The sequence below is a fragment of the Streptomyces sp. NPDC002886 genome, from assembly GCF_042888445.1.
Classification (GTDB): domain Bacteria; phylum Actinomycetota; class Actinomycetes; order Streptomycetales; family Streptomycetaceae; genus Streptomyces.
Genome location: NZ_JBIAPV010000017.1, coordinates 1 through 86067 on the forward strand (window position 1 = coordinate 1; position 86067 = coordinate 86067).

Genomic DNA, 86067 nt, shown 5'->3' on the forward strand with positions numbered 1-86067 from the left:
CCCGTTCCGCCAGGGCGGTGGCGACCGCGGCCGCGGACGACCGGGCCAGCGCCTCCGTGTGGGCGTCCCGCGCGTGCTCCAGCACCGCCGCCGCGCGGGCGGCGGCCCGCGCGGTTGGATGCCAGCCGAGCAGGTGCCTCCACACCAGCGGGCTCCCGGCGAGCGGCCGGGCCACCACCCCGGGGGTCACGGGGAACGTCGCCCGGCACAGCCCCACGGCCCGCCCGACCTGGACGAGGTGCACGCACGATGCCGTGTCCGTCTCGTACACGCACGCCGGGGTGAACCCGGCGCGCACGCACGCCGCCGCGAAGCAGTCCCCGAAGCACCCGTCGCCCGGTACGTCGGTCCAGGCCTCGGCGGCCAGTTCCGCCAGCTCGATCCACGGCCGCTGTGCCAGCGGGTGGTCCTCGGCCAGCATCACGTGCACCGGGTCCCGTGCGACCTCCCGCCACGCGAGCCGTCCCGGCCCCGGCGGGGCGCTCTCCCCGCACACCCCGACCAGGGCGAAGTCCAGCCTGCCGGCGGCCACGCCCCCGGCCACCTCCCGTTCCGACCACGAGGTGTAGGTGGTCACCGGCACTCCCGGTTCCTGCCGGACGATCCGGTCGACGAGCCCGCCCAGGAGCGGCCCGTGCGTCCCCCCGAGCCGGTAGCCGGCCGTGCCCTGCCGGGCGAAGCGCACCGCCTCCTCCTGAAGCTCGCACACGGCCGGCAGCACCACGCGGGCCCGTTCCAGCACCAGCTCCCCGAGCGCGGTGGCCCGTACCCCCTCCCGCCCCCGGAGGAAGAGCGGCCCGTCCAGCGCCCGCTCGATCCGCTTGAGCTGGGTGCTCAGCGCGGGCTGGGTGAGCCCCAGCACGGTGGCCGCGCGGGTCAGGCTGCCGGCGTCGGCGACCGCTCTGACGATCTTGAGATGCCTCAACTCCAGATCCATGACCCGAGCTTGGTCCAGACCTGTACACATCCGCTACGGGTCTACCGCATCCGGAATCGGGCCGGCGGACGGCATCGGGTGTCTGCCCTGCTCAGGAGGGTGCGATGCTTCTTGCACACCGGCATCGAGCCGGCTCGATGAAAGGTGACCCTCATGGCGGCAGGATTCTCGGAGTGGAAGGTCAACCGGCAGTATGCGGAGAACGACCGCGTCGTTCACTTCGGCAGGCAGTACCGGTGCTTGGTGACGCACAAGTCCAATTCCGCCAGCAACCCGGCGACGACCGTCAAGATGTGGCAGCCCTACGCCGGCTGAGCGGCCCGCGGCGAACCGGGCGGCATCCTTTTGGAAGCGCTCTCATTCCTCCGCCCGTCCCGGCGCTAGGCTGTAGACGATCCGGCGACGGCGCAGGTCCGCACCACCTTGCGCGTCGCCGCCCCCGTCCACGAGGAGCGACCGCCTTGCCCGAGCCGTCCCCCGGGTCCCGCCCCACCCTGGAAGCCGTCGCGGCGCGTGCCGGCGTCTCCCGGGCCACCGCCTCGCGGGTCGTCAACGGGGGCGACGGGGTCCGCCAACCGCTGGTCGACAAGGTGCTCCGGGCGGTCGACGAGCTCGGCTACGTCCCCAACCACGCGGCCCGGACGCTGGTGACACGGCGGACGGGCGCGGTGGCCGTCGTCATCGCGGAGCCGGAGGTGCGGATCTTCTCGGACCCCTTCTTCTCCCAGCAGATCCGGGGCATCAGCAAGGAGCTGACCGCCCACGACACCCAGCTCGTGCTGCTGCTGGTGGAGGGGCCGGGCGACTTCGACCGGATCACCCGGTACCTGTCCGGCGGGCACGTGGACGGCGCCCTCGCCTTCTCCCTGCACACGGACGACCCGCTGCACGCGATCACCCGGCGAGCGGGGATCCCGACCGTGTTCGGGGGCCGGCCCGGCTGGACCGCCGGCCCCGGCGAACGGACCGTGCCGTACGTCGACGCCGACAACCGGGGTGGGGCCCGGGTGGCCGTGCAGTACCTGCGGGACCTGGGGCGCGAGCGCATCGCCCACATCGCCGGGCCGCCCGACCAGACCTCGGCGACGGACCGCCTCGACGGCTACCGGGACGTGCTGCTGGACATGGATCCGACGCTCCTCGCCGAGGGCGCCTTCACCGTGGAGAGCGGGGCGCGGGCGATGGCGGAGCTGCTGGACCGGCGGCCCGACCTGGACGCGGTGTTCGTCGCGAACGACCTGATGGCGTCGGGGGCGCTACGGGTCCTGCGGGATCGCGGGATCGCGGTGCCCGGGCAAGTGGCGGTCGTCGGGTTCGACGACATGGATCCGGTGGCCAAGGAGACCGACCCGCCGCTGACCACCGTCCGGCAGGACATCGAGGGCCAGGGGCGGCTGATGGCACGGCTGCTGCTGCGCAGCCTCGACCGTACGGGGAACGGCGCGGGACCGGACTCGGTGATCACCCCGACCATGCTGGTCCGGCGGGCCTCCGCCTGAACCCCGCCGTGCGCCGCGTACGGCGGGTCTCCTTTCCGAGGAGCCGGAGGCCCGGAGACCCGCAGCCCCGGAGACCCGCCGCACCGATCATGCCCGTACTACACGTACGGGATCCTCAGCACCGCCGCGTCCGTGCCCGTCTGCACCTGCGACGTGCCGTTGCCCAGCGCGTTCCAGATCTCCAGACGGACGGTGCCGTTCTTGAGTTCGCCCAGGCTCCCGGTGACGGCCTGCGCGCCGACCGCCTGCGTGTACTCCTCCCAGCCCGCGACCGGGTCGGTCGCGAAGTAGCGGAAGGTTTCGGTCCGGTCGAAGGTGCCGTCACCGGTCAGGTCGTAGCTGACTCGGACCTGCGGGGCGAGCCCGACCTTGGCGCCGGCGTCCACCCGGAGGCGGAAGGCGGTGGAGGCCCCGGCGGAGACCTTGCCGGTGACCTGCTTCGCCTCATAGACGGTCGGCCGGTACGGGGTGCCGTCCCGGTTCACGCCGTCGGCGGAGGCCAGGGTGTCCGCGCCGGCCGGGTCGGTGGTGGCGGTGGTGAGGACGCCGCCGGTCTTGAGGCGGAAGGTGTTGCCGGTGGACGGTCCGGGCTCCTCCGGGTCCGGGTCCGGGTTTCCGGCGCCGGTGCCCGTGGCTGTGGAACGGGCCGGTACGGAGAGGGTCTTGCCGTCCGAGAAGGTCACCGTACGGGCGGTGGAGCCGTGGTTGTGCGCGGTGTAGGTGCGGGTGCCGTTCTTGGTGAAGACGGCTGAGGTGGGCAGGTCGCCGCTGACCGTCATGTCCGGTGCGCCCAGGGTGTTGAGGGTGTTGATCCAGTGGTAGGTGTGGGCCTTGGACTCACCCTGTTCGGGGGTGTAATTGCCGTTCACGCCGTCCCATTTGGTCTTTGCCGACGCCGGATCGGTCAGTGCCTCGAACTCCCAGAGCAGGTCGCGCCACTCCTGGGCCGGGCCGCCGTTCTCGCGCTCCATCTCGGCGATGTTCCGTGTGATGGCGGCCTTCTCGCGGGCCAGGTGCAGTGAACCTCCGGTCACCGGAAGGACGTTGATGCCGTGGATCTCCTCCGGGTTGGCGGTCCACCAGGTGGAGTAGGCGGCGCCGCTCCCCCAGACCATGCCGACCGTGCCGTACTTGTAGGAGGCGGGGAAGACCTGCTCGCTCGCGTCGAACCAGTACTGGGTGATGGCCTCGGACTCCGTCGTCAGCAGGTAGCTGCCGAGGTCGCGGAGCGAGGTGTCGCCGGTCGCCGCGCCCCAGAGCACCAGACCGGCGCTGAGGTTGATCGACTCCGACGAGGACTCCTGGTTGTTGCCCGCCGCGAAGCCCTGGTGGCCGGAGGCCCAGCTGTGACCCGCGTACACGTCGAAGCCGCGCAGGAAGGGGTACGCCGCATCCGTGCGGCTCGGATTGGCGGTGTCGCGGATCAGGTGCTTGGTCATCGCGCCCCAGGCCGAGTCCGCCGCCCAGGCCGGGTCGTACTGGGCGATGATCGCGGCGGCGTAGACGTAGTAGCTGTAGTGGAAGTGGTGGTCGTTGAGCTCGGTGTCGCTGCCGTACGAGGCCGGGTAGCCGGTGAGGGTCTTCCAGTCCTTGTCGTAGCTGAACTCGCTCGCCCCGCCCGCCGTGAACCACTCCTGAAGGCGGCCCTTCATCAGGCCGAGGAGTTTGTCGCGGGTCGCCGTCTGGCCGATCTGGTCGGCCACGGGCACCAGTTGGGCGAGCCGGCCGAGCGCTTTGCCGGTCCAGTAGGTGTCGGTGGCCCCGGAGAACGGGTCGGAGGCATTGGCCACCTCGTTGAGGTAGCCGGTCAGCCGGGCCCGGTCGACGCCGCTGGAGGCGGGCAGGGCGGGCAGCACGCCGTTGTTCTTCTGGCTGGTGGTGAAGGAGGTGGACTCGCGCACCTTCATGGTGCCGCGCGGCGAGACGTACGTGTACGGGGTGAGCGCGTCGGTGGTGTGCAGCCACTGGTGGCGGTAGAGGGCCTGGAGCGTGCCGCGCTCGGTGCCCTCCTTCGCCTCCGTGGTCAGGGTGTAGGTCGCCCGGACGTCGCCGCCGGCGTTCTGCCAGGCCACCTGGGAGCCGGTGACGAAGCTGAACGCGTACTTGCGGTAGGTCGCGAGCGCGTCCGTGGAGGGCAGGACGGCGAGCGAGAAGTAGTCCTTGCCCGCGAGTCCGGCGGTGATCGTGGTGCCGGACACGGTCCAGTCGGCGCCGGTCGGGGCGAAGAGGGCGTAGTGGTGACCGGCGACCGTGATGCCGAGGACGTTGCCGTTGTCCGCGAAGACGGTGGGTGGGGAGGCGGTCGTGACGCGGGCGTCGCCGCCCGAGCCCTTGGCGTACACGAACGGCATGCCGTGGCCGATGGTGGCCCGGAAGGTGCGCGAGCCGTCGGCCCAGTACGGGGTGACCGTCCAGTCCGACCAGGCGTCGGCCTTGGTGTCGGGAGAGTTCAGGCCGGTGAGGCCGACGGTGAGGTCGGCCTTGTGGGCGTACTCGTACTGTCGGCCGTCGCCGACGATCGCGGGCGCGGTCGGGTAGCCGACCTCCAGACCGGAGGCCTTGGCCTGGTAGGTGAGAGGGTGACCGTACATGGGGGTGGAGTACGGGTTGTCGCCGTAGCGCTGGTAGGCGAGGGAGGTCCACCAGTCGTTGGTCGGGACCGGCTTGTCCCGCGCGGCGGCGGTGAGTTTGGGGGTGACGGGGGCGCCGGTGTTCGTCGTGGGTCCCGACGTGCCGGCAGGGCGCGCATCGGTGTAACTGCCGGACCCCGCGGGGATGGTGGCGGCGGCCGCGGGGGAAGCGGCGGGGCCCAGGCCGACGGCGGCCAGTCCGATGGCCAGGAGCGTCGCCACTGCGGGTCTGGAGAGGGAGGCTCGCACGAAACTGCACCTCGATCACGTGGGGGGAAGAGCGCGTTCGAGAGCGCTCTCAAGTGTCATGGAACGTAAATCTTCTGAAACCTGGGTGTCAAGAGAGCGTGCATAAAGGGCAGTTAGCCGCAACGCCAAGCTGTTATGTGTTCGAGTCTTGACGGGGAGGGGTCGGCGGGAGACGCTCCAGACGCACGAACTGAGAGCGCTCTCAGTCAGCTCTCAAGCGTTCTGTTCATCCCGAAGTCAAGGGAGGCTTCCCATGCCCATCGCCCGAGCCGCCAAGAGAGCCACGGCCCGCCTCGGCGCCGTCGTCCTCACAGGAGCCCTCCTCGCCGCCTGTGGGTCCGGCGCCTCGCCGGACTCCTCCGACGGCGCGGGCAAAGAGGTCACCCTCACGGTCGACCTCTTCGGATCCTTCGGGTTCAAGGAGGCGGGCCTCTACGAGGAGTACCAGAAGCTCCACCCCGGCGTGACGATCAAGCAGAGCGACACCCAGGACGAGGCCGACTACTGGAAGTCGCTCCAGACCCGCCTCGCGGGTGGCGGCGGGCTCGCGGACGTGCAGGGCGTCGAGGTGGGCCGGATCGCGTCGGTCACCCAGCAACAGTCCGACAAGTTCCAGGACCTGAAGGCGTTCGGGGCCGACAAGCTCAAGGGCCAGTTCGCCGAGGCCAAGTGGTCGGCGGCGACCACGAAGGACGGCAAGGTCCTCGGCCTCGGCACGGACGTGGGCCCCGAGGCCATGTGCTTCCGCACCGACCTCTTCCAGCAGGCCGGTCTCCCCACCGACCGCGAGGAGCTCGCGAAGAAGTGGTCCACGTGGGACGGCTACCTGGAGCTGGGCAAGGAGTACAAGAAGAAGGCCCCCGCCCAGAGCGCCTGGCTGGACAGCGTCGGCTCCCTCTACGGGGTCATGATCGGCCAGGAGAAGGAGCGGTACTACAACGCCGCCGGCGAGATGATCTACGAGACGAACCCGGCGGTCAAGACGGCCTGGGACACCTCCGTGAAGGCGGCCGAGGCCGGCCTGAGCGCCAAGCTCGACCAGTGGTCCCCGCAGTGGAACCAGGCCTTCGCCGCCGGTTCGTTCGCCACCATCCCGTGCCCGGCCTGGATGCTCGGTTACGTCAAGGGCCAGGCCGGCGCCGCGGGCCAGGGGAAGTGGGACGTCGCCAAGCTCCCCGGCGGCGCGGGCAACTGGGGCGGCTCGTACCTCGCCATCCCGCGTGCGGCCAAGCACAAGGAGGAGGCGTACAAACTGATCGAGTGGCTCACCGCCCCCGAGCAGCAGGCGAAGGTCTTCCAGAAGCAGGGCAACTTCCCCTCCTCGACGGGCGCGATCGCGAAGATCTCGGACGCCGTGGACCCGTACTTCTCGGGCGCCCCGATCGGCCGGATCTTCGGTGACGCGGCCAAGGAGTCCCCGGTCCAGGTCTTGGGCGTGCACGACCAGAACGTGATGCAGCAGCTGACGAACGCGCTCAGCGAGGTCGAGCGCAAGGGAGTCTCCTCGGACAAGGCGTGGGAGACGGCGAAGAAGGGCGTGGCGAACGTGACCGGCTGACGCCGGCCGCGGGACCGGCCGCCCCCGGCCCCACGGCCCTCCTGCCCTCCTGTCCCCTTGGCTCCTCCCACCCCCTCACCCCCTCCTGCCGCGATCCACCGAAGGGCCGCTTCGTGTCCCCCACCTCCACGGCGAAGGCCGGACCCCGCCCGGCCAGAACCGGATCCGGCCCCGGATCCGGCCCCGGGAACGGCCCGGACGACGGTCCGGCCGCCGCTCTCCGTCGCAGCTGGCGCAAGGCCTCCCCGTACGCCTACATCGCCCCCTTCTTCACCCTGTTCCTCGCCTTCGGCCTCTTCCCGCTCCTCTACACGGCGTTCGTCTCCCTCTACCGCGTCGAACTCCAGACGAGCGGCGAGATGGAATGGCGGGGCATCGCCAACTACACCGCGCTCTTCACCGACGCGTACTTCTGGACCGCACTGCGCAACACCTTCACCATCGGCGTGCTGTCCACCGTGCCGCAGCTCGCGATGGCACTGGGCCTGGCCCACCTGCTCAACTACAAGCTGCGCGGGCGGACGTTCATCAGGACCGCGGTCCTGCTCCCCTACGCGACGTCCGTCGCCGCCGCCACGCTCGTCTTCGCGCAGCTCTTCGGCCGCGACTTCGGGCTGATCAACTACGTGATCGGGCTCATCGGTGTCGGCCCGGTGGACTGGCAGACGGGCACCGTCGCCTCGCAGATCGCGGTGTCGACGATCGTGATCTGGCGCTGGACCGGCTACAACGCGCTGATCTACCTGGCGGGCATGCAGTCGATCCCGCACGAGCTGTACGAGGCCGCGGCGATCGACGGGGCCTCTCGCTGGCGGCAGTTCATCCACGTGACCCTTCCCGGACTGCGGCCGACCATCGTCTTCACGGTGATCGTTTCCACGATCGGCGCGACCCAGCTCTTCGGTGAGCCCCTGCTGTTCGAGGGGTCGATCTCCGGCGGCATCTCGCACCAGTACCAGACCCTCGGCCTGTACATGTACGAGCAGGGCTGGGGCTTCTTCCACCTGGGGCGGGCCGCGGCCATCGCCTGGGTGATGTTCGTCCTGATCGTGGTGCTCGTCGGGGTCAACGCCCTGATCGCGCGCCGCCGCGCACGCAAGGAGGCCGGCCGATGACCGCGCTCGCCCCACCGCCGGCCGCACCCGGGAAGCACCGCCCTCCGCGGGAGCGGCCCGCCAGTCGCCCGTGGTACCGGTTCCGCAAGGGCGGTGGAGCCGGGAAGACGATGACGGGCGGCTGGATCGCCTACCTCATCCTCGGATTCGCCCTGCTGGTCTCGGCGTTCCCCTTCTACTGGACGATCGTCGCGGCCAGCCGGTCCAACGCGGACCTGGCGCAGGTGCCGCCGAGCCTGCTGCCCGGCCCGAACCTGATGAAGAACTTCGAGGCGGTCCTCGAAGAGGCCGACATAGGCAAGGCGCTGCTGAACTCGCTGATCGTCTCCGGGTCCGTCACCGTGGGCACGGTGCTCTCCTGCACGCTCGCCGGCTTCGCCTTCGCCAAGCTGAGGTTCCGGGGCCGGGGCGCGCTGCTGACGCTGACGATCGGGACGATGATGATCCCGCCGCAGCTCGGTGTGATTCCGCTGTTCATGCTGATCGCCGAACTCCAGTGGGTGAACCAGCTCCAGGCGGTGATCCTGCCGGGCCTGGTGTCGGCGTTCGGGGTGTTCTTCATGCGCCAGTACCTGATCCAGTCGTTGCCGGACGAACTGATCGAGGCGGCGCGCGTGGACGGGGCCTCCACGGCACGCGTCTTCTGGTCGATCGTGGTCCCGATCGCGCGGCCCGGCATGGCGGTGCTCGGGATGCTCACGTTCATGGCGTCGTGGAACGACTTCTTCTGGCCGGTCGTCGCCCTGTCCTCACAGGAGCCGACCGTGCAGGTCGCGCTGCGGCAGCTCGGCGGCGGCTACGTCAACGACCAGTCGGTCATCATGGCCGGCACGCTGCTCGGCACCCTGCCGGTGCTGCTCGTCTTCGGCCTGCTGGGCCGGCAGATCGTCGGCGGCATCATGCAGGGGGCCGTCAAGGGCTGACGCGTCCGTGCCTTCCGGCGCCCGGTGCGAGCCCGGCCCCACCAGGCCCCGTCCGATCGTCCCGCCTCCTTCCCCCCTCCCCCTACTCCCTGGAGTGTCCGTCTCATGACCGCTGTCGATGCCCGCCCGGCGACCTCCACGGGCACCCGCCCCGGGACCGCGACGGGGCTCCGTTTCCCGACCGGATTCCGTTGGGGCACGGCCACCTCCGCCTACCAGATCGAGGGCGCCGCGGCCGAGAACGGCCGGACGCCCTCCATCTGGGACACCTTCAGCCGTACGCCCGGCAAGGTCCGCAACGGTGACACCGGTGACATCGCCGCCGACCACCTGCACCGGATGCCCGACGACGTGAAGCTGATGAAGGAACTGGGCGTCACGGACTACCGCTTCTCCGTGTCCTGGCCCCGGGTCCAGCCGACGGGGCGGGGCCCGGCCGTGGAGCGTGGCCTGGACTTCTACCGCCGACTGGTGGACGAGCTGCTGGCGAACGGGATCAGGCCGGTCGCGACGCTCTACCACTGGGACCTCCCGCAGGAGCTGGAGGACGCGGGCGGCTGGCCGGAGCGGGACACCGCACAGCGGTTCGCGGATTACGCGGACCTGGTGGCCCGGGCGCTGGGCGACCGGGTGACGACGTGGACGACGCTGAACGAGCCCTGGTGCGGGGCGTTCCTCGGGTACGGAAGCGGGGTCCACGCCCCCGGCCGCACCAGCAACCTGGCCGCACTGCGCGCCGCCCACCACTTCAACCTGGCGCACGGCGGCGCTGTCCGCGTCCTGCGGGACCGCCTCCCGTCCACAGCCGAGATCTCCCTGACGCTGAACCTCCATGCCCTGCGCCCGTTGACGGACACCGCGGCGGACCTCGACGCGGTACGCCGGATCGACGCGGTGGCGAACCGGATCTTCATGGACCCGGTCTTCCACGGGCGCCTGCCCCAGGACCTGGTGGAGGACACGGCGGGGGTGACGGACTGGTCGTTCGTCCGGGACGGTGACCTGGAGGTCACGTCCACCCCGATCGACTCGCTCGGCGTCAACTACTACTCCCCCAGCGTGGTTTCGGCCGGCTCATCGGCTTCCCCCGCGCCCTGGGCGGGCGCCGAGGACCACGTGGCGTTCACCCTGGCGGCGGGCCCGCGCACGGCGATGGACTGGCCGGTGGACGCGAACGGCCTGTACGAGCTGCTGACCCGGCTGCGGGACGAACTCCCGCACCTCCCCCTCCTCGTGACGGAGAACGGGGCGGCGTACGACGACTACGCGGACCCGGCCGGGGAGGTCCACGACCCGGAACGGGTGGAATACCTGGACGCGCACCTGACGGCCGTGCACCGGGCGATCCAGGACGGGGTGGACGTACGCGGCTACTTCCTGTGGAGCCTGCTCGACAACTTCGAGTGGTCGTACGGCTACGGCAAGCGCTTCGGCATCGTCCACGTGGACTTCGCGTCCCAGCGCCGGACGGTGAAGGACAGTGCGCGATGGTACGCGGGGGTGATCGCGCGGGGCGGGCTGGCGCGAGACTGAGGGGACGTCTCCCCTGCTCGCGGCCCTGCGAGCGCGCCAGGGCCGCGAGTGCCGCAAGTCCCGTGAGTGGCGCGAGTGCCGTGAGTGGCGTGAGTGCCGCTCCACGGGAGACCTCCGCGCCGTAGTCTCGGGCCGTGCACGAAAACGAGATCAAACTCAAGGCCATCGCCGCGCTCACCGCCCTGCGCGCGGATGTCGGCGAAGGCCTCGCCTCCGAGCTGCTGGCGGAAGTGACCCCCGATCACTTCCTGGTGCCGGAGGGAGCCGCCCCGGAGGAAGTCGGCAGTGCCGTGCTCGATCAGCTCTCCGCACCGCTGAGCGCTCTGGTCAACGGTTTCATCGCCGCCTTCGCGGCGGTCGCCTACGCGTACGACCAGACCGGCGCGGAGCCCGGTACCGATGCACTCCTCCAGGAACTCGCGCTTCGACTCTCCCGCGAGGACGGTCCGGAGTCGCCCTAACCGGTACGCGCCTCCCCGCCGAGCGGGGGCGGCGGTCTCAGCGCAGATCCGGGCGCGGCGCGCGGGATCCCCTCGGCGCGAGGGAATCCCGCGGGGGCACCGCCCGTTCTTTTCCGCTCTTCTCCGCATCCCGCGATTCGGCTCGCGCACGGGCGGCCCGTAGGCCACGGTGGACCTTCCCGCACCATTCGTGTTCCGAGGAGGCCCGTCATGAACTGGACGCTCGAAGTGGTTCCTGTCCCTGTCACCGACATGGACCGGTCGAAGGAGTTCTACGCGGACAAGGTCGGCTTCACCGTCGACCTCGACAGCGAGGTCGCGCCCGGCATCCGCATCATCCAGCTGACCCCGCCCGGCTCACGCTGTTCGATCGCGCTGGAACACGGGATGCCCCCGGCGCCCGGTACGCGCCAGATGGCACCGGGCACCCTGCAGGGGCTGCAGCTCTGCGTCACCGACATCGAGGCCGCGCGGGAGGAGCTGACGGCGCGGGGTGTGGAGGTGTCGCCGGTGCGGCACGTCGGGGAGAAGGGCTGGGAGGACGGCAAGGGCGACACCTGGAACTCCTTCCTGACCTTCGCCGACCCGGACGGCAACGGCTGGGTCGTCCAGGAAGCGCCCTCGGAGCTGTCGGCTCGCTGACGGCGCACCGCCAGTATTGAACACGTTCAAACCTTCTGCCAGTATGGGCGTCGCGCACCTGTCGGAGCAGCGGGACACGACCCCCTGCCCACCGGACGGGTTGCCACGAGTTCTGGGGGGCTCGCCGCATGCTGATCATGTACGCCGTCTACCTACTGGTCGTCCTCGTCGCTACGGCCGCCCCGGGCGCGATCCTCGGCTTCGGGTGCGTCGCCGCGAGCCGGGCGTGGGCCCGCACCACCAGGATCGCGCTGCTCCTGACCCTCGGGGCGGCCTGCGCGGGGCTGTGGCTCCTGGCCGTGGGCTTCGACAGCCAGTGGGCACCGCCGATCGCGGGCATGTCCTTCGCCGGGACCCTCGTCGCGGGGTTCACGACCCTGGGGCGCCAGGACCGCAGGCTCCTCGCCCAGCAGTACGAGGCCTTGCCCTGGCCCCCTTTGCCGGCGGCGGCCAGGCGCCAGGGCCCCCCTTCGACGCCCGCCGGCACGACCGGCGGGCGGGGCGACGGCGTCAGTGGTCCGATGCCGGCGCCGGCGTGGCCGGGATCGGGACCGGCCCCTGTTCCCGGATCGCCCAGGGAGATCCGTACGCGGTGAGCAGGTCGAGGAAGGGGCGGGGCGGCAGGGCCTCCGGGCCGAGGACTCCGGACCCGGACCACACCTCGGCGGCGAGCAGTTCGAGTGCCACGACCGGGTTGACGGCGGTCTGCCAGACCACGGCCTGGGAGCCGTACTCGCGCATGGACCACTGGTTGTCGACCACGTGGTAGAGGTAGACCTCGCGGGGCAGGTCGTCCTTGGTGCCCTTGACCCAGGTCCCGGCGCAGGTGCGGCCGGTCATCCGGTCCCCGAGGGTCGCCGGGTCGGGCAGGCAGGCCGCGACCACGTCGCGCGGTGAGACGCGGACCGGGCTGCCGTCCTCACCGCGGACGGTGACCGGCTCGGTGGAGTCCAGGCCCAGCGCGTGGAGGGTCTTGAGCTTGCCGATGAAATCGTCGCCGAGGCCGTACTTGAAGGTGACCCGGCGGGCTCCGACCCAGCGCGGGACGAGGAGGACCTCCTCGTGCTCGACGTTGACGCACTCCACGGGGCCGATGCCCTCGGGAAAGTCGAAGACCTCGGGCTCGCTGAAGGGTTCCGTGGTGAACCAGCCGCGCTCGCGCTCGTACACCACGGGAGGGTTCAGACACTCCTCGATCGTCGTCCAGATGTTGAAGGACGGCGCGAAGTCGTAGCCCTCGACGGTCAGATCCGCTCCGTCGCGGATGCCGATCTCCTCGATGTCGTCGAAGAGTTCATCGGCCGCGTAGCGGGCGAAGACGTCCGAGAGACCGGGCTCCACACCCATGCCGACGAGCGCGAGCCGGCCCGACTTCTCCCACTCCGCGGCCCGTTCGAACTGCTCCTCGCCGAGCTTCACCCCGCAGGTGCCGTACGGGTCTTCGGGGTGCGGGCGGGACAGGGACATGGCCATGTCCACGTAATGGGTGCCGGCCGCGAGCGCGGCGTTGAACAGCGGCATCACGAACCGCGGGTCGGTGGCGTTCATCAGGACGTCGCACCCGTGCTCGGTGAGCAGCCGGGCGATCTCCGCCTCGTCGGAGGCGTCCGCGCGGCAGGCGGTGAAGCGTCGCTCCGCCTCGCCGAGGGCGGCGACGGCGGCCTCGGCGCGGGCCAGGTCGTAGTCGGCGACGACGAATCGGTCGAAGAAGCCGCGGCGGGCGGCGATCTTGACGATCGCGCTCCCGACACCGCCGGCACCCACAAGCAGAACACGCATGACGAGGTCCTCTCTCGGTGGGGCGTGCGCCCCAGGGGGCTGATGGAACCGCCTGCGAGGAGTTAAGGTCAATGCTGTTGGCATAAGGCTGCGACACGAGGGCACCAAAGGGTCCGGGAGGCGAGTCCGCGATGCCGAAGGACGTGGTTCCGGAGGAGGCCCGCCGAAGGCGGCGGCCGACCCGGCAGGGCACGGTGCTCACCGAGCGGCTGATCGTCGAGACGGCGCTGCGGATGGTGCGGGAGCACGGAAGCGCGGGCCTGACCGCCCGGCGGCTCGGCACCGCCCTGGGCGCGGACCCCAGCACCCTCTACCGCTACTTCGACGGCATGGACGGGCTCACCCTGGCCATCGGCGAGGAGCTCATCGGCCGGGCTCTCGCCGGCTGGGCCCCCACCGGGCGGTGGCGCGAGGACCTGCGCTCCCTGGGCCTGCGCATCCACGGCGCCTACCTCGCCCATCCCCAGGCCGCCCTGCTGACGGCGAGCCGGGTGACCGGGCGGCCCAGGGAGATCGCGGCCGACGAGGCCATCCTCGGCAGTCTGCGCGGCGCGGGGTTCGGCGACGAGGACGCCGTGCGGATTTATCACGCCTACATCGACCAGTGCCTGGCCTTCGCCGCGCTCGACGCGGGTTCCCTGGCCTTGACGGAGCAGGCTCGGGAGTCCGATGAGGAGCGGTGGGAGTCGACGTACGCCCGCCTGCCGGCCGGGACGTACCCGAACATCGCGGCCACCGCCGGGCTCCTCGCGGCCCGGATGCCGCACAGCGCCTATCCGGTCGCGCTGGACATGCTGCTGGAGAGCGCCGAGCGCGAGCTGGCCGGTGCGGGCGGGACCGGCGGGCTCTGAGCACGGGCTCCGAGGGGCCGGCTCCGAGGGCCTGCTCCGAGGGCATCACCTTCCATCGCCTTCACCGCCTTCGGAGCCGGGTCGTCCGTGTTGGGTCAGTGGCTTCCCAGGAGTTCGGCGCCCAGCGGGGTGACGGTGTGCACCACGGACTTGCCGCGCCGGCTGGTCGTGATCAGATGCGCGTTGCGCAGGACCGTCGCGTGCTCGCTCGCCGCCGCGATCGAGACGTTCAGGCGCCGCGCCAGCTCCGTGGTGCTGCACCCTTCGGCGGCCACTTGCAGTGCGGCGGCCCGCGTGCGCCCCAGCAGTGCGCCCAGCGACTGGTCGGCGGACCGCGCCGCACCCCACAGGGTGGCCGCCGCCGCCGTGTCGCCGACGGTGGGTAGGGCGAGCGTGGGCGCCGCGGTGTCGTCCTGCGAGTCCCACAGGAGCCTCGGCTCCCGCCAGAGGAAGACCGTGGGAGCGATGACGAGACCGCGCCCCCCGAGATGGACGTCGACGTTCCGGTGGTACGGCATCTCCAGTACGGGAGCCCGCCACCGCACCAGGGGGGCGCACATGCCCTCCAGCAGGCGTTCGATCCCGCCGTCGAGCAGGGTCCGGGCGAAGGTGGTCCGTACGCCCTCCAGATGGGCTCTCGCGCTGTTCCAATAGGGCGCCACGAGCGCCTCGTTGCAGGCGGTGAGCCCCGCGGCGAAGTCCCTGCGGGCCTCGAGGTCGCCCTCCGCCAGCTTCCGGGCCCACGGCAACTGCGAGGGGTGGAAGTCGATGTGTTCGAACTCGGTCCGCAATCGGGCGGGCGATGCCCGGAGCAGGTTGTCGATTCCCTCCTCGACGGATGGCGTGTCACCCATCAGCACCGTCAAATCGACATCCGGTCCGTCCAGGGCCAGCAGGCTCGTGACCGGGCGGGCCCGCTCCCCCAACCGCCCGCGGACGGCCTCCCGCCAGGGGCGGAAGGGCAGGGCCGCCGCGGCGCAGTCGCGCAGCAGCCTCAGGCCGTACATCGTCTCCGAGGCCGCTCCGATCGTCACGGACACGCGGGTCCGGGCCAGATCCTCGGCGGTGAAATATATGCGCAGCACCGAGCATCCCCCCAACGCAGTTCGCTCGAGCGCCACTTGATCGTCAAGCGCAGTCTGCGCCCTGCCCGGGACTCCGTCCAGGACCTATTCCGGCCAAGACGACCGGGGCGGTGGTGCGGTGCGGTTCCGCGAACGGAACCCGAGAGGGCGTCAGTTCAACGCCCGGCGGTAGAAGGCGATCTTCTCGCGGACGTAGGCCTGTTGTCCCCGCAGGTGGGCGATGTGCTCCTCCACCTGCTCGTCGTGCCGCTCCAGCAGGGCCAGGCGATCGGCGAAGGTTCCGTCGCCGTCGCGGACGAGGCCGGCGAAGCGCCGCATCTCGGCGATCGGCATCCCGGTGTCGCGCAGGCAGCGCAGCACGGCGAGCCACTGGAGATCGTGCTCGGTGAAGCGGCGGTGGCCGGTGCGCGAGCGGTGGACGGCGCCCAGCAGACCGATGCGCTCGTAGTACCGCAAGGTGTCCAGGCTGAAGCCCGACCGCTCGACCGTCTCGGCCGGGGTCAGGTACTCGGTCGTGGGTGCGCTCATGCGGGGATCATGCCATCGGCGGTAGCGGGCCGCCGAGCGGTTTGACCTGGACCGCGCTCCAGATGACACCGTTCCTCACGCGGCTCCCGGCGACCGACGCCGATGGCCCGCCCGCCACCCCACCCACGTCCGCAGAGGAACTCCCATGCGTTTTCGCACCCTTGGCCTGCGCGCTGACGGCACCCCCGGCCCCACGGTGAGCACGCTCTGCCTCGGCACCCTGCCGTTCGGCACCCGCATCGACGAGCGGCGCGCGATCGAGCTGCTGGACCGGTTCGTCGAACGCGGCGGCACCTTCATCGACACCGCCGACTGCTACTCCTTCTGGCTCGACGGCGCGAACGGCGACGAGAGCGAGCTGGTGATCGGACGCTGGCTCGCCGCGCGCGGCAACCGGGACGAGGTCGTACTGGCCAGCAAGGTCGGCGCCCGGCCGACCGGACCCGGCGCGTGGCCGGGCACCGCGGAGGGGCTGTCGGCCGCAGCCGTCCGGGCCGGCGTCGAAGGCAGCCTCGAGCGGCTCGGCACCGACCGGCTCGACGTCCTGTACGCACACATGGAGGACCGCCGGCCGCCGCTGGCCGAGACGGTCGCGGCGTTCGGCGGACTCGTCGCCGACGGCACCGTCGACGTCTTGGGCGTCAGCAACCAGCTCACCTGGCGCATCGACCGGGCCCGTGCGCTGGCCCGCGAGCAGGGAGTGGCCGGATACAGCTGCGTACAGCAGCAGTACACCTACCTCCGGCCCCGGCCGGGCGCGACCTTCGGTTCCTGCGAGCACGCGACGCCGGAACTGCTCGACTACGTCCGCAGCGAACCCGGCGTCACACTGCTCGCCTACACCTCCCTGCTGGCCGGCGCGTACACGGACCCCGCCAAGCCCGTCCCGAGCGGCTTCGATCACTCGGGCACGGCAGGCCGGTTGGCCGCGCTGCGTGACGTGGCCGCCGAGACCGGCGCGACCGCCAACCAAGTCGTCCTGGCCTGGCTGCTCGGTGGCGACCTGCCCGTCCTGCCCGTCGTCGGTGCCTCGACCCTCGCGCAGCTCGACGAGGCCCTGGACGCCGTCACCCTGGACCTGACCCCGGCGCAGCGCGCCCACCTCGACCAGGCGTAGGGCCGGCCGGCGCGAACGGTCGCGTGGTCAGCGCCGGCCCGGCCCCTGCTGGGCGCCGGGCCGGCGGGCGGCGAGGGCCCCTGAACCGCCGAGCAGGCCCAGCGCGAGCAGGAGCGGTGCCCACGGCGTCCCGGCTCCGTGCGCTTGGGGCGAGACCCTGCGCCCCGGGTCGTAGGAGACCTTGATCCGTTCGCCCTGTGGTGCCAGGCGGCGGTCGCCCTTGAGCTCGGTCGGGTAGCCGTCGGGGCAACTCAGCACATGGCGGTAGACCGTTCTGGGCGGGGGGCCGCCCTCGCCCGAGGAACCCTGCGTCTTCTCGTGAACCTCGGAGACCAGGCAGTCGGCGACCGCCCCCCGCACGACCGTCCGATCGGCCAGGGCCACCAGCGTCAGCAGCCCCAGCACCAGGAAGATCGCCCCGAAGATGCCGGCACTGCCGTGGACCAGCCTGACGTACCCGACCCAGGCGCCCACGAGCATCACCGCTCCCACGGCGACCGCGACCGGTAGTGGCTGTGCCATCTCCGGAGCGGGGCTGATCGTCGGAGGGTACAATCCCTGCGACCGATGCGCGCCAGGTGACCAGGTGGTCTCACCCGACGGCATCGGTCTCCCGTGGGGGGACCTGCCATGGGCGCCGGGGAGCAGACGCCTCGCCGCTTCGCGTGCCTGGGACGCGGCTCACTTCCAGGCAGCGCACCGCAGTGTAGAAATCATCAGAAGAATGAGACGGACTCATGGCCCATGCCGCAATAACGTCGACGGATGGGCATGTTCCGCCCACGCCCGCAGCCTCCGGCCCGGCGCCCGCGGAGACGGCCGGACGGAGGTCCGCGCCCCGCCTGTACGCGCTCGACGGGCTGCGTCTGCTCGCCGCCCTCGCCGTCCTCTCGTTCCACTGGACCGCCTTCGCGGGCGTACCCGAGGTCTGGGGCGGCAAGGTCCCGTCCGACTTCATGCCGGACATCGCCCGGGTCACCTCGTACGGCTGGCTCGGCGTGCAGCTGTTCTTCATCATCAGCGGCTTCGTGATCTGCATGAGCTGCTGGGGGCGCAAGCCGGGCGACTTCTTCGTCTCCCGGGTCATCCGTCTCTTCCCCGGCTACTGGGCGGCCGTCCTGCTGACCGCGGGCGTGCTCCTGCTGGTGCCCCACCTCGGCCGGCCCGGGGCTCGCGCCGGTCTGGACCTCCCGACCGTGCTCGCGAACTTCACCATGTTCGTCAGCCCGCTCGGCTACCACTACGTCGACGGCGTCTACTGGACGCTCTGGATGGAGCTGCAGTTCTATCTGCTCTTCGCCATCGTCGTGACCATGGGCCTCACCTACCGCCGGGTCGTCGCGTTCTGCGGCATCTGGGCCGCGGCCGCGCTGCTCGCCCCGCAGACGAAGATCCCGCTCCTGGAGAGCTTCGCCATGCCCCAGGAGTCCCCGTTCTTCATAGCCGGCGTGGCCATGTTCCTGATGTACCGGTTCGGACCGAACCTGCTCCTGTGGGGCATCGTCGGATTCTCCTGGCTCGTCGCGATGAGCCGCATAGGCGGGATGAAGCACACGTACGAGAACGCCACCGGGCACCCGCTGTCCTGGACGGTCGTCGCCGCGATCATCACCCTCTGCTATCTGGTGATCATCATGGTCGCCCTGGGCCACCTCGACCGGATCCAGTGGAAGTGGCTGACCGTCGCCGGAGCCCTCACCTACCCGCTCTACCTCATCCACCAGGAAGCCGGCTGGACCCTGATCCACTGGCTGCGCACCCTGGGCATCGGATCGGGCGCCGCGCTCGCCGTCGCCCTGGCCGTCGCGCTCCTCACGGCCTGGCTCATCCACCGGGTCGTGGAACGACCGCTCAGCGGTCTGATGAAGCGCGGGCTGAACAAGTCCCTCGGCACGATGCGTGCGGCGTCCGACGCCCGCGACCACCAGCAGTAGGCCTGTCAGCAGGTCTTTCGGTAAGGGAGATCCGGGAGGTAGGTGCGCCAGTCGGAGCGGGACAGTCCCGTTCCGGCCCGGGTGCAGACGGACTCCGCGAGTTGGACCGGGGCCACCTGGTGGGTGCGGACGGTGCTGTGTTCGCCCGCGCTGTGCAGGGTGTGGCCGTCGGGAGAGAAGGCGACGGCGACGATCCCGTCGCCGGGGGTCGGCAGCGGTGATCCCAGCGGCCGGCCCGAGTTCACGTCCCAGAGCCGGAGCGTGCCGGAGGCGGCCGCCACCGCCAGGGTCCGGCCGTCGGGGGAGAAGGCCAGGGCGGTGACGGCCTTGGCTGAGTCGGAGCCCACCGCGTCGAATCCGGCCGGGAGGGTGGCCAGCCGTCGCTCGGCCCGTCCGTCCCACAGGGTGACCGCGCCGGTCGTGTCACCGACCGCCAGGCGCGTGCCGTCGGGGCTGTAGGCCAGTACCCCGCCCGGTTCCATGGCGTGGCCCCGTTCGGTGCGCCGGCCGGTGGGGATGTCGTAGGTGGTCGAGGAGGTCGCGAGCAGTCGGCCGTCGGGGCGGACCGTGACCGGGGCGGACCGGGTGCTCCGGGAGGCCGCCATGGAGGAGCCCCGGTCCTTCGTGAGGTCCTGCGGCCGGGTCCGGCGGCCGCTCGCCAGGTCCCGGACGTCCAGGGTGTCGACGCCCGCGCGCGTCGTGAGCAGGGACCGGCCGTCGGGTGAGACGGCCATGCCCGTGATGGGCATCCGGGCGGCGAGCGACGGTTCCGGGTCCGTGGGGAGGGGGCGGGCGGTGTTCGCCGATATGTCCCACAGCGCCGGCTCCCGGGCGCTCTCGCGCCGTCCGTCTCCGGCCTCCGCGCCTTCGGCGAAGTCGGTCCGGGCCTGGGCGAGGGTGCGTCCGTCGGGGGTGAGCGCCAGGAGGACGCGGCAGTCGTGCGCGGTGGGCGATTCCTCGGGTGTTCCCGTGGACGCCGCCGGCGCCGCCTTCGGGCAGTCGGCCGGCGGGGTGCGGGCGGTGCGCCGGCCGTCGGCGACGTCGTAGGCCTCGGACCAGGTGCTGTCGCCCTGCCGGCGGTCGACCGCGACGGTCGTGCCGTCCGCGCTGAAGGTGCCGGTCGATGCCGGTTCGGGGTTCCAGTCCGGTGTCGTGGCCGGTCCGTAGGAGATCGTACGCACCGTGGTGTCCCCGAGCCGGCGTTCGGTCAGGTACCTGAGGACGCCGTCTTTCGGGTCGATGCGGAGCTGGGAGGCGGCCCCGTTGGCGAGGGAGTACCGGAAGACCGGCCGGTCGGGCGCGGCGATCCGCCACATCAGGATCTCCCGGCCGTCGACGGCCGCGGCGAACCGGCCGTCGGGGCTGGTGGTCACCTCGGTCAGGCCGTTGTGGTTGATCCCGGCCGCCTCCCGGCCCGTGACCGGGTTCCACAGGCTCAGGCCGCCCGGCTCGTGGCTCATGAGGACGGCGCCGTCGCCTGTGAACCGGAACGACTCGACGGCGCACCCGCCGGGTCGGGCGGCGGGCAGCTCGGTGCCCCGGGCCACGTCCCAGACCCGCAGGGGCACCTCGCTCCGTTCGAAGGGGCTCGCCGCGTCCCCTCCCCTGGCGCACAGGGCCAGGTGGCGTCCGTCGGGGCTCAGTGCCCACAAGGGATGCCGGCCGGTCGGCACCTCCAGCAGGGTCCGGCCGCTCCGTGCGTCCCGGAGCGAGAGCCGGCCGGTGGCACCGTTCATGTCCAGGTTGGCGACGACCTGGTCGGCGGCGGTCCAGACGATCGAAGCGCCCGCCGGTCGGGGCGCGGCGTCCAGCGCCTTCCCGGACACCAGGTCCAGTCGGCGGGCCCCGCCACCGGCTACGGGATCCGCCTTCCCCTCGCCCCCTTGCAGCAAGGCGGTGCGGCCGTCCGGAGAGATCCCGCGGAACAGGGCGGCCGGGTCGAGGGCCGTCTCCGGGCCGATCGCCGTCCTCTTCGTGACGTCCCAGGCGCGTACGGAGTCGATGTCGACGGTGACCGCGATGCGGCCGTCCGCGCTCAACCGGACCGGGAGCGCCGGGTGGGAGGTCCAGGGGCCCGCCTCGTCGGGCACGTCGTAGGCGTCGGACTCGGCCTGGACGGACGCCGCCAGCAGCGCCGACCGGGTCTCGGCGGTCTCGGCGACCCGCCAGGCGGCCAAGCTCAACCGCATCGCCAGGGCGGGGTCGGAGCTCCGTAGCCCCTGGGCCACGGCCGCCAGTTGACCGGCGGCGAGTTCCTCTCCCTTGGCCCGCCGGATCTCGGCGTCGACCCGCTGGCGGACGTTGTCGCGGCCCTGCTGCCAGGCGTTCGTGCTCGCCACCGTGAGGAGGACGAGCAGGAGGGTGACGACGGAGGTCACGCCGCGCCGTATCCGGCGGGTACGGGCCCGGGACGCGAGGCCGGCGTGCAGGAACTCCCGCTCCACCGGGACGAGTTCGGCAGCGCGGTCGGTGTCGCCCGCGAAGGTGGCCTCGGCCTCGGCCAGTTCCCCTCCGCGCAGGAGCGCCCCCGCGTCGCGCCGGCGGGTCAGCCAGTTCTCGGTGGCCTGGGTCAACCGCCGGTGGCGTCGCATCCGTTCGCGGTCGGTGTCGATCCAGCCGCTCAGCCGCGGCCATGCGGTGATCAGGGCTTCGTGCGCCAGGTCGACGACGTCCCGGTCGAGGGTGACGAGCCGGGCCCGGGCCAGCCGGTCCAGCACGGCCCCCGCCTCGCCCGCCTCCGGCGAGTCCGGGGGCACGAGGGTGTCGCGGGGTACGGGCCGCCGGGTGTCGGGGGCTCCGTCGCCGGGGCCGCCGTCTCCGGAACCTCCGTCTCCGCGGCCTCCGTCGCCGGGGGTGATCAGGTTCAGCAGGAGGCGGCGCGCGACGGGGGCGCGGTCGGGCCCGAGCTCCGCGTACACCTCCTCGGCGGTCTGGGCCAGGGCGCCGCGCAGCCCGCCGGCCGCCTCGTGTCCGGCCAGGGTCAGCGTGCGCCCGCGACGGCGCCGCCAGGTCTCCAGCAGGGCGTGGGAGAGCAGCGGCAGGCTGCCGGGTTCGCGGGTGACCTCGTCCACGAGCCGGGCCGTGAGGGCGCGTTCGACGGTGAGGCCGGCCGCCGCCGCGGGGCGCACGATGGCGCCGCGCATCTCCTCGGCGGTCAGCGGGCCCACGGGGAGGGTCGCGGCCCGGGCGGCCTCGGCGAGGGCGGGGTGGGCCAGGCAGTTCGCGTAGAAGTCGGCGCGCACGCCGAGCACCACGCGGATCCGGCTTCCGGGGTGGCGGGCGGCGAGGAGGGCCGCGAGGAAGTCCTCCCGTTCCTCGGGGTCCGCGCCGAGCGTGAAGACCTCTTCGAACTGGTCGACGATCAGCCAGGTCTCGCCGTCCGCGGCGGCCGGGGTGAGGACCGGCGCGTGGGTCCGCATCGGGTGTTCGCCGGGGGTGAGGACGCGCAGGGCCGCGGCGGGCGGCAGCGGCGGCTCGGAGCGGCGCAGCCGCGGGATGAGGCCGGCCCTCAGCAGGGAGGACTTGCCGCTGCCGGAGGGGCCGAGGACGACGGTGAAGCGGTGTTCGGCCACCAGGGCCGTCAGGTGGTCGGTCAGGCGTTCCCGGCCGAAGAACACCGACTCGTCCTCGGGTTCGAAGCGCGTCAGGCCTCGGTAGGGCGGAGTTCCGCCGCCGTCGGCGCCGAGCGCGAGGCAGGCGGCTTCGGTCTCGGCCGCGGTCTCGGCCGCGGCCTCGCGCCAGCGTCGTTCCCATTCCGCACGGGCGCCGCCGCAGGCCTCGGCGTAGGCCAGCGTCACGGGCAGGCTCGGGAGCCGGTTCCCGGCGGCGGCCTGGGAGAGGGCCGTCACCGAATAGCCGGCCCGCGCGGACAGTTCCCGGTAAGGGACGAAGCCGGCCGTGCGGCGCAGGGCGCGGAGGTCGGCGGCGAACCGGGCGGTGGGGCCAGCCTGTGGATCGAGCGCCTTCTCCGGCCTTCCCGCACCGCTTCCCATGCCGCTCCGCTCCCCCGAGATCAAGATCTTTTCCACCGTAGGAGGCGGACCCGGCGGCCACAAGGGCCTCTTCGGCCACGGAAAACAATTGTTCAGTCGCCCGGATGGAGGCTGCTGAACAATGCGCGAGCCGGTGGACTGCTGTCGTACGCCGGTCGCCGCACGGCCCGAACGGCTCGTCCCGCCCACCTCCGCCGCTCCCCCTGGTGGCCGGTGGGAAACGGCCGACCGGGCCCGGCGCCCGGCGTCACCCCAACGCCACCGCACGCACCGCGTACGCCACGTACGCCACACGACGGGGCACGCACCACGGCTCCGGCCGCCGTGCACGCCTTCACAGGAGCAGAGTTGTTCATACGGACGCACAGGGCTCGACGCGCCGCCGGGGCCCTCGCCCTCGCCACCGCCGTCGTCGCCCTCAGCACGGGGCTGACCGGCCCCGCGGGAGCGGCATCGGCCGCCTCCCCCACGAGTGACACCCCGCCCACCGCCACCACGGGCACCCCCGTGACCGTCACGCTGATCACCGGCGACCGGGTGACCGTGGACGGCAGCGGCGCGCTCGTCCGCTTCGAACCCGCCAAGGGCCGTGAACGCGTACCGGTCCAGATCGAACGCGCCGACGGCCGCACGCTGGTCCTGCCGGCCGACGCCCAGGCCCTGCTCGCCTCCGGCAAGCTGGACCGGCGCCTCTTCGACGTCACCACGCTCGCCGACCCGATCCTGCGCACGCTGCACCGCGACGGACTCGGCCTGATCGTCCAGTACGAAGGCGCCGCCGCGGCGGCCCGAGACGAGCTGCGGTCCGCCGCCGGCAAGGGAGCGGGGCGTGCCCTCCAGACCGTCAACGCCGAAGCCGTCCAGGCGTCGTCCGCTGACGCCGCGAAAGTCTGGGAGGCCCTGACCAACCCCACGGCGCGTGGCGCCCGGACCGCCGGGGCCGGCATCGGCAAGGTCTGGCTGGACGGCGTGCGCCGGGCGAGCCTGGACAAGAGCACCAAGCAGATCGGCGCCGACCGGGCCTGGCAGGCCGGGTTCGACGGCAAGGGCGTGAAGATCGCCGTCCTGGACACCGGTGTGGACAAGACCCACGCGGACCTGAAGACCCAGGTGATCGGGGAGAAGAACTTCTCCGACTCCCCCGACACCGCGGACCGGGTCGGCCACGGCACCCACGTGGCCTCCATCGCGGCCGGCACCGGGGCCGCGTCCGGCGGACTCCTCAAGGGCGTCGCGCCCGGCGCCAAGGTGATCAGCGGCAAGGTTCTCGACGACCGGGGCTACGGCAGCGACTCCGCCGTCATCGCGGGCATGGAGTGGGCCGTCGCCGAGGGTGCGGACATCGTCAACCTCAGCCTCGGCAGCCGTGACTTCCCCGGCGTCGACCCGGTCGAGGCCACCGTCGACCGGCTGTCCGCGGAGAAGGGCGTCCTGTTCGCCATCGCCGCGGGCAACGACGGCGCCGGCGCGTCCACCGTCGGCTCGCCCGGCAGCGCCGACGCCGCCCTGACCGTCGGCGCCGTCGACCGCAAGGACGTCCTCGCGGACTTCTCCAGCAGGGGCCCGCGCGTCGGCGACGGTGCGGTCAAGCCCGACCTCACCGCGCCCGGCGTCGGCATCGCCGCCGCGGCCGCCGCGGGGAGCACGCTCGACACCGATCCCGGAGCCCAGCATCCCGTGCCGGGTTACCTGGTGCTCAACGGCACCTCCATGGCCACTCCGCACGTGGCCGGAGCCGCGGCGCTGCTCAAGCAGAAGAACCCCGGCTGGACCGGTACCGAGCTCAAGGGCGCGCTGACCGCTTCCACGAAGGCCGGCGCGGCCGGCGTCCAGGAGCAGGGCACGGGCCGCGTGCAAGTGGACAAGGCCCTCACCCAGACGGTGATCACCGAGCAGCCGTCGGTGTCCCTCGGCACGGCCAAGTGGCCGCACGCCGACGACAAGCCGCTCACCAAGAAGATCGCCTACCGCAACCTCGGCAAGACCGACATCACCCTCGACCTCGCGGTCACGGGCACCGACTCCCGGGGCAAGCCCGCCCCGGCCGGGTTCTTCGTGCTCGGCGCCAAGAAGGTGACCGTGCCCGCGGGGGGCCGGGCCGAGGTCGCCCTGGCCGCCGACACCCGGCTCGGCGAGGTCGACGGCGCCTTCTCCGCCTACGTCACCGCCACCGGCGGCGGCCAGTCGGTGCGCTCGGGCGCGGCAGCCGTGCGTGAGGCCGAGGCGTACGACGTCACCATCACGACGGTCGACCGCGACGGCCGCCCCGCCCGCGAGTTCGCCCACTCCCTGTTCGGAATCGGCGGCGCCGCCGACGGCATCTGGGAGGGCATCAGCAACGAGACCGGCGCCCGCACCCTGCGCCTGCCCAAGGGCACCTACGCCCTCCACGGCGCCGTGTACCAGGACGGCTCGGACCTCACCAAGGGCGTGGACTGGCTCGTCCAGCCGCGACTCGAGGTCACCGGAACCACCAAGGTCAAGGTCGACGCGCGCACCGCGAAGCCGGTGGACATCACCGTCCCCGGTCTGGCCACGGCCGACTTCGCCCTGCCGTACTACCAGCAGAAGGTCGGCGAAGGCCACCTCGGCAACGGCTGGGTCCTCCCCAAGGGGTACACCGGGTTCCGCTCCGCCCACATGGGGCCGGCCGTGACCGACGGCTCGCTCACGCAGAGCTGGCTCGCGACCTTCCTGAAGGCGCCGGCCTCCCAGTACAACGTCGCCCTCGGCGGCGTGACGAACCGTCTGGCCACCGGCTACCAGAAGCACCTGAAGTCGGCGCAGCTGGCGAAGCTCTCCGTGGAGATGGGCGCGTCCGCCCGCGGCAAGTCCGGCTACGCCTACGCCGCCCCCACCCTGCCCGGCATGTCCCAGGGCGACTTCTACGGGGCCGTCCAGCCCGCTCCCGGCACCCGTACGCTCCTGCTCTCCGCCCTCGACGGCGCGACCTGGCGCAGCGGGTTCTGGCAGCTCGGCGCCCCGAACGCCGACGGCGACCAGCGCCTCGAGGCGGACCAGGCCTCCCTGGAGCCGAAGCGCTACAAGGCCGGCTCCTCGTACCGCGAGACCTTCAACACCGGGGTCTTCGGACCGGTCCTGGGCAAGGGCCTGGGCGTGTTCCGCAGCGCACCCGACCCGGAGACGGGGAAGCAGACCATCACCGGCGCGGTGCCCCTGTTCGGTGACGGCGCCGGCCACCCGGGCTCATCGGCGCTCACCAAGACCACCACCACCCTGTACCGCAACGGTGTCAAGGTCGCCGAGAACGCGGACCCGCTGAGCGGCTGGGAGCCCTTCACGGTCGACGGCGCCGCCGCCAAGTACCGGCTGACCACCTCCGTCGAGCGGTCCACGGACGTCTCGGCCGTCTCCACCCGCATCGACACGAGCTTCACCTTCCGCTCCGGCCAGGTCGCCGCCCACACCGCGCTCCCGGTCTCCACGGTGCGCTTCGACGCGGCGCTCGACACCGCCTCCCGCGCTCCGGCGGGCAAGGTCACCCGGATCCCCGTGACCGTGCAGGGCGCGGCCTCCGGGAAAAACCTCAAGTCGCTGACGATCTCCGTGAGCCTCGACGGCGGCGCGACCTGGAAGCAGGTCAAGGTCACCGACGGCGCGTTCTCCGTCCGGAACCCCGCCAAGAACCAGGGGATCTCCTTCCGGGCCCAGGTCACCGACAAGCAGGGCAACGTCTCCGCGGTCACGGTCGTCAACGCCTACCTCGGCAAGTGATCCCACTTCCCTGAGCCGGCGGCTGTACCTGCCACCGGACGCCTGCCTACCCGCCCGCCCGCCACGCATCGTGGCGGGCGGGCGGTACGCGTTGTCGTGCCGGGTCGTCTCAGCCCGGGCCCTGAGGGCTCTGAGCGGACAGGAGGCTCCCCGCCCCGTCCGCCCGGAAGGCCCTCCGGTAGGCGGCGGGTGTGGTGCGCAGGGCTTCGTGGAAGCGTCGGCGCAGGTTGACGGCCGAGGAGAGGCCGACGCGGTGCGCGATGGTTTCCACGGGCAGGTCGGTCTCTTCCAGCAGGGCGCGGGTGGCGGCGATCCGCCGGTCCAGCAGCCAGCGTCCGGGGCTGATCCCCAACTGTTCGGTGAAGCGCCGGGTCAGCGTGCGGGCCGAGACCTGGGCGCGGACCGCCATCTCGTCGACGCTGACCGGCTGGTCCAGCCTCCCGGTCAGCCATTCCAGCAGCGGGGCCAGCGAGTCCGCCACCGGCCCGGAGGTGGGCAGTTCGGCGTACTGCAGCTGGCAGCCCTCGCGGTGCGGGGGCATCACCATCTGGCGGGCGATCCGCATCGCGTACGCGGCGCCCTGGTCGGTGCGTACCAGGTGGAGGCAGAGGTCGACTCCGGCGGCCGATCCGGCGCTGGTCGCGACGTCGCCGTGGTCCACGTACAGCACGGCGGGATCGACCCGGACCCGCGGGAACCGGGCGGCCAGTTCCGGTGCCTGGGCCCAGTGGGTGGCGGCTCGCCGCTCGTCCAGCAGTCCGGCGGCGGCGAGCACGAAGGCGCCCGAGCAGATGCCGACGACCCTCGCACCGCGACCGTGTGCCCGCCGGATCAACTCGATCAGCGTGGTCGACACCTCGGTTCCGGCGGGCTGTTGCCAGCCCGGGATCAGCACCGTGTCCGCGCGCTCCAGGGCGTCCAGGCCCGTCGGCACCAGGAGGTCGTACCCGGCCTGGGTCCGTACCGGGCCGGGGTGCTCGGTGCAGACCTCGAACGCGTAGCGGGAGGGGATGGCCGGGCTGTGGTCGGCGAACACCTCGGTCGCGCAGGCCAGCGGGAAGGTCGACTGCGGAGGCTGCAGCACGGCCACGACCCGGTGGAGCGCCGGGGACTTCGGCAGCGGACGAGACGTCATGGCGCGAAAGTACCCCATCATGTCGTTCGGGACACTGGAGCGAGGAGATTGGTCTAGTCCAGCATCGTACTGTGACGAACGTACAGGCACAGGCGCAGCAACAGACAGACCCCCAGACGCAGACACACACGCAGACACGGAAACAAGCGGCGCAGACCGAGCCGCCGGGCGCCGGGGCCTCCTTGTGGGACCGCCGGTTCACGCTCTACTTCACCGCCCGTGCGGTCTCCTTGGTCGGCGACGCGATGATGCCGGTGGCCGCCGCGCTCGCGGTCGGCCCGCTGTACGGGATCTCCGGGGTCGGCCTGGTGCTCGGCACCTGGACCGGCACGTTCGTCCTCTTGGTCCTGTTCGGCGGGGTCTTCGCCGACCGGGTGGGGGCGCGCCGGATGATGGTGGGTGCAGACCTCGTCCGGGTTGTCACCCAGGGCGTGCTGGCTGCCGCGTTCTTCGCCGGGACACCACCGTTCTGGCTGCTGGTGACCATGGCGGCGGTGGCCGGCGCGGCGGTCGCGATGTTCCAGCCGGGCGTCAACGGCATGGTTCCGCTGGTCGCACGGGAACCGCAACGGGCCAACGCCACCCTCAAGGTCGCCGACGCGCTCGCCCAACTGCTCGGCCCGGCCCTGGCGGGACTGCTGATCGTGCTCACCGGCGCCGGGACGGTCTACGCGATCGACGCAGGCACCTTCGTCCTCAGCGCCCTGTGCCTGGGGCTCATCCGCTTCTCCCCCGCCGCCGCGTCCGAGGAAGCCCCGGCCGGCGCCGGCTCGGCCGCCGCCAAGCTGGTTTCGCTCCGTCGCGACCTGCGCCAAGGCTGGCGGGAGTTCCGCTCCCGCACCTGGATGTGGGCGGTGATCCTGATCTGGGTGGCGTACGGCGTACTGCTCTTCGGCCCGCTGGTGCCGCTCAGCTCGGCGGTGATCGGGGCCCGGCTCGGCCCGAACGCCTACGGCCTGGCCGTCTCCTTCCTCGGTGTCGGAACGGTGCTCGGCGGCTTGCTGGCCATGCGGCTGCGTCCGGCCCGGCCGCTGGCCGCGGGCGCGCTGGCCATGGTCCTGTTCGCGGTGCTGCCGCTCTGCGTGGCGCTGGGCGCCGGACTGCCGGTGCTGCTGGCGGGCCACGTCCTCGGTGGTGGGGCCTGGGCGTTCTGGTCGGTGATGTGGGCGACCAGCGTGCAGACCCACACGCCACCTGAGGTCCTCAACCGGGTCACCGCGTACGAGCTGGCCGGCTCGGTGTCCGGCATCGCGCTCGGTCAGATCCTGGCGGGCCCGGCCACCGAGCTGGCCTCTCCTCGCACACTGCTGCTGGTCTCGGCGGGCACCTGCCTGGCCGGCTGTGTGGCACTGCTGTCGATCCCGGCCATCCGCACCCTGCGCCGCGTCACTGGCGCCGACAGCGCCGAACCGGCGCCACTGACGCGCTGACGCGCTGATCGGACCTGGCCGGACCTGGCCGGTCGATAGGCTGCGACGGCCTCGAACAGACCCGCCGGAGAACGAGAACACGATGGACCTGATCCTCGACCCGCCGCACCGGGTGCACCCCCTGCGTTTCGGCATGGCCTTCGACGAGGCGATGGCCGCCGTGGCCCCGTGGGGCGAGCCGCGGGTGATCGGGCCGCGCCCGGGGCGCCCCGAGCGGCGGGCGCTGGGCTCCTTCGACGGGGTGGGCTACACCGCCTCCTTCGACGGGGAGGGCCGCCTCGACGCGGTCGAACTGTGGTGGCCGGGTGAGGGGCAGGCCACGACGACCCGGGTTCTGTTCGACGGCCTCGACGTGTTCGCCGACCCCGCCGACGAGATCCTCCGCCGGGTGCGCGAGCGCGGCTGGACGGTGACGGCCCCGGACACCGAGAGCCTGATCGTGCCCGGCGTCTCGCTCGGCTTCACCCGCCGGACCTCGCAGGAAGTCCACCGCGACGCCGCCGGGTTCCCCCGCTCCTTCACGTCGGTACTCGTCGCGGGCGCGGGCTACTACGACTTCCTCGCCTCCTCCTGAGCCCTGTCGCCGAGAGCCCGCCGACCGGTCTCGGTGCCGGGCCCGGTGCTGGGCCCCGCCTCACACTCGACTCCCGGCGTGTCCATGGGCTGGAGCATGCCCACCCGGACCTGACACGCACACAGAACCCCCTAAGAGGACGCTAATTGCGGCCTCGCGTCTGTTTTTTGCGCAGGATCATAGACTTCCTCCATGTGGAGTCGTAGCGTCCCGGGTTGAGCCACTTCCGCTCCCGCCGATCGAGCCGCAAGGACGTGCGTGCCCGTGCCCCAGCCCCCACAGAGCAATCCCCCGACGCCCGAGCAAGTCCGCTCCCTCAGACGGCGGGCCAGCGCCGTCTTCCTGGCCCTGTCCCTGACCGGAACCGCCGGCCTGACCGCCCTCACCTTCGGCGCCGCCCCCGCGGCGCACGCCGCCGGGGTACCCGCGCCGTCTCCGGTCGGCATAGCCGGGCGGGGCGCGAGCGTGCCGTTCACCGAGCTGGAGGCCGAGTACGCGGCCACCAACGGCGCGCTCGTCGGCCCCGACCGGCTCTACGGGAATCTCCCCTCGGAGGCGTCCGGCCGGCAGGCCGTGACGCTGAACGCCGTCGGCCAGTACGTCGAGTTCACTCTGACCAAGCCCGCCAACGCGATGTCCCTGCGCTACAGCCTCCCGGACACCGGCGACGGGAAGGGGCGCGACGCGACCCTGGACGTACGGGCGAACGGGCAGTCGGTGAAGACCCTGCCCGTGACCTCCAAGTACAGCTGGTACTACGGCGGTTACCCCTTCAACAACAACCCGGGCGACACCAACCCGCACCATTTCTACGACGAGTCGCGCACCTTGCTGGGCTCCACCTATCCGGCGGGCACCAAGATCCGCGTGCAGGTCACCTCGACCGCGCAGTCGCCCACCTTCACCATCGACCTCGCCGACTTCGAGCAGGTCGCCCCCGCGACCGGCAAGCCGGCCGGGGCGCTCGACGCCGTCGCCGACTTCGGCGCGGACCCGAGCGGCGCCACCGATTCGACGGCCCGCGTGCAGGCGGCCGTCGACGCGGGGCAGGCCCAGGGCAAGACGGTCTACATCCCCCCGGGCAACTACACCCTCTACGACCACGTCGTCGTCGACGGAGTCACGGTCCAGGGCGCGGGCCCCTGGTACTCCGTCTTCGGCGGCCGCGACCCGGTGAACCGCAACCGCGCCGCCGGCTTCTACGGCAAGTACGTCCCCGGCGGCGGCTACACGGGGCCGGTCCGGTCGCACGAGGCGAACGGACCCAGCAAGAACGTCACCCTCAAGGACTTCGCGATCATCGGCGACGTCCGCGAGCGGATCGACGACGACCAGGTCAACGCGCTGGGCGGCGCGATGTCCAACTCCACGGTGGACAACCTCTGGATCCAGCACGTGAAGGTCGCCGCCTGGATGGACGGTCCGATGGACCGTTTCACCATCCAGAACAGCCGCTTCCTCGACATGACCGCGGACGGCGTGAATTTCCACACCGGTGTCACGAATTCCCGAGTCACCAACACGTTCGTGCGCAACGCGGGTGACGACGGCCTGGCGTCCTGGCCCCAGGACAAGCCGAACACCAACATCAGCTTCGACCACAACACGGTCGTCCTGCCGATCCTCGCCAACAACATCGTCACGTACGGCGGCAAGGACTTCACCATCTCGGACAACGTCATGTCCGACACCATCAGCAACGGCGGCGGCCTGCACATCGCCAACCGCTACCCGGGGGTCAACTCCGGCAAGGGCACCGCGGTGGCCGGCACCATCACCGCCGCCCGCAACACCCTCATCCGCACCGGGAACAGCGACTTCAACTGGAACTTCGGTGTCGGCGCGATCTGGTTCTCCGGCCTGAACGAGGCCGTGCAGGGCGCCAGCATCAAGATCTCCGACACGGACATCCTGGACTCCTCCTACGCCGCGATCCACTCGATCGAAGGACCGATCAGCGGGGTGGAGTTCACCAACGTCAACATCGACGGGGCCGGGACCTACGCCATCCAGGCGCAGTCCAACCTCGCCGCGAAGTTCACCGGCGTCACCGCCAAGAACATCGCCCAGTCGGCGACCCCGATCCACAACTGCATCGGTGCGGGACTCCAGATCACCGACGGCGGCGGCAACTCCGGCTGGAACACGGGGCAAACCTGCTCCGGGCTGTGGCCCGCGCCGGTGTGGACCAACGGCGGTGTTCCCAGCAACCCGACCACGCCTCCCACCACGCCGCCGACGACCCCGCCCACGACGCCTCCCACCACGCCGCCGACGACCCCGCCGACGACGCCTCCCACCACCCCGCCGAACGGCAACCTCGCCCAGGGCAGGCCGGCCACCGCTTCCTCGGCCGTCCAGTCGTACACGGCGTCGAACGCCGTCGACGGCAACGCCTCCTCCTACTGGGAGAGCAACGGGAACTCCTTCCCGCAGACCCTCACGGTGGATCTCGGTGCCACCAAGCGGATCGGCAAGGTCACCCTCAAGCTGCCTCCGTCCTCCGACTGGGCCACGCGGACCGAGAGTCTCGCGGTGCTCGGATCCACCGACAACGCGGCCTGGTCCACCCTGCGGGCCTCCGCCGGCGTCACCTTCAACCCCGCCTCCGGCAACACCGCGACGCTCTCCCTGGACCCGGCCGACGTCCGCTACGTACGGCTGAACGTCACCGGCAACACCGGCTGGGCGGCGGGACAGATCTCCGAGTTCGAGGTCTACGCGCCGGCCGACGGCACCCCGACCACACCGCCGACGACCACTCCCCCGCCGACCACCCCGCCGGCCGGCACCAACCTCGCGCAGGGCAAGAGCGCGACCGACACGACCCACACCCAGGGCTACGTGGCCGCCAACGTCACGGACGGGAACCCCGGCAGCTACTGGGAGAGCAACAACAACGCCTTCCCCCAGTCGCTCACCGTCGACCTCGGCTCCACCCAGACCGTCGGCCGACTGGTCCTGAAGCTCCCCGCCTCCTGGGGCACCCGCGGCCAGACCCTCGCGGTGCTCGGATCCACCGACAACGCGGCCTGGTCGACGCTCAAGGCCTCCGCCGCCTACACCTTCACCGAGGGCTCCAACACGGTCACCGTCACGCTTCCCCCGTCCGGTGTCCGCCAGCTGCGCCTGACCTTCACCGGCAACACCGGCTGGCCCGCGGGCCAGCTGTCGGAACTGGAGGCGTACAGCTCGTAGCGCGTCCGCGCACCCCATACCGACGGCCGGCCCGGCTCCCTCCGGGCCGGCCGTCCGTGCGCGTGGGGGGGGCGGCCGGGCGTGAGGTGTCACTCCAGGCGGTCGAGGAGCTGGTGCAGGCCCTGGACCAGCCGGGCCCTGCCCTGCGCGTCGGCGAGGGCCCCGCGCCCCGAGGACGCCGCCGACAGGCGGCGACCGGTATCCGCCAGGGAGCAGGCCGACAGGTCCCCGTGTTCGGATCTGCTCCTCAGTCCGGCGGCCCGGGTGATCAGCTCGTCCTGGAGCACCCGGGCGTGACCCGTCAGTTCGAGCGCCGCCAGGTCGACGTCCCCGGCGGGCGGCACCGTCGCCGCGGTCCAGCCGAGTACCGCGGCCGCGAGCCGCAGGTGGACCTCCCGGTCCACCGGCATGCCATGCCCTACTTCTCCACCCGGATCGTGCACGAACCCCGTACCGGCCATCACAGCCCTCTTCCCGTTTCGGCGCCCTGCCGTCCTCGTTCCGGCGGGCGGCAGTCCTCACAGCGGAAGCGCTCACAGCGTTCCCGTTCCTCCTTCGGAACAGGGGAGCCCATCGGATGGGTGTCACGGGGAACTTTCCGGTTTTGCCGGTCGGCGCTCCATCCGGAAGGATCGCGGCATGTCCAGCGATCGTCTGATGCGTATCCACAGCGCCGAGTTCAAGGCCATGGCCGAGAGGGTCCTGCGGGTCACCGAACTCACCTCGCGCCTGAACGTCCTGCCGTTCGAGGACGAAGCCGGCAAGGCGCGCCTGTTCGAACAGATCCTCGGCAAGCCGCTGCCACCGAGGGTCACGATCTATCCGCCCTTCTACACGGACCACGGCCTGCACCTGGAACTCGCCGAGCGGGTGTTCATCAACCAGAACTGCACGTTCCTGGACTACGCCGGCATCCGGCTCGGCGAGCGCGTGATGGTCGGCCCGAAGGTCACGTTCATCACCGGCGGCCACCCCGTGGATCCCGAGGAGCGACGGCTCTACCTCACCGGCGCGCCCATCGACGTGGCGGAGAACGTATGGATCGGCGCCGGTGCCACGATCCTTCCCGGCGTCACCATCGGCCGGGACTCCGTGATCGCCGCCGGCGCCGTCGTGGCCGACGACGTTCCACCGGCGAGCCTGGTCACCGGCGGCAAGGCCACCGTGAACCGAAGCTGGTGACGCCCGGCGGACATCCGCGCGCGGGCGCGTGCACGGCCGCCTCCCGGACGGCACCATGTTCCGCCACACCTCGACGGGCAACGCGGGCACCGCGACCTTCGGAACCCGGGTGAAGGTCGGCTCCGACGCCCGTCAGGACCGCGTCGCCCTTGCGCATTCGTCCACGGAGGACTCGCCCCGTACGACCGGTCCGGCGCGGTCGTACGGGTCGACCTCCGTGCCCGGCTCGGTCGTTCGGCCGTCCGTGCCGAAGGGCGGTGTGAGGTACCCGGTGGGGGCGCCGCAGCCGCCGTTGGTCATGCTGTATTTGTACGAGACGACCGAGAAGGTGCCGGGCGCGGTGAGCACCTTGTCAGGGTTGTCCCAGCTCAAGACCAGTTCGCGCCGGACGATCGTGCGCACGATGTCGTCATCGCCGCCCTCGCCCGCGCGGGTGACCGGGTAGACGAAGGTGACGTCGGCGGTGACCTGGAGCCCGCCGTGCTCGCCCTCCTGGTACGTGAGCCGGCCCCGGGTCTTCACCACGTCGCCCACCAACCGGGCGTGGGAGGGCTGGAAGCGGCTGAAGAGGAAGACGGGGTCGTTCCCCTCGCTCGGGCTGCGGAAGGCGGTCGCCAGAAGGTTCTGGACGTCCTTCTGGTGCGGGTTGATCAGTGCGATCGCCTTCTCGGGGTGCTCGCCCCGCAGCACCCCGGGGTCCAAGTTGGACGCGACGAGGAAGTCCCGGCTCCGCGTCAGGTCCCGTTCGACCTCGGCGGCACTCATCCGGCCGACGGCGGCTGCCTCCGGCACGCTGATCCCGGCCTCCCCGCTCGCCCAGCTCTCCGCAGGTGAGCCGCGGAACGGCTCTTCCCTGGTGGGGCGTTCGGCGGCCGTGGCCGGTGGCGCCTGCGTCGGGCGGGCGGTTTCACCCGCCAGCGGTGCGGAGTGGGACTCCGCACCGTCGAACAGGTCCAAGACCCGTTCCGGCGCGAGGGCCACCACCAGCAGCGCCAGCGAGAGCAGCAGCCCGGCCGCGTACCGGCCCGTGCGCCGCTTGGGCCGCGCGGGCGTGTAGCTGCGCCAGCCCGCCGGGCCGGCCGCGGGTTCCGAGCGGAGCCTCCTCGCCACGGCTCGGGCTCGCGCGGACGGTTCTTTGGGGGCGTCGGCGGTACCGGCCACCGACTCGCGCAGAAACCTCTCCCACTCCTCGTCGGATCTGGAAGAACCGTCCGGCTCCGTACCCGCGCCCATCCCCAAGCCCCCATTGATCTGCGATCGGTCGACAATGGTCCACCCCTCGAACCATGTTCGAATCATGACACGGGGTAGCCGGCGGTGATCTCTCGGCCCCGGGCAGCACCGCGCCGCGCGCGGAGGGTGGTGTGCAGGGCCCAGGCCGTCACGAGCGCGCGGGCGACAACGGCCGCGATGCGTACGGCACTCCAGGTGTGCGTGGCGACGGCCCCGTCCGGTTCGGGGTCTCCCGGCAGCCGCAGGCTCATGTCGACGATCGCGATCAGCGGAACCGTTAGCCGGAAGACCTGCCCGCGCAGATGCGACCGGCGAGCCGGCTGGATACGTACGCCTCCCCGGCGTGTACGGCGCGGACGGCCTCGTCGAGCCGGGTCTGCGGATCCTCCTTGAGGATCAGCCCCAGCGCGGCTCGTGCCGGAATCGTGTGCTCCGCCGGTCCGGCACGTGGGGCGTTCGCCCGTACCGCCTGCGGACCCGGTCCGCCGGCTACCGGCCGGCGCCGGGGCGGGCGATGTCGAGGAGGAGCGTGGAGAGCTCCTGCGTGACCGCCTCCACCGCCAGGATCTGTTCGCGCACCGGTGGGGGAAGGTGCGTTCGCTCCCACAGGGTCACGGGCTGGTCCGCTGGGCGGGCCGTCCACAGTTGCTCCAGGTCGGCTGCCGGCTTTGCCAGCGAGTGCGCCGCGTGGTGGGCGACGGCGCCGACCGCGCTGCCCAGGGGGTCTCCCGAGTCGCCCTTCGGGCCGAACAGCTCGAACTCGGGCAGGTCGGTGAGGGTGAGGACGGTGGAGGTGATGTGGGGCATCCTCAGTACCCGCTGAACCCAGATGGGGCCGGGCGCCGTTTCGGGCAGGCTCGGATAGTCGGGGGCGGCGGTCAGCGTGACGTACAGGATCCCGGCGAAGGCCCGGTGCGGCCGGTCGGGCGTCCAGAGGCCGCCGCTCAGGGCCGCCGCGAGCCGGTCGATCCGCGCGCGGGCGTAGGCCACGTCGCCGGCCCATTCCGGTTCCAGATCCGCGATCCCCGCGGCCCGGACCGCGCGGGCCCGATCCCCGATCGTCAACGGAACCGGGCCCGTTCCGTCACGGGGTTCCTGCGCATCCACTTTCTGCGCATCCGAGTCTTCCGCATCCGCGTCTTCCGCACTGCGGGCCTCGATGTGGGCCTCGATGTGGGCGTCGAGGACCTCGTGGGCACGGCGCCGGCGCTTCTCGCCACCGACGAGGTCCAGCCATCCCGCCGCGGTGCGCCCCCGCGGCTCGCCGGTCTCCAGCGGGCCCTCGTGCAGGCGCCCGGTGTACGCGCCGTCGACCCAGCCGACCAGCGCCGACAGCTCCACGTCGTCGACCAGGACGTCCGCCTCGCGAGCGGCCCGGCAGGCGGCGAGAGCCAGCAGCGCGACGACGGGCATCCACTGCGACGTGAACCCCGCGCCGTCCGGTGCGTCGGGGCGGCCGGGGCGCGGTCCGGGCGGGCCGGGCACGGGCCGGTTGTCGTAGCCGGTGTGCCACACCACCAGCGCGCCGCAGGTCAGTACGGCCCGCCGCCACGCCACCGTCCCGTACGCGGCCCGGTTCCGCTGCTCCCAGTCCTGCCCGTCAGCCATGATGCGTCCCTCCCAGGGAACCGGCGTGCTGCCGATCCCCTGGGAGGCTAACGCCCCTGCCTCAGGCGCGGGCCCTCCGGCGGGGCGGCAGCGGTCAGCGGCGGCCGGTGGACAGGATGACGAGGAACTGGCCGCCGCCGGCCTGGATGTCCGCGGTCACCGGGAGGCCCGGTACCAGTCGGGAGAACCGGTCCACCAGCCAGTCGGCCGCCTCTTGGGCGTCCTTCTTGGTGGGACAGCGCCCCACCATCTCGCGGCCGCCCTTGCGCTCCAGCCTCTCGGCCACGGTGATGAGCGGCGCGGGTTCGACCACGTACAGGCGGTCGGGCCAGGCGATGACCACCTTGACCGCGCCCTTGCGGGTGTTGCACCCGCGGTGCGCGAGCCGCTCCGCGACCTTGGCCTTCTTGTCGGTGGTCCGGCTGTCGACGCTGGGCCCCCGCGGGTCGTTCACCGACTCGTCGGGGTCGACGGGTTCGTCACACACCCAGCACTGCCAGTTGTCGCGCTCGGCCACATCATCAAGGAGACTCATCCGAGCAAACTACCTGCCCTGTCGCCACCCCGTGCACCGGGGCCGCGCCGTGAGACCGCTGGTGGTGGCCCACGCACGACAAGTGCGGGCCGTGTGGTCGGGCCTGCGGGTCCGGTGGACGTCTTCGTCGGCCGAAAGAACGGTTTCCCCTGCGCGATTCAGCCGTCGAGGGAAGCGAGCCAGGTGGTCAGCAGGCGGTTGACCTCGTCGGGACGCTCCTGCTGGATCCAGTGCCCGCAGCCGTCGAGCACGTGGGAGGAGGACAGTCCGGGGAGGGTGGTGCCGTGGGCCTCGATCGTGTCGGCCATCCAGGTCGTGGAGGCGTCCAGGGAGCCGCCGATGAACAGGGACGGCTGCTCGATCGGGGCGCCGGCGTACGGGGCCAGGTCCTCCCAGTCGCGGTCCATCGAGCGGTAGCGGTTGAGGGCGCCGGTCATGCCGGTGCGCTCGAACTCCCCCGCGTACACGTCGAGATCGTCCTCCGTCAGCCAGCCGGGCAGTGTGCCGACGGGGAAGCGGTCGCGCAGCCGGCCGCCGGCGCGCACCACGAAGTGCGGGTCGGGCTCGCCCGGGGCGGGCATGGTGTCGGCGGAGAGGGCGGCGTAGAAGCCCGCGAGCCAGCCCCGGACGTCGGGCTCCACCTCCGCTTCCGCCCGGCCCGGCTCCTGGAAGTACGAGACGTGGAACTCCTCGTCGCCGCCCATCCGGGCGAAGAGCTCGGTGGGGCGGGGGCCTCCGGGCGGCGCGTAGGGAACGCTCAGCAGTCCGACCGCGCGGAAGACCTCGGGGTGGAGGAGGGCGGAGGTCGCCGCGATGCCGGCGCCCCAGTCGTGCCCGACGACCACGGCCTTCTCCTCGCCCAGTGCGTGCACCAGGGCGACGTTGTCCTCCACCAGGTCGAGCATCCGGTAGGCGTCCACCGCGGCAGGCCTCGAGGAGCGGCCGTAGCCGCGGACGTCGAGCGCCACGGCCCGGTACCCCGCGGCCGCGAGGGCCGGGAGCTGGTGGCGCCAGGAGTACCAGGACTCGGGGAAGCCGTGCACGAGCAGGACCAGCGGACCGGCGCCCTGCTCGACCAGGTGCAGCCGGCCTGGAGGTGCCTCGATGGTCCGGTGGCGCGGGCCGGTATCCGGCGCGGGCTGGTGCATGGCTTCTCCTCGGTTTCACGGGCCGTCTCGGTTGCCCACCGATCATGCGGCGGGGCGGGCTCCCGACGCGAGCGGCGTTGCCAATCTGGCAAACTCGCAGGACAGCGGGGTGGACGCGGTGCGGCCGGAGGGAGCGGGGAGACGGTGACGGACCACGAGGCGACGGCGACGGACCACGACCCGGCCGCCGCGCTGACCGCCATGGGCCCCCGGCTGCGGGCCGCCCGCGAGCGGATCGGTGCCACCCTCACCGGCGTGAGCCGTGCGACGGGCATCTCGCCGAGCACGCTGTCGCGGATCGAGACCGGCCGGCGCAAGCCGACCCTGGAGGTGCTGCTGCGGCTCGCGCAGGCCTACGGCGCCTCCCTGGACGCGCTGGCCGGAACCACGCCCGCCGCCGCGACTGGCGCCGCGCCCGGCGCGGCGGCCGGACCGCGCACGCCCGTACCGCAGCGGCCCGGCGACGACGACAAGGCGGTGTTGCCGCTGACCCGGTACGTGGGGGGCCTGCACGCCCACAAGCACGTCCTGCCCGCCGTCGACGCGCCGCCGGCGCGGCCGCGGCAGGTCTCCCACGACGGGTACGAGTGGCTGTGCGTCCTGTACGGACGGCTGTGGCTGGCGCTCGGCGACCAGGACCTCGTCCTGAGCGCCGGAGACGTGGCCGAGTTCGACACCCGCACCCCGCACGGAGTCGCGAACGCCGGACCCGGCGGACCGGTCGAGTACCTGATCATGTTCGGGCCGCAGGGAGAGCGCCTACGCCCCCGCACCCCTCCGGCCCCGCACCGGGCCCGGTAGCACGGATCGGCCTGGGCCCCAAGCCCCGGGCAGGGGCCGCTTCCCCGTCGTCGACATGCCCGGACGCCGTACGCCGCGGCGGAGCTCACCGTGGGTGTCCTTCGCCACCCGTCGGGGACGGCGGCCGGGGTGGTGGGGTCATCGCCCACCGGATCGTCCGGGTCAGCGCCTGCCCGGAGAGGCGTACGCAGGTGTCCACCGGGGCGCTCGCGCGGCGCAGGCCCAGCATCTCCGGTGCCCACGGGGGCAGCAGGGCGATCGCGTTCGCGGCGAGCAGCGCGTACGGAGCCCTGGCCGGCCGGGGTAGCGGCGGGTCGCGGAGGATGAACCGCGCGGCGTCGAGCGCCTCGGGCGTGGCCCGCAACTCCGGGCGGTACCCCGCCAGGAGGGCCCGTAGCGAGGCCCGGTCGCGGGGCGGGTCCAGTACACCGAGGGCCGTCGCCACCCGCGCGGTGTCCGCGACGTAGGCGTCGTATCCGGCCGCGTCCAGCGGGTGCGCGCCGAAACGCTCGTGCGCGCGAAGGAAGCTGTCGACCTCCGCGGCATGCACCCAGCCCAGCAGGTGGGGATCGGCTGCCCGGTAGGGCTCGCCCGCCGCCGTCGTTCCCCTCACCCGTTCGTGGACCGCCCGGACCCTGTCGACGGCGAGCTGTGCGTCCCCGGCGGTGCCGTAGGTGGTGACCGCGAGGAAGGTGCTGGTGCGCTGGAGCCTGCCCCAGGGGTCGCCGCGGAAGCCGGAGTGCGCCGCCACGGCGGTCATGGCGAGCGGGTGCAGGGACTGGAGCAGGAGGGCGCTGAGGCCTCCGATGAACATCGAGGCGTCTCCGTGGACCGTCCGGATGGGGCGGTCGGCGTCGAACCAGCGGGGGCCGGGTGTCGTGTGGATCCGTGCGCGGTTGGCGGGGCCCGAGGGTCCCGCCACGCGGCTGAACAGCACCGAACCGAGCCGCCCCCGTAGGCTCCGGTCCGCGCCGGAGGACGTGTCCATGGTGGTGTCCTGCCCTCCCGGAGCCCGGTTCAATGCTCCGCCCGGGTCCGGCCGGAAGCTCCCGTCAGCACGCGTCCTCCCTGTCGGGGGCGCGGCTGAGCCTGCCGGGCCACCACGCGGCCGGCCCGATGTCCCGGACGAGGGCCGGTACCAGGAGGGACCGGACGAGCAGCGTGTCGAGGAGCACCCCGAAGGCGACGATGAAGGCGATCTGGAGCATGAAGGCCAGCGGGATGACCCCGAGCGCGGCGAACGTGGCGGCGAGGACGACTCCGGCGGAGGTGATCACGCCGCCGGTGGCCACCAGTCCTCGCAGCACTCCCTGCCGGGTGCCGTGCAGAAGCGATTCCTCGCGGACGCGGGTCATCAGGAAGATGTTGTAGTCGACCCCGAGGGCGACGAGGAAGACGAAGCCGTAGAGCGGTACGGAGGAATCGGTCCCGCTGAACCCGAGGAGCCGCTGGAACACGATCGCGGAGACGCCCAGGGTCGCGACGAAGCTGAGGGCCACGGTGGCCACCAGGAGGACGGGCATCAGCACCGAGCGCAGCAGCCCGACGAGGATGATCAGGATGATCACCAGGACCACGGGGATGATCAGCATGCGGTCCTGCCCGGCGGTGCGCTGGGTGTCGTACTGCTGCGCGCTGCGGCCGCCGACGATCGCGTCCGCATCCGGTACGGCGTGGACCGCCTGACGCAGCCGGACGACGGTCTGCTGGGCCGCCCTGCTGTCCGCGGGTGCTTCGAGCGTGGCGTCGAGGCGGACCTTGCCGTCCGCCACGAGCGGTGCGCCGCCCGGCGGCCCGGGTGCGGTGAAGGGGGTGACGGCGGCGACACCCTCGGTGCGCTCGGCCGCCCGCGTGACCTCGTCCAGTCGGCCCGCGTCCGCGATCACCACGGCCGGGCTGCCCGATCCCCCGGGAAAGTGCGCGCTCAGGGTCCGCTGGGCGGCCACCGACGGGGCGTCGTGCACGAAGATCTCGTCCAGCGGCACGCCCTTGGCGTTGAGCGTGGGCGCGAAGGCCGCGCAGGCGAGGAGGACGGCGAGGCTCAGGGCCCAGACCTTGCGCGGGGCACGGTCCACCACGGCCGCCACGGCCTTCCAGATCCCGTGGCCGGCGCCGTCGTCGGCGCTGTGGCCGATCTTGGCGGGCCAGTAGGCGGCCCGGCCGAGCAGGACGAGGACGGCGGGGAGGAACGTCAGGGTGCTCAGCACCGCGCACACGATGCCGATCGCCCCCACCGGGCCGAGGGCGCGGTTGTTGGTGAGGTCGCTCAGCAGCAGGGCGAGCAGGCCGAGCGCGACGGTGCCCGCGCTCGCCGTGACGGGGCCGACCGACCGGCGCAGGGCCGCCCGGACGGCGGCGAAGCGGTCCGGGACGGCCTGGAGCTCCTCGCGGAAGCGTGCCGTGAGGAGGAGGGCGTAGTCGGTGGCGGCGCCGATCACGAGGATCGAGAGGATGCCCTGCACCTGTCCGTCGACGCGGACGACGCCCCGGTCGGCCAGCACGTAGACGATCGCGCAGGCGAGTCCCAGGGCGAACACCGCTCCCACGATGATCACCACCGGGAGCAGCAGGCTGCGGTAGACCAGCAGGAGGATCAGCAGGACGGCGGTGAGGGCAACGGCCAGCAGGAGTCCGTCGATTCCGGCGAAGGCATCGGAGAGGTCGGCCTGGCTCGCGGCCGGGCCGGCCACCTGCGCGACGGTGCCCGGGACCTTCTCCGCGGCCGCCTCGATCTCCTTCAGGGTGCGGGGCAGCTCCTCCCCCAGATCGGGCTTGAGCGGTACGACGCCCTGCAGCGCCCGGCCGTCGTTGGACAGAACGGCGGCGGAGGCGGGGCCGGCGGAGAAGGAGTCGCCCGCCGGCAGGCCGGCGCCGCTCAGACCGGCCAGGGCCCGTGATGCGGCCGCCTGTTGCTCGGGGCCCAGCTTCGCGCCGGGTGTCTTCGCCGTCCAGACCACGATCGCCGGCAGGCTCTCACCCTGCCGGAAGGCCTCTTGCGCCTCCACCACCCGGGTGGACTCGGCGCTGCGGGGCAGGAAGGCGGTCTGGTCGTTGGTGGCAACCTCGCCGAGCTTCCCCGCGTACGGGCCCAGCCCGCCTCCGACGAGCAGCCACGCGACGAGCAGGACGACGGGTACCAGCCATCGGGTGAACCGTGATGAGGCAGACATGACGCTCCGGGAATCCATCGATCCGTCGATCCCTCTCGACAGGTGGCCGTCCCGTGAGGGAGACGGGTAGGACGACCGGCGTATCACCGGCGACGACCGGCGACGCGTCAGCCGGGAGGGCCGGCGCTGTTCGCCCGTACCACCATCTTCTCCGGGAAGGGCCGTTACGGATGCGGACCGGCCGGCGCCGGCCGGTGGGCCAGGGCGAGCAGGTGCATGCTGGTTACGGCGAGTTCCGGATGGCCGTCGGCGAAGCGGGCGGCGGCGAGAGCCTCTTCGAGTACCTCCGGGCCGAAGTTCCGTCTGCCGGTGTGGCGCTCCCGGGCTTTCAGCGCCGCGTAGGCGGGACCTTGCAGCCCGTGGACGACCGGGTCGGCCAGGCCCGCCTGCCGGGCCTCTTCGCACAGCTCCGCGAGGAGGTGGTAGGAGGTCGTCGGGCCGTTGCGGCGGGTACGCAGTCCGGTCGCCGCCACCTCCAGGGCCCCGTCCGCGCCCGGGTCCAGCAGCCTGGCGTACCGGTTGAGAGCGGCTGCGGCCACCAGGCCTCCAGGCCTGACGGTCCGGTGCGCCTCCCGCCATGCTCGTGCGCGCCCGGAGGCATCGGGCAGGTGGTAGAGGGGTCCGAGCAGCAGCACCGCGTCGAACGACGCGTCTTCCTGGTCCAGTCGCCGGGCGTCCCCGACGACGGCCGTCAGCCCGTCGTCGCGGGCGCGGCGAACGTGCTCCTCCACGGGGTCGACCACGGTGACCCGGTGGCCGTCGTCCGTGAGCCACCGGGCGTGCACGCCCGGGCCGCCGCCGACATCCAGGATGTCGGCGGGCGGGTCCGGCAGGCGACGGCGCAGCAGCTCCCTGGTCCGGAGCAGCTCGAGGGTCCCGATCGTGCGGCCCGAGGTCAGCCGGGTGGCCTCGTCGCCGCCGCCGTAGAAGGCGGTGATCTCCGGCAGCAGCGCCACTTCGGCCTCCTCGGGAAGGACGGACGTCCGGGCGTCCCACTGGCTTGTCCGTCCCGTCCCGTCCCGTCCATCCGGTCCATCCGAGAATGCCACCGGCCGCGCCAGGGTCGCCACCCGCGCCACCCCTGGGTGGCGTGTCTCCCCCGCTTGCCCAGGGCGCGGGCTATCGCCCCCTCTCGGCCGGGCCCTGCGCGTTGCGGCGGAGGGCGTCGCGGAGGCGGGCGGCCTGGGTGACCAGGCGGGAGCGGCCCGGCCGGGCGGTGACATCGGCGAGGCCCCGGGGTTCGGGCGACGCCGCTCCCGACTGTTCCACGCAGTCGGCGGCCGTCGCGAGGAGGTCCCCGGCGCCCCTCGGGTCGGCCGTCGCGGTGAGCAGCGCGGGGAGCAGCGCGGCCAGGACCGCCCACGTGGTCGCGCAGGCGCCGGTCGCGGCGGCCGTGCGCAGCGAGTCGGCGAGCCGGTTGGGTTTGACCGTGCCCAGGTCGAGGAGTTCACCGAGGTCTCCTCCCAGTCGCCCCGCGTCCAGTTCGTCCCGGGCCGCGAGGGTGAGCAGCGCGTCCACGGCCCGCAGCCGGTCCTCGGGGTGGCGGGCGCCCAGGCCGGTGGCCACGGCGAGGTGCAGGGCCGGACCGGCGGGTCCGCCGGCCGCGGCGAGGCCGGGGAGTGCGGCGAGGCCGCCGCGCCCTTCGTGGACGGCGCAGGCCGTGATCTCGGGGAGCCACCAGGCGGCCAGGGTCTCCCGCTCCTCGGGCAGGGCCGCGATCAGCAGGGCCTCGTCCCCTCCGTCCCAGCAGCGGCCCGTGGCCTCGCGGGCCCGTGCCAGTCCGTGGAACGCGTCCGGGAACTCCCGCAGCACGGTGGCGCGTTCCGCCGTGTCGAGCACGAGGTGCGCCGGGGTCTCCCCGTAGGCGTAGGGCACGGCCGACGCGGTGCGGCGGGTGAGGGCCGCGGGCTCTCCGGCCTCGCCGAGCCAGGCGGCGAGCCGGTCCCCTTCCGGTGTGCCGAGGGCGGTCGCGGCGGAAACGGCGGCGGCGTCGCGACGGACCCGCAGCAGGGCCTGCCCGAAGTCCACCGGGGCGGGCCGCTCACCGAGGCGCCCGTACTCGGCGAGGCGCTCGACGAGCACCCCGGGGTCCAGGGTGCCGCTCTGCCCGGTGGGGGTGGCGAGAAGGAAGGGCAGCGGCCGGGTCGTGAAGTGCCGGGCGGCTTCGGCCAGGCGCGCGTGGCGGGCGACGGCGAACGCCGTGTGGTGGCAGTCGCTGCGCCAGGCAGCGAGCAGCTCCGGTGCCCGCCCCGTCGGGCGCCCGTCAAGGACGGCGGCGGCGATGTGCGCCAGTCCCTCCAGGTCACCGGTGGACCAGCGGGACCTGGCGGGGTCGAGCCACCACTGGTCGGCGAGCGCCGGACGCAGCGCTTCGGCGAGGGCCGCGCGGTCCCGGTGGACGTGGCGGACCAGGCCGTCGAAGCCCCGCTCGAACTCCTCGACGGTCGTCGTACGGGAGTTGAGGACGGCGGCGACGAGTTCCACGGTCTCCGCCACCGTCCCGGGGGCCGGCGCGAGCCGTGCCTCGACCGGCGGCGGCGGAAGGAGCTCCTGGTAGGGGCCCGCGTCCTCGGCGGGGGCGGCCGCGTCCTGCCCGAGGAGTTCGACGGCGCGGGCCCGGTGGGCCGGGCTCAGCAGCCGGGCCTGCGCGGCGAGTTCGGCGCATAGGGCGGGGTCGTCGGTGAGGTGAAGGGCGGCCAGCTTGAGCGCGCGCTCCTGGATGTCGGTGTCGGTGTGCCCGAAGGCTTCGCCGAGCACCGGCAGCAGCTCGGAGGCGGCGGCCGGGTCACGGCGCAGCTCCTTGCCGATCAGTACCAGCTGGGCCCGGACGAGCTTCTTCTCGGGCCGGAAGAGGACGGCTGCCGACATCTCGGCCAGCAGTCGGGGGGTGAGGTGGCCCGCGGCGGCGAGCCGGGCCAGGGTCTGCTGGGCGTGCCCGGCCACCGGGGACGGGGCATCGGCCGTCAGCGCGATCCAGTCGGCCGCGCGCTCACGCTCTTCCGGCTCGGTGGGCCGGAGTCCCTGCCAGATCGCCTGATAGGGCTTCAGCTGGTTGTACTTGCCTCCGCGCAGGAGACGGGCCGTACATCCGTCGAGGAGGGCGGCACGGTCCACGATGCCGTCCGCGGCGAGTGCGGCCAGGGCCGCCGGCCAGTGGTGGGGATCGTGCGGATCGCACCGCCAGCCCAGGGCGCGGACCGGCTCGGCGGTCTCGAACAGGTGCGGTACGAGGGCGCCGGCGTGGGCGTCGCCGCGCAGGGCGCGCGCGAGCGGGGCACGGGAGGTGCCCACGGCCATCGCCCAGCCTTCGACGCAGCCGTCGGTGGTGGGCATCGGGCAGTCGGCGATCCGGACGAGTTCGCTGATCAGCGGGTAGTCCTGCTCGACGGTGGAGGCCCGGGCCGCCAGCCGGTGGGCGAGGTCGCCGAGCCACTGGGGGTCCCGGTCGGCCAGGACGTCGAGCAGTACTCCCATGGGCACCTGCTGCCAGCGGCGCATGTCCCGGGCGCCGATCCAGGCGGCGGCCGCTGCCGCGCCGGTGTGGCAGGCGGCTCCGGCGACCACCAGGGCCGGGCTCATCAGGTCCCGTTGCTGCCAGCCGTCCCAGCCCTGGGCACGCAGTTCGGCGCGCAGCTGCTTCAGGCCGACGAGCAGGTCCCGGCGCCGCGTACCGTCCATCGGCCGGAGGAGACGGGGCAGTTCGGCTGTGCGTCCCGTCCGCACCGCGTCGAGGACTCCGTCGGTGGAAGCCTGGTCGGAGGTGGTGGCCCGCTCGGGGGCGGAGGTGGTGTTCATCGCGCGACTCCGGTGGTAGCGGTCGAGGTAGCGGAAGCGGTGGAAGCAGCGGAGGCGGAACGGGCGGTGTCGGTGTCCGCCCGGAGGGCCATGCGGGTGGCGAGGGCGTGCTTGCAGGGGCCGCGGCGGCCCCGGTGGTCGGCCCACCACTGGCAGGTGCAGCTGAGTGCCCCTCCGGACTCGCGGACCTGGTAGCGGCGTTCACCGGAGGCCACCACGGAGGTGCCGGAGCGGTCCAGGGTGACCGCGCCGGCGTCGAGCAGCGCCCGGGCGGCGACCAGGCGCGGGTTGTGGCGCTCGGCGCGCCGGGCGTCGTAGGGCAACTCGCGGTGGAAGTAGGCGGCTTCGGCGATGTCGTAGCCGACCCGTCCGGCGGTGCCGAGCCGGGTCAGTGCGGCCCGGACCCGATCGACCGGGAGGCCCGACTGGTCGGCGAGGTCTGCCGGGTCGATGCGGGGTTCCCAGGCGAGCAGGACGGAGATCAACTCGGCGTCCTCGGCCGCGGTGTCGGTGGCGAGGGCCTCCAGGACGGCGCCTTCGCCGGAGAATCCGCGGTCGGCCTCCGGGGAGAGCGTGAGGGTGAGCCGCATGCCGGGCAGGCCGATCTCCCAGGCGGAGGCGGTGGGGTTGGCGCCGTCGGCCGCGGGGCCGTACACGCGCAGACCGGTGGCCTGTCGCAGTACCCGCTGGAAGGCGCCGAGCCGCTCCGGGCCGGGCAGGCAGACCGCGCCGGGGACGGGCCGGGTGGTGGGGCGCAGCGCGCGGCCCGCGGGAACCACCCACAGGGGGCGGCCCGCGGCTCCGCCGCCCGCCGGGGTGCGCGGGAGGGAACGCAGGAATCGGGCCGTTTCGGCGGCGTCCAACTCGGCGCGCAGGTCGAAGCCCGTGGTGATGGCCTGGGACTCGGCGAAGCCGCGTAGCCAGCGGTCGGGCAGCGGCACCTTCTTCTCGACGACGGCGCCGGCCAGGGTGGTCACCGCCAACGCGTCGGGGCCGACCCGCAGGTGCAGCGGATCATCGCCGGTGAGCCGGGACAGCGCCTCGCGCAGCGGGTTGTTGACGTCGACGTTGGTGGTGCCGTGGCCGGTGTCGGCGCCGCGCAGACCCTCGGGCAGCACGTCGAGCCGGGCGTACACGCCACAGCAGCCGGAGAAGGATTCGAAGCGCAGCCGGTCGCCGTTGCCGGTGACCACCGGGTCGAGGGAGGCGCGCAGCGCGCGGCGGTGGTAGCGGGCCGCGGCCACGTCCGCGACGGCGAGCAGCGCGCGTGCGGCCGCCTGAGGGGCGCTCAGGAACCCGGCGAAGAACTGCGGGTTGGCCTCGGCTCCGGCCGGGGTCAGGCCCCCCGCGGTCTCCAGTCCGAGGGACTGTCCCGTCGCGGCGGAGGTCAGTGAGGAGGGACGGACATAGGCGAGCGTGTGAGCGGTTCGCGTCATGAACGGGACGTTAGGCGGAGCCACTGACAACGCCGCGGAGCGTCCACAGGGGTGGCTCCCCGGCCTCGCCACGCATGAGCCCGAGCCCCCTCCGCAGGCCCCGCGCCATGGGGCGCAGCAGGTTGGCACCCCGGACCGCATCGATCAAGATGGCTGGTATGCGGGGCCTGTTCGTCGGCGCGGACATGGCCCCGATGGCCTTCGAGGTGGCGCCCCCTCCCTGCCGCCCCGGCTCGTCGAGGAGTCCGGGCGGTGCGGGCCAGCAGCCGGATGGAGATGACCCGCTCCGGCGCGGCCATCGTCGGCCCCGCCCTCGCGGGCTGTCCCGGACCCTCACCGCCGCGGCCTTCCTGGTCGGCGGACCGCCCATCGCGATGACCCGCGCATGAGAGGCGTGCGGGCCCTCGCGTAGGGCGGGTTGCACGGCGGGGCGCAGGAGCGGCCCGGTGGGCTCGTCGCCCGCCGGCCCCGACGGCCTAGGAGGACCTGCGGCGAAGGAGCATGCGGACGCCGAACACGATCACGACCAGCACGATGACGAGGAGCACGACGATCAAGAGGCTCTTGAACAGCCCGCCCTTCTTCTTGCTCTTCTTTTTCTTCTTGTTGCCGGTGGTGGCCTGGACCCGGGAGGACTCCGGCGCCCGGAGCACCGTCACCGTGCCGGCGCCGGCGAGGAGGGAGCTCCCCGAGAGGGCCGCGGCCGCGGGAGCCTGACGAGCGGCCGACGAGACCGACGCGGCCGCCGTGGCGCTCGCCGCCGGGCCCAGCAGCAGGCCCGCGAGCACGAAGAGCGGTACCAGCGCGGCCACCGCCGCTCGTGAACGCTTCCTCGGAATGCTCTGGTTTGTCACTGAATCCCCCTATGGTTTCGATGCCCCGCCAGGGGCCCGGTGGAACCAGGCCTGAAGGGGCCTTGCAGCATCGTCGGCGAGTCCGACCGCCCCGGCAAGGGGATGAGCGGGGAACGGCTCGGCGGGCCGGGCCGAGACCTCCGAACCGGAGAGCAGGAGAGCCGGAGAGCTGGAGTCCCGGAGGTTCCCGTACCCCTTCCAGAACTTCTACAAAATGTTGACGCACCTCTATCGGAAAGGCGTCGTCCCGTCGGACGATTCAGGTAGCCTGCCCGCCTTCACCTGACCCCCTGTCAGCGCGGGCAAGGGCCTATTGCACCCTCGTGCGTTGGGAGGCCACAAGCCATGAACCCGCTCAGCGAGTGTCCCGAACCCGCCCCGTTCCCCTTACCGGAAGCCCGTGTGCCCGTGCCGAAGGCCGGGGCACCCAGTCGTCGCAGCGTCCTGGGCGGCCTCGGCATCGCCGCGACCGCTCCGCTCGTCCTGGGCGCCGCGAGGAGCCGTCCGAACGGGGGAACACCCCCGGGCCGGGCCGTCGTACTCAGGAACGCCTCGCTCGTGCTCACCATGGACCCCGCCCTCGGCGACGGCCCGCTGGGTACGGTCGAGCAGGCGGACGTCCTCATGCGGGACGGCGCCATCGCGGCCGTGGGGAAGCGGCTGCCCGCACCACCCGGCACGCAGGTGATCGACGCCTCGGGCCACCTGGTGATGCCGGGATTCGTGGACGTGCACACCCACCTGTGGCAGTCCTCGATGCGGGGCGGCTGCGCGGACCGCGACCTCTTCGGCTGGCTGGCCGACTGCAACCGGGCGACCTTCTCCCGGATCACGCCCGCGGACATGTACCGCTTCGTACGCCTGGGCGCCCTCGACTCCCTGCAGTCCGGCGTGACCACGCTCGTGGACTGGGTGGACGCCCTCCCGTACGACACGACGGTCCAGTACGTGCGGGCCCTGGCCGGCACGGGAGTGCGCTTCACCTACGCGATGTTCCAGGGCGAGCGGGAGGCCTCGCTGATCTCGCGGACGAAGAAGGAGCTCCTCGACCCGCTCCCCCTCGCTTCGGCGCAGGTGGCCACCCACGCGGCGCGGGCCATCAGGGGCCTCAACCAGGTGCATTGGGAGATCGCCCGCGACCTCGGAGTCATGCTCAACAGCCATGTCCTCGAACGCTCCGAGCAGCGCGCGGACGACCCGATCGGCACCCTCACGGACATCGGGGCACTGGGCCCGCGACTGCTCATGAACCACGCGATCCACCTCACCGACGACGAGATCTCCGCGCTCGCCGCGCACGACGTACGGGTCGCCCACTGCCCGCTCAGCAACATGCGCCTCGCCTCGGGGATCATGCGGCTGCCGGACCTCGGCCGGCGCGGCGTCAAGGCCGGGCTCGGCCAGGACGGCGGTACGAACGACTCCTCCGACTTCTTCGCCCTCATGAAGGCGGCCATCGGCCTCCAGCGCGCACGCGCGCAGGACGCCTCGGTGTTCCCCCAAGTGCAGGACGTCCTACGGCTTGCCACGCTCGGCGGAGCCGAGGCGATCGGCAAGGCCGACACGGTGGGATCCCTGAGTCCCGGCAAGCGCGCCGACGTCATCGTGATCGACCCCGCCGCCCTCAACTTCGCGCCGCGCTTCGACTGGATCAACCAGATCGTCTTCAACGGCCGCCCGGAGAACGTCCGGGCGGTCTTCGTGGACGGCCGCCCCCTCAAGCTCGACGGCCGCCTGGTCGGCATCGACACCGAGCGGGTCGTACGGGAGGCGGAGTCCGCGGCGACCCGTCTGCGCGCCGCGTCCTGATCCGAACCGTACGAAGAGCTGCGAACAGCGGGGCCCCGGGGGGCGATCGACGCTCCCCGGGGCCCCGTCACTCATGTGCGCGCCGGCGTGATCAACGTCCCTGGAGGGACTTGACGTTGTCGCCGAAGGTCCAGCCCTTCGAGCCGTCCCAGTTGATGGACCAGGTCATGAGCCCCTTCAGCGCACCGCCGAAGGCGTTCCACGACTGGCCGACCAGGCTCGGCGTCATGTGGCCGCCGCCCGCGCCGGGCTGGGCCGGCAGGCCGGGCACCTGCTTGTCGTAGGGCACCTTGATGGTGGTGCCCTGGATGGTCAGGCCGTTGTTCAGGCAGGTGGTCTGGGCGGTGAAGCCCTGCACGGTGCCGGCCTGGTAGGAGTCGCCGGAGCAGCCGTACATGCTGCCGTTGTAGTACTGCATGTTCAGCCACCACAGCCGGCCGTTGTCGGCGTACTTCTTGATGATCGGCAGGTAGGAGCCCCAGATCGATCCGTAGGTGACGCTTCCGCCGGTGACGTACGCGGTTTCGGGGGCCATCGTCAGGCCGAAGCCCGCGGGCATCTGGGCCAGCACCCCGTCGATGATGCGGATCAGGTTGGCCTGGGACGCGGACAGCGTGTTGATGTTGCCGCTGCCGGAGAGGCCGGTCTCGATGTCGATGTCGATGCCGTCGAAGTTGTACTTCTTGAGGATCGGCACGACGGTCGCCACGAACTTGTCGGCGACGGTGCTGGAGCTCAGGTCGATGCCGGCGGTGGCGCCGCCGATCGACATCAGGATCGTCGCTCCGGCCGCCTTGGCCTGGCACATCTCGGCGGGGGTGGCGACCTTGACGCCGCTGTCCATGCCGTCGTGCCACTGGACGGTGCCGTCCGAGAGGATCACCGGGAAGGCGGCGTTGATGACGTTGTAGCCGTGCGCGGCTATCCGGCTGTCCGTGATGGGCACCCAGCCCATGCCGGGGTGGACACCGTTCGCGGCGCCGTCCCAGTTCTCCCAGTAGCCCTGGAGGACCTTGCCCGACGGCTTGGGCTTCGTGGCGCAGGTCTCGCCGGGCGGGGCGGTGGTGGGAGGCGTGGTGGTGGGAGGCGCCGTGGTCGGGGGCACGGTCGTCGGCGGCGGGGTGGTGGGAGGCACCGTCGTGGGCGGCGGCGTGGTCGGCGGCACCGTGGTGGGCGGCGCGGTCGTCGGCGTGGGGCTGCTGCCTCCCGGGCCGGTGAGCGAGACGTCGTCGGCGTAGTACGCGGGCTGCCCGTACCAGCCGTGCAGGTAGACCGTCACCGAGGTGGTGCTCGCCCCGGTGGTGAAGCCGACGCTCAGCTGGCCGTACGAAGGGCTGCTCGGCGTCCAGGTGGACGGGGAACCGGTGATCCCGGTGCCGGTGGCGCCGAGGTAGACGTAGCTGCCCTGGACGTAAGCACTCAGCGTGTACTGCGAGTTGGGCTGCACGCTGATGGTCTGGGTGCACTGGGCGTTGTCCTGGCCGCTCGGCGTTCCCTTGAGCGCGGAGGTGCCGGAGCGGACCGGGCTGCCGACGGCCGCCCCGGATCCCGCCGAGCAGGTCCAGGCGGAGAGGCCGTTCTCGAAGCCGGAGTTGACCACCAGGTTGGGGGCGACGTCCTCGGTCGTCGCGGCGCCGGCCGTGACGGCTCCGGCCGCGGCGATGCCCGCACCGATGACGGCGGCGGCGCTCACCCCGGCGAGGGTGCGGTTCATGACGGTCGCTCCGCGCGGGGCGCGGCCGGTCCGGTCCCTGCGGGGGCCGATGTCGGCCGACGGGCGCGGAGTACGTGATCTCCGACGGAACATGGTGCGCTCCATTCCCGCCGGGCGTCAGGGGCATGACGACGCGTGGGGGCGTGACGCCCGGCATGGGGGTGAGGTGAGAACAGGTGGGGCTGTGCCGACCGGATCGTAGGAGCAACGACCCGGCCGGTCAATAGGTCTGGACCAATACTAGGAACTGGCGCGGTCGTGAGGCGCCTTCAGGGGAGCAGACGGGAGGCGAGGTCGCGCACGGTCGCCATGTCGCTGAACGGGATCAGCTCCTCGCCCACGATCTGGTGCGGTTCACTGCCCTTCCCCGCGATCAGGACCACGTCTTCGGGCCGGGCCGCCGCGAGCGCGAAGTCGATGGCCCGGCGCCGGTCGGCGGCGCGCTCGTACGGCGTGCCCGTGCTCTCGATGCCGACGGCGATCTGGTCGAGAATCGCCTCGGGGTTCTCGGTGCGGGGGTTGTCCGAGGTCAGGACGCACAGGTCGGAATGGGCGCCGGCGATGCGGCCCATCTCGGCGCGCTTGGTGGTGTCGCGGTCGCCGCCGCAGCCGAAGACCGTGATGACGCGCCCCTGGGCGAAGCCCCGGATGGCGGTGAGGACCTTGTCCAGGGAGTCGGGCGAGTGCGCGTAGTCCACGATCACCGAGGTGCCGGCGGGGGTGACGAAGCGCTCGAACCTCCCCGGTACGGGCGGCATCTGGGCGAGCGCGGCGACCAGTCCTTCCAGGTCGTGCCCCAGCACCCGGCAGGCCGCCACGGCCGCCAGCGCGTTGGACACGGAGAACCGGCCCGGGACCGGGATCTCCGCCGGGTACTTGGCGCCGTCGTGGTGCAGCGTGAACCGCGTGCCGGAGGCGTCCGCGATCAGGTCCGTAGCCCGGAAGTCGGCCTCCTCGTCGAGGCCGTACGTCGTCACCGCGCCGGGCATCAGCGCCCGGATGCCGGCACCCACGGCATCGTCCGCGTTGACCACCGCGTGCCGGCACAGCCCCTGGAACAGCCGCATCTTGGCTTCCGTGTAGTGGGCCATCGTGCCGTGGTCATCCAGGTGGTCCTGGGTCAGGTTCGTGAAGACGCCGACGTCGACGAACGTCCGGTCCATCCGGTACGTCTGCAGGGCCATCGAGGTGGCCTCCAGCACCACGCTGCCGGTGCCCTGGTCCCGCATGCGGCCCAAGAGGTACTGCAGGTCCGGCGATTCCGGTGTGGTCAGCACGGTGGGCGGCATCGGGATCATCTCGTCGCCGATCCGGCTGCCCGCCGTCCCGATCACGCCCACCGAGGCGCCCTCGGAGATCTTGAGGAGCGACTCGACCATGTAGGAGATGGAGGTCTTCCCGTTGGTCCCGGTGACCGCCACCATGTCCATGTGCCGGCCCGGCTCGCCGAAGTAGCGGGAGGAGACGACGGCTGCCGCCTTGCGGGTGTCGCGGACCCGTACGAGGCACACCTCCGGCCGCAGCTCACGCCCGGACGGTGCGGCGGCGGCTCCCTCCTCGTCGACGAGCACCGCCACCGCCCCGCGCGCGAGCGCCGCACCGATGGCCGCCGGGCCGCCGCCGCGGTGTCCGGGTACCGCGATGAAGAGCGAACCCGGCACCACCCGGTCGACGTCGAAGGTGGTGCCCGCGGTGATCCCCGTCGACTCGGTGTCGCCCTGGATGACGTGGTGTTCATGGCCGGTCAGCAACCCGCTCAACTTCACGGTGGTCCCTTCGAAGGCGGCTACGGCCCGGCGCACGGCCCTAGCCTGGTGGCGGCGCCGACGGAGCGTCGGGACCGCGGTGGTGGGACGGGGAGGGCGATGCGTCGCCCTCGGGGCGACGGGGCCGGGGGCCGGACTCCGTGATCGGGCCGGGCCGCCGGGGCAGGGCCCGTCGCTGAGGATGGTGCGGCGGGAAGGACTGGGCCCGGGCGCGGTGGGAGAGCGCTAGCCGTGGCCGTGCAGGACGCCGCGCCCGACCGTGGGGGCCTGGGCGTCGGCGGCGGTCCGGAGGCTGATGCCCGTCCGGCCCGCGGCAGCCGCACGCACGCCGGGGGCGGCCTGCGGCAGGCGCTCCCCCGTGTCACGTCGTGTGCGGCTCATCTGCCGAGTGTACGTGCGCCCGCCCGGTCCGGACGCCGCGCGGGCGAGGCGCACCGCCCCGCCGGCGCCGGGCCGGCCGGTGACTTCGACGCGACCCACCCTGCCGGTGACCTGGGCCTCGAGGGCAACCGGCTCGCGGGGACCCGCGTGGAACTCCGTGAGGTCCCGGGCCGCGGCGACGCCCTTGCCGGTGCCCGCCTACGCGGTGCCGGCGTATCCGCGGGCGCCTTCGCGGCCACGTCCCGCCAGTAGACGCCCTCCGCCGCCGCGCCCCGGAGCGCGGGCCGGATCAGGGTGGCGAACGTCGTCGTGGACGGCCGCGCCGGTGGCTTCCACCACGGCAATGCCCTGGGCGTAGGTCGCCACCTCCGCGTCCGTACCGTCGGGCGGCGCACCGCACAGGCTCTCGGTGTACACCTCTCCGCTGCTCGGAGCGAGGCCGGGGAGGGCCCCGCCGGCCCGCTCACATCGCACCGCTTCAGAAGCCGTTGCGTCATACACGCAATAGCGACTTAGTGATCATTTGGTGGGATTTGATCTATCTTGGGGCCGATCCCGACCTGAGCGGGTGGTCAGGCCTGGAGCCGGCTCGCCGCCAGGGCGTCCTTGACCTCGCGCACCACGCGGGCCGCGTCCTCGGGCTTGTTCACCACGTCGGTGTTGTTCATGTCGACGACGAGGACCTCACTGGCCGAGTAGTGCTTGTGCACCCAGTCGTCGTAGCCGGCCCACAGCACCCGGTAGTACTCGACGAGGCTCTCGTCCTGCTCGAAATCACGGCCCCGCAGCCCGATGCGGTGCAGCACCGTCTCGAAGTCCGCCTTGAGGTAGACCATGAGGTCGGGGGCCTTGCGGTACGGCAGGCCGTCGATCTCGCGCATCATCTCGTTCAGCAGACCCTCGTACACGCCCATCTCGAGGGAGCTGATCCGGCCCAGGTCGTGATTGACCTTGGCGAAGTACCAGTCCTCGTAGATCGAGCGGTCCAGGACGTTGTCGCCCTGCTTGTACGCCTCCTTGATCGCGGCGAACCGCGTCTGCAGGAAGTAGAGCTGCAGGAGGAAGGGGTAGCGCTTCGCCTGGATCTCCTCGGGGCTCGCCGTGTAGAAGAGCGGGAGGATCGGATTGTCTTCCACGCTCTCGTAGAAGACTTCGCTGCCCAGCTCCTTGGCGAGCAGCTCGGCCACGCTCGTCTTGCCGATTCCGATCATGCCTCCGACGCAGATCACTGGCATACCTCACTTCTCCCTGGGGGTCTTCTGGTTCGCGGGCGCGTGGGCCGGGCGCCCCACCCCACTGAGACACGTGTCGGCGGTCGCTCGATTCCCCATGATCGTCATGATCGTCGATCAGTGTCACGCGGCCCCGGTCCGGACCGGGGCCCGGACGCGGAACGCCCTCCCCGACGGACCGGGCCGGCCGTTCCGTGGATGCCGCGGACAGCGACGAGCCACCACCCCGCGGCCGCCTTGAAGCATAAATGACGTCGCGACACCCGCCCGCCGGGGCGCCGTCGGTCGACAACCCGGGCATTGACTGAATTTTCAGTTAGGGCCAGGATGTGCGACGCACCACCACCCCTTTCCCGTTGCCCGTTGTTCACCAGGGAGTCCCATGAACACCCCAGCCACGTCCCGACGCAGGCTCCTCCAGCTGGGCGCGGCGGGCCTGCCGCTCGCGGCCCTCGCCTCCGCGCTGCCGGCGGTCGCCCGGGCGGCGACGGCCCCGAGCGGCTCCGACACGCTGCGGATGCCCGCGGAGGAGGGCCGGCACGTCCGCACCTTCATGGCCTGGCCCGCGCTCTCCTCCGTGTGGCGCCGCAACCTCGGCGGGGTGCGCCGGGACATCGCGAAGGTGGCGTACGCGATCTCGCGCTACGAGCCCGTCGTGCTGCTGGCCCGCCCCGAGCAGGCCGCCGACGCCCGGTACCTGTGCGGGAGCGGCGCCTACTACGGCATCGACGTCATCGAGATAGCCAACGACGACCTGTGGATCCGGGACTTCGGCCCCACCTTCGTCGTGGCCCCCGGCGCGATCGCCGGGGTCGACACCAACTTCAACGGATGGGGGAAGACCACCGCGCCGTACGCGCAGCCCTTCGCCAACGACGCCGTGGCCGCCGAGACCCTCCTCGGCCAGTACGGCGTCCAGCGGATCCAGGCGCAGTTCGTGGGCGAGGGCGGCTCGCTGGAGACCGACGGCGAGGGAACCCTGCTGGCCACGGTGAGCTCGCTGGTCAACGACAACCGCAATCCGGGCAAGTCCCAGGACCAGGTCGAGCAGGCGATGAAGGCCGCGCTCGGCATCGACAAGGTGATCTGGGTCCCGGGTCTGGCGGGCCAGGACATCACCGACTGCCACATCGACTGCCTGGCCCGCTTCACCGCACCCGGCAAGGTCATCCTGGACAAGCCCGGTGCCGGGGCCGACGCCAAGTGGATCGCCGTCTACGAGGAGACCGCGCGGATCCTGCGCGGCGCCACCGACGCCCGGGGCCGGGCGCTGACCGTCACCGAACTCCCCGGTCCCGACCGCGCCGCGATCCGCGGGCGGGGCGATGAGTTCCTGTCCAGCTACACCAACTACTACACGGCGAACGGCGCCGTCATCGCCCCGCAGTTCGGTGACAGCTACGCCGACGGCCTGGCCTACACCATCCTGCAGGCCGCCTATCCCGGCCGGACCGTCGTCCAGCTCGACATCGACAACATCGCATCCGGCGGCGGCGGAATCCACTGCGCCACCCAGTCGCAGCCGGTCGTGCCTCCGTTGGTCTAGGTGGTGCGCGAGGGGGGCCGGTCGCTCCGCACGGGTCACGGCTCGTGCAGGGAGGCCGGGTTGGGGTGCGGCGGCATCGAAGGGCAGCGGAAAACCTCGCGTGTTACCTGCCGGTAGGCCATGATGGCGGACGACCATCCACACGGCGGAGGCTGAGGCAGCGGTGACCACTTTCGACGGACCGACCATCGTGCACGCGTTCCGGGACGACGCCCTGGGAGAGCACGACGCCGTCGGTCTCGCCGCGGCGATCCGGCGGGGCGAGGTCTCCCCCGCCGAGGCCGCCCGTGACGCCGGTGAGCGGGTGCGGGCGGTCGACGCACGGCTGGGTGCGGTGCAGGTGCACGTCAACGGACCGGCCGGATCGGCCGGATCGGCCGGACCGGCGCACGCCGACGCGACGGGCGGCGCCTTCGCCGGCGTTCCGACCTTCGTCAAGGACAACACCGACTACGAGGGGCTGCCCACGGGCCACGGCAGCGCGGCGTTCCGGCCGAGGGCGGCCAAGCGGCACGCGCCGTTCACCCGGCAGTTCCTGAGCAGCGGTGTCACGGTCCTGGGCAAGACCCGGCTGCCCGAGTTCGGGTTCAGCCCGACCACCGAGTACGACGGTGCGGAGCCGGTGCGCAACCCCTGGCACACGGACTACTCGGCGGGCGGCTCCTCGGGGGGCAGCGCGGCTCTGGTCGCCGCCGGCGCCGTGCCGATCGCGCACGCCAACGACGGCGGCGGCTCGATCCGGATACCCGCGGCCTGCTGCGGCCTCGTCGGCCTGAAGCCGTCCCGCGGGCGGGTCGTGGCCAGCGACCTGGGCCGCCGGCTGCCGCTCGACATCATCTCCGACGGAGTCGTGAGCCGCTCCGTGCGGGACGCCGCCGCGTTCCTCGCCGCCGCGGAAACGTACCGGCGGAGTCCCGCGCTGCCTCCCGTGGGCCTGGTCGAAGGACCCTCGGCGCGCAGGCTGCGCATCGGATTCGTACTGGACTCCCCGAACGGCGTGCACTCCGACGCCTCCACGCGGGCGGCGGTGAAGGAGACGGTGGAGACGCTGGGACGGCTCGGACACACCGTGGAACCGGTGGAGTTGGGCATGGATCCGAGCTTCACCGACGACTTCCTCACCTACTGGGGGATGCTGTCCTTCCTGCTCGGCGCCACGGGCCGGACCCTCGGCGCGGACTTCGACCGCCGCCGCATGGACGGCCTCAGCCAGGGACTGCGCGAGGAGTACGTACGGAACTGGCGCAGGACCCCCGGCGTGCTGAGGCGGTTGAAGCGGACGAAGGAGGCCTACGCGGCGTCCTTCCGCGGGCTCGACCTCGTGATGTCGCCCGTGCTCGCCCACACCACGCCGCCGATCGGCCACCTCAGCCCGACCGTTCCCTACGCGAAGCTCATCGAGCGGATCCTCGCGTACGTGGCGTTCACACCGGTCGACAACGTCGTCGGCACTCCGTCGATCTCGGTGCCGACCGCGAGCGCGACACCGGACGGGCTGCCCGTCGGCGTCATGTTCGCCGCGCGGCCCGGCGGTGAGCGGAAGCTGCTGGAGATCGCGTTCGAGCTGGAGGCGGACCGGCCCTTCCGTCGCATCCAGGACCGCTGACCGCTACCCGGCGGCAGGGGGCAGGTGTTCCACGCGGAGGGGCTCGAAGGCGATGCGGGTCAGTGATCCGTCCTGCGCCCACCGGACCTCGATCGCTCCCTGGTCGGCCGTCACCACAGTCACCGCCCGGCTCGTCGGCTCCTCGCTCGTCGACGCCGGATCCGGCTCGCCGCTGAGGGTGGCCAGCGCCGCGTACAGGCGTGTCCCGCTGGCCCCAGCCGTCAGGCGGGGCACGCTCGCCCACCGGGTGAAGGCGGTCCCGGCCGGCGCCCGCGCCTCGTCCCGGACCTCCCAGCCGTGCACCGGGTGGAGTTCCGAGCGCAGGGGTTCCTCGGGCCCCGTGGCCCAGCCCGTCTGTTCCACGCGGGCCTCGGGCGGGGCGCCGGACGAGGCTCCGTACGGTGCTCCGGACACCCGGTGCACGCGCAGTTCGTGCGGGCCGCGGACGAAGGTGAGGCTCTCCACCCGCAGGCCGGGGACCGATGGCGCGCCGCCCGGGAAGACGGGCCGGTGCCAGGACGCGGCCCAGCCCCAGCCGTCCCCCTGGCCGGTGCCCAGCGGGTGGATGCGCCGCCGGACGCTGCGGACACCGGCCACGACCACGGCGAGGTGGTTGTCCGGGGCGTTGGCGCTCGCGGTGGGGCCGCTGCGGGTGGAGTAGGCCTGACGGGAGTAGAGCGGGTCCTCGTCGCGGGCCGCTTCCGGCTGGTCCGGCCCGACGTGGTCGCTGCCGTGGTTGTGCAGTCGTACGATCCCGTCGGCGCGGGTGGTCTGGATCAGCAGCCCCGGGGCGGGCAGGGCCAGTACCCGGTCCGGGCCCTCACTGGGCGCACGCTCCTCCGTCGCCGTCCACAGGGGGTGCGTCGCCGGGGCGAGCAGGCAGACGAAGGCCTTGGAGGCCCAGTACGGCGAGGCCGGCCCGGAATACCGCTGCAGGGTCGCCCCGTGCGGGCCGTGCCAGCCGAGGCTGAGCAAGCCGTCCGCGCCGACGGCGCCCCGGTCGAGGAAGTAGCGCAGCGACCCGCTGATCAGGCGGCGCGAGGTACCGGGGGCGAGCGGGGTGTGGCCGGTGACGGCGCCGAGGCCGACGGCCGACGCGGCGGCGAAACGGTAGGTGAGGGAGCGCCCGAAGTGGATCGGCGCCCCGTCCGCCCCGAAGAGGAGGGAGAAGCCGTCGAGGTGGGCCCGCAGGCGGTCACCGTACGGGGCCTTGCCGTCCGGCGAGGCGTCGGGGCGGGTGTCCGGGCGCAGGGCGAGGGAAGCGTCGGGGTCGGCGTCCAGGCGGGCGTTCATGTGAGCGTCGAGCACCGGATACAGGTGCAGCGCCCAGCCGTTGTAGTGGTCGAAGGCCCGGCCGTCGCCGTCGGCGTACCAACCCTGGCCCGCGTACCAGCCCTCCATGAGGTCCAGGGCCCGGCCGCGGGCCCGGGCCGTCTCGGCGTCGCCGCGGCCGACGGACTCCAGGAATCCGGCCACGGTGTACGGGAAGAGGTACCAGTTGTTGGGGCTGGGCAGATGCCGCAGGGCGCCGCGCAGCCACTCCTCGGTCCGGTCCTGCACCGCACTGTCGAGGCGGTCCCACAGCCACGGCCGGGTCAGCCGGAGCCCGAGGGCCACCGATGCCGATTCGACCATCGGCTGGCCCCCCGCGTGGACGTCGCGGATGACGGGCCAGGATTCCGCGTCGTCGCGGCCCGGCGTCCGGGTGCCGGCCGCGAGGCCTTCCGCGTACCGCTCGAGCCAGCCGTACGGGTCCGCTCCCCCGGCCCCGGAGACCCGGAAAGCGGCGGCGAGGAAGGTGCGGGCGTAGCCTTCGAGTCCGTCGGAGCGCACCCCGGACGCGGAGGGGGTTCCCGGCAGGTCGAGCAGGGCCCCGCGCGGCGTGGCCCACCGCCAGGCCGCACGCAGCAGCCCGTCGGCCACCGCCTCCCAGTGGCCCCGGCCGTAGCCGGTGTAGGGGCTCGACTCGCGGTCTTCGCGGGGCAGTCCGGGAAGGGTCATGCGGGGATCTTGATCGAACGGCCACATCGGGTCAAGGGAGCGGATCGCGGCGGGCCGCGAGCGGACGCCGAGCCGCTGCGAACGGCGAGCGGACGGCGGGCCGAGAGTGGACTGCGGGCCGCTGCGAACGGACGGGAGGTCAGGCCGAGGCGTTCCAGGCCGTCGTCAGCCCGTCCAGCCACGCGGGCGGCAGCTCCGCCGCGTCCCACTCCTCCCGCAGGGCCTGCGGCTCGGCGGCGAGGCGTTCGAGCACGGCGATGCTCGTGGCGGAGTGGACGAGCGAGAAGCGGCCGTGCACCGTGATGGCACTGCCCGCTCCGAACGTCGTGAACAGCCGCCCCAGCCGGGCCCGGTGGGCGTCGGTGAACTCCGTCAGCCGCCCGGCGTAGCGGGCCCGTTGCCTCGGGCTCATCGTGGCGAGGACGGCGGTGAGCACTTCCTCGGTGGCCTCCGGATCCAGTTCCGAGACCTCGGCGAAGGACAGGTAGAGGGGCGTGAGCGCCACCTGCGTCCGCTCCACCTCCATGCGCCTGGCCCGCGGGCGGTGTCCGGCCGCGTCCTGTTCCCCGTCCGGGCTCACCACTCGGAGCAGGGTCCGTTCGGTGACCTCGCCCAGCTCGGCCAGGAGGTCCCCGGCTCCGTCGAGCCATCCCGACTCGTACGGCTCGCCCTTGTCCCCCGGCGCGCTCCGGTCCCGGCCGCTCAGGTCCTCGTACGCGAGTGCCAGCGCGCCCGCTTCCAGCAGGCCGATCAGTTCGCTCGCGTCATCGGAAGGGACCCCCGCTCGTGCGAGGAGTCGCAGGAGCGTCGTCCTCGCGTTGTCGACACTGACCTCGTCCGGCCACTGCCGGCCCTCGTCGGCCCCGCTCATCAGTTCGTCTCCGTTCTCGGCCACCACACCGCCCAGCGCCTCATTGTGACCGAGAGCCGCCGGGGAAGCCGGAACCAGCGGCCCCCGGTTCATCCCCGCGGCTGCCGGAACTGGCTTCCTGAGCTGGGACTCTATGCGGCGACGTGCTGTTGTCGAGCACTTTCCCCCCATCCGGCAATCTACCCATAACCGCACCGGGCCGCGGCGCCGCCTCCATGCGCCGGCCGTACGCGAGCCCTTAACCCAGGGGCCCCCTCACGCCTCCCGTACGTACGCCCCCGCGCGCGCGGCCGCCACCACCGCGGCCGCCGAGCGGTCGGCGTGGGCCTCGTCGAGCGGGAGGGTCGTGGTCAGGAGGCGGTAGTAGAGGGGGGCGGACACCGCGCGGACCACCTCGTGCGGGTCGGTCCCCCCGGGCAGTTCTCCGCGGACCACGGCCTCCCCGACGCACGGAGCCCACTCCTCGACGCGCACGGCGTAGAACCCGTGCAGCGATTCGGCGGCCTTCGGGTCGTACGTGGCGGCCGCGATCACCGCCTTGAACAGGGCTCCTTGCCGGGGGTCGGCCAGGGTGCGGCACACCAGCCGGGCATTGGCCGTCAGGTCTCCGAGGAGCGATCCCGTCCGCGCTCGCGGGACGGACTGTTGCGCCATGTCCGCGAGCAGGTCGGCCACGAGGCCGGCGACGGTGCCCCAGCGGCGGTAGACGGTGGTTTTGCCGACGTCCGCGCGCCGTGCGACGTCGGCGAGGTCCAGGTGCGCGAAACCCCGCTCGGCCAGCACGTCCTCGGCGGCCCGGAGCACGGCCTCCCGCACGCGCGCCGTACGGCCTCCGGGGCGCGCGCTCCCCGGCCCGGCCGCCGGGGTGGCCGGGCCCTCCGCCCTGTCCGATCCGGCTTCGGCGAACTCCATAACGGGACTCCAGTTCCATTAGCTGCCAGGACTTGCTACGCTCGGGCCATCTTAACGGAACCGCAGACCCATTAGATGGACGTGCGGGCGATGAGAGGATGCGTCATGGAGTACAGGCGGCTGGGTGCGTCCGGGCTTCTGGTCCCGGAACTGAGCTTCGGAGCGGGCACCTTCGGCGGGCAGGGGCCGCTCTTCGGCGCCTGGGGCGACACCGGCGTGCAGCAGGCGCGCCGCCTCGTGGACATCTGCGTCGATGCCGGGGTCACGATGTTCGACACCGCCGACGTCTACTCCGCCGGCGCCTCGGAGGAGGTCCTGGGAGCCGCCCTCAAGGGGCGCCGGGACCAGGTGCTCATCTCCACCAAGGCCGGCCTGCCCACGAGCGACGGCCCCGGCGGGGCGGGGACCTCCCGGGCCCGCCTGATCACGTCCGTCGACGACGCGCTGCGCCGTCTGGACACCGACTACATCGACCTGTTCCAGCTGCACGCCTTCGACGCCGGCACACCCGTCGAGGAGGTGCTGTCCACCCTGGACGACCTGGTCCGGGCGGGGAAGATCCGCTACACCGGCATCTCCAACTTCTCCGGCTGGCAGGCCATGAAGTCCCTCGCCGCGGCCGACCGGCACGGCCGCCCGCGCTACGTCGCCCACCAGGTCCACTACTCCCTCGTCGGCCGCGACTACGAATGGGAACTCCTGCCCCTGGCACTCGATCAGGGCCTGGGCGCGATCGTCTGGAGCCCGCTCGGCTGGGGCCGGCTCACGGGCAAGATCCGCCGCGGCGTGCCGCTGCCCGCCGGCAGCAGGCTGCACGAGACCGCCGACTTCGGCCCGCCGGTCGAGGACGAGTACCTCTACCGCGTGATCGACGCCCTGGACGAGATCGCCGGGGAGACGGGCCGGGCGGTCCCCCAGATCGCCCTGCGGTGGCTGCTCCAGCGGCCGACCGTGTCCTCCGTCATCATCGGCGCCCGCAACGAGGAGCAGCTGCGCCAGAACCTCGGCGCCGTGGGCTGGACGCTGACCCCGGAGCAGATGGCGAAGCTCGACGCGGCGAGCAGCCGGACGGCCCCCTATCCCTACTTCCCGTACCACCGTCAGGAGGGCTTCGCCCGCCTCAACCCTCCGGCGGTCTGAGCCCTCAGAGCCCTCAGCCCAGCCACAGGACGTTCAGCACGGACAGGCGGTGCAGGGGCCGGTTGATCCAGTAGGTGAGCGAGGTCCGGCCGACGGAGGCCAGGCGTACGTCCCGCCCCTCGGGGTCGTCGGGGTCCCACTGCGGGAATCCCCAGGGATCGGCCGCGGCGGCGTCCAGGATGTCCCAGACCACGTCCTCGGCGTGCTCGGGGAGGGTGTCGAGAACCTTGGCGGCCGGCCCGGAGAAGCGGATCGCGTACGGCTGTCCGGTCACCGGCGCCTGCTCCGCAGCTCGGTCGCCTCCACGAAGGCGGCGTCGTCGTGGCCGGAGGCGACGAACGCGTCGACCGCGGGGGCGGAGGCGAGGCGGGCCTGCCAGACCTGGAGGGTGTCGTACAGCGCGGCCAGGGAGAACGTGCGGCGGGACTCCTCCAACGCGGCGGTCCACTCCCGCTCGAAGGCCGGTACCCACTGCGGGGCACGCCGGTCGTCGCGCAACCGGTCGAGGAGTTCGGCCGGGGCTCCCGGCGCGGGGGCGTACGGCGTGACGGTGGCGTGGTCGGGCTGCGCGCTCATCGGCTGGTCCTCCCGGCGGGTCGTACCCCCACGGTACGCGCGCGGCAGTGCGCGTGACGGCTGCTCACGGCGAGCCGTTCACCGGCACCAGGAACGCCGTCACCGCGGCCCTGGTGAGGGTCCGGTAGCGGCGCTCCGCGGTCCGGGCCGGGAAGTGTCCCGCGAGTTCCAGGGTGATCGAGCCGTGGGCGGCGGCCCAGATGACGTCCGTGACCTCCTCCACGTCCACGTCCGGCCGGAAGACTCCGCTCTCCGCGCAGGCGCGTACGGCTTCGCGGAGGACTTCCAGGCTGGCGGCGGCGACCGCGCGGGCCTCGGGGGTGGGGGTGAAACCGGGGATGAGGCCGGCGAACATCACCTGGTAGAGGTTGCGTTCGGTGAGGGCGTTCTCGCGGTAGGCCCGGCCCAGGTCGGCGAGGTGCGCGGGCGGGTCCGCGGACGGCGGGACGGCCTCCAGGCCGCGGCGCAGCCGGTCGAAGCCTTCCTGGTACAGGGCCGCGGCGATGCCGTCCTTCGCGCCGAAGTGGCGGTAGAGGACCGTGGTCGAGCAGCCGGCGGCGGTGGCGATGCGGCGCATGGTCAGGGCGGCCGGGCCTTCCGCGGCGAGGAGTTGCGCGGCCAGGTCGAGGAGGGCCGCGCGCAGCGCCTCCTGGCCTTCGAGCTGGGCGCGGGCGAAGAGGCCGCCGCTCATGCCCGCTGCCAGTCGCCGAGCGGGCGGTAGATCGGGATGCCCGCTTCGGTGAGGGCGGTGCGCTTGGCGAAGTACTCGTCGCCCATGGGGTCCGTGCCGCGCAGCGGCATGGTTCCGCGCCAGATCGTCAGGTCCTCGGGGGCGAGGTGCTCGGCCCGTGCGAAGTGCCGTTCGGCGTCCGCCGTTCGGCCGGCCCGGTGGAGCCAGAGGGCCAGGGCCGCTTCGGTACGGGCCGACTGCTGGGTCGCCGTGGCGCGGCGGGTGTGGCGGGTGACGTCCTCCTCGGAGAGGCCGCTGTCGCCGGTGAGGACCCAACGGTCCAGTGCGGCCAGCGCCGCGCCCGAGTCCAGACCCGACAGTTCGCGGAACAGGTCCGTCGCGAACTGCGTGTCGTTGGGGCGGGCGACCTTGCCCTTCTCGTCGATCCACAGGACGGTCGGGACGTTCAGGACGTCGTAGAGGTCGGCCACGACGCCGTCGGTGTCGATGAGCGCGGGGTGGGTGACGGCGGCCTCGGCGATCCACGGCGCGGCGTCGGCGACGCGGCGGTCCACCGCGACGCTGAGAACGCTGAAGCCGTGCTCGGCGAGTGCGGCGTGGCGGCGCTCCCACTCGGGGAGGTCGTAGCGGCAGCCGCACCACGAGCCCCAGAAGACCAGGGCGACCTTGCGGCCGCGCAGATCGCTCAGCGAGTGCGGCACGCCGTCGGCGTCGGGGAGGGTGAAATCGGGGGCGGTGGCACCGGCCAGGGCCTGGGAGCGTTCTTGCGCGGAGACTCCGAGGGCGATCACTCCGGTGTCGGTCGCGACCGGACGGTCGAGGATCCCGGCGAACGCCACCGGGTCGAGCAGCCCCTCGTGTTCGGCCCGGGCGGCGGCCGAGGACGGCACGCAGAGGTCGCCCCGGCACCAGCCGTGCGGTTTGCGGACCCAGCCGAGAGCCCGTTCGGCGTCCTCCGCGGTCAGGAGGACGCGGCCCGCCGGGCCCTCGTGCGCGGCCACGACGGTTTCCCTGCCGCCGTCCAGGATCGTGACGTGCGTGCCGTTCATGACAACCCCCGATGCGCTCGTACGAAAACTGCGTGCTGTAAAAATAACAACGTTATCGAGGGCCTGGCAAGGGGTGGGGACATCGGTACGCTGGCGGCATGCGTACGCGCCCCACCTTGAGCTGGACCCCGACCGCGGACCTGCCGCCCGCCACCACGGACCCGGGCCCGGTCGCCGACGCGCTGCGGGCCGGCGGGGTGCTGGTGCTCAGCGGGGCCGGGATGTCCACGGAGTCGGGCATCCCCGACTACCGGGGCGAGCGGGGCAGCCTGCGCCGGCACACGCCCATGACCTACCAGGAGTTCACCGGCGGCGAACCGGCCCGGCGGCGCTACTGGGCGCGCAGCCACCTCGGCTGGCGCACGTTCGGGCGCGCCGCGCCCAATGCCGGGCACCGGGCCGTCGCGGCGTTCGCGCGGTCCGGGATGCTCGCAGGCGTGATCACCCAGAACGTGGACGGCCTGCACCAGGCCGCGGGCAGCGAGGGGGTGGTGGAACTCCACGGAAGCCTGGGCCGGGTCGTCTGCCTCTCCTGTGGGGACCTCAGCCCGCGCCGGGAGCTCGCCCGGCGGCTGGAAGAGGCGAACGCGGGCTTCGCTCCGACGCCCGCCGCGCTGAACCCGGACGGTGACGCCGACCTCACCGACGCCCAGGTCGTGGACTTCCGCCCGGTGCCCTGCGCGATCTGCGGGGGCATCCTCAAGCCGGACGTGGTGTTCTTCGGCGAGAACGTCCCGCCGCGGCGCGTCGGGCACTGCCGGGAACTGGTCGACGCGGCGACCTCACTGCTGGTCCTGGGATCTTCGCTGACGGTGATGTCCGGGCTCCGGTTCGTCCGCCAGGCGGCCCGGGCGGGGAAGCCCGTACTGATCGTCAACCGGGACCCGACCCGCGGCGACCGCGACGCCGCCGTGCGGATCGCCCTCCCCCTGGGAACGACCCTCACCGCCCTCGCCGACGGGCTGGGCGTCCCCCTCGACGAGCGGACGAGCGGGCCGGGCACCACTGAGGGGTGACCCCTCGCCCACATGTGCCCGTGGAGGCGGGGGCGCGCCCGCGCCTAGAGTTACGCGCTGTCCGCTACGAGGGAGGCCCTTCATGGCCAGCGCGTTTCAGGAGCAGAAGCTCAGGGGGATGTTCGCGGCGTTCGACGCGGACGGTGACGGCTATCTGCGCGAGCAGGACTTCGCGGCGCTCGTCGACCGCTGGAGCCGGCTCCCGGGAGTGGGCCCCGGGACGGAGCTGCGCGCACGCGTCGAGGCGCTGCTGATGGGCTGGTGGGCGGCGCTGCTCGAAGCGGGCGACGCGAACGGGGACGGCGCGGTCGACATGGGCGAGCTGCTCTCCCTCGTCGACAGGCTGCCCGCGATGGTCGCGGAGGTCACCGCGACCGCCGACACCGTGTTCGCCGCCGTGGACTCCAACGGCGACGGCCGCATCTCGCCGGAGGAACACCACCGGCTCGTCGAGACCTGGAACGGGCAGCCCGTGGACATGACGGGCGTCTTCGAACTGCTCGACCTGAACGGGGACGGGCACCTCAGCCGCGAGGAATTCGCCCTGCTGTGGCGGCAGTTCTGGATGAGCGACGACCCGGCGGAACCGGGCAACTGGCTCTGCGGCCGGTTCGCGCACTAGGTCGTCTCTTTCGGGTCCTGCGGGCCCGGCAAGATCCGGAGGAGACGGCCCAGGTCGTCCCTTTCGGATCCCGCCGCGTCAGGCCAGCGGGCCGAGCACCTCCTGGGATTCGATGAGTCCCTGCTCGCTCGGGGGCTTTCCGTCGCCGAAGACCCGTACCCCCTGGCGCGCCCTGAACTCGGCGTGCGCCTCGGCGGGCTTCGCGTAGCCGTATCGGGTACGGGCCTGCTCGGGGGTGAGGACCTCCTCGACGCGGGGCGGGACGCCCAGCTTGACGGGCGCGACCACCGTGACCGTGGAGGGGGAGAGCATCCCCAGCAGGAACAGTTCGACGCGCGGGCTGAGGTGGGCGAGCGCGAAGGACGCCTTCATCACCGGGACCACGAGCACGTCCAGGACGCGCGACTGGCGGATCTGCGCCATCTCCCGCATCCAGCGGGGCATGGTGGCGATGGTGGCGATCCGGTGCGTCCTCGCCACCACCGTCCGCGCCGGCTTCATCCACCACTGGGTCGGCGGGAGGACGAGGTCGGTGTTCAGGAGGTGGTTCATGGCCTGCCGGGCGATCGGGCTGGCCTCCAGCCGCGGGCGCATGCTCTCGAAGTACGCCCGGATTCCCGCGCGGTCGCGCGGGACGTCGTCGGGCGAGCAGGTCTGGAACTCCGCGGCGAGGGCGCAGGACTCCCAGTACTCCTTCTCCTCTTCCGCGGTGAGCTTGCCGGGCCCGTACTTCTCGTAGGCGTAGAGGATCGAGTGCCAGCCGGTGAGCTGTATCCACAGCTGCGAGGCCGGGTCGTTGGCGTCGTAGGTGCCCTCGCCGTAGGGCAGGTGGCCGATGGCCTTCGAGTGGACCTTGACCAGGACGTCGGCCGCCTTGCACACCTGGTCCGAGCCGGCGAAGGCCACCATGGCGAAGTAGCGCAGGGTGCGGTCGTAGCGGGTGCGGGTGCGGTCGTAGATGCCCTGGGTGCCGTGGACCGCGGCCACCAGCGGCGGGTCGAGCTCCTCGACGACCACGGAGCGCTGGAAGCCGACCGTGGGCGCCGTCGGGTAGCTCCACACCTTCCAGACCACCGAGCCGGGACCGAAGAACCCGTAGTCCGCGTGCGGTTCGACTTCTTTGCCGTGCAGTCGGGCCATCGGGACGCTCCTCGTGTTCCTGGCAGCGGGTGCGTACCGCTCCCCCAATAAGACAGGACTGTCTTAAATTAAGACACGACTGTCGTAAGATGCCAAGGTGTCGACACCGACCTCTTCCAGCGACAGGCCGCGCAGGCGGCGTCCCTACGCTCCGCGCGTCCCGATCGCCGAACGCCGCGAGCAACTGCTCGACGCCGCCCTCGCCGTGATCGTGAGCGACGGGTACGGCCGGGTATCGATCGACGCGATCGCCAAGCGGGCGCAGGTCGCCCGCTCGGTGGTCTACGGGGCCTTCGAGGACCTGGACGACCTGCTGCTCACCCTCCTCGACCGGCAGCAGGAGCTCGCGTTCACCCGCCTGCTCGGATCCGTTCCCGACGCCCGCCGCACCCCCGACCCGGTCGAGTTCGCCTGCGAGGCGGTGCACCGGATGGCCGCCATGCTGCGGGAGGACCCGGACACCTGGCGCCTGATCCTGCTGACCACGGCGGGCACTCCCCCGGCCGTCCGCGCGCGCGTCGAAGCGGACCGCGAGCGGTTCCGGCGCCGGGTCGCCTCCTGGATCGCGTCCGCGCCGGACACCCGAGGGCCGGCGCCGGACCCAGAGATCCTCGCGCACGCGCTGGTCGCCTCGGCGGAGCACTTCGCGCGCCTCGCGCTCACCTCCGCCGACGCGTTCGACGCCACCCGGCTCGCCGGCCAGCTGCGGCTGCTGCTCGGCGGCATCTGGTCCTGAGACCCGCCGCCGCCCTCCGGTCCGCCGCGCCGCGCCAGACCCGCCGGTCCGCGCCTGACCAGCCGTCACCGCCCATACTGGCCGGGCGCCGGAACCTGGCGGCGCGATCCGCCCGACCGCCCCCGGGACCAGGCCCGCAGCCCGCCCCACCCCCTGCGCGGGGGTGGCCGACGTCGGGAGCAGGAGTCGACTCCGCAACCGCGGCCCTCGCCCGCAAGCCCGCCTCCGACCCGCAGGCGCTATGTCATCGCGGCCGTGGGGTGCGCGGCGGGGATGGTCGGTCTGGACCAGACCGTCATCGCGGTGGCCCTCGATCCGATGGCCCACAGCCTCGGGCTGACCACCTTCATGATGCACGGCGTGGTGCTCGTCTACATCCTCGCGCTGGCGGCGTTCGTGCCGGTCGGGGGCATGCTGGCGCGCCGGATCGGCCGGCTGACCACCTTCCGCGCCGGCGCCGCGCTCTTCGCCGCCGCCTCGGGGCTCTGCGCGCTGGCCCCCTCGGGCGGCGCCGCCGAGCCGTACCTGGTCACGGTGCGGGCCGTACAAGGCGTCGGCGGCGCGCTGATGATGCCGGTCGCCACGTCCGTGATCGCGGACGTGTACGAGGAACGGGACCGGGGCAGGGCCCTGGCCGTCTACGCCGGTCTGGCCCAGCTCTTCCTCGTCCTCGGCCCGATCGTGGGCGCCGTCCTCACCCAGCTCCTGGGCTGGCGCTCCGTCTTCCTCGTCAACCTGCCCGTCGGCGCGGCGTGCCTGTGGATGATGGCCCGGGCGCGGCTGAGCAACCGGGCGCAGGGCGGCGCCCTGTCCGTACTCCAGCCGCTCGTGGTGATCCTCTCCCTCGTCGTGCTCGTCCTCGGGCTGTACCAGTGCGGGGTCTGGGGCTTCACCGACGCCAGGGCGCTCACGGCGCTCGCGACCGGCGCCGGGGCGGTGCTCCTGGCGGTGCGGCTCATCCTGAGGTCCCGCCACCCCCTCCTCGACCTGCGACTGCTGGGCATCCGCCCGTACGCCGCGGCCGTGGCGCTCACCTTCCTGGTGCAGGCACCCCAGCTGATCCTGCTGGTGCACGGCACGGTCTACCTGCGCCAGGCCCTGCGCCTCTCGCTCCTCGCCACCGGCATCTCCCTGCTCCCCCTGGTCGCCGCCTCGGCGGCGGGAACCTTCCTCTCCGGGTACCTGCTGGACCGCTACCGCTCCCTCCGGGTGCCCGTCCTGCTCGGTCTGACGGCGGCCACCGTCGGCGCGGTGGCCTGGACGGCCGTCCTACCGTCGCGCGAGTACCTCTGGCAGGTCCCCGGGATGCTCCTCGCGGGAGTCGGGATGGGGCTCCCGGTCCCCGCCCTGAGCGCCGAACTCATGCGCGCGGTTCCCCCGGACAAGCGGCCCGACGCCTCCGTCCTGCGCCAGAGCATCCGGCAACTGGGCGGCGCGGTCGGGCTGGCGGCGGCGGGGGCCGCCGCACTGGCCGCCAACGCGGACGCCGCCGACCGGGCGGGCGTCATCACCGTCGCCGCCACCTCGGCGGCCTTCGCGGTCGCCTGCTGCGTCCTGGCCGTCACCCTGCCGCTGGCCGTCGCCACCCTGCCGCGCAGGGCCCGTACGGGCGGGCGGCGGAACGCGGGCCCTTGAGCCCCGGCCCGCCGTCCCCGCAACGGCACGGCCCGCCCGCGCCGCGGCTGCTTCAGCGCAGCCAGACCGCGGTGTCCGGGGGCAGGGTGCCGTTCTCCATGGGGCCGCCGGCGACCAGGACCTCGGTGTGGTCCGGCAGCACGAGCGGCGTTCCCGAGAGGTTCACCAGGCAGCGTACGGAGGACCCTCCCGCGGTGCGGGCGAAGGCGAGCACGCCCGCCGGGGCGGGCAGCCAGGCGAACTCCCCTTCGCGCAGGGCCGTCCGGGCGGACCGCAGGGCCAGGGCCCGGCGGTAGAGGCCGAGCATCGAGTCCGGGTCCGCGCTCTGCTCGCGCACGCTCAGGGCGTCCCACGCGGCCGGCCGGGGCAGCCAGGACCTCGCGTCCGGCGCCTCGTCCCCCCACGGGAGGGGGACCCGGCAGCCGTCCCGGCCGAGGTCCTCGCCGCCGGTCTGGAAGAACGTCGGGTCCTGTCGGAGCTCCGGCGCGATGTCCTCGACCTCGTCGAGGCCCAGCTCGTCGCCCTGGTAGACGTACACGCAGCCGGGCAGGGCCATCGTCAGCAGGGCCGCGGCCGCGGCCCGACGGCGCCCGAGGCCGAGGTCGGCGGTGACGCCGTGGACGCGACGGCCGTCGAGGGCGTAGGAGGTGTCGGCGCGTCCGTAGCGGGTGACGTGGCGGGTGGTGTCGTGGTTCGACAGGACCCAGGTGGCGGTGGCGCCGACCGGAGCGTGCTCGGCGAGGGTGGAGTCGATGACCGTGCGCAGCGCCGTGGCGTCCCAGGGGCTCTGGAGGAAGGGGAAGTTGAAGGCCGTGTGCAGTTCGTCCGGGCGCAGGTACCGGGCGAAGCGTTCGGGGTCGGAGGTCCACACCTCGCCCACGAAGACCGGGTCGTGGTCGTAGGCGTCGAGGACCTTGTGCCAGGCCCGGTAGATCTCGTGGACGCCGTCCTGGTCGGCCCAGGGGGTGGGTCCGCTCTCGTGGTCGGGCAGCGCCGGGTCCTTGACGAGGTTGTCGGCGACGTCGATACGGAAGCCGTCGACGCCCCGGTCGAGCCAGAAGCGCAGGATCGACTCGAACTCCGCGTGGACCTCCGGGTTCTCCCAGTTGAAGTCGGGCTGTTCGGGGGCGAACCGGTGCAGGTACCACTCGCCGGGCGCGCCGTCGGCCTCGGTCACCCGCCGCCAGCCGGCGCCTCCGAAGACGGACTGCCAGTTGTTGGGCGGCAGTTCGCCGTGTTCGCCGCGACCGGGTCGGAACCAGAAGCGCGCCCGCTCGGGCGAGCCGGGGCCGGCCTCGAGGGCCGCGCGGAACCAGGGGTGCTGGTCCGAGCAGTGGTTGGGGACGATGTCGACGATCACCCTGATGCCCGCGTCGTGCGCCTCGGACACCAGCGCCTCCGCATCGGCCAAGGTGCCGAACACCGGGTCGATGTCCCGGTAGTCGGCGATGTCGTAGCCGCCGTCGGCCATGGGTGACGGGTACCAGGGGCTGATCCACACCGCGTCCACGCCGAGTCGGCGCAGGTACGGGAGGCGCGCACGGATCCCGGCGAGGTCGCCGATCCCGTCGCCGTCGCCGTCCGCGAAACTGCGCGGGTAGATCTGGTAGATCGCGGCACTGCGCCACCAGGCGGAAGGTGAAGCGGAACGGGATGCGGTGGCCGTGGTGAAGGCCTCGGGAGTCGCCATGCGGCGAATCTAGGGAGGGCCCTTCGCCGTCGTCAACGGTGCGTCTGAATCTTTTGATCGAATCGATCGATGCGATCGGAAACGTACGGAGATTCGCTCACGCCGTCGTACGGTCCGGGGCGGTCCGGGAACGGAAGGTACGGCGGTAGGTGTCCGGCGGCACGCCCACCGTCCGGGCGAAGTGCCGGCGCAGGGTGGTGCCGGTCCCCATGCCGGTGGCCGCCGCGATCGTGTCGACGGTGTCGTCGGTGGTCTCCAGCAACTCCTGGGCGTGGCGGATGCGCTGGGTGAGCAGCCACTGCAACGGGGTGGTGCCGGTCACCGACTTGAAGTGGCGGCCCAGGTGGCGTGAGCTCATCCGGGCCCGACGCGCCAGGTCTTCCACGGTGAGCGGTTCGTCGAGGCGTTCCAGCGCCCAGGGGAAGAGGTCCGCGAGCGGATGGTTGCCGGGGGCGGGCACGGGGGTGGTGACGAACTGGGACTGGCCGCCGTCGCGGTGCGGCGGGACGACCAGCCGGCGGGCGATCTTGTTGGCGACGGCGGAGCCGTGGTCGAGGCGCACCAGGTGCAGGCACAGGTCCATGGCGGCGGCCTTGCCGGCGGAGGTCAGCACGCTGCCGTTGTCCACGTAGAGGACGTCGGGGTCCACGGTGACGAGGGGATGACGCCTGGCCAGTTCCTCGGTGTGCGCCCAGTGGGTGGTGGCGCGCTTGCCGTCCAGCAGGCCGGCGGCGGCCAGCACGAAGGCGCCCGTACACAGGGAGGCCACGCGCGCGCCGGCCCGGTGAGCCGCGCGTACCGCGTCGATGAGCTCGGCCGGCGGGTCCCGGTCGACGTCGGCCCAGCCGGGGACGATCACGGTGTCCGCCCGCGCGAGGTGGTCGAGGCCGTGGTCGGGTTCCAAGCGGAAGCGGTCGATCCGTACGGCGTCCGGTCCGCAGAGCGAGAACTCGTACCACGGGTCCACGAGGTGGGTCAGGTCGGATCCGAAGACCTCGCAGGCCAGGGACAACTCGAAGTGCAGCATGCCGTCGGTGACGGCCAGTGCGACGTGGGGCATGTCCGGAAGTGTACGGGTCGTGTCGTTCCGGACAGTGGTGAGCGGATGATGTTCGCGACAGGATGTTCATGACAGAGCGCGGCGGGCCCCCGGAGGGGCCGCGGCGGGTCATCCGGGTACGGGCGATTGACGGGGAGCGGGACCATGGGATCAGGTCAGACGGTGGCTGTGTTCGGCGCGTACGGGCACACCGGGCGGTTCGTGGTGGCGGAACTGGTGGAGCGCGGGTTCGTGCCGGTGCTGTCGGGCCGCGACGAGGAGAAGCTGAAGGCGCTGGCGCACGAGACCGGTCTGGAGGCCCGGCCGGCGACGGTGGGCGACCCCGAGGCGCTGGACCGCGCGCTGGCCGGCACGGCCGCTGTGATCAACGCCGCCGGGCCCTTCGCCTCGACGACGGGCCCCGTGATCGAGGCGGCCCTGCGGGCCCGGATCCCCTACCTGGACGTGGCCGCCGAGCTGGAGGCCAACATCGACACCTTCGCGCACTTCGCCGACCGGGCGCGGGACGCCGGCGCGGTGATCGTCCCGGCGATGGCCTTCTTCGGCGGCCTGGGCGACCTGCTGGCCACCGCGGCCATGGGCGACTGGACCGAGGCCGACGAGGCACACATCGCGTACGCCCTGAGCAGCTGGCACCCCACCGCGGGGACGCGGCTTTCGGGCGCGGTCTCGCGGGAGCGGCGCGGTGAGCGGCGCATGCGGTACACCGGCGGGCAGTGGGAGTACCGCACCGACGCCGCGCCCACCGTCGAGTGGCGGTTCCCCGAGCCGATGGGTGCCCGGCAGGTGATCGGGGAGTTCACGATGGCCGACGTGGTGACCGTGCCCAGCCATCTGTCGATCCCGGACGTGACCACCTACATGACCGTCGAGGCGGTCCGTGACATCGCGGCCCCCGGCACGCCGGCTCCGTCCGCGGCCGACGACAGCGGACGGTCCGACCAGACCTTCCTCGTCGACGCGGTCGTCCGCTCGGGCGGCGCCGAACGCCGCGCCGTGGCCCGCGGTCAGGACATCTACGCCGTCACGGCCCCCCTCGTCGTGGAGGCCCTGGAGCGCGTCCTGACCGGCCGCACCCGTACGGTCGGCGTGGCCTCCGCGGGCGAGATCTTCGACGCACCGGACTTCCTGCGCGCCCTGTCCCCGCACATCACCCTGGAGCTGCTCCCGTAGTGCTCGCCTCCGCACTTCCGGCCTCGGCGCGAATGTGACGACTTTCGAACGGCCGGGGTCGGGCCCGTCCCCGGGTGACCCCGCTGATCGATAATGGGACGGCGCCCTGCCTGCGCGGACGAGAGGATCCCTTGATGACCACACCGCGGGACTTGCTGATCATCACCATGGACGCGGAGTCCGGTCGGAGCGTCGAACAGGGCGAGCTGTCGCTCGCGCTGGCGGGGGCCGAGATCGTCGACCTCCTCGCGGCAGGGGCCGTCGGGCTCGACGGCGATCACATCGTGCCGGAGCCGGGCGAGCCGGCGCCGCTGGGTGATCCCCTGTTGGACGCGGCGGCGGAGTCGCTCGTACGGGAGGCCCCCTACGAGTCCGTCACCGACTGGCTGTGGCGCAGGGGGCTGGGCCTGTCCGCGGGCTATCAAGCCGTCCTCGAGGAGGAGGGGCAGCTCGTACGGCAGCGCCGCCGCGGGTTCTCCTTCCGGGCCGGTGAGCTGGCTCCGGCCGATTCAGCGGCCCGCCGGCGGGCCGAGGAGCGGTGGAAGTCGGAGGACCCCGTGCTCGTGCTCCTGGCGGAAGCGCTCGGGGGCGGCGACGACCGGGACGCGGACGCTCCGGACGTGGCCGACGACGCCGTCGCGACGGTACTGGCCGCCGTCAACGACGCGGTGGCGGAGCTGGCGGGCGTACGGCAACGCCGGGCCATCGAGAACGCGGCCTTCGACAACATCTGGCGCGGCCCCGGCGGATGACCCCGCTCAGGGCGACGCCGGCGGGGCGACGCCGACGGTCCACCACCAGGCGATCGATGCGATCGGCGGGGGTGCGGCGGGGGCGTCGTCCGCGGGGCCGTGGGCGGTTCCGGTCGGCCGGGGCCGGTGCCGGCCGGCGTCCGGTGGCCCGGGGTGGTAGCGGGAGGTCTCACCACACCAGTCCCGCGCGCCGCCGACGTACTGGGCGAGCACGTCCAGATACCGCTGGATCCTCGGGTCTGCCGGGGCCCGCGCGGTCTGCCGGCCCAGGTGCAGGAACCGGCGCGCGATCGCGTCCCGGAGCTCGTACGCGGCTCGCACCCCCTGCCCGGGGAGGGTGATCAGGTTGCCGCTGCGACTGCCGCGCCTGCTCTCCTTGGCGAAGGAGTGGATATCGCTGTCGACCACGACGATCCCCGCCGCCATCTCGGTCAGCGCACGGATCCGCCGGTCCTCCCACAGCGGTGCGGGCAGTGCGGAACCGGCCGCGTCCAGCAGCACGGGTACGGCCAGGGCGGCGCCGGAGTGCATGCGGGTGAGCAGGTAGTCGCTCACCTCCTCCGGGCCTCCCGGAGGCGCCCCGTCCGGGCCGATCCGGGCCTCGGCGAGGAAGTAGCCGCGCATCGCGTCGACCCACCGCCTGGTCTGTACCGGGGTGGCCATCGTGTCCACGCGGAGCCGGATGTCGCGCAGGGCCAGGGCGAAGGGGTCGTCGCCGAGGGGGACTTCGGGGGCTTCGATCGTCCGCTGGAGGCGGGCCACCATCGTGAGCATCTGCGTGGAGGTGAGGTTCGGGAGCTCTTCGTCGCAGAGGTCGTCGAAGGCGAACACCCACGCGGCGAGGTCGCTGAGCAACTGGGCCGCGAACGGATCGGCGTACGGGGCGATCCGCACCGCGATCCGGTTCAGCCCCGCGCTCATCCGCGCCCGTCGCTCCGGCCCGCCGCCCAGGCCGAACCGGCTCATGAACTCCGCGGCGCGTGCGTCGAAGTCGGAGCCGTCCGCGCCCGGGTGGGCGGGGCCGCCCTCCCGGGCCTTCGGGACGGTCGGGCGTTCCGTCGGGGCGCGTCCGCCACGGCCGTCGGCGTGGTCGGCGTGGTCGGCGTCCTGCGTCCGCGTTCCTGGCATCGGTCTGCTCCCGGTGACGGTGGTATCCCGCGGCATGGGTGGTGCGCGGTCGACCCGCACATCTCATGGAACGCGGAACGTTTCCTCAGCCACAACGGGCGACCGGGAGCACTCGTGGGGCGCCAAGAGCGCGCCGCGCGCCGCCCGGGCCGCCGGGTGCGGAGCGCCGGGACGGGAACGTGCCTACGCTGGAAGGGATCGCTGAGAGGTGAGGTCATGGCAGCGAATCCCGCCCCCGCACTCGGTTCCAGGCGGCGGATGCCCGTGGTCGCCGTGGTCTGCGCCGTCGCCGCCGCGTGCCTGGTCGCCGCCGGCCCGCAGGACGGTTCCTGCCGGACCGCCCCGCCGGACAGCTTCTGGCACGCTCCCGTGGACGCGCTTCCCGTCCACCCGGACTCGGACCGCTACGTCTCCTCGATCGGGGCCGCCGAGCCCCTGCACCCGGACTTCGGGGCGGGGCTCGTCGAGGGCGAGCCCTTCGGCATTCCCATCACCGTCTCGGACACGACGGTGCCGGAATCGGCGGTCTCGCTGGACATCGCCGAGGAGAGCGACGCGTCCGGGTACCGGATCCCGCGGGACGCCGCGATCGAGAACGGTCCGGCGAGCACCGGGGACCGCCACGTCGTCGTCTGGGACCGCGCCCTGTGCAAGTCCTACGAACTCTGGAACGCGACGCAGCAGGGCGACAACGCCTGGCACGCCGGCTCGGGCGCGGTCTTCGACCTGCGGAGCAACGCGCTGCGGCCCGCCGACTGGACGTCGGCCGACGCCGCCGGCCTCGCCATCCTGCCCGGGCTGGTGCGCTACGAGGAGGCCTCGGGCGGTCAGGTCGACCACGCGATCCGGATGACCGTGCCCCGCACGGACCAGAGCTACGTGTGGCCGGCCCGGCACCAGGCGGGTGCCGCCGCGGACCCGTCGCTGCCGCCCATGGGGCTGCGGCTGCGGCTCAAGAGCTCGGTGGACACCTCGGCCCTGGGACCCCAGGCCCTGGCCGTCGCCGAGGCCCTCAAGAAGTACGGGGCCATCGTCGCCGACAACGGGTCGGCCTGGTACCTCACCGGCGAGGAGAACCCCGGCTGGGACAACGCGCAGCTCAACGCGCTGAAGGGGTTCAAGGGTTCGGACTTCGAGGCCGTCGACGCGTCCGGACTCCAGCGGTCCCCGGACTCCGGAGCCGTGGCACCCCGCTGAGAGGACCCCCTCATGCCCGCAGAAGCGTCCGCGGCGGCACGGAAGGGAGCGTTCATCGCGGTCGCCGTCGCCCTGTTCTGCGTCCAGCTCGACTTCTTCGCGCTCAACCTGGCCGTTCCCGGCATCGCCGCGGAGCTCGGCGTCACGGTGTCGGCCGCGCAGTGGACCTTGTCCGCGTACATGCTCGCCATCGGGTGCTTCTTCATCATCGGCGGCCGGGTGGGCGACGTGTTCGGCCGGCGGGCGGCGCTGCTGGCCGGAACCGCCCTGTTCACCGCCGGGACCGTGGGGTGCGCGCTGGCTCCCGGCCTCGGGACGCTGGTCGCGGCCCGGATCGCCCAGGGGGTGGGTGCGGCGTTCGTCTTCCCGGTGGCCGTGTCGGTCATCACCAACACCTTTCCCGAGGAGTCCCGCGGCAGGGCCTTGGGCGCCGTGTTCGGCGTCGCCAACATCGGGACCGCGATCGGGCCCTTCGTGGGCGGCGGGTTCACCGAGGGGCCCGGCTGGCGCTGGATCTTCTGGATGATGGCGCCGCTGAGCCTGCTCTCGCTCCTCACCGCTCTCGTGTACGTCCCGGACTCCCGCGACACGTCGGCGCCGCGCGAGCTCGATGTGCTCGGCTGCGCCCTGGTCATCGGCGCCCTGGCCGCCGTCACCCTGACCGTGGAACGGGGCGACGCCTGGGGCTGGAGCAGCGCCCGCGTCCTCGCCGGGTTCGCGGTGGCGGTGGTGTGCGGCGGGCTGTTCCTGGTGCGCGAGCGGCTGGCCCGGCACCCGCTGGTCGATCTGGGGCTGTTCCGCGACATCCCGTACGTCCTGGTCACCGGGATGGGCACGGTCACGAACATGGCCTACGGGGTCACCGTCTTCCTCGCCACCCTCTACCTCCAGGGCGTACGGGGGCTCTCACCGCTCATGGCCGGCACGGTCTTCCTCGCTCCGGCCCTGCTGGTGGCGCTCAGCGGGCCGCTGGGGGCGCGGCTGGGGCGGCGCCTGCGGCCGACGACGGTGATGGCGCTGGCCGGGATCGGCGCGGGCACGGGGATGTACGCGCTGACCCAGGTCACCGCCTGGTGGCTGTACGTACCGGTGTTCGCGTGGTGCGGGCTGGGCCTGGGGCTGGGCTGGACCTACGCGAGCGTGGCGACCCAGCAGCTCGTCCCTCCGGCCAGGGCCGGGGAGGCTTCGGGGGTCCTGCTGACGTTCCTGGTCACCGGCGGCGCGATCGCGCTGGCCGGGGCGGCGGCGGGGATCTCCGCGATGACACCGCAGCGGTCGCCGGAGGAGGCCTACGACGCGATCCTGCGGCTGGGCGGTGCGGCCGTGCTCGCCACGGCGGTGCTCATCCTGGCCGTACGCCACCGGCTCGCGGCGCGGGGCGGGCAGCGCTGACGATGCCGACACCGCGGGGGCGGTGGACGTCGCCGTCCTGCCGCCCCCGCGCGCCGGCCGGGGCCGGACGGTCCTAGTTGGCGCCGAGGTGGCCGCCCTTGACCCACTCGCCCTCGCCTTCCTTGGCGCAGGAGGAGGTGTAGGCGGGACCGAACGGCGCCGGGACGGCGGCGGCGGAGGAGCAGTTGGACGAGAAGGCCTTGTGGCCGCCCGAGAAGTAGTCGATGTCGACACCGTCGTTGGCCAGGGCCGCGCCGGCGCCGCCGAGCAGGATGCCGGCGGCGAGGACGGAAGCGGTGACGGCGGAGCGAATACGCATTGGTTCCCCTAAGGACTCAGGATCTGGCGACGCTCCCATGGACGGACGCGTCAGCCGATTCAACGCCCGGCGGGGCCGACAGGAACGACCGTTCACTCGAACGCCACTGGCGTAACGTTTCGACACGTCACATGACGCGTCGCGCGGCCCCGTTCGGGTCTGGGCGCGGCCCCTCGTCCTGGCTCGGAGCCATGATCGATTGTCAGTGGTGGGTGAGACGGTAGGAGCATCCAGTCGGAAACGAGGGGGAGCTTCCATGTCCGGAAACCAGAACTACATCAACCACGTCGCTCTTGTGTTGGACGCCAGTTCGTCCATGTCGCACCTGAGCCGCAAGGTCGTCGATGTGGCCGACCAGCAGATCGCGTACCTGGCCCGCCGTTCGGGTGAGCTGGACCAGGAGACCCGCGTCACCGTGTACGTCTTCGCGGACAAGGTGGAGTGCGTCGTCTACGACAAGGACGTGCTGCGGATGCCGTCGCTGAAGCAGCTGTACCGGACCGGCGGCATGACCGCGCTGCTGGCGGCCTCGCTGAAGTCGCAGCGCGAGCTGGCGCAGACCGCCCAGCTGTACGGCGACCACAGCTTCCTGACGTTCGTGCTGACCGACGGCCAGGAGAACGCCAGCCACCGCTCCCCGGACGCCCCCTCGAAGGATCCGCGCGCACTGGTGAAGGCCGTGGCCGAGATGATCGAGAAGCAGGAGGACAACTGGACGCTGGCCGTTCTCGTGCCGGATCAGATGGGCAAGCGGGAGGCCATGCAGTGCGGCTTCCCCAAGGAGAACATCGCCATCTGGGACGCCACGAGCACGCAGGGTCTGGAGGAGGCCGGGCAGGTCATCAAGGAGGCCACCGAGAAGTTCATGGTGGGCCGCGCCAAGGGGATCCGGGGATCGCGGGCGGTCTTCTCCACGGGCGCGGAGGTGGTCAACAAGGACACCATCGAGGCGGCCGGTCTCACGCCGGCGGATCCCTCCGAGTACCAGCTGATCCCGGTGGCACGCGACGCCGCCATCCGGGAGTGGGTCGTCGAATCCGGGCACACCTACAAGACCGGTGGCGCGTTCTACCAGCTCAGCAAGGCGGAGAAGATCCAGGCGAAGAAGCAGATCGCGGTGCTGGAGAAGAAGACGGACCGGGTGTACACGGGGCCGCAGGCCCGTGCCCTGCTCGGCCTGCCCGCCGTGGAGGCGCGGGTCAAGCCGGACCACAACGACGAGTTCACGATCTTCGTGCAGAGCACCAGCGTGAACCGGAAGCTCGTATCGAACACCCGGCTGCTGCTGATGGTCTGACGCCTCGCGTCCCCGCCTCGCTGCCTCGCACCGGGCCCGGATGGCGGGCCGAAGGGGAGCGAGGGAGCCTGGGGGTATGCGTTGGCGTGTGCCAGGGGCCGCGGTGGCCGCGGTGGCCGCCGTACTGCTGGCGGCCGCCGCGCCGCCGCCCGGCGGTGATGACACCGGGCAGCCGTTGGACATCGGCGGCGGGCGGAGCCTCTACCTGCGCTGCTCGGGCTCCGGAAGTCCGACCGTGGTGCTCCTCGCCGGGCTGCACGAGGCCTCCGACCCGTGGTCCCTGACCGACACCGCACCACCCGTGCCGAAGGCCCCGGCCGTACTGCCGGGAGTCGCGGCGTTCACCCGGGTGTGCGCCTACGACCGGCCGGGGACCATCCGCTACACGGAGCCACCCGAGCTGACGGACCGCAGCACGCCCGTACGGGGTACCCGGGCCCTGGCCGCCATGGTCCAGGACCTGGACCGGGTACTGACGGCCGGGCACGTGCCGGGTCCGTACCTGCTGGTGGGGCACTCCTTCGGCGGGATGCTCGCGCTGCGCTACGCGCAGGTGCACCCGGAGCAAACGCGCGGGCTCGTCCTGGTCGACGCGCTGGGGCCGGCGCTGAAGCCCGCGATGGGTGCGGACTGGGCGGCGTACGTGGAAGCGCTGCGGCATCCCGGTACGCCCTTCGACGCCGATCCGGATTTCGAGCAGGTGGACATCGAGGGCGGGGTCACCGCCCTCGACCGAGGCGGAGCGCTGCCCCCGGTTCCCGTCGCGGTACTGAGCAAGACCGAGCCCTTCGCCGTACCGCCCACGATGTCCGGGGATCTGGTGGCGAAGCTGGAGAAGGCCTGGCCCAAGGCACAGCAGGCCCTGGTGGGCCTGCGGCCGCAGACACCTCACCTGCTGGCGACCGGGAGCGACCACTACGTCCAGATCCACGACCCGGACCTCACGATCGCGGCGGTCCGCCTCGTCGCGGACCGGGCCTCGACCCCGCCGGGGACGGCCTCGCCCTCCACCTCGCCCTCGGCCTCGCCCTCGCCCTCCACCTCGCCGTAGCGACGTGGTCGAGGGCACCCGGCTCAGGCCTGGGTCGGGTCTCCGGGGATCGGGTGCACCTCGATCGGGTCGCCGCCGGGCTTCCCTCCCGGGCCGGGACAGGCCGAGGCGCGGGCGGCGATCTCCAGGGCCCGGTCCTCGCTCTTGACGTCGACCAGCCAGTACCCGGCCAGGACGGTTCCCGCGTAGGCCGGCCCGTCGGTCACCTGTGGCTTCCCGTCGCTTCCGGCGCGTACCGTCTTGGCCAGCGAGGGGCCACCGAGCCCCTGTCCGTCCACCCATTCACCGGCGGCGGTGATGTCCTCGTTGAGGGCGTTCATGTGGGCGAACATGGCCTTCATGTCGTCCTGGGAGTACGACGACATGATGGCGTCCCACTCGGCGGCGGGCACGTTCATCTGGATCATGTACTTCATGTTCTTCACCTTCCGGGGCGGCTGCCGGGGTTCCGGTCTCTCACAGGGGTAGACAGCCGGTCGCCGCGAAACTCATCGGCCTCCCCGCACCAGATCACGGAAATGCGGTGCTCGCCCCCGGGGCACCTCTTCCGAGGGGCGGGGCCGGGTGCGTCACTCCCCTTCGGCCCCGGCCAGGGCATCGGTGATCAGACGGGTGGCGAAGTCGGGGTCGTCCGTCATGCGGTTGATGTACTCCGCGAGGAGGAAGGCCGTGGCCTCCAGCGGGTTCATCTCCGCCTCGGTCCACTCGCCGTACTGCTTGCGCCACAGATTGGGGCTCAGGCCGGTGCCCGCGGCGATGACGAGGCCCGCCATGGTGGGGATGGCCTCGGGGCGCACGCTCCTGGTCATCATGCGCAGCGTGGCCACGATGTTCGGAACGACGTACTCGATGACGTCCTTGCCGTGCTCCTCGTGGGCCTTGCGCAGCCAGATCATGAACATGTAGATGAGCGTGCACGCCCCGTCCAGCAGTTCGTCGGCTTCCCTGGGACCGAGCGAAGAGGCGTACTGCTCGATCAGCGCCTGTTGTTCGGGGTCCGTCCCGGTCCTTCCGTCGTGAATGCCCTTGAGCCGAGAATCGATCATCAACAGCGCCGCGCCCACATCACCCGCGGGAGCGTGCTCGGGGTCGTACTGCGATGCCACAGGATTCCTCCACAGGTCGCCACGATGGACGGCTCGCCCTTGCTCGGCACACTAGACGGCCCGAGCGTCCGCGACCCCCCGCTTGGCCTTCCGTCACGCCCAGGTGCGATGCCCGTCGGGCCCTCACCGCTCCGAAGCCCGCTCCGAGTTCACGCGCCCACCCGCGTCCACCCGACCGGACCCAGGGCCGGAGAATGTGCCCATGACCGCAGAACTCGGCGCGATACTGCCGCGCCGCCGCACGGGGGAAGAACCCCTCCACCTGGACGGCTCCGCCCACGGCAACCTGCTCGGCTTCTGGTCGTGGGCCTATTCGGGACTCGTCGGCAACACGCTCCGCGGAGCGCTCGCCGAGTACATCGTCGCGCTCGCGCTCGGGGTGGCCGGCGAGGGCCCTCGGGTGGACTGGGACTCGGTGGACATCCGGGTGCCCGGCGGCCCCAAGGTCGAGGTCAAGTCGTCCGCCTACCTCCAGGAGTGGGACCAGGCCAGGCTGTCCGCCATCACCTTCTCCATCGCTCCCGCGGAAGGCTGGGACACGGTCACCGGGGCGATCGACCCGGCCCGCCTGCGCCGCGCGGACGTGTACGTCTTCTGCCTCCTCAAACACCAGGACAAGAAGACCCTGGACCCCCTGGACCTCGCCCAGTGGTCCTTCTACGTCCTCCCGACCTCCGTCCTCGACGAGCACAGGCCCGGCCAACGCACCCTGAGCCTCTCCTCCTTGCTCAGCCTGGACCCGGTTCACACCGACTTCGCCGGTCTGCGCGCCGCCGTACTCCACTGATCCGCGGGACCGGAAGCCCGGCCCCTCGTGGCCCCGCCGTGTGAGGATGCAGCCAAGACGACTTCATGATCCGCGAGTTGAGGAGCATCATGCGGATGCGGACCCGAACGACCCCGCCCGTTGACGACCGCGCCGTCCCCCGGGTGCCTGCCGGACGGCTCGCCGGCCTCTCCCTGATCATCGGCTGCGCGCTGCTCCTGACGGCCTGCACGGAGCGGGAGAAAGCCGCCGCGCCGGTCGCGACGGTGACGAGTACGGCCGCACCGTCGGCCGCCCTGGCACTGGCCGACCGGTATCACCGGGCGGGCGGCGACGAGAGCGTGTACGCCATCCAGCAGGAGGCGGGTCCCGACGAGGCCCCGCGCCTGATCCTCCGGACCACGCACACCGATTCGGACAACGCGCTCTTCGAGAAGCAGCGGGACTCCGTCCTCTCCTACCTCACCCGGTCCGAGCAGCTCTCCACCTCCGAGGGCTACCTGATGGACGTGTTCGGCGCGGACGGGTCCCTGCTCCACCGATGGGACGCCCGCTCCTAGGGCCTGTTACGAAAGTGGCTGAGGATGCAGGGTTTGTTCAAAGACTGCGGATGGCCTCGACCAGGTCGGATCCATAGGAGGCCCAGCAGATCACCGAGCCGTCATCGTCAAGCTGCCCCATGAACCACTCACCGTCGTCCCTCACGAGGCACAACTCGTGGAACGCAAGAATCACATCCGGCCGGAGCGGCTCGTAGTCGCCCTGACCGGCCACCTCGACGACTACGAGCCGATCGAGGGAGAGCGGGACGGCGCTTGGGTCTCCGGAAAGAGCGCGCACGCGCTCAAACGTCCATCCGGCCGGGAGTCCTGAGTTCACCGACGCATGGTCCCAGTAGGGCGCCTTTCACAGCCACTCGTTAAGCGCCGCGACCAGCACGGTCGCCTCGTACCGGACGGCGAGCTTGTCGTACCGGGTGGCGACAGCGCGATGTCTCTTGAGGCGATTGATCCCGCACTCGACCGCATGGCGCTGGCGGTAGTCGACCGGGTCGAAATGTGGCGGCCGGCCGCCGCAGGAGCCGAGCTTCTGCCGGTTACGCGCCTGGTCAGCCTTGTCCGGGATGGTGCAGCGAATCCCGCGGTGACGCAGGTAGGCGCGGTTCGTCCGGGAGGCGTACGCCTTGTCGGCCCGCACCCGATTGGGGCGGACGCGTGGCCGGCCCGGCCCGATGCGGGGCACGCGGACCTTCGCCAGCACGGGTTCGAACTGCGGCGAGACGCCGCGCTGTCCTGCCGTGACCACGATCGGCATGGGCTTCTGCCCCTGCTCGACGGCCAGGTGCAGCTTGGTGGTGAACCCGCCGCGCGAGCGCCCAAGCCCGTGATCACCAGGCTCGGCAAACACGCCACCCGGCGGCTCCTTCTGCAGGTCGCCCTGCTTGCGGGCCCCGCCCGCATGCTGATGAGCGCGGCACACGGTGGAGTCGACGCTCTGGTCCCACGTGATCGCACCTTCCGCGTCGGCCAGGGACTGGAGCCGGGTGAGGATCCGGTGCCAGGTTCCGTTCCGCTGCCACCGGCGGAACAGGTCATAGACCCGGCCCCACGGCCCGTACTCGACAGGCACGTCCCGCCACGGCACACCGGTCCGAACCCGGAACCGTATGCCGTCGATCAGCCGACGCCGAGGCCAGACCGGCGGCCGCCCCGTCCTCGTGCCCTCGGCAACAACGGCTCCAGCACCGCCCACTGCTCGTCCGTGAGATCTCCCCGACCCATGGACCTTGATCATCCACAGCCCAAGATCCACTTTCGACACACGACCTAGGGCGTGCGGCGGATGCGCTCCGGGACGGGCCCGAACGACCGGCCCGCGCGAAGCTGTTCGCCGACAGGCACGCGTTGCGGGCCCGCAGGAAGATCCGCCGGTCGGCTTCCGCGTGGGCGGCCGGTGAGGGCCCTTGCCCACCGCCGCCCCTGATGCGCCGAGTCGGCGACCGCTCAATCCGCTTTCGGCACGCGCC

The 86067-nt window shown here is 72.5% G+C and carries 75 protein-coding genes and 1 pseudogene; 35 read left to right on the forward strand and 41 right to left on the reverse strand.

Going from position 1 to position 86067, the window contains the following annotated elements:
• Positions 1–937, reverse strand: a 937-nt coding sequence (locus ACFYYB_RS40200; RefSeq protein WP_389443330.1) for a LysR family transcriptional regulator, incomplete at its 3' end; no start/stop codon positions are given.
• 153 nt (positions 938–1090) lie between these two features.
• Here ACFYYB_RS40200 and ACFYYB_RS40205 point away from each other — a divergent pair.
• The gene (locus ACFYYB_RS40205) at positions 1091–1252 is read left to right on the forward strand and encodes a carbohydrate-binding protein (protein WP_243337014.1); all 162 of its coding nucleotides are present in this window, start codon (positions 1091–1093) and stop codon (positions 1250–1252) included.
• A gap of 146 nt (positions 1253–1398) precedes the next feature.
• Positions 1399–2436: a LacI family DNA-binding transcriptional regulator gene (locus tag ACFYYB_RS40210; protein ID WP_389443332.1), complete on the forward strand. Its 1038-nt coding sequence runs from the start codon at positions 1399–1401 to the stop codon at positions 2434–2436.
• 98 nt (positions 2437–2534) lie between these two features.
• On the opposite strand, the gene ACFYYB_RS40215 is transcribed toward ACFYYB_RS40210, so the two are convergent.
• On the reverse strand, positions 2535–5315 hold the full coding sequence (locus ACFYYB_RS40215; protein ID WP_389443334.1) for a glycosyl hydrolase: 2781 nt from the start codon (positions 5313–5315) through the stop codon (positions 2535–2537).
• 253 nt (positions 5316–5568) lie between these two features.
• On the opposite strand from ACFYYB_RS40215, the gene ACFYYB_RS40220 reads away from it, so the two are divergent.
• From ACFYYB_RS40220 to ACFYYB_RS40250, 7 genes are all read left to right on the forward strand, one after another.
• On the forward strand, positions 5569–6873 hold the full coding sequence (locus ACFYYB_RS40220) for an ABC transporter substrate-binding protein (protein ID WP_389443336.1): 1305 nt from the start codon (positions 5569–5571) through the stop codon (positions 6871–6873).
• A 113-nt stretch (positions 6874–6986) separates the two neighbouring features.
• Positions 6987–7988, forward strand: a complete 1002-nt coding sequence (locus tag ACFYYB_RS40225) for a carbohydrate ABC transporter permease (RefSeq protein WP_389443338.1) — start codon at positions 6987–6989, stop codon at positions 7986–7988.
• Positions 7985–8911, forward strand: a complete 927-nt coding sequence (locus tag ACFYYB_RS40230; RefSeq protein ID WP_389443340.1) for a carbohydrate ABC transporter permease — start codon at positions 7985–7987, stop codon at positions 8909–8911. Before ACFYYB_RS40225 ends, ACFYYB_RS40230 begins: the two co-directional genes overlap by 4 nt.
• 105 nt (positions 8912–9016) lie before the next feature.
• Complete coding sequence (locus tag ACFYYB_RS40235) at positions 9017–10444, forward strand: GH1 family beta-glucosidase (protein ID WP_389443342.1); 1428 nt, start codon at positions 9017–9019, stop codon at positions 10442–10444.
• Between the two features lie 134 nt (positions 10445–10578).
• The gene (locus tag ACFYYB_RS40240) at positions 10579–10905 is read left to right on the forward strand and encodes a hypothetical protein (RefSeq protein WP_389443344.1); all 327 of its coding nucleotides are present in this window, start codon (positions 10579–10581) and stop codon (positions 10903–10905) included.
• A gap of 210 nt (positions 10906–11115) precedes the next feature.
• Positions 11116–11547, forward strand: coding sequence for a VOC family protein (locus ACFYYB_RS40245; protein ID WP_389443346.1), 432 nt, complete (start codon positions 11116–11118; stop codon positions 11545–11547).
• A 128-nt stretch (positions 11548–11675) separates the two neighbouring features.
• Positions 11676–12143, forward strand: a complete 468-nt coding sequence (locus ACFYYB_RS40250; protein ID WP_389443348.1) for a hypothetical protein — start codon at positions 11676–11678, stop codon at positions 12141–12143.
• On the opposite strand, the gene ACFYYB_RS40255 is transcribed toward ACFYYB_RS40250, so the two are convergent.
• Entirely contained in the window at positions 12058–13326 is a 1269-nt protein-coding gene (locus ACFYYB_RS40255; protein ID WP_389443350.1) for a saccharopine dehydrogenase C-terminal domain-containing protein, read from the reverse strand. The two genes, ACFYYB_RS40250 and ACFYYB_RS40255, sit on opposite strands and share 86 nt — an antisense overlap.
• 131 nt (positions 13327–13457) lie before the next feature.
• Between ACFYYB_RS40255 and ACFYYB_RS40260 the strand changes: the two genes are divergently transcribed.
• Entirely contained in the window at positions 13458–14177 is a 720-nt protein-coding gene (locus ACFYYB_RS40260; RefSeq protein ID WP_389443352.1) for a TetR/AcrR family transcriptional regulator, read from the forward strand.
• A gap of 95 nt (positions 14178–14272) precedes the next feature.
• On the opposite strand, the gene ACFYYB_RS40265 is transcribed toward ACFYYB_RS40260, so the two are convergent.
• Positions 14273–15262: an ArsR/SmtB family transcription factor gene (locus ACFYYB_RS40265; protein ID WP_389443354.1), complete on the reverse strand. Its 990-nt coding sequence runs from the start codon at positions 15260–15262 to the stop codon at positions 14273–14275.
• Between the two features lie 150 nt (positions 15263–15412).
• Positions 15413–15790 carry a MerR family transcriptional regulator gene (locus ACFYYB_RS40270; RefSeq protein WP_389443356.1) on the reverse strand — a complete coding sequence of 126 codons (378 nt, stop codon included), beginning with the start codon at positions 15788–15790 and terminating at the stop codon, positions 15413–15415.
• Between the two features lie 145 nt (positions 15791–15935).
• On the opposite strand from ACFYYB_RS40270, the gene ACFYYB_RS40275 reads away from it, so the two are divergent.
• On the forward strand, positions 15936–16907 hold the full coding sequence (locus ACFYYB_RS40275) for an aldo/keto reductase (RefSeq protein WP_389443358.1): 972 nt from the start codon (positions 15936–15938) through the stop codon (positions 16905–16907).
• 27 nt (positions 16908–16934) lie between these two features.
• Here the strand turns inward: ACFYYB_RS40275 and ACFYYB_RS40280 are convergent, their stop codons facing one another.
• The gene (locus tag ACFYYB_RS40280) at positions 16935–17429 is read right to left on the reverse strand and encodes a hypothetical protein (protein WP_389443360.1); all 495 of its coding nucleotides are present in this window, start codon (positions 17427–17429) and stop codon (positions 16935–16937) included.
• A gap of 215 nt (positions 17430–17644) precedes the next feature.
• Here ACFYYB_RS40280 and ACFYYB_RS40285 point away from each other — a divergent pair, with 215 nt between their 5' ends.
• Complete coding sequence (locus ACFYYB_RS40285; RefSeq protein WP_389443362.1) at positions 17645–18841, forward strand: acyltransferase family protein; 1197 nt, start codon at positions 17645–17647, stop codon at positions 18839–18841.
• A gap of 5 nt (positions 18842–18846) precedes the next feature.
• On the opposite strand, the gene ACFYYB_RS40290 is transcribed toward ACFYYB_RS40285, so the two are convergent.
• Entirely contained in the window at positions 18847–22833 is a 3987-nt protein-coding gene (locus tag ACFYYB_RS40290) for a DNA-binding protein (protein ID WP_389443364.1), read from the reverse strand.
• 348 nt (positions 22834–23181) lie between these two features.
• Here ACFYYB_RS40290 and ACFYYB_RS40295 point away from each other — a divergent pair, with 348 nt between their 5' ends.
• Positions 23182–26568, forward strand: a complete 3387-nt coding sequence (locus tag ACFYYB_RS40295; protein WP_389443366.1) for a S8 family serine peptidase — start codon at positions 23182–23184, stop codon at positions 26566–26568.
• A gap of 109 nt (positions 26569–26677) precedes the next feature.
• On the opposite strand, the gene ACFYYB_RS40300 is transcribed toward ACFYYB_RS40295, so the two are convergent.
• Positions 26678–27703, reverse strand: a complete 1026-nt coding sequence (locus ACFYYB_RS40300) for a GlxA family transcriptional regulator (protein WP_389443368.1) — start codon at positions 27701–27703, stop codon at positions 26678–26680.
• A 71-nt stretch (positions 27704–27774) separates the two neighbouring features.
• On the opposite strand from ACFYYB_RS40300, the gene ACFYYB_RS40305 reads away from it, so the two are divergent.
• The 3 genes from ACFYYB_RS40305 to ACFYYB_RS40315 all read left to right on the forward strand — a co-directional run bounded on the left by ACFYYB_RS40305 (position 27775) and on the right by ACFYYB_RS40315 (position 32905).
• On the forward strand, positions 27775–29133 hold the full coding sequence (locus ACFYYB_RS40305) for an MFS transporter (protein ID WP_389443370.1): 1359 nt from the start codon (positions 27775–27777) through the stop codon (positions 29131–29133).
• An 82-nt stretch (positions 29134–29215) separates the two neighbouring features.
• The gene (locus tag ACFYYB_RS40310) at positions 29216–29707 is read left to right on the forward strand and encodes a hypothetical protein (protein WP_389443372.1); all 492 of its coding nucleotides are present in this window, start codon (positions 29216–29218) and stop codon (positions 29705–29707) included.
• Between the two features lie 264 nt (positions 29708–29971).
• The gene (locus ACFYYB_RS40315) at positions 29972–32905 is read left to right on the forward strand and encodes a discoidin domain-containing protein (protein ID WP_389443374.1); all 2934 of its coding nucleotides are present in this window, start codon (positions 29972–29974) and stop codon (positions 32903–32905) included.
• An 89-nt stretch (positions 32906–32994) separates the two neighbouring features.
• Here the strand turns inward: ACFYYB_RS40315 and ACFYYB_RS40320 are convergent, their stop codons facing one another.
• The gene (locus ACFYYB_RS40320) at positions 32995–33315 is read right to left on the reverse strand and encodes a restriction endonuclease (RefSeq protein ID WP_389443376.1); all 321 of its coding nucleotides are present in this window, start codon (positions 33313–33315) and stop codon (positions 32995–32997) included.
• Between the two features lie 229 nt (positions 33316–33544).
• On the opposite strand from ACFYYB_RS40320, the gene ACFYYB_RS40325 reads away from it, so the two are divergent.
• The gene (locus tag ACFYYB_RS40325; RefSeq protein ID WP_389443378.1) at positions 33545–34087 is read left to right on the forward strand and encodes a sugar O-acetyltransferase; all 543 of its coding nucleotides are present in this window, start codon (positions 33545–33547) and stop codon (positions 34085–34087) included.
• A gap of 132 nt (positions 34088–34219) precedes the next feature.
• On the opposite strand, the gene ACFYYB_RS40330 is transcribed toward ACFYYB_RS40325, so the two are convergent.
• The 5 genes from ACFYYB_RS40330 to ACFYYB_RS40350 all read right to left on the reverse strand — a co-directional run bounded on the left by ACFYYB_RS40330 (position 34220) and on the right by ACFYYB_RS40350 (position 38611).
• Positions 34220–35320: a hypothetical protein gene (locus ACFYYB_RS40330; protein WP_389443380.1), complete on the reverse strand. Its 1101-nt coding sequence runs from the start codon at positions 35318–35320 to the stop codon at positions 34220–34222.
• A gap of 62 nt (positions 35321–35382) precedes the next feature.
• Positions 35383–35571 carry a hypothetical protein gene (locus ACFYYB_RS40335; protein ID WP_389443382.1) on the reverse strand — a complete coding sequence of 63 codons (189 nt, stop codon included), beginning with the start codon at positions 35569–35571 and terminating at the stop codon, positions 35383–35385.
• A 238-nt stretch (positions 35572–35809) separates the two neighbouring features.
• Positions 35810–36928, reverse strand: coding sequence for a hypothetical protein (locus ACFYYB_RS40340; protein ID WP_389443384.1), 1119 nt, complete (start codon positions 36926–36928; stop codon positions 35810–35812).
• Between the two features lie 94 nt (positions 36929–37022).
• Positions 37023–37463 (reverse strand): hypothetical protein, encoded by a 441-nt coding sequence (locus ACFYYB_RS40345; protein ID WP_389443386.1) that lies wholly within the window; start codon positions 37461–37463, stop codon positions 37023–37025.
• Between the two features lie 158 nt (positions 37464–37621).
• Complete coding sequence (locus tag ACFYYB_RS40350; protein WP_389443388.1) at positions 37622–38611, reverse strand: alpha/beta fold hydrolase; 990 nt, start codon at positions 38609–38611, stop codon at positions 37622–37624.
• Positions 38612–38812: 201 nt separating this feature from the next.
• Between ACFYYB_RS40350 and ACFYYB_RS40355 the strand changes: the two genes are divergently transcribed.
• Positions 38813–39412: a helix-turn-helix domain-containing protein gene (locus ACFYYB_RS40355; RefSeq protein ID WP_389443468.1), complete on the forward strand. Its 600-nt coding sequence runs from the start codon at positions 38813–38815 to the stop codon at positions 39410–39412.
• A gap of 85 nt (positions 39413–39497) precedes the next feature.
• On the opposite strand, the gene ACFYYB_RS40360 is transcribed toward ACFYYB_RS40355, so the two are convergent.
• The 6 genes from ACFYYB_RS40360 to ACFYYB_RS40385 form a co-directional block, all read right to left on the reverse strand.
• Positions 39498–40400, reverse strand: a complete 903-nt coding sequence (locus ACFYYB_RS40360; RefSeq protein WP_389443390.1) for an oxygenase MpaB family protein — start codon at positions 40398–40400, stop codon at positions 39498–39500.
• 64 nt (positions 40401–40464) lie between these two features.
• Positions 40465–42582 carry an MMPL family transporter gene (locus ACFYYB_RS40365; RefSeq protein WP_389443392.1) on the reverse strand — a complete coding sequence of 706 codons (2118 nt, stop codon included), beginning with the start codon at positions 42580–42582 and terminating at the stop codon, positions 40465–40467.
• 164 nt (positions 42583–42746) lie between these two features.
• Complete coding sequence (locus ACFYYB_RS40370) at positions 42747–43538, reverse strand: class I SAM-dependent methyltransferase (RefSeq protein ID WP_389443394.1); 792 nt, start codon at positions 43536–43538, stop codon at positions 42747–42749.
• A 163-nt stretch (positions 43539–43701) separates the two neighbouring features.
• Complete coding sequence (locus ACFYYB_RS40375) at positions 43702–46377, reverse strand: DUF6493 family protein (RefSeq protein WP_389443395.1); 2676 nt, start codon at positions 46375–46377, stop codon at positions 43702–43704.
• On the reverse strand, positions 46374–47813 hold the full coding sequence (locus ACFYYB_RS40380) for an SWIM zinc finger family protein (RefSeq protein ID WP_389443396.1): 1440 nt from the start codon (positions 47811–47813) through the stop codon (positions 46374–46376). Before ACFYYB_RS40380 ends, ACFYYB_RS40375 begins: the two co-directional genes overlap by 4 nt.
• 476 nt (positions 47814–48289) lie before the next feature.
• A complete protein-coding gene (locus tag ACFYYB_RS40385) occupies positions 48290–48667 on the reverse strand; it encodes a hypothetical protein (protein ID WP_389443397.1) in 378 nt (125 codons plus the stop codon).
• Positions 48668–49069: 402 nt separating this feature from the next.
• On the opposite strand from ACFYYB_RS40385, the gene ACFYYB_RS40390 reads away from it, so the two are divergent.
• The gene (locus tag ACFYYB_RS40390; protein ID WP_389443399.1) at positions 49070–50476 is read left to right on the forward strand and encodes an amidohydrolase family protein; all 1407 of its coding nucleotides are present in this window, start codon (positions 49070–49072) and stop codon (positions 50474–50476) included.
• A gap of 91 nt (positions 50477–50567) precedes the next feature.
• Here ACFYYB_RS40390 and ACFYYB_RS40395 read toward each other — a convergent pair whose 3' ends face one another.
• The 6 genes and pseudogenes from ACFYYB_RS40395 to ACFYYB_RS40420 form a co-directional block, all read right to left on the reverse strand.
• Positions 50568–51581 carry a chitinase gene (locus tag ACFYYB_RS40395; RefSeq protein WP_389443470.1) on the reverse strand — a complete coding sequence of 338 codons (1014 nt, stop codon included), beginning with the start codon at positions 51579–51581 and terminating at the stop codon, positions 50568–50570.
• A gap of 210 nt (positions 51582–51791) precedes the next feature.
• Positions 51792–52295: pseudogene (locus tag ACFYYB_RS40400) on the reverse strand (carbohydrate binding domain-containing protein); the annotation flags it as partial.
• A 164-nt stretch (positions 52296–52459) separates the two neighbouring features.
• Positions 52460–53956 carry a UDP-N-acetylmuramoyl-L-alanyl-D-glutamate--2,6-diaminopimelate ligase gene (locus ACFYYB_RS40405; protein ID WP_389443472.1) on the reverse strand — a complete coding sequence of 499 codons (1497 nt, stop codon included), beginning with the start codon at positions 53954–53956 and terminating at the stop codon, positions 52460–52462.
• A gap of 225 nt (positions 53957–54181) precedes the next feature.
• Positions 54182–54337, reverse strand: coding sequence for a hypothetical protein (locus ACFYYB_RS40410; protein ID WP_327302337.1), 156 nt, complete (start codon positions 54335–54337; stop codon positions 54182–54184).
• A gap of 198 nt (positions 54338–54535) precedes the next feature.
• Entirely contained in the window at positions 54536–54754 is a 219-nt protein-coding gene (locus ACFYYB_RS40415) for a hypothetical protein (RefSeq protein ID WP_389443402.1), read from the reverse strand.
• Between the two features lie 155 nt (positions 54755–54909).
• Positions 54910–55572: a deoxynucleoside kinase gene (locus ACFYYB_RS40420; protein WP_389443404.1), complete on the reverse strand. Its 663-nt coding sequence runs from the start codon at positions 55570–55572 to the stop codon at positions 54910–54912.
• Between the two features lie 379 nt (positions 55573–55951).
• Here ACFYYB_RS40420 and ACFYYB_RS40425 point away from each other — a divergent pair, with 379 nt between their 5' ends.
• Together ACFYYB_RS40425 and ACFYYB_RS40430 are read left to right on the forward strand one after the other, a co-directional pair.
• Complete coding sequence (locus tag ACFYYB_RS40425) at positions 55952–57115, forward strand: agmatine deiminase family protein (RefSeq protein ID WP_389443406.1); 1164 nt, start codon at positions 55952–55954, stop codon at positions 57113–57115.
• Between the two features lie 163 nt (positions 57116–57278).
• Entirely contained in the window at positions 57279–58721 is a 1443-nt protein-coding gene (locus tag ACFYYB_RS40430) for an amidase (protein ID WP_389443408.1), read from the forward strand.
• A gap of 3 nt (positions 58722–58724) precedes the next feature.
• Here the strand turns inward: ACFYYB_RS40430 and ACFYYB_RS40435 are convergent, their stop codons facing one another.
• The 3 genes from ACFYYB_RS40435 to ACFYYB_RS40445 form a co-directional block, all read right to left on the reverse strand.
• The gene (locus ACFYYB_RS40435) at positions 58725–60722 is read right to left on the reverse strand and encodes a DUF2264 domain-containing protein (RefSeq protein ID WP_389443410.1); all 1998 of its coding nucleotides are present in this window, start codon (positions 60720–60722) and stop codon (positions 58725–58727) included.
• Between the two features lie 139 nt (positions 60723–60861).
• A complete protein-coding gene (locus ACFYYB_RS40440; RefSeq protein WP_389443412.1) occupies positions 60862–61617 on the reverse strand; it encodes a hypothetical protein in 756 nt (251 codons plus the stop codon).
• Between the two features lie 231 nt (positions 61618–61848).
• On the reverse strand, positions 61849–62505 hold the full coding sequence (locus tag ACFYYB_RS40445; RefSeq protein ID WP_389443414.1) for a TetR/AcrR family transcriptional regulator: 657 nt from the start codon (positions 62503–62505) through the stop codon (positions 61849–61851).
• A gap of 105 nt (positions 62506–62610) precedes the next feature.
• Between ACFYYB_RS40445 and ACFYYB_RS40450 the strand changes: the two genes are divergently transcribed.
• Positions 62611–63645, forward strand: coding sequence for an aldo/keto reductase (locus ACFYYB_RS40450; protein WP_389443416.1), 1035 nt, complete (start codon positions 62611–62613; stop codon positions 63643–63645).
• A 13-nt stretch (positions 63646–63658) separates the two neighbouring features.
• Here the strand turns inward: ACFYYB_RS40450 and ACFYYB_RS40455 are convergent, their stop codons facing one another.
• The 4 genes from ACFYYB_RS40455 to ACFYYB_RS40470 all read right to left on the reverse strand — a co-directional run bounded on the left by ACFYYB_RS40455 (position 63659) and on the right by ACFYYB_RS40470 (position 65961).
• Positions 63659–63919 carry a hypothetical protein gene (locus tag ACFYYB_RS40455; protein ID WP_389443418.1) on the reverse strand — a complete coding sequence of 87 codons (261 nt, stop codon included), beginning with the start codon at positions 63917–63919 and terminating at the stop codon, positions 63659–63661.
• Positions 63916–64221: a DUF6247 family protein gene (locus ACFYYB_RS40460; protein WP_389443420.1), complete on the reverse strand. Its 306-nt coding sequence runs from the start codon at positions 64219–64221 to the stop codon at positions 63916–63918. Before ACFYYB_RS40460 ends, ACFYYB_RS40455 begins: the two co-directional genes overlap by 4 nt.
• A 64-nt stretch (positions 64222–64285) precedes the next feature.
• The gene (locus ACFYYB_RS40465; RefSeq protein WP_389443422.1) at positions 64286–64912 is read right to left on the reverse strand and encodes a TetR/AcrR family transcriptional regulator; all 627 of its coding nucleotides are present in this window, start codon (positions 64910–64912) and stop codon (positions 64286–64288) included.
• Positions 64909–65961 carry a redoxin domain-containing protein gene (locus ACFYYB_RS40470; RefSeq protein WP_389443424.1) on the reverse strand — a complete coding sequence of 351 codons (1053 nt, stop codon included), beginning with the start codon at positions 65959–65961 and terminating at the stop codon, positions 64909–64911. The genes ACFYYB_RS40465 and ACFYYB_RS40470 overlap by 4 nt, the downstream gene beginning before the upstream one ends.
• Before the next feature lie 98 nt (positions 65962–66059).
• Between ACFYYB_RS40470 and ACFYYB_RS40475 the strand changes: the two genes are divergently transcribed.
• Entirely contained in the window at positions 66060–66977 is a 918-nt protein-coding gene (locus ACFYYB_RS40475; RefSeq protein ID WP_389443426.1) for an NAD-dependent protein deacetylase, read from the forward strand.
• An 82-nt stretch (positions 66978–67059) separates the two neighbouring features.
• Positions 67060–67599 carry an EF-hand domain-containing protein gene (locus ACFYYB_RS40480; protein WP_389443428.1) on the forward strand — a complete coding sequence of 180 codons (540 nt, stop codon included), beginning with the start codon at positions 67060–67062 and terminating at the stop codon, positions 67597–67599.
• A gap of 78 nt (positions 67600–67677) precedes the next feature.
• On the opposite strand, the gene ACFYYB_RS40485 is transcribed toward ACFYYB_RS40480, so the two are convergent.
• Positions 67678–68739 (reverse strand): oxygenase MpaB family protein, encoded by a 1062-nt coding sequence (locus ACFYYB_RS40485; RefSeq protein WP_389443430.1) that lies wholly within the window; start codon positions 68737–68739, stop codon positions 67678–67680.
• A 97-nt stretch (positions 68740–68836) separates the two neighbouring features.
• On the opposite strand from ACFYYB_RS40485, the gene ACFYYB_RS40490 reads away from it, so the two are divergent.
• Both ACFYYB_RS40490 and ACFYYB_RS40495 read left to right on the forward strand, forming a co-directional pair.
• Positions 68837–69475 carry a TetR/AcrR family transcriptional regulator gene (locus ACFYYB_RS40490; RefSeq protein WP_389443432.1) on the forward strand — a complete coding sequence of 213 codons (639 nt, stop codon included), beginning with the start codon at positions 68837–68839 and terminating at the stop codon, positions 69473–69475.
• Positions 69476–69748: 273 nt separating this feature from the next.
• The gene (locus tag ACFYYB_RS40495) at positions 69749–71110 is read left to right on the forward strand and encodes an MFS transporter (protein ID WP_389443434.1); all 1362 of its coding nucleotides are present in this window, start codon (positions 69749–69751) and stop codon (positions 71108–71110) included.
• A 52-nt stretch (positions 71111–71162) separates the two neighbouring features.
• Here the strand turns inward: ACFYYB_RS40495 and ACFYYB_RS40500 are convergent, their stop codons facing one another.
• The gene (locus tag ACFYYB_RS40500; RefSeq protein WP_389443436.1) at positions 71163–72800 is read right to left on the reverse strand and encodes a glycoside hydrolase family 13 protein; all 1638 of its coding nucleotides are present in this window, start codon (positions 72798–72800) and stop codon (positions 71163–71165) included.
• A gap of 97 nt (positions 72801–72897) precedes the next feature.
• Entirely contained in the window at positions 72898–73860 is a 963-nt protein-coding gene (locus ACFYYB_RS40505; RefSeq protein ID WP_389443438.1) for a helix-turn-helix domain-containing protein, read from the reverse strand.
• Positions 73861–74004: 144 nt separating this feature from the next.
• Here ACFYYB_RS40505 and ACFYYB_RS40510 point away from each other — a divergent pair, with 144 nt between their 5' ends.
• Together ACFYYB_RS40510 and ACFYYB_RS40515 are read left to right on the forward strand one after the other, a co-directional pair.
• Entirely contained in the window at positions 74005–75033 is a 1029-nt protein-coding gene (locus ACFYYB_RS40510) for a saccharopine dehydrogenase family protein (protein WP_389443440.1), read from the forward strand.
• A gap of 134 nt (positions 75034–75167) precedes the next feature.
• The gene (locus ACFYYB_RS40515; protein ID WP_389443442.1) at positions 75168–75785 is read left to right on the forward strand and encodes a GPP34 family phosphoprotein; all 618 of its coding nucleotides are present in this window, start codon (positions 75168–75170) and stop codon (positions 75783–75785) included.
• 6 nt (positions 75786–75791) lie between these two features.
• Here the strand turns inward: ACFYYB_RS40515 and ACFYYB_RS40520 are convergent, their stop codons facing one another.
• Positions 75792–76913: a hypothetical protein gene (locus ACFYYB_RS40520; RefSeq protein ID WP_389443444.1), complete on the reverse strand. Its 1122-nt coding sequence runs from the start codon at positions 76911–76913 to the stop codon at positions 75792–75794.
• A gap of 216 nt (positions 76914–77129) precedes the next feature.
• Here ACFYYB_RS40520 and ACFYYB_RS40525 point away from each other — a divergent pair, with 216 nt between their 5' ends.
• Positions 77130–78110, forward strand: coding sequence for a hypothetical protein (locus ACFYYB_RS40525; protein ID WP_389443446.1), 981 nt, complete (start codon positions 77130–77132; stop codon positions 78108–78110).
• 12 nt (positions 78111–78122) lie between these two features.
• Positions 78123–79502: an MFS transporter gene (locus ACFYYB_RS40530; RefSeq protein ID WP_389443448.1), complete on the forward strand. Its 1380-nt coding sequence runs from the start codon at positions 78123–78125 to the stop codon at positions 79500–79502.
• Positions 79503–79575: 73 nt separating this feature from the next.
• On the opposite strand, the gene ACFYYB_RS40535 is transcribed toward ACFYYB_RS40530, so the two are convergent.
• On the reverse strand, positions 79576–79821 hold the full coding sequence (locus ACFYYB_RS40535; protein WP_389443450.1) for a hypothetical protein: 246 nt from the start codon (positions 79819–79821) through the stop codon (positions 79576–79578).
• 256 nt (positions 79822–80077) lie between these two features.
• Between ACFYYB_RS40535 and ACFYYB_RS40540 the strand changes: the two genes are divergently transcribed.
• Both ACFYYB_RS40540 and ACFYYB_RS40545 read left to right on the forward strand, forming a co-directional pair.
• On the forward strand, positions 80078–81118 hold the full coding sequence (locus ACFYYB_RS40540; protein ID WP_389443452.1) for a VWA domain-containing protein: 1041 nt from the start codon (positions 80078–80080) through the stop codon (positions 81116–81118).
• 76 nt (positions 81119–81194) lie between these two features.
• Complete coding sequence (locus ACFYYB_RS40545; RefSeq protein WP_389443454.1) at positions 81195–82169, forward strand: alpha/beta fold hydrolase; 975 nt, start codon at positions 81195–81197, stop codon at positions 82167–82169.
• Between the two features lie 23 nt (positions 82170–82192).
• On the opposite strand, the gene ACFYYB_RS40550 is transcribed toward ACFYYB_RS40545, so the two are convergent.
• Both ACFYYB_RS40550 and ACFYYB_RS40555 read right to left on the reverse strand, forming a co-directional pair.
• Positions 82193–82585, reverse strand: a complete 393-nt coding sequence (locus ACFYYB_RS40550; protein ID WP_389443456.1) for a YciI family protein — start codon at positions 82583–82585, stop codon at positions 82193–82195.
• A gap of 153 nt (positions 82586–82738) precedes the next feature.
• Positions 82739–83275: a hypothetical protein gene (locus ACFYYB_RS40555; protein WP_389443458.1), complete on the reverse strand. Its 537-nt coding sequence runs from the start codon at positions 83273–83275 to the stop codon at positions 82739–82741.
• A gap of 202 nt (positions 83276–83477) precedes the next feature.
• On the opposite strand from ACFYYB_RS40555, the gene ACFYYB_RS40560 reads away from it, so the two are divergent.
• The 3 genes from ACFYYB_RS40560 (at position 83478) to ACFYYB_RS40570 (ending at position 84914) form a co-directional block, all read left to right on the forward strand.
• Positions 83478–84062 carry a hypothetical protein gene (locus ACFYYB_RS40560; RefSeq protein ID WP_389443460.1) on the forward strand — a complete coding sequence of 195 codons (585 nt, stop codon included), beginning with the start codon at positions 83478–83480 and terminating at the stop codon, positions 84060–84062.
• A 95-nt stretch (positions 84063–84157) separates the two neighbouring features.
• Positions 84158–84601: a hypothetical protein gene (locus ACFYYB_RS40565; RefSeq protein WP_389443462.1), complete on the forward strand. Its 444-nt coding sequence runs from the start codon at positions 84158–84160 to the stop codon at positions 84599–84601.
• A 157-nt stretch (positions 84602–84758) separates the two neighbouring features.
• A complete protein-coding gene (locus ACFYYB_RS40570) occupies positions 84759–84914 on the forward strand; it encodes a hypothetical protein (protein ID WP_389443464.1) in 156 nt (51 codons plus the stop codon).
• A gap of 33 nt (positions 84915–84947) precedes the next feature.
• On the opposite strand, the gene ACFYYB_RS40575 is transcribed toward ACFYYB_RS40570, so the two are convergent.
• Positions 84948–85822 (reverse strand): IS5 family transposase gene (locus ACFYYB_RS40575; RefSeq protein ID WP_389443466.1). Its coding sequence is split into 2 segments (ribosomal slippage): positions 84948–85733 and positions 85736–85822, totalling 873 coding nucleotides; the frame shifts between segments, so codons are not numbered across the junction.
• Positions 85823–86067 lie beyond the last annotated feature (245 nt).

What these genes read in the sequence shown, in the direction of transcription:
- ACFYYB_RS40205 (WP_243337014.1), top strand. Translation starts at nt 1,091, where the DNA reads ATGGCGGCAGGATTCTCGGAGTGGAAGGTCAACCGGCAGTATGCGGAG.
- ACFYYB_RS40220 (WP_389443336.1), top strand. Translation starts at nt 5,569, where the DNA reads ATGCCCATCGCCCGAGCCGCCAAGAGAGCCACGGCCCGCCTCGGCGCC.
- ACFYYB_RS40230 (WP_389443340.1), top strand. Translation starts at nt 7,985, where the DNA reads ATGACCGCGCTCGCCCCACCGCCGGCCGCACCCGGGAAGCACCGCCCT.
- ACFYYB_RS40235 (WP_389443342.1), top strand. Translation starts at nt 9,017, where the DNA reads ATGACCGCTGTCGATGCCCGCCCGGCGACCTCCACGGGCACCCGCCCC.
- ACFYYB_RS40245 (WP_389443346.1), top strand. Translation starts at nt 11,116, where the DNA reads ATGAACTGGACGCTCGAAGTGGTTCCTGTCCCTGTCACCGACATGGAC.
- ACFYYB_RS40250 (WP_389443348.1), top strand. Translation starts at nt 11,676, where the DNA reads ATGCTGATCATGTACGCCGTCTACCTACTGGTCGTCCTCGTCGCTACG.
- ACFYYB_RS40255 (WP_389443350.1), bottom strand. Translation starts at nt 13,326, where the DNA reads ATGCGTGTTCTGCTTGTGGGTGCCGGCGGTGTCGGGAGCGCGATCGTC.
- ACFYYB_RS40260 (WP_389443352.1), top strand. Translation starts at nt 13,458, where the DNA reads ATGCCGAAGGACGTGGTTCCGGAGGAGGCCCGCCGAAGGCGGCGGCCG.
- ACFYYB_RS40270 (WP_389443356.1), bottom strand. Translation starts at nt 15,790, where the DNA reads ATGAGCGCACCCACGACCGAGTACCTGACCCCGGCCGAGACGGTCGAG.
- ACFYYB_RS40275 (WP_389443358.1), top strand. Translation starts at nt 15,936, where the DNA reads ATGCGTTTTCGCACCCTTGGCCTGCGCGCTGACGGCACCCCCGGCCCC.
- ACFYYB_RS40280 (WP_389443360.1), bottom strand. Translation starts at nt 17,429, where the DNA reads ATGGCACAGCCACTACCGGTCGCGGTCGCCGTGGGAGCGGTGATGCTC.
- ACFYYB_RS40285 (WP_389443362.1), top strand. Translation starts at nt 17,645, where the DNA reads ATGGCCCATGCCGCAATAACGTCGACGGATGGGCATGTTCCGCCCACG.
- ACFYYB_RS40290 (WP_389443364.1), bottom strand. Translation starts at nt 22,833, where the DNA reads ATGGGAAGCGGTGCGGGAAGGCCGGAGAAGGCGCTCGATCCACAGGCT.
- ACFYYB_RS40300 (WP_389443368.1), bottom strand. Translation starts at nt 27,703, where the DNA reads ATGACGTCTCGTCCGCTGCCGAAGTCCCCGGCGCTCCACCGGGTCGTG.
- ACFYYB_RS40310 (WP_389443372.1), top strand. Translation starts at nt 29,216, where the DNA reads ATGGACCTGATCCTCGACCCGCCGCACCGGGTGCACCCCCTGCGTTTC.
- ACFYYB_RS40320 (WP_389443376.1), bottom strand. Translation starts at nt 33,315, where the DNA reads ATGCCGGTGGACCGGGAGGTCCACCTGCGGCTCGCGGCCGCGGTACTC.
- ACFYYB_RS40325 (WP_389443378.1), top strand. Translation starts at nt 33,545, where the DNA reads ATGTCCAGCGATCGTCTGATGCGTATCCACAGCGCCGAGTTCAAGGCC.
- ACFYYB_RS40330 (WP_389443380.1), bottom strand. Translation starts at nt 35,320, where the DNA reads ATGGGCGCGGGTACGGAGCCGGACGGTTCTTCCAGATCCGACGAGGAG.
- ACFYYB_RS40335 (WP_389443382.1), bottom strand. Translation starts at nt 35,571, where the DNA reads ATGAGCCTGCGGCTGCCGGGAGACCCCGAACCGGACGGGGCCGTCGCC.
- ACFYYB_RS40340 (WP_389443384.1), bottom strand. Translation starts at nt 36,928, where the DNA reads ATGGCTGACGGGCAGGACTGGGAGCAGCGGAACCGGGCCGCGTACGGG.
- ACFYYB_RS40345 (WP_389443386.1), bottom strand. Translation starts at nt 37,463, where the DNA reads ATGAGTCTCCTTGATGATGTGGCCGAGCGCGACAACTGGCAGTGCTGG.
- ACFYYB_RS40350 (WP_389443388.1), bottom strand. Translation starts at nt 38,611, where the DNA reads ATGCACCAGCCCGCGCCGGATACCGGCCCGCGCCACCGGACCATCGAG.
- ACFYYB_RS40355 (WP_389443468.1), top strand. Translation starts at nt 38,813, where the DNA reads ATGGGCCCCCGGCTGCGGGCCGCCCGCGAGCGGATCGGTGCCACCCTC.
- ACFYYB_RS40360 (WP_389443390.1), bottom strand. Translation starts at nt 40,400, where the DNA reads ATGGACACGTCCTCCGGCGCGGACCGGAGCCTACGGGGGCGGCTCGGT.
- ACFYYB_RS40365 (WP_389443392.1), bottom strand. Translation starts at nt 42,582, where the DNA reads ATGTCTGCCTCATCACGGTTCACCCGATGGCTGGTACCCGTCGTCCTG.
- ACFYYB_RS40375 (WP_389443395.1), bottom strand. Translation starts at nt 46,377, where the DNA reads ATGAACACCACCTCCGCCCCCGAGCGGGCCACCACCTCCGACCAGGCT.
- ACFYYB_RS40380 (WP_389443396.1), bottom strand. Translation starts at nt 47,813, where the DNA reads ATGACGCGAACCGCTCACACGCTCGCCTATGTCCGTCCCTCCTCACTG.
- ACFYYB_RS40410 (WP_327302337.1), bottom strand. Translation starts at nt 54,337, where the DNA reads ATGAGCCGCACACGACGTGACACGGGGGAGCGCCTGCCGCAGGCCGCC.
- ACFYYB_RS40420 (WP_389443404.1), bottom strand. Translation starts at nt 55,572, where the DNA reads ATGCCAGTGATCTGCGTCGGAGGCATGATCGGAATCGGCAAGACGAGC.
- ACFYYB_RS40425 (WP_389443406.1), top strand. Translation starts at nt 55,952, where the DNA reads ATGAACACCCCAGCCACGTCCCGACGCAGGCTCCTCCAGCTGGGCGCG.
- ACFYYB_RS40435 (WP_389443410.1), bottom strand. Translation starts at nt 60,722, where the DNA reads ATGACCCTTCCCGGACTGCCCCGCGAAGACCGCGAGTCGAGCCCCTAC.
- ACFYYB_RS40445 (WP_389443414.1), bottom strand. Translation starts at nt 62,505, where the DNA reads ATGGAGTTCGCCGAAGCCGGATCGGACAGGGCGGAGGGCCCGGCCACC.
- ACFYYB_RS40450 (WP_389443416.1), top strand. Translation starts at nt 62,611, where the DNA reads ATGGAGTACAGGCGGCTGGGTGCGTCCGGGCTTCTGGTCCCGGAACTG.
- ACFYYB_RS40460 (WP_389443420.1), bottom strand. Translation starts at nt 64,221, where the DNA reads ATGAGCGCGCAGCCCGACCACGCCACCGTCACGCCGTACGCCCCCGCG.
- ACFYYB_RS40465 (WP_389443422.1), bottom strand. Translation starts at nt 64,912, where the DNA reads ATGAGCGGCGGCCTCTTCGCCCGCGCCCAGCTCGAAGGCCAGGAGGCG.
- ACFYYB_RS40470 (WP_389443424.1), bottom strand. Translation starts at nt 65,961, where the DNA reads ATGAACGGCACGCACGTCACGATCCTGGACGGCGGCAGGGAAACCGTC.
- ACFYYB_RS40475 (WP_389443426.1), top strand. Translation starts at nt 66,060, where the DNA reads ATGCGTACGCGCCCCACCTTGAGCTGGACCCCGACCGCGGACCTGCCG.
- ACFYYB_RS40480 (WP_389443428.1), top strand. Translation starts at nt 67,060, where the DNA reads ATGGCCAGCGCGTTTCAGGAGCAGAAGCTCAGGGGGATGTTCGCGGCG.
- ACFYYB_RS40485 (WP_389443430.1), bottom strand. Translation starts at nt 68,739, where the DNA reads ATGGCCCGACTGCACGGCAAAGAAGTCGAACCGCACGCGGACTACGGG.
- ACFYYB_RS40495 (WP_389443434.1), top strand. Translation starts at nt 69,749, where the DNA reads ATGGTCGGTCTGGACCAGACCGTCATCGCGGTGGCCCTCGATCCGATG.
- ACFYYB_RS40500 (WP_389443436.1), bottom strand. Translation starts at nt 72,800, where the DNA reads ATGGCGACTCCCGAGGCCTTCACCACGGCCACCGCATCCCGTTCCGCT.
- ACFYYB_RS40505 (WP_389443438.1), bottom strand. Translation starts at nt 73,860, where the DNA reads ATGCCCCACGTCGCACTGGCCGTCACCGACGGCATGCTGCACTTCGAG.
- ACFYYB_RS40510 (WP_389443440.1), top strand. Translation starts at nt 74,005, where the DNA reads ATGGGATCAGGTCAGACGGTGGCTGTGTTCGGCGCGTACGGGCACACC.
- ACFYYB_RS40515 (WP_389443442.1), top strand. Translation starts at nt 75,168, where the DNA reads ATGACCACACCGCGGGACTTGCTGATCATCACCATGGACGCGGAGTCC.
- ACFYYB_RS40520 (WP_389443444.1), bottom strand. Translation starts at nt 76,913, where the DNA reads ATGCCAGGAACGCGGACGCAGGACGCCGACCACGCCGACCACGCCGAC.
- ACFYYB_RS40525 (WP_389443446.1), top strand. Translation starts at nt 77,130, where the DNA reads ATGGCAGCGAATCCCGCCCCCGCACTCGGTTCCAGGCGGCGGATGCCC.
- ACFYYB_RS40530 (WP_389443448.1), top strand. Translation starts at nt 78,123, where the DNA reads ATGCCCGCAGAAGCGTCCGCGGCGGCACGGAAGGGAGCGTTCATCGCG.
- ACFYYB_RS40535 (WP_389443450.1), bottom strand. Translation starts at nt 79,821, where the DNA reads ATGCGTATTCGCTCCGCCGTCACCGCTTCCGTCCTCGCCGCCGGCATC.
- ACFYYB_RS40540 (WP_389443452.1), top strand. Translation starts at nt 80,078, where the DNA reads ATGTCCGGAAACCAGAACTACATCAACCACGTCGCTCTTGTGTTGGAC.
- ACFYYB_RS40545 (WP_389443454.1), top strand. Translation starts at nt 81,195, where the DNA reads ATGCGTTGGCGTGTGCCAGGGGCCGCGGTGGCCGCGGTGGCCGCCGTA.
- ACFYYB_RS40550 (WP_389443456.1), bottom strand. Translation starts at nt 82,585, where the DNA reads ATGAAGTACATGATCCAGATGAACGTGCCCGCCGCCGAGTGGGACGCC.
- ACFYYB_RS40560 (WP_389443460.1), top strand. Translation starts at nt 83,478, where the DNA reads ATGACCGCAGAACTCGGCGCGATACTGCCGCGCCGCCGCACGGGGGAA.
- ACFYYB_RS40565 (WP_389443462.1), top strand. Translation starts at nt 84,158, where the DNA reads ATGCGGACCCGAACGACCCCGCCCGTTGACGACCGCGCCGTCCCCCGG.